Source organism: Xenorhabdus vietnamensis, assembly GCF_002127535.1.
GTDB lineage: Bacteria > Pseudomonadota > Gammaproteobacteria > Enterobacterales > Enterobacteriaceae > Xenorhabdus > Xenorhabdus vietnamensis.
Genome location: NZ_MUBJ01000002.1, coordinates 144,576 through 231,829, shown reverse-complemented (window position 1 = coordinate 231,829; position 87,254 = coordinate 144,576). Strand labels below are relative to the sequence as shown.

Genomic DNA, 87,254 nt, shown 5'->3' with positions numbered 1-87,254 from the left:
CAGTACTCGCTTTCGAAAATCTAAGCTGTAGCCCATCTCATTTTATGCCTTGTCATCTTAGATTTAGATATTATGTCATATTAATATGATTTAGCTATAAATCTTATCATAATCTGGAACTTTAGGATTTAGATAGAAATCATTTCCATATGTATCTTTAATATTATTGATGATTGTTAAATTAAATTTTTCATTTGCTTTCCATGTATTAATAACATCGTTAATAAAAAACCAACTAAAGAAGTAAGTAAAATATTTTCACAATAATTACTCCTGCCATATCGTATTTAACATTTTTTATCATCAATTAAGTCAATAAAACCCTTTATTTTTATTTGTTCTTTATCCAGCATGCCAATGTCTTCATCCAGGAAAGGAGCACTCACTGTTGATAGCCGGCTAACCCTAATACCATTTTTATTTTTATATTCAGATTTTTTTGTTAACCATTTTACGATTGAATCCATAATGTAATATTACTCTAATTTTTTAAAATGGTCGCAGAGCATTAATAAACGCTCTGCTGATAAATTATAAACTTTGGGCACTCAAATCCATTTTTTCATCAAACACTATCCTTAGATATTTCCTCATTTTGCAATGTATCTGGAGGCATGATTTTATCCAACTCAGCCAAAATATCTTCGATTTGAGATTCCCAATCAGTTGGTTTGGGTTCTTGACGCAAAATAAATAACGATGCAAATAACGTTCTTTGACGTTGAAAATCGACTGAACTGACAACCTCTTTTCCTTGAATTAAATATTTCGCCATAAAGGTCAATAAATAGGCCTTTCCTATCCATGAACTATGGATATTAGGAATCCGAGGCCTAAAAGTATGAATAAACAAATTATTATTTTCATCAAAGCCATAAGTTCTTAAAAGCAATATATTTTTATAATGTACAGCTTCTAATTGTGTATAGCGTGCAACATACATTTTTCCTTTTGCCCACGTGTAAAAAATTTGCTTTTCTCTATCAATAACGAATGGAGCTAATTTACGAGAGAAAAATAGCAAATACAAAAAAAATGTATTCGTAGTAAGGAATAGTAGGAAGAAACCTCCATCTAGCAATAAATCATTGCGTGCTTTAGATTTTTCATAAAATCCACTATCCGTATAACGAATATGAAAATATTGTAGTAAAGATATATTTTTGGAATTTCTAATATATTCATATTTATTAAAGTGCTCAGGAAGTTTAGGATTCAAATAAAATTCATCTCCATATCTTTTCTTAGCAATAGTAACCATCCCAAGGTAAAACTTCTCATCACCTCTCCAATCCTTAACATAATCATTAATAAAAAAACAGAATCCTAATAAAAATCCTATAAGAGCAGGAATAATAATATTTGTCCGGTGACTATTAATCTCGTTAATTATTACACAATTTTTATCATTAATTATTTCAACAGCCCCTTCATTTTCTAATTGTTCCTTATCTAATATTTCAATATCTTCCTTCAAGAGAGGATCACACACTGTTGATAGTCGGCTTATTTTGATATCATTACTTTCTCTTGCGTTCATTTTTTAAACTCTTTTATTATTAACACTTCTGTTACTGACCATTTTTGTTATTAAAATTACAGGTAGAGTAATTTTGTATCATTATATCCATAAATTGCATTTTCCCATATTGGCTCCTCCCCCCACTTATAACGTAAAGGAGAAATGGTATCTTCAGTAGGCATATAGTACCAAGAAAGATTTAAATACTTAGCATGTTCCTCTTCAATTTCTAATGACAAAGTAAGAGTACCATTTTCATCAATTGAATTTTCATTACCTGATTTTTTGTTTTTATCAAATATATTTGATAGTGCATATTCCATTAAACTTTCAAATCTCTCCTTAGCCCTCTCATAACCCATCAACGTAAAATAATAACTAGGGTGGTTTCTTCCTTCCTCACCATGAGAAGATTTCGAGATTTTATAAACCAGCTCTGATTCACCTAATCTAAAACCAGGTAATAAAAAGCTATAAATTACCTTTCCTTTTTTATTATTTTCTTTTTTCAAAACTGGTTTAATAAAAATATTTAAAAACTCTTGACGTTCAACTAAAAATGCTTTTTTTGTATCATCATCCATTTCGTTGGTCTTAGAAAACTGTTCAGTTATATCATTCGGCCTTCTGGTATCCCAAAAAGCATACTTATTTCCCTTTCCCCAAAAACAATTATTCAATAAGTTTTCAAATTCATCTTTACTAAATAAAATCACACCAATATATCCCATTGCTGCTAATGTCACGCCCGCCCAAAATATAGGACCTCCTAATGATGCTAATCCGGTTCCTCCTGCCGCGGCTGCTCCAATTGCGCCTCCAGTTGCCGGAGTGGCTAGCAAAAATGTACCAGTCATTATTAATGTACCTGTACCAATAGCGGCGTGCGAATAACTTTCCATCTGATTACCTATAGAATAAGCATGATAAGCGTCATAATATGAAAGCCCTCCACTCAAAAGTCCCGTTGCCACCACAGCTCTCTTTGCTATTATTTTCACATAATCGCTATTTAACATAAGATTACGTGATACTGTGCCCAGCAAAGCGCCAATTGCAGGACGATTTATTTTCTGTGCCAGTAATTCCGCCCTTGCTGCTGCCTTTCCTAAGTACTCAGAAAAATTTCTTGCTGCAACCATTCCACCAATGATTGTATTTAAATATGTAAGACGAATATAAAGAGTTTTGCTACTCGCTTTCAGCGGGTCATTTTGGTCAAAATTAGATTGTGACGCTAATGAGTAAAATGTATACATTTTCATGTATAAATCTAACCCACTCAAACTACAATCAAATAATACACTGGTTTGATGTTGTAAATGGCGCATAGCCACAACATTGAATTTTGGTTGATTAAATTTAATTATAGGTATTTTTACGTATAATCTATAAATATAGTTGTCAATTCTTTTGGACCAATTGAATACTTTCCTTCCTCCCCATTTTTTCAGCTCAGCATTAATTTTAGACATACCTCCTTTAATTTTACCTGGAATCCCTTGATTTTTATATTCTCCTAATTTTTTTAATAATTTATTCCACTCTTTTTCATCTAATACAACATGTTTTCCTTTCTGTATTTCAACGCCTAAAAAAGACAAACACTTGATAGTGAAATATTGGTTTAGCTTTTCAACATTTCCTGCATAGGCATACATTGATATCTGACTTGCCTTTTCCGCTCCAACCACAAATAAATGTGCAATAACTTCAGCCGTGGCATTTAATAATTTATCTACCCCGATAGTAACATATTTTGCCATTACATCTTTGTTTGCTCCATCATGCCCTAAGGTGTTGACAACACCGTTGCGAACAACATCCCAAGTGCTACTAGATTCTGAGGCAAGATCCCCCGCTAATACACGCAGTGATATAGACATTCCTGCATCTGAGCTTTTTAGTGGTTCAAGTAACTCTGAAATAAGAGTACTAAATATCTTAAATTCTTTGGCATCTTCTTCACTGAGGTCATCTTTTCGCTCATTCACAGAGAAGAAATTACTGAAATAATGAGTCAGGCCACCTAATTTATCAGAAACACCAGGGTCTTCAAAGAACCCCCTATATAAAGCAACAGTCGCTTCCTGAGTTTCATTTACGTCTTTAATCGGATCTATAAGTTTAGGCCACCACGTTTTCCAATTATCTAAATGGATATTATCTTTAAATTGTTCACTCAGTGTAAAATTATCTACTACAGCATATTCCAGTTGTTCAATAAATTGGCCTATTGTGAGAGGATATATATTGGTAGCCATGTAACTTCTCTGCCAAATAGAAAGCAAAGTATGAACATTCAAAAGATCACGCTGATATCCGACTGGGTCATGTAAAACAACAATTTTCGCTTTGTCTTTATAATACGGACATAGCACACTATCCATCTGACGCATCACCAGATCGACATCCATTTTATAAGTATCTTCTGTAGTTAAATCACCAAGATTGACGGGAGGCGCGTTTGGATCTTGTAAATGTTCATGATAGCGTTCAAATTGTTCTCCAACCTCTTTAAATTCTTCTATCAGGGTTTTTAAATGCTCCTCTGTGGCATCAATAGCATATGAAGATTTTTCATCATCCAGATCAACAAACTGCATTGCATTTCTGCGAAAAGATTCATCGTTATCTATCTTGTCTAGGATTCGCTCGGAAAAAGAAACCTCACTATAAACAATACTAATTTTGGATACGTCTTTATTAAGAGCCAGAAAAGGATAGCCTAATCCCGCTGAACCATTAGCAGGTTGTATTTTTCCCCAGGATGCATTATCCACTTTTCTCTCATATTGGGTATATTTTACCATTAATCCTCTTACACCATCTTTGACCTCTACAACTTGAGGACCATACTTAAAAATCAATAATCTCCCTTTATATTGAGATCCCCGTGTTTTTAACGGTTCTTCTTCCTTTACATATATCCAACCAGCTCTGGGCATTCGAATGCAATATCCGTCTGCCGGAAATAGTGACAGAATTTCTGGGTCAATATAATCATATATTGGGGATGGTAACTCGGCTTTTGCGTTTTTTGCTGAACCAAAAAAGTTCATATATGCATATCTGGCTGGATAAACAGGCCGGATATTGACGTCACAGGGTCTGACAACAGTATCCATATCCAATTCATGGGGTATGTATTCCCTCGCCATATCGACAAGTTCTTCAAATGTTTTTTCCACTTTTTTCGCGGCGGTCTCAAGAGCGTCATTTGTGTTCGTTAATATCGATTTTTCCATTTATCTTATTTCCTTGTGTTAACTTAATATCCGGTTTTTAAAACAATATTCATAACAAATCAGTGCCCGCGCCTCTTGCAGTTGTGCTTCTGCACAGGCATGCTGCCATGCCCGTTGCCAGAGCTCTTCGTTATCCCGCGCCAGACTTCTGCCCGCCACCAAATGCAGAATGGAACGCTGATGGGAAAAACCCGCCAGACAAGCAAAATTGATCTGTTGCACCACAAAGGCTGGCAGTTGTTTTTTCTGGTCTGGTGACAGTTCCCGTTGGGTTTCTGCAATAAATTTGACTATCTGAGCCACCGCCCGCTCTTGGGTCTGCCCCGCCAATAGGTTCATCAGATAGGGGTTGATTGCCACGGGTGCCGTTTTCTCCTGATCCAGTACGTTTTCAGCCAGAGAAAGGGCGTAGTACTGTGCCGTCTGGCTATCGAAATAACCGATGCGTGTTATCGGGCGCATAAAGTGCATCAGCTGTTCATCCGGCAGGCTTTTTAGTAACGGGAGCAAGCCTTGCGGTACATAGAAGCGGTAAAACACCCATGATTGCTGTTGTTCATTCCTCAGGTAGGTGAATTTACGCAGGTGATTACGGATCACGGGAAATGGCTGGTCACTGTCGATAAAAATACCCAGCTCTGGCGTGCTCGGTTGTGTGATCTTTTGCTGAAAGGCAGAGCACACCGTTATGTCATCGGTTAATTCCACCAGATAAGGGGCGCTGTCTTCGAGCGTGATTTGGGTTTCCCCCTGAAACAGGCTTTCCCATCGCAAGTTGGAAACCATCAGGTCAGGCACGATAAAACTGCCCATCACCCGACGGTAAACCGTGGCGTCAATCACCATATAACAGTACTGTCGGTGCTCTCTGGCGGGCATGGTTTCCATTACAGTGAACTGCAATACGCCACGTTCGGCAGGCAGAGGGGAATTGATACTGCGTGCATTCAGCGGTATCACCTGAGCCCCCCGTTCCATCCCCTGCCGAAACTGCCGCAATAGCGGCAATTCGACACAAGGGCTGGCGGCAAGGTATTCAGGCAACGGCTGAATACTTTGATATTGCCCCGGTGAATGTCCCACCTGTAGGACATATTCCACCAGCGCCGACAAAGCCTGCGGCTTGCTCGTTGCACGGACAATCGATTGGGCAGAGTAGTCCTCACCTTGTTGCGTGGCATAGGAATAATCCACCACCCAATGTTCGACATAATCAGGTATCCAGGACATTATTCCGATGACTCCTGCTGCTTACGGGCTTTTTCCCGGCAATCCTCTGCCATTACCAACCCTTCATTGGCTGATCCGCTAAGTGACGGCACCGTGCCCGGGCTGCCCCCCGTAACCGAAACATCCCCTTGCAGGGTGATTTTGCCGGTGATCGTCACCCCTGAACCATCCAGCTTAATCGACCCCGCCTTGCCTTTGATCAGCACGGATTCGCTGGCCTGTAGGGTATGGACTTTCGTCAGGCTCTGGATATTGTTGACCACATTCAGGGTATAGTTGTTGTTGATTCTGGCGGTTTTGTCCCGCCCCACTTCTTGCAGGTGATCCGCAAAGATATTTTCCTGCCAGTTGTTGTTGATGCAGGTTTTGCGATCTTTGGTGATGGTTTCAAACTGGTTCAGGTCAATCTGGATGTGCTGTTCATGCATGATCCTGATGAATTCATCGTTGCCGATTTCATGTTTGCGATTGTTCAGGACATGGTGGCTTTCATCGTGACCAACACGTTGGGTCTTATCGTGGTTTATCTGGATAAGCTGATCTTTCTGGGCATGGATATAAATTTCCTCGCTACCTTTCGCATCTTCAAAACGCAGTTCGTTAAATCCTTCGCCTTTATGAGTATGCGTTTTAAAGGTGGTGCGGGTTTTTTCTGCGGGCAGATCCAATGGAGGACGGTTACGCCCATTGTAGGTACAGCCCGTCACTATCGGGCGATCAATATCCCCGTTCAGGTAGGAAATAATCACTTCCTGACCAATGCGCGGAATGGCCATAAAACCATAGCCATCACCATTCCAGCCTTGCGCTACACGCACCCAGCAGGAAGCACGGTCATCCGCTTCATCGTAACGGTTCCAATGGAAATGAACTTTGATAGCGCCATATTTATCAACGTAGATCTCCTCACCTTCCGGCCCCACGACGGTTGCGACTTCATCTCCATCCGCCAGCGGCTTATATTGGAAAGGCGCGCGCCAATCCTGCCTGCCCGGAATAAAGGTGACGTGATTGGTTAACGTTGTCCCTTCCCCCGCGTTTCTGGAAGCTTGTGGCTGATGCCCATGATGTGTGACAGTAACAACCTGCCAGCGATCATTCATTGTCGCAATCGGGTGGGATTGCAGAACAAATATCCGACCCGGTCGTAATTTGATGCAGTTGGTACTCGCTTTACCGACTTTGCTCTGGTTCTGCAACTGTTCCAACCGCAATTGGGTGAAAGGGCGACCTTCTGCATCCCTCTGAAAACGTCCATAACTTTCAAATACAGAATGGTTCCCGCCATTGCCATTTTCCAGTGCAGTCAAATGTTGCAGAGGATAGGAAGGCCGAAGGAAATTATTATCTTTATGGATCGTTTCATCTGGGCACAGATATTCGCCGTAATTCCACTGCCATGCTGTCAAATCACTGTTATCTGTGTTTGCTTGTACATTGTAGGTCAATGTCAATGCCGCCAACATGCCGAGATGAGAATTGCTGTAAAACAATCTGTCCTCTTCGAACCAGAACATAATGCCTTCTTCCGCAGCCAGCCGGCACCAAAATTCATAGGCAGATTCGCGTTTCTGGGTGGTATATTCCCGTATCGAATGCTGCTGGTGATCTTTATAAAACTTGTTGTCTGCCTTGATGCGATGTTCTTTCAGCAATTGACCAAGGATATCCGGCACGGATTGATGATGGAAAATCCGGCTATCCTGATTGAGTGTCATCAACCACATTTCCGGACGGATAATAAAAGTGTAATAAGTTTGCCGACCATCCGTATTACCCTGCTCGGCTCCGGCCACAACACCATTGACGGTTCGCTCAGTGACACCATCCCGAATCACCGTCAGAGAAGCACTGGAACCCAATTGTTCATTGAGTGCCACATTATTAAAAGCACTGACAACTGTCATCGACAGGTGAAAGAGTTGTGATAGCCCCTCCTGTAAGCTGAAATCCACTACCTGAAACGTGGACTGCGGCAGTGCACCTATCTGGCAAGTGAAAACTAATCCATCCATTGCAGAAACTCCTTACATAATTGAGCGATAACCTTGAATCATTGAAGGTGACAGATACCATTCCGTCTCTGAAGGTTGGCTGAGCACACGCATTCGCAGCCATGTCCCTTGGGCAAGGCAGAACGGGAAGAATTGGTACAGTGAATTGGCGAATCGATACATTTCGCCGGCATCGGTATAAGCAGTTTCATCCAGTATCAGGGTAACCAGCAGGCAGCGAACAGGCCTGTCCCGGATTATTCTGTCACCCCATTTTGCCTCTATATTGGCGATCCCCCCGATCATGCACCGGATATTTCGACTGGAGGCGCGATCGATATCTGCATACAGGTCAAAATCCTGTAGTAGCTGTTTGACTGACGCGCTCATTTCCAATAAATGGCTGCCGACAGAATAATGTGACAACAAATCCCAATGACGATGGCTATCAACAATCGGAGGATAAGTTTGTGAAGTGAGAGTGATATTTTTTAATTGAAAAACTTCGGGAACATTTTCTCCTGTCTGGCAGATCTCGCCCAGTACAAGAGGTGCCTGATATTGTTCAAAGCCATAAAAATGGCAAATGAATTCACGCTCAGGTGGTTTACACATTAACTCCGCTTTGCTGTCATAGAAAATCAGCTCGTACTGTATTCTGCCCAGCGCATCTTTACTGACTTCAAGCGCATAGAACCAAGCCTTGTCGTACTCTGGATGATAACGTTCCATACCTGTCAGGAGACTAACCGGATAAAACAGGTATTCATCCCCGCGTCTTTCCTCTTCTGTGTTTGGCTCATTTTTCAGTTCAATACCTACAATATGCAAAACACCCTGAGTCGGCATGAGGGGTAAGCGATAGCGCGCTGTTTCTGGTATAAAAGGAAGTGTCACCTGACTGTTACGCGCCATATTAACCACAGGCGTACAATGAAGCTGGAATGCAGACTTTATTTGAGCTGCTGACAACGGCAATACTGTATTCAAAGTTAGAACGACACTGAATTCACGCTGTTTTGTCAGTTTCAATCGCTTTGCCATTGTCGGCAGAGGTAAATTCAAAAATTGGTTAACATGTGGCAGATAAAGAGACTCAACTAACAATTGTGGTGCCCAGTTATCCCCTACCGCAGATGACAAAACCAATCGGGAAGCACCTGAGCGCGGTTCAAACCGATCTCCGTGTGCTTTATACACCTGCCCATCGTGATACAGTTCAGCACCATCATAATATTGAGTCAGCCCCAGCATCAAGGCATCAGCAACCTGCTCATCACTGCTCAGGAACAAATTAATCGGTTGGGTCAGCCACTCTTCTTCCTTACCAATATAGCGGAATTTTAAGGTGATTTTCGTTGTCTGTACCTGATGAGTGATATCACGTGACACTAATATCAAAGGTTCAATAGGACATTCTCGGCAAGTAACAAATGGCTGTCGATGATGAGTATGAACTTCTGTTCCTGCCGGTATGGAAAAAGCAAAATCCCCCTGCACGCCACTGCCAAACTGAATAATGCTGGTCGCAGGAATACCTTTGATCGACTGTGCCCGTAATTTTTGCAGTAACGGCTGAGTCAATTCAGGGAAGGCATCATCGACTTTCTGACTCAAACGGGCCATTAAAGCAGCAAAGCCCTCATTAACCCTTTCAGCATCAGGATCCCTGCCACTGAGTACATCCTCAAGATGTGATTTATCTTCACGCGCAGATTTCGCAAGTTGCCTTAAGTAATCAAGTTCCCATTGATAATAATATTCAAACGATTTCACAACTAACTCCTTTTACTTAAAGAAAGTGGCATGTTGTGAGAATGACCACTTTGCATTTATACCTGTCCTTCAAGTTGCAGCGTTGTTGGCATCCTGAAATACATACGGTATATGTTTAATTTATCAATTTCAGGTAAGTAGAAAATATTTATCAATTTTTATGAATTAAAAAAACCGCTTAATATATACGCTGTCGGGTGTATGTCAAAACAAAAAATAGCGAACATATTGTTCCTTTATTCCCATTTATTCATCGCATAAACATTAATGTTACTAAGTATTATTATTTAAAATTAATAAACCAATTTGATGAATTAATGCATTTTCCATGAAAAGCTTAAAATACACGATAGGGGAATCTAACTATTGGAGGTATTACATCAATATGGATGACCGCCGATTGTTTCAGGTGTGTGCTGATAGCCTGATGTAACGGTGTCAGCATCGTGCTGAGCCACACCTGCGCTTCGGAAATCGCACCGATTGAAAAGGTCATACCGCATTGTTCACGGAACAGGCTGCGTCTCTTACTGATATTGAGATGATATTGCCTAGACTAACGTTTGGACTCATGACCAATCAGGCTAATAGCGATTAAAATGCCGTATAAAAAAATAACACCTTGTCGGTAATCTGCTGTAGGATCGCGCTCTTATAGTTATCTGATTAATTGTTGATTAACTCAATATATTTCATGCTGTATTATTCCTCTTCTCTATATCAGTAAAAGTATAAAGAGGAAATAATGACAGCAAAAACAACACACAACTACGTTATTCGCCCCATTACCCAACAAGATAACTCAGGCATTGCTGCGGTGATCCGTGAAGTATCTGCCGAGCATGGTTTAACCGCAGACAAAGGTTTTGCCGTTGCTGATCCGATTCTGGATACCCTGTACGAAGTTTACAGCCAGCCACGCAGTGCTTACTGGGTTGTTGAAATGAATGGCGAAATCGTTGGCGGTGGCGGTGTTGCTCCGCTGGCTGGTGGTGATATTGATATCTGCGAATTACAAAAAATGTACCTTTCATCAGCACTGCGGGGAAAAGGTGTAGCCAAGCAAATCGTACAGCAATCTCTCGAATTCGGTACAGTACAAGGTTTTAAACGCTGTTATCTGGAAACGACGGAGAACTTGAAAGCGGCCATTGCTCTGTATGAAAAGCTGGGGTTCAGCTATCTTGATGAGCCACTTGGCAATACAGGCCACAGCGACTGTGAAGTCAGGATGATCAAGACACTATAACGCCATCAAACTACTATAATGGCAATGGTCATCAATAAACCTGCCCCACGGATCCAGTGGGGCATTTGGCTTTGATGCTATTTTCAAAAGGCCTTAATGAAGTTTGGGTTCATCTTCCTCTGGGGGAAAGAGATCACCTTCGTCGTCTTCATCATCTGGCGCATCCGGATCTTCAAAGTACGTTCCCCAGCCGTCGTAATTTATACCGATCTTTTCAGCCAGATCCATCAATTGCTCAACCTGTGCGTCGATCAGTTCTGCCTCCAAACGGCTTTCGCTGATCACATCGCAACACATCAAGACAACACGATCTTCTGTTTCCAGTTCTTCTGCATCCGTGACTTCATAACCTAACTTGAACGCTTCAAGTGCAGCTTTTTCCAATTGATCGAAGTCTTCCGCTGAAAAGTGGTGTTCAATAATATAAAGCGCTTCAGGATCGCTGCCATCTTCCAATAGTTCTTCGATGATCAAGCGAGTTTCTTCACGCCGTTCTTCTAAAGCATGCGGGTCTGCCATGCCAATCCCCTCCGTCAGTTGGCTATCCTGTTTTGCATTCTCCCATCTTTTATGTACAAAGGATATATCTATCCAATTTTGTTTAAGAAGAAATGCAAACCGTAAGCGACTGATCTATAACCAGTCTTAATACTTTTACTCTTATAAACATTGAGCACGGGGGCTTGTAATTAGATTTTTTATCGATATATAGTGAATATAAATTCAATATAGCACTGATGGAGACAATGCATAATGAACCCATTTTTCAAGCGCCCGTTACTAAGATTACTTGATATTACCCCGACAGAAATTAATACTCTTTTAACTCTGTCTCATGAATTAAAAGCGAATAAAAAATCAGGTTCAGAGTCTCCCTTACTCACAGGGAAAAATATTGCCCTGATCTTTGAAAAAGACTCCACCCGTACACGTTGTGCATTTGAAGTCGCAGCCCATGATCAAGGTGCCAATGTGACCTATTTAGGCTCAAGTGGCAGCCAGATCGGACACAAAGAATCCATCAAAGATACCGCACGGGTACTGGGGCGTTTATATGATGGCATCCAATACCGTGGGTATGGTCAGCAAATTGTCGAAACGTTGGCGCAATACGCGGGCGTTCCGGTGTGGAATGGCCTGACTGATGAATTCCACCCAACCCAACTTTTGGCTGATTTACTGACGATGCAGGAACACAGCCAAAAACCTCTGTCTGAAATTAAATTTGCCTATTTGGGCGATGCTCGCAATAACATGGGCAACACTATGCTGGAAGCTACTGCATTGACGGGCATGGATCTCCGTTTGATCGCGCCAAAAGTGTGCTGGCCTGACGAAAACCTAGTTGCAGAATGCCAAAAACACGCAGAGAAAACTGGCGGTCAGATCACTTTGACAGAAGATATTGCACAAGGTGTAAAAGAGGCTGATTTTCTATATACCGATGTTTGGGTATCTATGGGAGAACCAAAATCGGTCTGGCAAGAGAGGATTGCTTTGCTGAAACCCTATCAAGTCAATATGGATGTTGTGAAGCTGACCGGAAATCCAGAAGTAAAATTCTTACATTGCCTGCCTGCTTTTCACGACGAAAAAACGACGCTTGGTCAGCAACTGGCAGAGGAATTTAATTTATATGGTGGTCTGGAAGTCACCAATGAAGTGTTTGAGTCAAAACACAGCATTGTGTTTGATCAGGCTGAAAACCGAATGCATACCATTAAGGCGGTGATGGTGGCAACGTTGGTGGAAAACCTGGATTTGTAATTCATTGTAGTAGTTCAAATCTGAACTTAATATCTTCGTTAATATTCTCACTGGACATTTACAATACCGTAAATGCCCAGTGTTAAACCATGATCCATTACCAAATAAAGGTTAGGACTAAACTACTACACATAACTCGTTACAGGTTTTAAATTCCGATAATATCTCAGTGCTTCATCATTACGCCCAAAACAATATCCGAGAATAACATGCCTATTAGGGTCTGATATATACCGATTAAAACTTGGCGTTGACATGCCATCCATATTTCTGACACGAATTCTATTATCGACCCGCCCTATATATCTCAAATCTTGTTTAAAAAATCTGATCATGACTCCAAAGCGTTATAATGATGTTTTTCAATATAGGCGCCAATCAGTTTTTCATGAATTTCTATCAACGTGAGTAACAAATTGTTTTTCTTGCCAATCGTTTAATATTAATACGCAGATTGAGATTATGCCCGTACAGGTTCGGTTTGACCACAATATCGGCAAACAACCTCTATCGTCACAGTCATAGGATGGCTCCACTAAAAAACACAAGAATATAAAATTAACGCTTCGGAGTCATGACCCAAAAGAAAAAGCCTAGCCGACCAGATCGTATAATATCTACTATGTGTCATACCTGCCATAACGTGCAAAAAATCATCGCCTACTACTCATCACTAATTTAAACGCAAAAAACAAAAATAATCCGCCTGTCGCGCGATTCATCCATTTAATGACATTTTCACGGCGTAATATATGGGAAAGGGGGCGTGTGGCATAAATCAGTGACAATGACCACAATGTGCCAAGCAATACATGGATCGCCACTAAGCTGAATGTCCATAAAATGGGGGAATGCCCTTGGGGAATAAATTGAGGCAGGAATGAAACATAAAACACACCCATTTTCGGATTAAGAACATTCCCCAACATACCTCTGATAAACCAATTCTGGCTTTTTACAGAGGAGGAGTTCTCTCCTCCAAGATCCTTTTTAGGATTCCAGATCATTTGAATTCCCAGCCAGCATAAATACACTGCACCACACCATTTTAAGATATTGAACGCCAGTTCTGATACCGCAATCAATGTACCAAGGCCGAATGCCACCATTGCCCCCCAGATAAAACACCCCGCATTAATACCAAGGGCGGCTTGAAAGGCTTTTTTGCCGCCTTCCGCCGTGGCAGTTCGCAAAATCAACGCGGTATCCAGACCTGGAGTCAAGGTAAGCAATGTAGCCGCTACAGTAAATGCAAGCAGGGAATCCATGACTGTCATGTTTATCTCCAAAGCTAAAATAAGCTTGCCGAGAATGCTAAATGACACACATATATCCAACTGGCACGGTTTTTGTCAACCAAACTCCGTTATCTGCCCATCTTTCATTATCCAAGGCCAAGCCAATAGATTCCGGCTGGTGGCGCAATACATAACTTAAAAACTTACTGATTTTAATATCGATTTGATCCATGTTTTTACCTGCTGATTTGAATTCCTTATATTAGATTCAACACTGCATCCAACTCTGATTCGATAAAAGCGTGAATCCTCTCTTTACACAGGCCGTATTCTGCCTCATTTACTGACTGTTTAATTCGCAGCAGATCATCATGTTCAATTTTTAATTGTGTGGTTAAAACTACATCTTACCTATGCTTTGACATATGCCAGACTTAAGCATATGCTTTGACATATGCTAAATATTTTTATTTAGGAGGGAGTGATGGAAAAGGTCGTGAAAATTTTCAAGAATGGACGTAATCAAGCCATTAGATTACCTGTCATGTTTGAATTTGATACTGATAGAGTTTATATCCGCCAAGATACAAATGGGGATGTCATATTGTCAAAAAACAAATCTAAGCGTGATGACTGGGATTTATTCTTCAATATGTTAAATAATTTCTCTGTTCCAAATGATTTTTTAGATACCAATGAACGCAATCAGGACATAACAGAACGCGATCCATTTGAAGGAATGCTTTAATGTACATGTTGGATACAAACACGGTCAGTTATATTTTTCGGAAGAATCCAGCGGTAACCGCCAAATTACGCATTGTGTCACCATCAAGAATATGCATATCTAGTATTACTGAGGCTGAATTGCGCTACGGTGTTGCCAAACGACAAAACAAGGAACTGGAAAATATTGTTAACATGTTTATTGATTCGATCACTGTTTACGATTGGGACAAAGACGCGGCAAAAACTTATGGCGAACTCCGTGCCAGTATGGAACAAACTGGTCGTGTTATGGGCACGATGGATCAGATGATTGCTGCTCACGCCCTGAGTAAAAAACTGACGATTGTTACCAGTGATTCTGCATTTGGGATGGTTAATAGTCTAAATATTGAAGACTGGAACAAATATTGACAAGTGGGACCACAGTCCCACTTAACCGACTGCCTATCCAAGCCCTAACGGGTAATGCTATTTTGACTCTTATCCTTTTACGCACACCACCTGACGCAAGGTATGCACAATTTCCACCAGCGATGACTGCGCTTCCATCACAGCATCAATATCTTTGTATGCCATCGGGATTTCATCGATCACATCGCTGTCTTTACGGCATTCCACATGGGCAGTTGCACGTTTTTGGTCGCTCACGGTGAAGCGTTTTTTCGCCTCGGTACGGCTCATTACTCGGCCAGCGCCATGACTACACGAACAAAAACTTTCTTCGTTTCCAAGACCGCGAACGATATAGCTTTTCGCTCCCATTGAACCAGGAATGATCCCCATCTGACCTTTACGGGCAGATACCGCACCTTTACGTGTTACCAAAACTTCTTCACCGTAATGCTGCTCACGCTGTACATAGTTATGATGGCAATTCACGGCTTCCTGCTGTGTCGCAAAAGGTTTTGGGATCTCACGTGACAATGCTTCAAGCACTCGGTGCATCATCACTTCTCGATTCTGACGGGCGTAATCCTGTGCCCAACCTACCGCTTCCATGTAATCGTCAAAATAACGACTGCCTTCCTCAAAATACGCCAAATCGCGATCTGGCAGGTTAGTGATATGCTGTTGCATATCTTTCTGCGCCAGTGTGATAAATAAATTACCAATAGCATTACCCACACCACGGGAACCACTATGCAGCATCACCCAAATGCGATCGGCTTCATCAAGGCACAACTCGATAAAATGGTTCCCCGTTCCCAGTGTTCCTAAATGCTGATGGTTATTGGTGTTCAATAGTTTCGGGTATTTATCAGTTATACACTTAAACCCATCCGCCAATGTCGCCCAGTGTTGATCCACAATCTCTGGCGCTTTATACCAAGAACCTTTATCACGGCCTCCGCGGTTTACGGTACGCCCATGCGGCACAGCCGCTTCGATGGCATGACGGATATTCAACAGGCTATCCGGTAAATCAGATGCCATCAGCGAAGTACGCACTGCAATCATTCCACAACCGATATCCACTCCAACCGCAGCTGGAATAATGGCGCCGTGTGTCGGGATCACGCTACCGATGGTGGAACCTTTACCGACATGAACATCCGGCATTACCGCCAGATGTTTGAAAATAAAAGGCATCTTGGCCGTATTCTGCAATTGGGTAATGGCTTTGGGATCAACAGGTACTCCATTCGTCCACATTTTTATCGGCGCACCATTCTCTTGCGTCAATAAGTTATAAGTGTTGGTTGTCATTTTTGTTGCCATAGTTGTTGTCACAATTGTTCTCCTTTGATTTTTACCAGCCCGTTTAACACCTGATCTAAACCGCCATATACTGAAATTTGATTAATACGTTCCGCAATGCTTTCCAATGTTTCTAATTCTTTCAAACGTAAAGCAATTGGGTTGTTTTCCATCACTTTTGCTGTATTCAACAGTGAGCGAGTCGCCGCTGTTTCTTCCCGACGTCGGATCACATTGGCTTGAGCAGATTTTTCTGCTTCAACGACCTGGGACAGAATGGCCTTCATATCACCGGGTAAAATAATGTCTTTTACCCCCAAGGATGCCACTTCCAGACCAAAATCTTCTGTCACTTGCTGGATTTTCTTGCTGACCAGTTCATCGATAATTTGTTTATTTTCCAAAAGCTCATCCAAAGAACGGGTTCCCACCACTTCTCTAAGAACAAATTGCAGTTCGCGATACAGGTATGCCACTGGCTCACTAAGTTGCTCATAAGCCATCATCACATCGTGATAACGCCAATTAGCCGATAAATTAATACGTAAATTGACTTTATCCCGTGTCAATATTTCTTGTCCGCCAACTTCCAACGCCTGTAAACGGGTATCAACGATCTCAACGGTAACGTCATGTCCAATCCGCCAGTAACCTTTTAAACTTGACTGTAATAATTCCTGCGCCACACCATCTACTTTTAAAATTCCAACATGCCAAGCCGGAATTTGGGCTATCAAAACGCTCTCCAACCCTTTCACGCTACGTTTACGCGACACGGAAGTAGTCAACAGTGCAACCAATTCAGGTGAAACTTCCAGTTCTGAGGCTTTAAGCACCTCAATACGACGCGGTTTACCATTTTTCCAATATAAGCAACGGGTTGCAGGGGATAAAATTTCAACTAAAACATCATGTTCATACAGCAACCCCATCTCATCATCTGCAATCTGAATACCATCGCAATACCGCTCTACCCAATCACTATGGTGTTGACGTATATGCTCAGCCAAATCTTCTTCAACTTTCTCTTGTGAGCGGGTATCAATGATTTCAACGCCAACATCGTGTCCAAAACGCCAGTAACCTTGTAGCCCTGGTTGCAATAACTGCTGGGCCATACTATCAATGCTCAAAATGCCGATATGCCATGCCGGAATTTGGACAAGCAGCACACTGTCCAATCCTTTTATATTGCGTTTGCGTGCCTTTGACGGCTGAAATAAAGCCAATAACTCAGGAGCTATCGCCTGTTCTCTCGTTTTGAGAATTTCAATTCGGCGCTGGCCACCGTTTTTCCAATACAAACGGCGTGTTGCAGGAGGTATAATTTCTACCAATAAATCATGTTCATACAGCAATCCCATTTCATCTTCAGAAAGCTGGATATTGTCGCAATATTGCTCAACCCAATTGGTATGATACTGGCGCAAGTGTTCTGCCAACTTGGTTTCAATTTCGCAGCCTCCCAGTTCAAAAACCGTCAATTTCAGTTTGTTAAACCAGTTATAGAAACGATAATCACCGACGGTCAAAAGTTGTTGGTATTCGCCTTCTTTAGCCAATAAACCAATTTGTCCCTGCAATATTTTGATTTTTTTCATCATTGTTATTTTCCTTTTTCATTATTCTTTCATTCTGAAAACTGGGCATCAGAGCGAAACTAAGGGATGAATACATCGGTACTTAAACTGCAGTAGCTCAGTATCCTGCCCTTGGCCCAGCTGCATCTGCCGAGTCTTCAAAATGGTGGCTTTCAACAGACAACCACTTTTTTATTTTTCTGTTGTTACAGTGTGTTTTACTGGGAAAGTAAAAGACTCATTTAAGTTTCGAACTTGGGACTCGAACCCAAAGTAACCCTAATGTTGTTCGTCAATTGTCTTTCATTGACGGAATACATGTAGCGTAATGACCTTATGCCATCACCCATGCACCGGCCGGACTTCGAATCCGTACTATTTCAATGTGTTGACACTCTAGTTATTGCCAATTGCGTGCCAACTTTGGTAAAAAGCAGAAATATTTTTTATCTATCTGAAAAACAACTGTTTTTATTTTCTACTGTTTTTGGTGATTGTTTTTGCAGTTCAAATTTCTTATCTTTTTGTATCGCTATTTATAAATTTAAATAAGAACACAGAGAAGATAATGAAACGCAGAATCGCCATTGGTGTATTGGGTACAAAGTTAGATAGACGGGGTAAAAAGGCCAATCGCTGGACAAAATGGCGTCCTACGGTTGGGATGTGTCAACAGCCAGAGTTGCCGATTGATAAGCTGGAATTGCTCTATCAAACCAATGACTACGTTTTGGCGGAGAGAGTTAAAGAGGATATTGCTCAAGTTTCACCACAGACCAAAGTGGTATTGAACGAGATACAAATTGAAGACCCATGGGATTTTGAAGAAGTTTATACTGCTCTACTGGATTTTGCCGTTCGTTATCCATTCGACACTGAAAACGAAGAATATCTGGTACATATCACAACCGGCACCCACGTTGCGCAAATTTGTTGGTTCCTGTTGACTGAAGCCCGTTACCTGCCTGCCCAATTGCTCCAGACATCACCCAAAAATGAAGGAGATGAGAGCCATTCCGCCGGCGTTTATACGATTATCGATTTAGACCTCAGCCGCTATACCACCCTGACTAGCCGCTTTCAGCGCGAACAACAGGAGCAGGTCGCATTCTTGAAATCAGGTATTGCCACACGCAATACCAATTTCAACCGCCTGATCGATCAAGTGGAACGTGTCGCTTTACGCTCTACTGCGCCAATTTTGCAACGGGGCCGACTGGTGCAGGTAAATCCTTTCTCGCCCGCCGAATCTATCAATTACGGCAATCGCGTCATTTAATCGCAGGACGATTTGTAGAGGTGAACTGTGCCACTCTGCGCGGTGATAACGCGATGTCTACCCTGTTCGGACATGTCAAAGGGGCATTTACAGGAGCCATTCAGCCACGAAACGGGCTTCTTTGTGAAGCCGATGGCGGCATTTTGTTTCTTGACGAAGTGGCTGAACTGGGGTTGGATGAGCAAGCAATGCTGCTGAAAGCGATTGAAGAAAAGAGTTTTCTGCCTTATGGATCTGATAAGGAAATACGCAGTGATTTTCAATTGATTGCCGGTACACACCGTGATTTACGAGATTGGGTCGCTCAGGGGAAACTCCGCGAAGATCTCTATGCCCGTATCAATATGTGGACTTATCAACTGCCCGGTCTGGCACAACGTCGTGAAGATATCGAGCCGAACATAGATTATGAACTTGCTCGTTATGCACAAATGCAGCAAACACAAGTTCGCTTTGATAAAGAAGCACGGCAGATTTACCTGCATTTTGCCTGTTCAGAACAAGCTCAGTGGCGAGGGAATTTTCGCGAACTCAGTGCTTCCGTCGCACGGATGGCGACGTTCGCCGAAAATGGGCGTATCAACCAACTTTTGGTTGAAGAGGAAATCACGCGACTTAAACAAAACTGGCGCGTCGAGGATCACGTTTTCCTGCTGCCAAATACTCTGCCGGAAATTGATCTGTTTGACCGCCAACAATTAGAAACGGTGATTAAAATATGTCGTGAATCCAGCAGCTTATCAGAAGCAGGTCGCAAGCTATTTGCCGTTTCCCGTCAACAGAAAAAACAGCCCAATGATGCTGACAGATTACGCAAGTACCTAGCCCGATTCGGTCTGGATTGGGAGAACACTCAACATTATTAGAACGACATCAAACATTAGAACAACAGTTAGGAGAACAACAACATGGAACTGAAATTTTTAGGTACCAGCGCAGGCATTCCCACAAAAGAACGCAATGTCACCAGCCTGATCCTCGATTTACAAGGCATCCGCAACGCACTGTGGATGTTTGATTGCGGAGAGGGAACCCAACACCAAATTCTCCATTCCCCCGTCAAGATACCCAAACTGGAGAAAATTTTTATTACTCATCTGCATGGTGATCATATTTTCGGCTTGCCCGGTTTATTGTGCAGCCGTTCAATGGGCGGTTCCACTGATCCCCTCACTTTATATGGGCCGACCGGCATACGTCAGTTTGTGGAAACCACATTGCAACTGAGTAGTTCTTTCCTGACCTATCCGCTGGAAATCATCGAAGTCCAGCCCGGACAATTGTTTGATGATGGTGAATTCAAAGTCACGGCTTATTCCCTGAATCATCGCGTGGAATGTTATGGTTATCGCATTGAAGAACACGATAAACCCGGCGCACTTGATGCGCAAAAATTGAATCAGGATAGTATTCCCCGTGGCCCGTGGATGCAGGCCTTAAAACAAGGCGGAACGGTGACACTGGAAGATGGCCGTACAATTTGCGGTAAAGACTATTTAGGCACCCCGATCCGTGGAAAATCGTTGGCCATTTTCGGGGATACGGAGCCGACTCCCGAAGCACTAAAACTGGCTGCCAATGTTGATGTGATGGTGCATGAAATCACGCTGGAAGATGCATTTGCAGCGAAAGCCAATGAGCGCGGGCACTCCACCACCAAACAAGCCGCAACACTCGCGCGTGATGCCAAGGTAAAACACTTTATCGCCACACATATCAGCGGACGCTATAGTATAGAAGATTGTCCACGATTATTGGAGGAATGCCAGGAAATATTCCCGAATACCGATCTGGCCGAAGATTTTGCGGTATTTAAAGTTAAATAACTTCTCACAAGAAAATAAAGAAGAAGGAGATGAACCAGTAGGATTCAAGTAATAGATTTCAAGTTGCAGCATAGCTAACAAAGCGGCAACTTGGAAAATAAAGAGGATAAACGTGATATCTGTATAAATATCAGTATCAATTCTGATATATAATATTTTCCGAGAAGTACCTCTCAAAAGCATTCCGGCAGAACTATTTTTATATTAGTTGTTTATATAGTTAACACCCTGCAACAAAAATAAAAACTCCAGAGAGATAATAATGAATTACGCAAAAGTTTCACCTAGGATTATTAATCCGTTATATAAAAGCTACGAAGAAATCCACACTTCTGAACTGGATCAAGAACTTATTTTACTGGTAGAAACACGGGTATCCCAAATAAATGGTTGTGCTTATTGTTGTCATCTTCATGCTGAAGCAATCCGCAAAGATCATGGCATAGAACAAGTAAAACTGGATAAATTGCCCGCGTGGTTCAATTCCAATATCTACAGCCCAAAAGAGAAACTAGCATTAGAATGGTGTGAAGCTTTAACAACAGATCTTAAGCAAAACACGCTGGATAAAATAAAAGAGCGTCTTGATGCTGTTTTTACAGAAAAAGAGATTGTTGATCTAACCGCTGCTATTTCCCTCATAAATGCTTTCAATAGAATGGCTGTCAGTTTGGGTGATAGAGACGAATAATCATATCATTATTCCGGCCATTAAATCTGACAGTTAATGAAAACAGAAATTTCTTCCCGTAAGCCTTGCGGTGAATGCTATCGTGAGTATAATGCGCGACGATTTGCTGGGAGAAAACATGAAAGATTACGCCGTAAAGGTTGTTAAAAAACATCAAACTAACAAAACACTGTCTGCTGGCAGCGTAAGCGCATTGTTTTTCCCATTACTTAACCGAACATTTAAAAAGCCCCTCAATTGAGGGGCTTTTTTTTGCCTACCCAGTTCAAGGCTAGAAGTCATAAAAGAGGAACATAAACATGGCTAACCCGTTATATCGCAAGCATATCATTTCAATTAATGATCTGAGCCGCGCAGATCTGGAACTGGTATTGCAAACGGCCGCTGCATTGAAAGCCAATCCACAGACTGAATTACTGAAACACAAGGTGATTGCAAGTTGCTTCTTTGAAGCCTCCACCCGCACCCGCCTCTCTTTTGAAACCGCTATTCAGCGACTTGGTGCTTCCGTAGTTGGCTTTGCTGACAGTAGCAACACCTCATTGGGTAAAAAGGGAGAAACTCTGGCTGACACTATTTCTATCATCAGCCAATATGCCGATGCTATCGTCATGCGTCATCCACAGGAAGGTGCGGCACGACTGGCTTCTGAGTTCTCCGGTCATATCCCCATTATTAATGCCGGCGATGGTGCAAACCAACATCCGACCCAAACTTTGCTCGATCTATTCACTATTCAGGAAACTCAGGGCAGACTGGAAAACCTGAAAATCGCCATGGTCGGTGATTTGAAATATGGCCGTACCGTTCACTCACTGACACAAGCATTGGCAAAATTTAATGGCAACCATTTCTGTTTTATCGCCCCAGATGCACTGGCGATGCCAAGCTATATTCTGCATATGCTGGAAGAAAAACAGGTAAGTTACAGCCTCCACAATAATTTTGAAGATGTCCTGCCTGAACTGGACATTCTGTACATGACCCGTGTCCAGAAAGAACGTCTTGATCCTTCAGAATATGCCAATATCAAGGCTCAATTCGTTCTGCACGCAGCGGATCTGGTCAATGTCAAAGAGAACCTGAAAGTGCTGCATCCGCTGCCACGTATCGATGAAATCACGGTAGATGTAGATAAGACGCCATATGCTTACTATTTCCAGCAAGCAGGGAATGGCATTTTTGCCCGTCAGGCATTGTTGTCGCTGGTGTTGAATGAAGATGTTGTCATAGCTCACTAAAAAGAATAAACAGCCATTAATATTATGATTGAGGAAATTACGCCTTAGTCATAATATTATTTTATTCAAGAAGAATTTTATTTATTCAACCTATTATTACTTATCTAAGTTTCCTATCACGTTAATAAATATAACAAAGAGAAATAATTAAAATCTCAATAATTAATTTCAAATATATGTGCATTTGAAGCGCTTTTCTTATTTTAACTCGAAGTGAATTTCGCACAAGAATTATAGTGATTTTAAGCATATTTCACTACCAGAACAGATTTTTTGATATTAAGCCCCAAAACTGACACATTAATTATCGGGATAAAGCCAATGACCCGCTTCTGCGGATGTTATCAGCATCTGAACCGTCAAAGGTGCTGGATCGTGATGATCCGTTTGCAGATAACGAGGGAGAATGGCATTAGGAAGAAAAAGAATCCCTGTGTTCGGAAAGTACCGGCGAAAATTAAAACCGGTCATATCCACGTTCAGTTTCTCAGCGTATTCCTCCAAAAAATCATAAGCATCTTCAGGTACAACGCAATAGTCGCCTGTGCTTAAAGAATCCTCATCTGACATATCCCAGAAATGTTGTTTTATAAGCGTCCGAACACCATCAGCTTTGTTCATACTAATGATTCCCCCCTGAGCCAACAATCAGTTTATAACGGTGTATAACATTTCGGGTTATAATAGCAAGAGTATAAGCGGTCAGCACGGCTCCCACCCACGGAAGCCAACGACCAACAAATGTAGCAAGACTGGTCGTATAAGCCCACTTGCCTTTCAACAGTTGCCCCCATGTAATGGTTTTGCGTCTTGTTTTGAACTTATGGCGAATGAGTTTGCGGCTCGCAACGGAAAGAGGGCTTGTACCTTTGGTAGCACCACCTCCTGCCTTACCAGGCGCGTCTAACACTGGTAGACTCGCCAGCATAGAAGCAATAGCGACTACATCAACAACAGTAAACTGTTTTCTAAATTCGTCTAAAATAAGCCAAAAAATTAGTTCAGTCTTATCAACATACATACCATCAAAATAATATTTATCCTTCACATGATTTCCTGGATCTATAATATTATACATTTGCTATATTAAATTTATTTAATTCAGTAAATTTCCAAAGAATACTTCGCCAAAGATGTTTTTCAGCACAAATTTTGAAATTTGTTAGAATAATTAAATACTAACATCGTGGAAATATCTTCGCATTTTAATTCATTAGATTAAGTTCAATCAATTATAGGTTTTATTAGCTTTTAAATACCTTGAGTATGATTTTATTCGGAACACTCCACAACCCAATCCTTAATTTCGTTGATATTTTGTTTAAAAAAACTAAACCCATATTAATTTTATGTATGCACTTATTACGAGGTACAATTTAATAAATAAGTTCTTTATCATTGTTAATGAAATATAATTGCCACTCCAAAATTTTTTCAAATTATTGAATTAGACACCTGTTTTGAGGAAGGAAAAATAGATAATAATCATGCCACAATATTGATTATGGCTGTATGCTAACTAGCTCGGTTTTTAATGATGAAAATCTTATCATTATCTTCAAAAACCGAGCCTAAATCGACGTAATTCTGACTATTAACCAGAAATTAAAACCATAAATACCTTATACAAGACGCTGAGGTTCAGACGCTTTTTGTTCAATGAGGGATAATTTCACTGGTACAGATTTTGAGGTTGGAGTGCCTGTACCATCACCAACACTTTCCATTGGTACTAATGGGTTGGTTTCCGGATAGTAAGCGGCAAGGTTTCCGCGTGGAATGGTGTAAGGAACCAATTTGAAGCCCGATACTTTACGCTTGATACCATCATTCCATACTGTTTCGATATCAACCAGATCACCAGCCTGATATCCCGATTGGGCAATATCTTCCGGATTCATAAACAGCACTTCCCGTTGACCATAAACTCCGCGATAACGATCATCCAATCCATAAATCGTGGTGTTGTATTGGTCGTGCGAACGCAGAGTCTGCAGCGTGAAAGGAACTTCAGTACCTTCAATTTGCGGGAATAGTGTTTTTGGTAACGGAGCATGGCTGAATTCAGCTTTTTTGCTTGGTGTAGCAAAACGTAATTCAGCCGCAGCATTGCCAAGATAGAAACCACCGGGGTGTTCGCATTTTGTATTAAAGCCATCAAATCCTGGAATGGTCGCTGCAATATGATCGCGAATTTTATTGTAATCCCCTGCTAATTCCAGCCAGTTAATTGTCGCGGTATTACCTATTGTCGCATTAGCAATGCCTGCAACAATCGCGGTCTCAGAACGTTGGGTATCAAATAGTGGTTTGTTCACCCCTTCTGAGGCATGAACCATACTGAAAGAGTCTTCTACCGTAACAAATTGTGATCCTGTAGCCTGAATATCCCGTTCGGTACGACCTAATGTCGGCAGGATAAGAGCGCCTTTTTTACCGGTAACAAGATGACTCCGATTTAATTTTGTGCTGATGTGTACGGTCAAATCACAGTGCTTAAGAGCTTCTTCTGTTCGTAAGCTATCCGGAGCTGCTGCCGCAAGGTTCCCACCCAGTGCGATCAACACCTTAACTTCATCACGCAGCATAGCACTCAGCGCTTTCACAACATTATGACCATGAGCACGAGGTGGCTCGAAACCAAAATGGGCTGCCATGCTATCCAGAAAAGATTTGGCAGGTTTCTCATTAATTCCCATTGTCCGGTTGCCCTGCACATTACTGTGACCACGCACCGGACAAAGCCCCGCACCGGGTTTACCCAACTGACCAAAAAGCAATTGAAGGTTAACGATTTCACGCACGGTAACCAAAGAGTGTTTATGCTGAGTTATCCCCATTGCCCAAGTGCAAATAACGCGCTCAGCATTTTGATAAATACTGGCTGCCTCGCGCAATTGTGTTTCAGTCAATCCCGATTGATCTTCGATAAATGACCACTCGGTTGCAGCGACCTCCTGCAAGTAAGCACTCAATCCTTCGGTGTAAATTGAAATGAATTCCAGATCAAAAATACCTGACTTACCTTCGGCCAGAAGAGTGTTATGAGTTTCCAAAAGCGCCTTTACAATCCCGCGTACCGCTGCCATATCTCCGCCAAGTTTAGGCTGATAGTAACGATGGCTAATTTTCCCTGCCATTGGGGTGATCACTTCGAGTGGTTTTTGTGGATCAGCGAAACGTTCCAAACCGCGCTCACGCAGAGTATTAAATGTGACAATACGAGCGCCATGTTCAGCGGCATGCCGTAAGCTATGTAGCATTCGTGGGTGGTTTGTACCGGGGTTTTGACCGAAAATAAAGATGGCATCAGCATGATCAAAATCTTGCAGCCGAATGGTGCCTTTCCCAACCCCCAAACTTTGCAACATACCGTAGCCGCTAGCTTCATGACACATATTGGAACAATCAGGGAAATTATTTGTTCCCAGCACACGGCCAAGCAATTGATACAGCCATGACGCCTCATTACTGGCACGTCCTGAAGTATACAATTCAAGCTGATTGGGGTTATCCATCGCCTTGATATGATGGGCAATCAGGGCAAAAGCATCGTCCCAGCTAATCGGCTCATAATGATCCGTTTGCGGGTTATAACTCATCGGTTCAACCACACGACCTTGATATTCAAGGAAATAATCACTTTGTTGGTAAAGTTTACTAACGCTGTGAGTTGCGAAGAATTCTCGTTCAACGTACCGACGAGTCGCTTCCCAAGTGACTGCTTTGGCACCATTTTCACAAAAACTAAAAAGGCTTTTGTTGTCATCTCCCCATGCGCATCCGGGGCAATCAAAGCCTTTGGGCTTGTTCATGCGCATCAGGTTAACCATATTTTTCAGTGCTTGTTTACTATCAAAGACAAAGCGGGTGGTTGCCTCCAGTGAACCCCAACCACCAGCAGCCGCGTGATAAGGTTTTATTTTTGATTTGAATTTCATAAAAATCTCTATTTTTTATGTCATGGTCAACACGAGCTGACCACAGATTTGCAGGTGAACCAATAACGCCGATTTCATCCATTGGCGGCTTACCACCGATGCAATCGTAGGGGCGAACTAAGTAGTCATGCTTCACGATATAACCCAAAAATAAGCAATGACCACTTCTTTATGATCATACTCCTATCCACCCATTATGGTAATTATTCCGTGGTTATATAACGAAAAAACCGAACTATTGCGTGGATGATACATGTGGATAGCGTTGTTCACGATGTTTAGTAACGGTCATGAATAACGGTAATGAAGAACAACAATGAATGATGGAGATCAAATATACGATATCAGAGGTCAGGCGGTTAGTAAGGCTTCTATTTTAATTCGGGGATAAAGGTTTTTCTTATGGTGGTATGAAGTTCAAATAAAAGAAACGTCACACCAACAGAGTAATTAGCTAAACATACTAATTTAATTCTTTTTTAAAGAAAACGACCTTTTCAGTCATCTGAAATCCCAGTCCAATGTGTGCCTTTTGCGACACAACATTATCCAATCCGGTATCAGATGCCAGTTCCTTACACCCTTTTTTAATTCCCCAAGATTGCACTTCATCCACTAATATCTTAGCTATCCCGCATTTTCTATATGTTGGAGAAACAAAAATCCCTTCCAAAAAAACTACAGGGCTACTGTTACAACCATTTACATAGTCATGTCTGATTGATGCATCCGCAAAGCCAAGCCCGTTCCCCTCTTCATCTAGTGCAATAAATGACACTAAGTTACGGGAAGAAATAATGCTTTCCCCATCGGCCTGATGGGCTTCCTTTGTATGGTGAGGCCACAGTTGCTCCCGCAATGTTATCCATACAGACAGGTTATTTTCATTAAGGTCTTCAATTAATATATTGATATTCATGTTATTTCTTAATAATTAGGTCAGATTTTTTTGCGAATTTTCTAAATAATTCCAATATTATAATTAAAGATTTGCAAAAAAATAAAATGAATCTAAATAATAAAACTTTGTAGCTATTAATGTCTTAATATTCATAAAAAATCATAACATAACTAAATATTAATATAAGCATTAATCAATCAATCTGATAAAACCTCTGACTATTATTTTTATCTGGAATCATCATAATAACCCCTCATATTTTGAGTTTTAACATGAGTTACTCGTTATGTTCCGTAGATAAATTTTGAACATAACGAGTAAAGATACTGTTTTTCGACACAAAAATCACACTTTCCACTATACAGATATGATTCCTTTCTTTCATATCCCTTCCTTAGTGTCCAACATTAACGCTAAATTCCCCTGATGCTAAGCACTTGTATTACCAAACCCCAATAGATAAGATTAGGTTATGAATATCAACGCACGATAATATATTATCAAAGAGATGATATAATGCAAGAATCGAACAATAAAAAAACAACAGAATCTGATACACTGTTATCCAATATTGCACAAAATATTGATTTTTTGATGAAAAAAAACAATATAGATCCGCAAACTCTAAGCAAATTGACAGGTCTGGGAATTGCGACTATCAACAGCCTCAGACGCGGTGTTGGAAATCCTACTATCGCGACTATTTTATCCATTGCTGATGTATTCGGTGTAAATATTGGCGAAATTACCGACAATAAATTGTATAAATCAAATGAAAATGAAGAAATTATTTCAACAATATCGCTAGTCCGTTATGGTGATTTGGATAGCTATATAGCCGGAAAAATAGTTAATTTAAATTTATACAAAATAAGTACTAATAGTCATAATGAACACTCTCTTTTCGCAGTAGAATTTTCAAACAATCTATTATCCCCGTACTTCGACAGCAACACGATTGCAATTGTCTCTAAAACCGAAAGTTTTTGTGACAGTGATGTCGTTCTCGTCAAAATTAAAGATGCCCCTATTTGTTTTAGACAAGTTTTTGTAGGTGAAAGTGGAATTTATTTTTCGATATTAGGAATTGAAAGCGAACCTAAAACTATATTAACTCATAATTACACAATAATTGGAGTTGTGATTAAATCAATTAAAAAATTAAAATAGGATGTTTATCATGAGTAAAATAATTGATTTTTTCAAAAAAACATTTAAACCTCGATATATATATAGTTTACAAAGATTCGAACCAATAAAAGATAATGGATTTTATATTTTGAAAGAATTAGGTACTCATACATGTATAAAAGCCACTGTAGAAGATATTTTTGATAGTGAATTATTATATAATATAAACCCTGCTGACATCATATTTATAACCCAGTTTGAAGAGTATGATATGAGAGAAAAACAGAAATTTGAAATAATAGAGGAGAGACGAGACCTTTCATTCACAATACAAAATGCTTATTATCGCCGTGAAATAAGTGGAAAAGAATTACTTATAGATCAGGATATAGTAGATAAATTAGATCCGACAAGCCTTGTAAGAATAGCCTATATGTCTGGCTTAAAAGACGGAAGAAAAATTTCTGATGAAATTTCAAGAGCAGAAAAAATAAAATCATCTAACCCTACGAAGTTAAAGGTAATAAAGTGACCTCCTCTTATTCCAATAAAACAAAATTCAAATATGATTCCCTATTTGTTGCTTTATCTGTCACAATAATGGTGACTTGTGATGTTCTCGTCTATAAAACTCTAGACTTTGGTGGTTTTAAAATCACATTCAGTGGGATTTTATTCTCTTTTTATTTCCTAATATCAACAATTCAGACAGAAGTTTATGGATATAGGCAAGGAGTCAACACTGTCTGGATAATAGTGCTGTGCCAATCAATTTTTGTCATGATTATCTTCGCCGCATCGCACGCACAGCCAGAAAACAACCAAATATCAATGAATTTCAGAGCATTGTTTGGTGAGTTCTGGCGAGTGATGGTAGGAACGTGGACTTCTGTACCTATTGCTTATTTTATCAATGGGTTTGTGATCTCTACCTTGAAAAAAGTCTTTCTTGGTCGATTTTTTTTCATCCGGTATATCATTGCTTCAATGATTACTCAAGCCGCTCTTCTACTATCAGCATATCCTATAAGCCTCTCGTCAAAATACAGCTTTAATGAATTAGTGACCATAATCGCAACAACATGGTTTTATAAAGTTATCATGTCCATCATTCTTCTACCGATAGGCATTTTCTTAGCAGATAAAATAAAAAAATTAGAATCAACTGATACTTACGATTGGAACATATCATACAATCCGTTTCTTTTCAGAGGTAATAAAAAATGAAAGTTATTCACTTAACAGACATACATTTAACCCGAAATCGCGATCAAAAAATGTTTGATGTAAATCCTTATGAAAATTTTGATTTTGTTTGTGATGAAATATGCAGAATAAAAACACTTACTGAAATAGAGCTAATTATTGTATCCGGTGATATTGCAAATGATGGAGATGTCGATGCCTACAGATACTTTTTGCAAAAAATGGAGTCACTAAAGACACCTTATATAGCGATATTGGGTAATCATGACCTCAAGAATAACTTTGATATCGCTCTCTCAGAAGAACAAAACCAGTATATTATCAATTCCCACGAATATAAAAATAAATCCTGGCATTTTATTTCAGTCGATACTGTTGTTGAAGGTGAAGATTTCGGTTTTATATCCGAAACTAACTTAGCTGAATTAGAAAGAAAAATTATTAAAAATAGCAATGCTAATATCGCCATATTCATGCATCACCATGCTATTCCTGTGGGTATACCACTTGTAGATATCTGCATGTTAAATAATGGTAAAGAATTATTGGCTCTTTGTGAGAAATATGAAGTCAAGTTCATCGGCAGCGGGCATGCTCATACTGCACGTGTTTGGTATCATAATACAATGACAACCTGTGTTGCTCCCGCTGTTGTATTCCAGTGGCTACCAGGTATAGATACCGTCAAAATATCAAAAGGCTTTGGTTTCAACATAATAGATTTTTCATCTGATGTATCTATAGCGTCGTGTATTTATTAAGGTTTATTCCCACTATTTTTCAAGTTGCAGCGCTATTAGCTGCACTTGTTCATTTTCATTCCGCTATTTCATTCTTCTATTTCATCCCACGACGAAATAAACAAACGTCCCCACATAGTTGCCAATCACGTAACCGACCGTACCAATCACCATTATCGGGCCGACCAGATTGATCCAACCACGGCTGATTGCCATTGCAGCGGCAGTAGTTGGCCCGCCGATATTGGCATTGCACGCCAGAATGCTTTCTTCAAGGCTGAATTTAAACACTTTGCCCACAGCAAAAGTCAGGATCAAGTTGATCATGGCAATCACAAAAACGAACGCAAATAGTAGTGGCGCATGATTGATGATGGCTTGAATGGAAGCGGGTATGCCAATCACCACAAAGAACATATAGATGGCATAAGTACCCAATTCCTGAGTACTGTTCAGTTTGCTGAATGTCTTTCTAAATATCGAGACGATAATAAAAGTGACAGTAGTAAGCAGCAGATATTTGTCGGAAATCAGGCTGAAAATCAGCTCTTGGTAAATATTATTTGGTTGTCCAAGCAGACTTTTTAACCACGATGAAAGATGAAATGACAGCGCGACGATAAAAATCGACCATGCCAGCGATAAGGCAATGTCTTTCAAGGCTATATTTTTCGGTTTCCAATAAGTGGCTGCTAACGTCTGGGATTTATCCAAATCAGGTATATTTTCAACCATGTCAGTATAGGGACTGCCCCAGAATTTTCTCGCTACTCCCCAACCGGATAAGACCATCAGGATAATAAAATAGGCTGCCATCATAAAATGATCAGCAACAATGGTCGATGCCACCATGCTTTGGGAAGTCTCCAGCTTGGCAGCCATTGCCGCAAAGTTAACACCTCCTCCTGTGTAAGAAGCGGATATCATGCCACTGATCTTATCTAATTCGGGTATGTAAGCTCTGAAAAGCCAGAAAGAAACGATTGCACCAATCATGGTAGCAACGGAAGAAATCAGGAAAATAATTAGTAACCGTCCACTTTCTTTAAGAATGCTGTGCAAGTTCGTTTTGAATAATAATAGGGGGATTGCCAATGGCAAGATATACTCCCAAACAGCATCGTAAACCGACGCTTCGGTAGGAATAATATTTACATTGGAAGCAAAGACAGCAATTACCAATGCAATCACAGCTCCCGGTATTTTAGATGCCCATTTGAAACGCTGCTCAGACATTATGGCAGCAGCAACAGCAATCATAATAAAAGCCCAGAGCATTAATGAGTTATCATCACTAATTAATGTGTTTTTCATTATTTATCCTGATATTTATCCAAATAAAAAATAAAATGTTTACACACTGCCCCATTAAATTATTTATTTATTAAAAATTAAATTTCATTTATTGCACCATAAATAGCAGGACGGTTTTTATAAAATGCCCACATGGAGTTACCGTAATCATAATGCCACCATTCAGTCGGTAAGTTGGTGAACCCCACTTGTGTCATGGCTTGATACAGTAATCGGCGATATAACGTGGCAGGCATATTGTTTTCTGGCGCTTTTTCTAATGCTGCGGTGTAAGAAAGTTCACTCACCTCGTCAAACTCTGTTCCCAAAAACAGTACATGACCAGATTCCATATTGAAGAGAGTAACATCCACGGATCCTCCCGTTAGATGGGGGCTGACTTGATTTTTCTCTACAGACGCTGGAGCTACAAATTGCTGCAATAGTCTCTGCTGTTCTTCAGTGGATAATTCAGTATATTGAGCCGCTATTTTTGCCTGTGTTTTATCTTGCAATGCCTGTTGGGTTTCCCGTGAGCGCCAACCATCCAATACTAAAATCCCTAAATGGGAAGGAAGTAATTGCGATGCCATCACTAATTTCTCAGCCACACTTTTCCTCACCATGCAATATTCAATGGCACCTTTTATTCCCGCAATATAATAAACTGATGTCTGTTTTAATTTATCTGAATAAGTAATTTTTTCTAAAGACTCACCACATTCATAAATGGGAATTCTATTAATTATTTTTCAATCAAAACCTGTTGTTACTGGGATCTTTTCCGCAGAATTTTTTTTCAGATCTATATTTTCAGAAGAAATAGAAAGCAACATGTTAGACCTTACGCTGTAATATTGGAACTGAATTATTTAAATAACAATGTATTTACAGGTTAGCAACACAAGTGGAAAGCATCAAATTTTATTTATTTTTTATTACTGAATTAAATCGTTTTTTAAATTAAATCGTCTTTAAAATTAAAAAGTTAATCAGGTGAAATGCCAAATCGTCTGTGACAAAATAAACCGATTTCCTTGATCCCCTAATATCTGGAGGAGGAATACCGAAAGGGTATTCATGACACAACATGACACAAGACCATCAACTACAAGTAGAAGCCATCAAATGTGGCACAGTTATCGATCACATTCCGGCTCATGTCGGCTTTAAGCTATTGTCGCTGTTCAAACTCACCGAAACAGACCAGCGCGTTACCATTGGCCTGAATCTGCCTTCCAATCATCTGGGTAAAAAAGATCTGATTAAGATTGAAAACACCTTTCTGACAGAGCAACAGGCAAACCAGCTCGCCATGTATGCGCCACACGCTACAATCAATAACATCGAAAATTACATTGTAGTCAAAAAGATGCCAATCAATCTGCCAGACCAGATCGACAGTATCCTTGTCTGCCCTAACAGTAATTGCATCAGTCATAATGAACCCGTCAACAGCAGCTTTCATATCATGTCAGTAAAAGATGATGTGGTGTTGCGTTGTAAGTACTGTGAGAAAGAGTTTGATCGTCAGGCCGTCATTGATAACGATTAATCCCCTATTCAAACAATCTATAATTCCAAACAATTTATAAGCCCAAACAATTTATAAGAATGTCCTGTATCAATTGATGCGGGACAGAGGATCACTATAATGGCGATCCAGGAAATTTTTCCATTTAGACGTCAAACAGGAGTTTCTAATGTCACGTTCTATCCATACCGAAAATGCACCAGCAGCAATCGGGCCTTATGTTCAGGGTGTTGATCTGGGCAGCATGGTTATCACTTCCGGTCAGATCCCTGTTGATCCAAAAACCGGAGCTATCCCTGAAGAGGTGACTGCCCAAGCCCGCCAATCTTTGGAAAACGTTAAAGCTATCATTGAACAATCTGGCTTGAAAGTGGCTGATATCGTAAAAACCACGGTATTCGTTAAAGATCTGAATGACTTTGCTGCCGTGAACGCAACTTATGAAGCATTCTTCGCTGAACACAATGCGCCATTCCCTGCCCGTTCATGTGTTGAAGTTGCCCGTCTGCCAAAAGACGTGAAAATCGAAATCGAAGCAATCGCCGTTCGTAGCTGATTTGTCGTTCTCTCAGCCCTGATAACTCCAGTATCAGGGTTGTTATCCCCGCTTTATTTGCCTATTTTATTTCCCGATAACCTTCTCTTTCTTTGTCTCAGATCAACTTTTCAGGTTGTATATTGGCTTAAATAATCTATATCTTGTGCTTTAATTAAAGCAATGCACTACATATAGTATTAATACACAAAGTTATCCACATCCCAAAAAAGCGAGCATTCATGTCATTTTTGCCTGTGGATACCATATTGAGGAGCCATGTTGTGAAAATGGTTGTGACGCTGCCGGATGACCGCCAAGTTGATGCTAGTAGAGACAATACCTGTGAACAGGCTTTCCATGAATGGCATGATCAATTGGATCAAGAAATCCGTGACCTGATCGAGCAACGTAATTTATCTTTGCTCAATGAAAACGCCAATAAAGACAGTAAGGTCATCCCAACTCAGCGGGATTTATTGGCGGGGATTGTCGCCCGACGATATGCCAAGCGGTATATGCTACCGCATGATGTAGTGCAGGCACATGACAAAGGCGAAATTCACTATCATGATCTGGATTACGCTCCGTTTTTTCCTATGTTCAATTGTATGCTGATCGATTTACAGGGTATGCTGACCAACGGCTTTAAAATGGGCAATGCGGAAATTGAACCACCCAAATCCATTTCCACTGCCACTGCGGTCACCGCTCAGATAATCGCGCAAGTTGCCAGCCACATTTATGGTGGCACAACCATTAATCGCATTGATGAAGTCCTCGCTCCTTTTGTTAAAGCCAGTTATGACAAGCATCTGGCCATTGCCAAAGAGTGGAATATTGCAGATCAGGTAGCCTATGCAGAAGCTCGTACAGAAAAAGAGTGTTATGACGCCTTCCAGTCTCTGGAATATGAAGTCAATACGCTGCATACCGCCAACGGGCAAACGCCGTTTGTCACTTTCGGTTTCGGGCTAGGAACAACTAAAGAATCCCGTCTGATTCAAATCTCGATTCTGCGCAATCGCATTGCTGGTTTGGGAAAAAATCGCAAAACTGCCGTTTTCCCTAAACTGGTTTTTGCCATTCGCGATGGATTGAATCATCGGTTTGGCGATCCTCATTATGACATTAAATTATTGGCACTGGAGTGCGCCAGCAAACGCATGTATCCCGATATTCTCAATTATGATCAAGTGATCAAGGTGACAGGATCATTCAAAACGCCAATGGGCTGCCGTAGTTTTCTCGGCGTTTATGAGGAAGACGGTCAGCAAATTCACGAAGGGCGCAATAATTTGGGCGTTATCAGCCTCAACCTTCCCCGCATTGTGCTTGAAACCAAAGGCAATGAAGCGGATTTTTGGCAACTTTTGGATCAGCGCTTGTTGCTCGCAAAAAAAGCGCTGATGACCCGAATTTCTCGCCTCGAAAATACTAAAGCTCGCGTTGCTCCGATCCTCTATATGGAAGGTGCTTGTGGTGTACGTCTGAAAGCCGATGACAATATTGCCGATATTTTCAAACATGGCCGGGCTTCTATCTCGTTGGGCTATATTGGTCTCCATGAAACGATAAACGCGTTATATGGTAATCACATTCATCTCTTTGATGATCAGCAGCGCCAACAAAAAGCCATTTCCATTGTTAAACACTTACGTAAGGCCGTCGATCAATGGAAGCTGGAGACGGGCTATGGGTTTAGTCTGTACAGCACGCCAAGCGAGAATTTATGCGATCGCTTCTGCCGTTTGGATACTGCTGAATTTGGGATGATTCTAGGTGTTACCGATAAAGACTATTACACCAACAGCTTCCATCTAGATGTGGAGAAAAAGGTCAATCCCTACGATAAGCTGGACTTTGAAGCCCCTTATCCGCCTCTGGCAAACGGCGGCTTTATTTGCTACGGCGAGTATCCCAATCTGCAACATAATTTGAAAGCACTGGAAGATGTCTGGGATTACAGCTACTCACGTGTGCCTTACTATGGCACCAATACCCCGATTGATGAGTGCTACCAATGCGGTTTTACCGGAGAGTTTGCCTGTACCAGTAAAGGTTTCATTTGCCCCCGATGCGGCAATCATAATCCAGCCTATGTCTCAGTTATTCGCCGTGTTTGTGGTTACCTCGGTAGCCCGGATGCCCGCCCATTCAACGCAGGTAAGCAGGAAGAAGTAAAACGCCGTGTAAAACATCTCGACAATGGGCAAGTCGGTTAATGCTATGAATTATCATCAATACTATCCGGTTGATGTGGTGAATGGCCCCGGAACCCGTTGCACGCTGTTCGTGTCAGGTTGCTTGCACCAATGCCATGGCTGCTACAACCAAAGCACGTGGCGAGTCAATTCGGGCCAGCTTTTTACGCAAGAAATTGAAGATCAGATCATCACTGACCTGAAAGATAGCCGTATCAAACGACAAGGTTTGTCATTATCTGGCGGCGATCCTCTACATCCCTATAATGTTCCCAGCGTGTTGCAGCTGGTTAAACGTGTACGAGAAGAATGTCCAGATAAGGATATCTGGCTATGGACAGGCTATATCCTCAATGAATTAAGTGAAATTCAACAAGAAGTTATCAGTTATGTTCATGTTGCAGTTGATGGGAGATTTGAACAAGCGCTGTATGATCCCTCATTAAACTGGCGAGGCAGTCATAATCAGATCATCCATTATTTAAGATAGAGAATAATTTAAGTTAGAAAATGCACTTAGTGAGCAGGCAGCGGCATTAACGCTGCCAATACAGTTTCTTGCCAAAACCGAGGGTGTTATTCACCATTTTGATTTTATTTATATTGAGCTGCCAGATTGGAGACTTGGCTTTAAGGGCGATAGGAAAACGACGGCAATAACGCGTTCTGGCAATGGTTTCGGCTTCACCTGTCAATGGAATAACTTCCCCACTGAATTGAATACCTTTGATTTGGGCAATGTTGCGTGTTTGGCCGGCAATAGTACCTGCAACGATAGGATTGTTTTGCATCATCTGACCGTGGCCGGTATCTGATTCGGTCATAAACCAGAGTGCCATGCTATCTGCGTCAAAGACATAAAAACAACTGGCACACCATAGATCTTGGGTAGAAGAAGTACAAAGAGTGAAGACATGTTGTTTAGCAAGATATTGACGAATTATTAAAATTTCTTTATTTAAAACCATATATTTCCATGCCGTTATCTTATCCAAATCATAACAGAACATGACTGGCACCCTATCCAGATACATGTTCTGTATTCGACTAAATAAACCAAGAGGTTTGTATAGAAATACTATAGGTTATTTATAAAGTTCGGCAACTCCGTTGAGTTGATTCTGACCAGAAGCAGAGATAACACGGAAATACACTGCACCAGCTTTGTCAGCTTTTTTGGATAACTCTTCGGTCAAGTTATCTAGTGTAGCTGCACCGGTTACTGAAACAACACCAATTTTATCGCCCTTAGCGACTTGAACTTCAGTAGCCGCAAAAGAACCAAATGAAACCGCACATAATGCTAAAACAGCGACAATATTTTTTACATTTTTCATATTTTTCTGCTCTGCTTATTTTAAAGATAAGATGAATACCTCGTATTTGCGAACATGTTATACTCCTGTTCAGGATAAGAGAATTAGCAATTATTGCTATGATTTTTCAATTTTTTTGAACAAAAATCACTACCACTATTTGACAAACGGCATACAATTTAAATTAATTCATTCGGTTACATAAAAAATATCAAGACTTCAGCTTAGAAGTACACTTATAATTACGCTTATAATTGAAGCACGAATTAATTTTCTATAGAAATTAAATTGTCGAAATTATTAAAAATAAATAATGAATATTAAAATATCTAACTGGTATATCTACCTGATCAGAACACGGGGCGGGCTTCTATATACCGGCATTACCACAAATATATCCCGTCGATTTATGCAACATGCGGCTGGAAAAGGAGCAAAATTCCTGAGAGGAAAAGGCCCCCTGACGTTGGTTTACCAAAGTCCGGTCAGGAATCAGGGAATGGCATTAAAAGTGGAATATCGCGTGAAAAGACTGAGTAAACAACAAAAAGAAAGGCTAGTTATTGACCAGCCTCTCTGTATAACGACTTATTTAATACATATTGGTTCATTTGAGAAGTTTTTCACTTAACCAGCGAATCCTTCAAAAGAAGCAGTCACGACCATAGGTTATCAAAATGGGCAGGATAAGTGACCAGCCCATGGCAATCCCCCTGTGAAATATCAGCCAAAGTGTGGATCAGGAAGTAATCTTCGCAATCAGGCCACTGGCAATACAATTGATATTCACTGGCAAGTTTAAAGCCCAAACGTTGGTAGTATTCAGAATCCCCAAGCACCACAACCGCTCCATAGCCAAACTCATTCAGACTATCCAGCCCTTCATAAATCAATTTTTCACCAAGCCCATGACAATGGTGTTGTTCTGCCACTGCTAATGGCGCCAAGCCAACCCATTGGTGATCTTCACCATTAATATCAACAGGCGCAAAACCGGCATAGCCAATCACATGGCCTTCATCGTCGGTTGCAACAATACCCAGTGTCAACAGACCATCTTCTCTTAGTTGATGAATTAACTCAGCTTCTGCCGATGTTTCAAAAGATTGGCGCAGCAAACGATCAATCCCCATAGCATCGACAGGAATTTCGACCCTGATTAACATGACGATAACGCGCGATCGTTCTGATCTGCGCCCTCTTTCTGTCCCGCTTTGATAAATTCAGCCAGACGCAATAAACCAAAGCGAAGAATGGATGGCATAGATTCCAGTTCAATGGAATCCATAAGATTTTTTACATGTAGTCCTAATTCTGTATTCCTTTCAATCCACAAACGACGCTGAAAAAGCAATGTGTCAGGATCTTCCTTGCAAGCAGCAATAAGGATGAAATCGTTGAATGCCTCTCGAAATTGCCAACCAAGAAACTGTTCCAGTACCTGACACTGTAAGACAAAAGGAGTTGCTTGCAATGGAAAACGTAGTAACGCAGACCCTCGATTGATCAAATGGGAGTGGATTTTATCTAGCACAACTCAGACTCCTTCTCGTGCAAAGTGACGCATATTCTGCCAAAAGCCCGCTGCATTTCCCGATCCTACATCAAGGTTCGATAATAAATCCCTTATCATAAAACGTCTACAGGACAAAATCGGCAGGAGCCATTTTTGCGGAGCTTATCCACAACCATCGTAGCGGAAGCTATATATGACCGTAAAATCTCCTTGTGGCATTTGTACGAAAACTACTCCAGACTAATTCGTTATTGATAAGGCATAGATGGAAACTTCCGAACATGTTTTCTAAGGCCGCCAAACCACGCAAGCTGCCGCTTTGGAAGCAACGATAACTTCCAAAGCGGCAGCTTTTTCCTGTAACAGAAAATCTTATAATTTCATAAAGTAGGCGTTTTTTCTGCACCTCAATTGAAACCAATCCTGTAGTACAGTGATCAACAGGATAACTATGGTGAGTTAGAGGTTGAACGTTGCTCACGCATGGACGGAATAACCATTTGCCACACAAGGGATACAATAGCCAGTACACCAATCCCCGCACCTACCCATGCCAGTGTTTCTAATCCCCATCCTCGTACTGTAGTACCACCAATCACTGAACCCAGAACAACCCCAGCATTAAAAGCCGCGATATTCATGCCAGAAGCTATATCCATTGCATATGGTGTGTGCCGCTCCGCTAGCATGAGTATCCTTGATTGCAACGGTGGAATTGCCCCATAAGTTGCCAACCCTAGTAAAGCCGTCAAACCAATCATCAGTGTAGAATTGGTAAGACTGAAACTCATCGCGGCAAGCACAACTGCAATGCCGACAAGAAGAACAAGTGAGGCAAGATCCATTCCTTGTCGATCTGTCAATCGACCACCCCAAACCGTACCAACAGCGGCTCCAATACCATAAGCAAGCAATACTCCACTGGCCGTTTCAACACTTACTCCTGTAATCGTCAATAATATAGGGGTAATAAATGTGTACAGAGCAAATGAAGCGGTATAGGAGAACATCGGAACGCTTGCACCTGCCAGCAAACGTCGATCAAAAAGGATAATAAGATGGCGCCAGCTAGCAGATACCTTTATAGCCTGCTCTCCGGCATCTTTTGGCATTTTGAATCCAATACCAATCGTTCCAACCAATCCACAAACAGCGATAATTAAAAATATGACATGCCAATTTAGTATACTACCCAGCCAAGTTCCCGCAGGAACGCCTAAGGACATGGCAATAGTGACACCACCGAATACCCAAGCAAGGGCAGTTCCGGCACGTTCAGATGGAACAAGTCGAGTCGCAACACCAGAAGCCACAGCAAAAAAAACGCCATGTGCCAGACCAGATAATAAACGAGCCCCTAAAAGAATCACCAAGTTTGCTGATGCGGCTGCTATTAGATTTCCAAGAGTAAATGCCAACATTGCAGTAAGAAGTAATCGTTTTCTCGACCAATTAGATGCCAGTGCCGTCAAAATGGGTGCCCCAATCACAACACCTAACGCATAGGCTGTCACTGTTAACCCAATACTGGTTACATCTACACCAAGATCTACTGACATCACAGATATCAGTCCAATAGTGATGAACTCTGTAAACCCTATCGCAAATGCACAAAGCGAGAATATATATATCACGAATGGCATTGAAGGCTCTCCTTATACGCTAAAAATGCATCAATCTGAATTCGAAATGAGTAATAAGTATCATGCTTCCATTTAGTGCAATAAATATCCATAATGGATAAAAACTTATGATAGGGTGTCATCAATGGTACTGCGTAACCTTGAAGACTTAAGTGTATTTATCAGAATCATCGATACAGGCAGTTTCACCGCGGCTGCTCGGGCTTTAGGTTTATCTCCTACAACTGTCAGTAAGCAAATTGCACGCCTAGAGAAAAATCTTGGGATAGTTCTATTTGTACGAAGCACTCGCTCATTACGCATTACACCCGAAGGCAAACTAATCGCTGAAAAAGTGAGGGCTGCATTAACACTGGTGGAAGAAGCGGCTGAAATTGCCAAGGATGGAAATGAATCTCTCACGGGTTTGATCAGACTTACTGCGCCAGTACCGCTTGGGCGGACCTATGTCACAGAAGCAATTGCAGAGTTCAGAAAAAAATACCCATCGGTAGGATTCATCTTACATTTGACAGACAAAGTTGTTGATCTTTATAAGGCAGAGATGGATTTAGCTATCAGAGTGGCAAATTTAACTGATTCACGTTTAATTGCCAGACGATTAGCAGAGAACAAACGAATTTTAGTGGCGTCACCTAATTACCTCAAACTACATGGTGAACCTCAGTATCCAGAAGAGCTAGTTAACCATAATTGCCTGATTTTTTCCGCCTCTGGAAATAAAAGTACGATATGGTCACTTCACAACAAAAAAAACATTAAAGCCATTTCACTCTCAAGTGATTTAATCGCCAATAATGGTGATGTCTTGCGAACATGGTGTGTAGCAGGTCTAGGTATAGCACTTCGAGAAACCTGGGATGTAGCAGGTTTAATTCGCTCAAACAAACTCATCCAGATCTTGCCGGAATGGCAAGAAGAGACCTCTCCAATTAATATAGTGAGGGCTGGGAAACGGCCGACTCCACAACGTATCAAAAGTTTTATTGAGTTCCTCACCGAAGAGTGGAGAATTCCCCCCTGGGATAAGTAACCGAACAAGTCAGTAAAATTATCATCATCCCGACCTGTTCCTGTCGTCTTACAAAATACTTTGAATGACTCCACCATCAACACGTAACGCAGTGCCAGTTATTGCAGAAGCGAATGGCGAGGTTAAAAAGAGAACAGCATTAGCAACTTCTTCAGCCGTTGCCAACCGTCCCAGCAACGATGCGGGGCGTGCTGTCTCAATAAAGCGTTTTCCCGCTTCCTCAATTGAGAGTGTAGGATCCGTGATAAGCTCTCTGACAAATCGTTCAACTCCTTCACTCTCTGTTGGCCCAGGTAGAACACTATTGACGGTGACTCCCGTTCCAGTAGCCGCTTGCGCAAACCCTCTTGCTGCTGCGACTTGGGCTGTCTTAGTCAGGCCATAATGTGGCATTTCTACCGGGATCTGTAAGGCTGACTCACTGGAAATAAATACCACACGCCCCCATCTTTTCCCTATCATTAGTGGGATATATGAACGTGCCAACCGAATCCCACTTAGGACATTAATATTAAAATAGTTAAGCCATTCATCATCGCTAATTTCAAAAATTGACTTAGGAGAAAAAATTCCAGCATTATTAATAAGGATATCAATGGCCGGAAATTTCTTATTAATTAATTCGCATCCTTCTCTGGTTCCAACATCAGCAGCTACAGTAAAAACGCGGCCAGTATCCTTAAATTTATTAATGGCTTGTATTAACCGCTCTTCACTTCTTCCATTCAAAATGACGGAGGCACCAGCCTCATGTAAGCTGTGCGCAATAGCCAACCCAATTCCTGCTGTCGACCCCGTGACTAATGCAATTTTCCCTTCTAAATTTATATTCATATAAACCTCTGTTCATCTTCACTAGATATGCTGAGTCTTAAGCTATTTCTTTAATTAGATAAAAGGAGTCACTCCGCCATCTACTAAATAATTTGCGCCAGTGATAAATGCAGCGGATTCTGAGGCCAGAAATGAGAGTAAAACTGCCACTTCTTCAGGCTGTCCTAACCGACCAACAGCAATATCAACTTCTTCGATATAACGTTGTAATGCCTCTTCACGCCCAGTCTCATATTTTTGTTCAAGCTGAGTTATCAACCCTTCAGGTTTATCGTAAATAGAAGTATGAATAAAAGCAGGAGAGATAACATTGGAACGAATTCCATATTTGCCAAACTCCCGTGATATCACTTTAGATAGCGTTAGAATTGAAGATTTCAAAATACTGTAATCAGGAAGATTCAGATTTGGCATTAATGCTGCTTCAGAAGCTATGTGGAGTAAAATACCCTTTTTCTGGTTACGCATATAAGGTAGTACACTCCGAGCCATCCGAATGTAACCAAGTAGGTTGATTTCGAATGTAGAATGCCAATCATCATCGGTCACATCAAGAAAACTCTTCCTTGGTTTTACTAATGCAGCATTATTAATCAGGATATCTATCCTTCCAAATTTACTGATGACTGTATTGATAAACCCATCAATATCTGAAGGGTTTCTGACATCAAGCTGATAAGGAAATAGATATTCCCCTCCCTGCAACTCATAAAGTTGCTCCGGGTTAATATCTCCTCCTATAACATATGCCCCCTCTTTTAAAAATTCAGTGGTAGCAGCAAGCCCAATACCTGAGCCTGCCCCAGTGATTATGACTATTTCACCAACTAAACTACGCTTCATGAGCATCCCCAGCAGTAACATCCCGTTTGATTTGATTAAGATGTACAACAATTCGTGCTTGTTTTGCGACAAAGTAATTCGGCACTGAATAAGCAATAGTTGCAAAGTCGAGTTTTCCATTTTGGTTGAAATCCGCCACCGCTATGCGGGCAACTGATTCATTGGAAACACGCCAACGAGTGAAAATACCTCTCGATAGGTCAATAGCTTTGTAGTAAAAAACACCTTGCCAAGGCCATGGGCCTCTTAAGGCAACAAGAAACTCATCATCGCCATCACCATCAAAATCTGCACAAAGAACTTGATGTCCAGGGCCTTCTCCATTTTCATTGGGATCACCAAAAACATCCAATATGAAACGATTCCAAGTCGCCACTTCAACAGGAGAGCCAAGTTTATCTTTCACATAGACAGCCACAGTATTACCGTGGAATGGCTCAACTGCCGCTACATAAGCGAAAGAATCTCCACCTACCTGACCTACATCAAGATCACCGCTACCACGAAACCCTGTACTCTCAAATTGAGTCAGTTCTCCTACACCAATCAAGACTTTGATCCATTGAGCTTTTTGGTCATCGTAATAGAGCCATGTAACACCTTCATCCGACGCCAGTAATAATGAATCACGATCTGATCCAGGAATCAGCCCACGTTTTTTCTCTGCACCATGAATCAAACGGAAAAATGTGTTATCAATCACCTCCATTGGCCATTCATCAGCTGTTTTGACATCATCAGGTTTTGTGAATAAAACCACGGGAAGTAATGAATGGATGTTCCCATGAGGAACGATAGGAAGCCCTAAAATCTCAAGACGATCAGTTTGAGTAAAAAAACCTGCCCGTAAGCGATGCATTCCTGTTGTACGGCCAACATAGTGACGTTCCCAACGTCCAGATTCGGTAAATTCAGGCCCAGGATTTTCAATCCAATCTATTTTGCCCCCAGTGGGATTGGCATCGTAAAGCGTACCTTTAGGACCATACAAGTCATAACAGACTATGATGTCCGGATAACCATTGCCAGATACATCAGCATAATCCCCACCGACAGGCATTCTGATATTATCGACGACAAGGTGCTTCTTCCAATCAGGGTTACGATACCAATATATTTCCCCCAGAGAGAGGCCATATCCAAAAAGATCATATAAACCATCTTTATTTATATCTGGTGCTTCAAGCCAATATCCATCTCGTAATTGATCAGCTACAAGGATTTGTTCAAAAATAGGAATTGGTAATTTAGAATCGGCATTAGTCATATTATTCTCCAATAATTGGGTGATATTCTACTGCCAGCCAAATACAATCAGTTTCTGCATAATATTGATGCCACGGATATTCGAATTCTGTTAAGCTCAAAGCAGAGCAAAACGGGCGAGTTGTTGTAAATCCAGGATACATTCCAATATCTTCATACAGTGTATTAAAGTCTTTGCCTCTGAATTTCTGCATATGTCCAAGACCAAAGATTTGTGTATGAATTTCAATAAAAGGATGTTCACGATGTATTTGGCAATGTGTTCCAGCGGATGCGAACCAAAGATTGGTCTTAACAAAAAATCGTGATTTATGTTCGACTTTATCTAATTTCGATTTATTTGAAAGATAGGAAGGTAAAAAATCAATATTTATTTCAGATGTAAGATCTTGTGGAGAACGCCATAAATTTATATCGCAATTACTTCCATCATTATTTTTTTCCATCTTTTTAAAAAATTTAGACCACTGTGATTTTTTACATAGCTCTTCTGCTGAAACTAATTTATCCGTATCAAAAAATAATAATAAATCGCTACCAAATAGATTAACATTACGTAATTTTGTTGATGTCATTGGTTGGATATTATCTTTTTCGAACCCATCAATTAAAGCAGTCTTAGTTCCTAAATTAACAACAATAGCAGAACCATCAAGAGATAAATTACCTTCATCAAAAACAACTATGGATGGTAATAAATCATTTGAAAATGTTAATAATCTTTGATGGTGAGCACCTGTTATTTTCATTTTACTTATCCATCATTTAATATTTGATAATAAAGGAGATATCTTTGTCAAAGAAGGTTGTTTCAACATATTTTTTTCCTTATTGCATAACCATTTTTTATTAAAAAATTGGTCAATAGCATCAAGAATTCTATGTGTCGATTCTCCATCACCATATGGACAGCCACCAGCAACAAAACGATCATACACCTCTTTATTCGAAAGCACTTCTTGCACAGCATTAACGATTTCAATTCGCTCATTACCAACTAATTTTGCAGAATTTGAGAAAATCGCTTCCGGACGCTCTGTAATTTCACGAAGTATCAGCGTAGGCTTACCTAAAGCAGGGCCTTCTTCTTCTGCACCGCTACTGTCGGAAAGAATCACATCTGCACGCAACATCAACCGAACAAAACCCAGATAGGGCAAAGGTTCCAATAATGTTACATTAGGGTGTTTCTGTAATAAGGGGAGCAAAGTATCTCTAATAATGGGGTTCTTGTGCAGCGGAACCACCACACGTACATTGGGTAACGATGCGACATCAGCCAAAGCTTCGGCTATTTGAGTCAACTTAGGCCAGCTTTCACGTCGATGTGTAGAAGCCAAAATAATACGCGACTTATCACGTTCAATATCGTCAAGAACAATATTATTAAATTCTCTTACCTTAGGGAGACTCCAATGCAATGCATCTACCACTGTATTTCCAGTGATCGCAATAGAACTGGCAGGAATTCCCTCTTGCAAAAGATTTAAATAATTACCTACAGTAGGAGCAAGATGCAATGAACTTATTTGTGCTACCAGACGCCGATTACCCTCTTCAGGAAAAGGAGAATAAAGGTTTCCACTACGTAATCCAGCTTCAATATGAATTACAGGGATTCTATTTTGAAAACCAAACAAAGCTCCCGCAACAGTGGAAGCAGTATCTCCGTGTACAACAATTGCATCAATTTCTTGTATCACCGGGACTTTAGATAACTCATCTAATATTCTATGTGTTACACCCGAAATTGTTTGTCTTTCGCGCATAACTTTCAAATCTATATCTGCTGTTATTCCAAAGACCGAAAGAGTAGAGTGCAACATCTCATCATGTTGTCCAGTGGATATAATAATTGGGTCAAAGCGTTCATCTTGACGCATTTTTATAATTGGAATAGCACATTTAATCGCCTCAGGTCTTGTTCCTATGACAAATCCAATTTTTAACATTATAATTCCCCTTTATATTTTCTAAATCAAAAATATATTTCTTATTTTTATAAGTAAATACCTAGGAAAAATTTATCGCAATAATAATTTATAATTTTACATTTCATTATATTGCTCATCTCAAAACCATAGCATAGAAATAAAATGAAACAATATAATTATTATTTACCATCTATGATTTAAATAAATTTCTAAAATAATATATTACTTCGTCTTATTCTTTACATAAAAAATCAAGCTATAAATAGCAGTGCCATGAATTAGTACAGACTACCAGACATCAAGCTATTACTGTTCAGATATTAAACTAATCAACTATATCAGTAATATAATAATGCTATTTGACATATTTATGATATTACCTTAATACATGAATTCTTAGGATTGCAAAAAAAGAATTTCTATTATGCGATTTCGTCATAAATGTAATTAATCAGACTAGATATAAAAATAAAAAAACCGTAATAACATTATGATATTAGTTACTTTAACTATCAAAAACAATTTCAATAAAATTGTTAATCATCATATACTGGATCTTGAAGATTAAGCCGCCCACTGTTTTACTTCCCGTTCTGATAACCGTTCGAAAAATGTTGTAAATTTTAATAAAATTTAATGCTAATGAACATGGCAATCTACCGCTCCCACAGGCAAACAATGCGGATTGTAATGGTTACTGGCGGCATATTGCAGGATTATCACGGTATTGTAAGAAGATTGGTGGAAAGATGACGGGAAATATAAGAGAAAATAGTCAACATTAGAAAGCCATATTTCCCGCAATCAACAAATATCTTTGTATTCTTTTCTATGGATATAATTTTATAAGTGAAAGAATAATACGAATCTATTATTATGTTAGTATAACAAGTAAAAACCATCACCACATATAATAATGACAATGAGATAGTTAACAAAAGCAAACAAATTATTCTTACACCAGAATTGCTACTCTTATTTTATTTCTATAGTTTCACTCAGCAACAAATAAAAAACCGGAAAGACCACAGTGATCTTTCCGGTCTATTGTTTATGAAATCGATTTTGGTAGAATCGATAGAAGACTTACCCTATCCAGATAATATGATCGATTCACGAATAAAATTTGATAGTTACTTTGTAGAGTTAGAGTTCCATTTTAGAGTGATAGTGCAAATTTAGCCATGATACGGCGTTAAGTTTAATCCACTAAAAATAATCCGTTACCGAGGGAAAAAATATTTAACACTATTAATTTTCAGCTTTTGCTGGCACTGCCATGCTTTCTGGAACCGCTCTGGATTACTGGCGGTATAATGCATGGTATGTCGTATATTCCGGTGTCCTAAATAATCCTGAATCAATCGAGTATCCAATCCCTGATTGGCTAATTCAAAACCACAAGAATGCCGCAACTTATGTGGATGTAACTTAATGGATAACCCTGCCTGCTCTCCATACCTTCCCATTAAGACATGAACCCACTGACGTGATAATTTTCCTCCTTTACGCGAAGGAAATAGCCATGTAGAAGCTCGGTATATTGTGTTGTTACTCCTGACTTGCAACCACTTTAAGATAAGTTCTTTTTCCGTTGCTGATATAGGGTGTGTTGTCGAAAAACCGTTTTTTAATCGCTTTATATAAATGGTTTTCCCTGCAATATCAATATCGGAGACTTTTAATGAAATCAACTCGCTCACACGTAGGCCATGAATATAAGTTAAGTACAGCAGACACTGATCACGTTCCTTATTTACAGAATTAGTTAATACAGCAAAAACACGATTCCATTCGTCTTGTGTGATGTATTTTCTCATGACAATCTCCAATAAAACGAATCCCACACTGCTCCAATTTCACACTTTCTGTCTGAACAGAATACCGATGATAATAAAAATATCGTTATACTCATCATTTTTAAGGTAATCAGATTCCCCATGATAAATAAATATCAGTTAATAATGGCTCTGCGATCACTTTTTAATCTATCGCATAAAGGATTTTAACTTTATTAATTATATGACCTATATGCGATTTTGCAGAATATAAATAATATCTAAATCACAGAAAACACCATGAATAATTGTAAAGCATAATGAACAGTGTTGCCGTTTTTAAATAAAAAATTACAATATAATTATTTGTGTGTTTTTTGATCTTATATAAATGACACTTTAATTATATTTGAGTATTAATGGATAAAAATAATTCTTTATATTGTTATTTAAATAAAAAATATACATTCTCGAATCGCTTTAATATGAAAATTAAAACGAAAATAGACAATAGATAATAGGAAGTAGTTAACCAATCATATTTTCTTATGTTTTATACTGATTTTATTTTAATCTGGAAATTAGCATTAAGATAATATAAAACTAAATGATAACTATTTGTTTTTACTTAATTAATCACATTAAATGTGTTTTGAATATCATAATACTGCCTGAATACGCTAAATTAGCTGTTTTTCTCCTATTCAATATTTTATTGATAATGATTGATAACGAAAGTTATATTGATCAATAAATGATTTTATGTTGGAATAAAAACCCTCACAAAGACAAAATACTAGATCAATAATCTAGAAGTTGACCATCAATTAGAGTTTGTTAACTGTTTTGTGATGAATTAAATCAGGTAATGCCGTGTTGTCACCCTTTTATTTTGTTATTATCAGGCGTTTTTCTCCTGATTACACGACTCATGATAAGTAGTAAATAGAAAGTAATGTCCTGAAATGGATAGGTTTACTGCTGGCTATCGCCTGATATTTTTTTATTGTTACAGGTTTATAGCTATGAACAAAAAATTTGATAATCCGTGGCTACAGAGTCAGCAAGAGTTGTTAAAACGTGTAGCCTGGGTGAACATTATCGCTCAATTTGTATTTCCTATTGCTGGTGCATTCACTCCCGTTATCGCTACTGCCAGAACACCCCCAACTTTTCAAAATGAAAAATGGGACTTACCTACAGAGTCTTATGTCCTGAAATCAGGAGAAACGGTCAGTTCCGTTGCCAGACGTTATGGTTTAAGCACCTCTGACTTAGAAAAGATCAATCGACTGCGTACTTTTGAGAAACCTTTTACCGCACTCGGCGTCGGTAGTGAAATTGATGTACCTAAACCTCGAAACAATAAATTCCTTCCCTTTAACTATTATTCATTTCACCATTCTTTATTAGAGCGTTCTTCATTTAGCAAGGGCCTTATTGCAGAAGAAAAAACTGCTACTACAGACAATAACTCTAAACGTCTGGCTGAGGTTTCCTTGCGAACAGCTCAATTATTGAGTAGTGACAACATTAAAAATAATGCGACAAGTCAATTAAACAATCTGGCAATGAGAGAAGCCAGCCAGCAAATCCAAAACTGGTTGGGACGCTATGGTACTGCTCGTGTTCAGGTAAATATGAATAGCCATGGCCGTTTGGATAACAGTCAGTTTGATATGTTATTGCCTCTGTATGATACCCATCAACAGATGGCTTTTACACAATTCGGCCTACGTCATATAGATAAACGTAATACCGTCAATGTTGGATTTGGACAACGTCATTTTTTTGGCGATTGGATGCTGGGCTACAATGCTTTCTTCGACCACGATATCACCGGTGATAATAGCCGATTCGGTCTGGGTGCAGAATATGCCCGCAATTACCTTAAATTGACTACAAATGGCTATTTTCGTTTAAGTAATTGGAAAGAGTCGCACCTTCTGACCGATTATGATGAGCGTCCCGCTAATGGGTTCGACTTTAAAGTTCAAGGCTATTGGCCTTCTTTACCACAGCTCGGTGGTAAGTTGATGTATGAGCAATACTTCGGCGATGAAGTTAGCTTAATCAATACAGAGCATCGCAAAAAAGATCCTTCCGCCTTCACTGTCGGGATTAATTATACCCCTATCCCATTACTGACTTTTGGTATTGATCGTAAACAAAACATGTCCGGCAGTGGAGATACACAGCTCAACATAGAACTGAATTATGAAATAGGCACATCGTGGTCAAAACAGATTGATCCGGATGCTGTAGCGTCCAAACGTACCCTACAAGGCAGCCGCTATGATTTGGTTGAACGCAATAATCAAATCGTTCTTGAATACCGTAAACGTGAAGTGATCTCTCTGGCGATAGATAATCAGATTATCGGTCATGCGGGTGAGATTAAGCCCCTCCATATCAATGTCAGCAGCAAGTATGGACTTAAAGATATTACATGGGATGCTGCGAGACTGCTTGCCAATGGCGGGGAGATCAAACACAAAGGAGGTCTCAGCTATCTGCTGACTCTACCAAGATACCAATCTCAAGGCAGTAATATTTATACTGTGGGTGCCACTGCTTATGATAATCACGGCAATGCCTCCAAACGAGAGGAAATTCAGGTACAAGTACTCCCTGAGGAAATCAGTAATGGTAAATCCACCTTTACCACAAAAGATACAGAACTGTTGGCTGATGATCATTCCACCACTATCCTGACTTTGATCTTAAAGGACAAAGATAATAAGCCAGTCAAGGGTATTGCATCAGATATCAAATTAGTCACCAGTAAATTAAGTGGGGAAGGCAACGATCCTAAGATCGCAAAAATGGAAGAAATACAACCGGGTGTTTATCACTCTCTGCTTACTGCCGGTAAAAAGACGGGAGTCCTGAAAATTACACCGGAAGTATATGGAATAACAATCAATCCCGTAGAAATCACATTCGTTCATCCTGATGCACCAATCGTCAAAAATTTAACCTTAACTGGTAAATTGGAGATGGGGCAAAAACTGAGTGCAACCTACACTTTTTACGCTAATCACGGCGATACAACTGATAAATCCCGCTATGTATGGGGTGAAAAAGGCAATATTGACATTACCAAAGGTAATACGATCATCGAGTCTGGCAAGATCCCTGACTATATATTGACACAGTCAGATGCAGGTACAGTGAAAGTAATCTCTGTACAAGCACAAAACGGGCTTGGTCTTATTGGGAATACCCAAGTCGTTGATAGCAGTATGGATAACCAACAAGGCAACTATACACATGATGGTGGCAGAGGCGGTACAGTCAGAGGACTCGCCGACAAGATAACTATTACGATGAGTGCCAGTAAAGTTAAAAAAGATGATCCTGTCACCCTGAAGATCCAAACTCTAAATCATGGGAAATTAGTCCGAAATGTAGCTGTAAATCTTAAAGCCATCAAAGCGCTGAATCGCCAGAATGTATCTCAGAAGATCTCGGTATTGCTCAATGGAAAATTAGGTCCGTATCAGGATTTCAGTGATAACCAAGGTATTCTGCCCATCACTGTGACTGATCCACATGGTCTTGGCGTGAAGACGACTCTCTCCATCAAGGCAGACGGTACAGCAGCTCTCGAAACTAAAGATGCCATCTTTACTGTCGCTACCAGCCCGGACGTCTCCGTAGCAAACTTTTGGGGACACATGGCTGAAACCGTAGTCGCTGCAAACGGAGTGGTCTTTGCACGGCCACGATTGTCAGCAGAACTGGAAAAGTTAGGCCATAACGGAGGAAGTGTTTCTCCCTTTGCGGAGAATGGTGAAATGTGGCCACGCCGTGTCTATAAAGGAGCTGTATGGTACTGCGGCAAAATAAATGCGCACCTGCCAACAAGAGAGGATTTGATGGCGCTTTATCAAGCCCATCCCAAAAATACAATGTATGACACATATGGCTGGCCAGAACACCGTTCCTATCGTTCTTCGACTCCAGGAATAGATAAGGAAGGTAAACATTCACACTATACAGTGAATATAGATTATGGAGATCCACATTTTATCAGTGATGTAGACGTCGATTACGTTATCTGTAAAGGATAATCGTTCTTTTATTAATCAGCTAAAAATCCGCCTCTTTGTCGAGATAGAGGCGGATAATGTTCTTCTTGTTAATACTCTTCACCTTCCAACCACCTTCCCTTTCTGGTTTCCTTTGCGCTGGCATTCCCTATCCCTACACCCGCATAGCTATGGTCAGTTATATCCTTTTATATTCAGTTGGTTGTAAGCTAAGTAAAGCTAGTAATCCATCAGGGATAAATACCCCTTTCTGCCAATACTCTATTGACGATATGAAATTCAACCTTTGATAATGCCACTTTAAATTTATGTATCGTCATTAATCGCACAATAAAAAATATATGTACGAATTTAACCTCGTGTTGTTATTGCTTCAGCAGATGTGTGTCTATTTGGTGACCGCCTGGCTGCTGAGTAAAACACCTTTGTTTATTCCCCTATTGCAAGTCACGGTTCGCTTACCACATAAACTAATGTGTTACGTTATTTTTTCCATTTTTTGCATTATGGGGACGTATTTTGGGCTGAATGTTAACGATTCCATTGCCAATACTCGTGCTATCGGTGCGGTATTGGGTGGTCTTTTCGGTGGCCCCATGGTAGGGGCAATGGTGGGCTTCACGGGAGGACTGCATCGCTATTCTCTCGGAGGAATGACTGCATTCAGCTGTATGGTATCCACCATTGTAGAAGGCGTGCTTGGTGGCCTTGTGCATATTTATCTGATGAAACGAGGTCAGATTAATAAGTTGCTGAATCCATGGACGGCGGCTATTGTCACTTTCTTCGCTGAATGCATCCAGATGGGGATTATCTTGCTTCTGACCAATCCTTTCAGTGAAGCACTGAATTTAGTGAAAAATATCGCGGCTCCAATGATCATCTCCAACAGTGTAGGAGCGGCCATGTTTATCCGTATTTTATTGGACAGACGTGCCATTTTCGAAAAATACAATAACGCTTTCTCTGCCCAAGCTTTAAAAATTGCCGTCTGTACAGAAGGAATTTTGCATAAAGGGTTCAATGAAGATAATAGTATGCGTGTAGCAAAAGTTATCTATCAGGAGCTGGAGATCAGTGCTGTCGCGATTACAGACAGAGAAAAACTACTGGCGTTTATTGGCATCGGCTCAGATCACCATTTACCCGGTACTCCCATTGCTGCCGAACAGTCTCATCGTGCTATTAAGAATAATGAGGTTGTCTATGCCGATGGCAATAAAACACCTTATTGCTGTTCCCTTAGCCCAACCTGCAAACTTGGCTCAGCACTGGTTATCCCTTTACGTGGAGAAAATCAACAGGTCATTGGTACTATCAAACTTTACGAAGCCAAGAATCGTTTATTCAGTTCCATCAATCGCACATTGGGAGAGGGAATTGCCAGTCTGCTCTCTGCCCAAATTCTTGCCGGACAGTATGAACGAAATAAGCAATCGTTGCTGCAATCAGAAATAAAACTCCTTCACGCGCAAGTGAATCCTCACTTTTTATTTAATGCCTTAAATACGTTACAAGCGGTAATTCGTCGGGATAGCCAGCAAGCAGGCCAGCTTGTGCAGTATCTTTCAACATTTTTCCGTAAGAATTTGAAGCGTTCTGAAGATATCGCCACTTTGGAGAATGAAATAGAACATGTGAATGCTTACTTACAAATTGAGAAAGCACGCTTCCGTGAACGTCTTCAGATTGCCATAGAAATACCCGAAGCACTGCGCCACGCAAAATTACCCGCATTTTCTCTGCAACCCATGGTAGAAAATGCCATCAAGCATGGTACGTCACAGTTATTAGATACAGGACAAATTACGATCCGTGCGTATCAGGATATCAATCTGCTACGGGTAGAAATTGAAGATAATGCAGGGCTTTATTGTCCCGAACAAATGGGGGATGGACTTGGGATAAGTCTGGTAGATAAACGTCTTCGTCTTCGCTATGGTGAGTGCTACGGTGTGCATGTTGAATGCCAACCAGAAACATTTACCCGTATCATCTTATGTTTACCGTTGGAAAAAGGGGCTGACAAAGCGGTGTAAATATGAATGTATTGATTGTTGATGATGAACCTCTGGCGCGTGAGAACCTGCGTTGCCTGCTGGAAGAGAAAAAGGATATTCAAATCATCGGTGAATGTGCCAATGCAGTGGAAGCCATCGGCGCTATCCATCGTCTGAAACCCGATGTTGTTTTCCTTGATATTCAAATGCCCCGCATTACCGGGCTTGAAATGGTAAGTATGCTCGATCCTGAGCATCGCCCTTATATTGTATTTTTGACCGCTTTTGATGAATATGCGGTGCAAGCCTTTGAAGAGCACGCTTTCGATTATTTGTTAAAGCCACTGGAAAAAGAGCGTTTGAGTAAGACTTTACAACGGCTACATTCTGGTTATCAAAAGCAGAATCTGACAGATCTGCAACGCGAAGATGAGCAATTGAAATACATTCCCTGTACTGGACATAGCCGGATCTGGTTAATGCCATTGAATGATGTACTGTATGTCACTTCCCGGCTAAGTGGTATATATGTCATGAGTGCCAACGGGCAGGAAGGCTTTACCGAGTTGACTCTGCGTACTCTGGAAACCCGTACTTCTCTGACTCGTTGCCATCGTCAGTATCTCGTCAATATGCCCCATTTGCGGGAGATTGTTTTTGTAGAAAGTGGACAGGCAGAGCTGGTTCTGAGCAATGATAAACGCATTCCAGTGAGTCGTCGTTATCTAAAGCCACTTAAAGAAGAGCTGGGCTTAAATTAATCGCCACGGCATAATTCCTTGACCCTACAGGAAAAATAAATCAAGGAAATGCTTATGGCAGATTTTTATCTCAAAATTAAAACAAACAGAATGACCCTGAAAAACCTCAATAATCAGAAAGAGCTGGAGATTGAAGGCGATTTCAGTACAACCCGCTTGCTTATTGGTGAGTTTTACAATGCAGAATTTCAGTTACGCACACTGCTTCATCAGCATGGCTTTTTGAAAGGCATTAAACGGCTTTTTGAGCGAAAACATCGAGTATTGATCCATCCATTAAATCAAAGCGAAGGTGGGCTATGTTCTGTAGAAGAAAGAATTTTGCATGAGGTAGCTCACGGTGGTTTCGGTGGCTTCATTAAAAAAATGGTTATCCATCAAGGTAAGCGCTTACTTTCAGATGGAGAAGCCAAAGCCGAGTTGAACAAGCCTATCCCCAAAAATCCTCCCAGAGCCGGTTAGAATCCAATTGAACAAAGAATATAAGGCCCTTTCTCCGTTAAGAGAAAGGGCCTTATTTAACGCATCATGATTACGATATTTTCAACGCAATAGAATGCCAATCAAACAACTTAATAGAATGTTGGCGCGTTTTTATACGTTACCATTGCTTTGGGTTTGGCTTTGACGACGACGTGGCGCGCCACCATTAAAATCATCGTTGCTGCGACCGCGGAAAGAACCACGCTCACCACCGCCACGACGTTCGTTGTTAAAACGGCGGCCACCATTATTATTGCCATTATTGCCGAAACTCTCACGGTCACGACGTGGGCCATTACCACCATTGCCACCGTTACCATTGCGGCCACCACGACGCTCACGGCGTTCAAATGGTTGTGCATCACCCATCAGCTGCATGTTCAGTGGTTTGTTCAAAATACGGGTACGGGTGAAGTGAGACAGTAATTCACCTGGCATCCCTTTTGGTAGCTCAATTGTGGAATGAGTTGCAAACAGTTTGATATTACCGATGTAACGGCTGCTGATATCACCTTCGTTTGCAATTGCCCCTACGATATGGCGAACTTCAACACCATCATCACGGCCAACTTCAATGCGATACAGTTCCATGTCACCTACATCACGACGTTCACGACGAGGGCGATCACCTCGGTCACTTCTATCACTTCTATCACTTCTGTCGTTTCTATCATTTCTGTCACGATCACCAAAACCATTGCCATTGCGACGACGGTCATCACGATCATTGAATTCACGACGAGGACGACGCACAGGATCTGGTGGCAGAATAAGTACGCGCTCACCCTGTGCCATTTTCAACAGAGCCGCTGCCAATGTTTCCATATCCAGTTCATCACCGGTACCCAACTTAGACAGCAATGCGCGGTATTGATCCAAATCGCTGCTTTCCAATTGTTGCTGAACATTAGCCGCAAATTTCTCCAGACGACGCTGGCTCAGAAGTTCTGCATTTGGCAGTTCAACTTCTGGAATCGTCAGCTTCATGGTGCGTTCAATGTTACGCAGCAAACGACGCTCACGGTTTTCGACAAACAACAGGGCACGGCCTGCACGGCCTGCACGACCGGTACGACCGATACGGTGTACGTAAGATTCAGCATCCATTGGGATGTCGTAGTTAACAACCAAACTAATGCGTTCAACATCCAGACCACGAGCAGCAACATCAGTCGCAATCAGAATGTCCAAACGACCATCTTTCAGGCGCTCAAGAGTCTGTTCGCGCAAAGCTTGGTTCATGTCACCATTCAGTGCCGCAGAGTTGTAACCGTTGCGCTCCAGAGTTTCTGCCACTTCCAACGTTGCATTTTTGGTGCGCACGAAAATAATCGCAGCATCAAAATCTTCTGCTTCAAGGAAACGTACCAGTGCTTCGTTTTTACGCATGCCGTAAACAGACCAGTAACTCTGGCTGATGTCAGGACGGTTGGTAACACTGCTCTGGATACGAACTTCTTGTGGGTTATTCATGAAACGACGGGTAATGCGGCGAATCGCTTCAGGCATAGTTGCTGAGAACAGAGCTGTCTGATGTTCAGCAGGGATCTGGCTCATGATGTTTTCAACATCTTCGATAAAGCCCATACGCAACATTTCGTCGGCTTCATCCAGTACCAGACCTTTCAGATTGGACAGGTCTAATGTTCCACGTTTTAAGTGATCTAACAGACGACCGGGTGTTCCCACCACAACTTGTGGCCCCTGACGCAAGGCACGTAATTGGACGTCGTAACGCTGTCCACCGTAAAGTGCAACAACATTCACATTGCGCATATGCTTGGAGAACTCTGAACACGCTTCAGCGACCTGTACCGCCAGTTCACGGGTTGGTGCTAACACAAGGATCTGTGGAGCTTTAAGTTCAGCATCAATGTTATTCAGTAAAGGCAAGCTGAATGCTGCAGTTTTACCACTACCCGTCTGTGCCATGCCCAGCACGTCACAGCCGTTCAGCAGGTGAGGAATACATTGTTGTTGAATAGGAGAAGGCTTTTCATAGCCCAAGCCTTCCAGTGCAGAAAGAATAGGGGCTGATAAACCTAAATCAGCAAAAGAGATTTCAGTCTCAGTGGTCATGTAATGGTGCCTCATTGATCATGGCGGCCAGTCTACATAACACAGTGAAAAGAATTTCTGTCATTTTCATTTAAAATGTGAACTGGCTCAAATTATGTTATTAAACGAACAAATAAGCCCCCACCTCTAAAGATGTGGACTTTAAAATCTGTCGTGAATATGTTCGTCAGCTATTGTTGGTTCGATTCCGATAAATCATCTTGTTTCTGGCTTAATAATGCCAATTCCAACAATGCATAGCGGTGCTCAACAAAGTGATGAACATTGTTAGCTACCGTCAGCTTGAATAACGCAGCTGCGCTATCCTCATCCCCCAGACTTAGGTAATGTTTACCTAAATAGAAGTCAGTTTCACTGAGATGCTCAGCGAGCGAAGTGTTATCCGTTGAGTCCTGTTGTAAACGCTCCATCAGTGTTTTTTCACTGATTTTGCCCAAATAGAATTCAACGATATTCCAGCCCCATACTTCCCGGCTCGCTTTGTCAAAATGGTACGACAAATTAGTCATTGCAACCTTAGGATCAATTTTCTCTTCCACCAGGTACAACCACAACGAACGGATGGGATCATTTGGATTGTCTTGATAAAACGCCTGCAGATCATCCTGCGCCAATCGATAACGGCCACCGTAATACAGTGAAATGCCGCGATTCATTCGCACGTACTTGTAAGTTGGATCAAGTTCTAAAACAGAATCAAACGCTTCATAGGCAGAATCAAAATTGCCTGCCTGCGTAAAATAAATTCCTAGATAATTAAAAATATCAGGAATATCAGGACGGATAGACAAAGCCACAGAAAAATCATTCTGCGCCAGCGCCCTCAGCCCAAAGCTATCATACAGCACACCTCGTTCATATAAAAGCTGTGCATATTCATCTTCTGTAAGTGAGCGACTCGCAAGTATTTGCTCCATGCGAGCCAGGATAACTTCTTGTTGCAATACCGACTGTAATGGAATAGCAAGAACTTCATTTTTACGCCACCCATTGCTGCTACATCCCACAATAAGAAAAATAGCCGCAACATAACACCAGCGCAGAAAAGAATTCATTTCCCACTCCCGAAGTCAGACATTAATCAGAATGCCCTGTTACTCCACCCACATTGTATATTTCAGGCTTCCTGCCCAAAATTAACTTTCTCTCATTTCCAGCTACTGTGAACAACAACTCGAAATTTATTGAGATAAACGGCGCCCTTTTTACAGGACGCCGCTCTTTACGTCAAATTTATTCTACTGATGATTCCGGTGACTGTTGTATTTCATCAGTCACGATCTGAGCTTCTTTCATGCTCAGGCGAATACGACCCTGACGGTCAATTTCCAACACTTTCACAGGAACTTCTTGCCCAATTTTCAGATGATCAGTGACTTTTTCTACACGTTTGTCCGCAATCTGAGAAATGTGTACCAGCCCTTCTTTGCCGCCACCGATGGCAACAAATGCACCAAAATCAACAATACGGGTAACTTTACCAGTATAAATACGACCAACTTCAACTTCAGCAGTGATTTCTTCAATACGACTAATGGCATGACGTGCTTTATCACTGTCAGTCGCCGCAATCTTCACTGTACCATCATCTTCGATTTCAATGGTGGTGCCTGTTTCTTCTGTCAATGCGCGGATCACGGAACCACCTTTACCAATCACGTCTTTGATCTTGTCTGGATTGATCTTGATAGTGTGGATACGTGGTGCAAATTCAGAAATATCATTGCGTGGGCTCTGAATTGCCTGCTCCATGACATTAAGGATATGCAGACGGGCACCTTTAGCCTGATTCAGAGCAATCTGCATGATTTCACGGGTAATGCCTTCGATTTTGATGTCCATTTGCAATGCGCTGACACCATCACGGCTACCTGCAACTTTAAAGTCCATGTCGCCCAGATGATCTTCATCACCCAGAATGTCAGACAGAACAACAAAGTTATCCCCTTCTTTCACCAGACCCATTGCGATACCTGCAACGGCAGCCTTGATTGGCACGCCAGCATCCATCAGTGCCAATGAAGCACCACAGACAGAAGCCATAGAAGAAGAACCGTTGGATTCAGTAATTTCAGAAACTACACGAACGGTATATGGAAATTCATTGATGCTTGGCATTACAGCCAATACGCCACGTTTCGCCAGACGACCGTGACCAATTTCACGACGTTTTGGTGAGCCGACCATGCCTGTTTCACCTACAGAGTATGGAGGGAAGTTATAATGGAACAGGAAGCGATCTGTACGCTCACCCATCAGTTCATCAATAACTTGAGCATCACGCTCTGTACCCAGTGTCGCAGCAACCAATGCCTGAGTTTCACCACGGGTGAACAGAGATGAACCATGAGTACGCGGCAGTACGCCAGTGCGAACGTCCAGAGCACGAACCATGTCTTTTTCACGACCATCAATACGAGGCTCACCACGCAGAACACGGCCACGAACAACATTTTTCTCCAGAACAGACAGAACTTCAAGAATTTCTGTTTCTTCCAGTTCAATGCCTTTTTCCGCAGATTCTGCCAGGATAATCGCAGAGACCTCTTCTTTGATGATATCAACCTGAGCGTAACGTTCCTGCTTCTCAGTAATGCGATAAGCATCACCCAGACGACTTTCAGCCAGTTCTGCAACGCGATCGTGCAGAGACTGATTGATAGATTCTGGTGACCAATCCCACTTCTCTTTGCCCGCTTCAGCGACCAATGCATTGATGTTATCAATCACAATCTGTTGTTGCTCGTGACCAAATACAACCGCACCCAACATTTGTTCTTCAGTCAGCAGATCCGCTTCGGATTCCACCATCAGTACCGCACCTTCAGTACCTGCAACGACCAGATCCAGACGGCTGTTTTTCAGTTCATCACTGGTTGGGTTCAGTACGTACTGATCATTGACGTAGCCAACACGCGCAGCGCCAATTGGGCCATTGAATGGGATACCAGACAATGCCAATACCGCAGAAGAGCCAATCATGGCAACAATATCAGGGTTTACTTGTGGGTTAACAGAAACGACTGTCGCGATGATTTGAACTTCATTCAGGAAACCTTCTGGGAACAGAGGGCGCAGAGGGCGGTCGATAAGGCGGGCAACCAACGTTTCACCTTCTCCCGGACGGCCTTCACGACGAAAGAAACTTCCCGGAATACGACCAGCAGCGTAAGTACGCTCCTGATAGTTAACAGTCAGAGGGAAAAAATCCTGACCTGCTTTGACTTTCTTTTGACCTACGACGGTTACAAATACCGCAGTGTCATCCATACTTACCATAACGGCTGCTGTCGCCTGACGAGCCATCATGCCGGTTTCGATGGTCACAGTGTGTTGACCATACTGGAATTTACGAACAATCGGATTTAGCAAAATAATGTTCCTTTGTTAGTGTTGTCGTTTTATAAAAAAGGACAACAATAGATTTTCTCTTCTTGCTACACCCTCACGACTAATGACAGTGCTCACTCCCTTAAGGACTCTCATTAGCCGCGCGAGTCACTGTAGCGGAAGAGGTTTAAATTTCAGAAACGGCAAAAAACGGTAAAAATAGTGTTTAAATCTCTCAATTCTAGTTTCTATTGATTCCGTTTCCTAGAAGAAAAGGGGCCCAATTAGGCCCCTTTCCACTGAAACACATCGATTAGCGACGCAGTCCCAGACGCTCAATCAGAGCAGTATAGCGTGCCAAATCTTTACTCTTCAGGTAGTTCAGCAGCTTACGACGCTGTGCAACCTTTCTCAGCAGACCACGACGGCTGTGGTGATCTTTTTTGTGCTCTGAAAAGTGACCTTGCAATTGGTTGATGTCAGCAGTCAGCAGTGCGATCTGAACTTCGCTAGAACCACTGTCGTTAGCGCCGCGACCAAATTCAGTAATAATCTGTGCTTTTGCAGCAGTACTTAGAGACATAGTATAACTCCAAATATGTAATTTAAAATGACAAGTGCCGATCTCTAATTCAGCAACTCATATATAGACGCGGTATTCTACGCTGCAAATAAGTGAAGCGCAAGACAGCACAATCATCGTCATTCTGTGCCCCTACTAGCCCCTACTAAATTTGCCTGCTTTAAATTCCTTGTCGGTTGATATCATTATTCGATTTCAGTTTCTTCAACAACCAGACGGCGCGGAGCCACTAAGCCATCATCATCAATCACCGCAATGCCGATGAATTTATTTTCATCTCCTTCGGTGACCCTCACCCATTCATTTGAAGTCAAATTATGTTTGCTTCGAACTGGCTGGCCTTGTTTAAAGTAAGACGCAACCACAGATGTTAAGTGGATGACAGGAAAATGAGCGACAGCGGTATCCATTGGTAGCAACAATGGATCAAGCAATTCCCACGCTTCAATTCCTTGATCTTCAGCCTGTTGTTTTAATTCATATAACTGCTCCAATGTTACCATTCTTTGATTGGGATAATTGGCAACCTGCAAACGACGCAAGTAAATAACATGGGCGCCGCAGCCCAAAAGTTCCCCTAAGTCATCAATGATGGTTCGAATATAAGTTCCCTTGGAACAGTGTATCTCTAATTCCAGCTCATTCCCTTCCCAGCGAATGAATTGTAATTCATAAACAGTGATAGAACGCGCTTCCCGCTCAACTTCAATCCCCTTACGGGCATATTCGTATAGTGGTTTTCCCTGATGTTTCAATGCAGAGTACATGGAAGGAACCTGCATGGTATCACCACGGAATGTATCCAATGCAGCATCAAGCTGAGATTCGGTGATTTTTACTTCACGTTCACTAATAATTGTCCCATGTGAATCCGAAGTATCCGTACGCTGTCCCAAACAGGCAATCACACGATAGCGTTTGTCAGAATCCAACAAGAATTGGGAAAATTTAGTGGCTTCACCAAGACAAATCGGCAACATACCTGTTGCCAATGGATCTAGTGCGCCAGTATGACCCGCTTTGCTGGCATTGAAAACCTGCCTTACTTTCTGTAACGCATCATTGGAGGAAATATCCTGCGGCTTATCCAGCAGCAGTACACCGTGTATAGCACGGCCTCTACGACGGCGTCCCATCATTTTTCCTCGTTATGATCCGCAGATGCGCGACGCTTCTCATCGTTTTTAACGACGTTACTGACCAAATTCGACATACGCATCCCTTCCACCAAAGAACTGTCATAAGAAAATGTCAGTTCAGGAATAACTCGTAAACGCATCGCTTTACCCAGCAGGGAACGAATAAAACCAGAGGCTTCGTTCAATGCCTTAATACCTTCTTTAACCATATCTGAATCATGCTCTTCCACCAGTACATTCAGAAAGGTTACAAATACTTTGGCATAAGCCAGATCGCGGGAAACCTCAACACCAGAGACCGTTGCCATTCCAATGCGCGGATCTTTGACTTCACGCTGTAAGATGATGGCAATCTCTTTTTGCATTTCCTGTGCAACGCGTTGAGTACGACTGAATTCTCTTGCCATTGCTATATCTCCTGACATTTTGGGGGGCATTAAGCCCCCCAAAGAATGGAATAAATCTATTGGATAGATAATGGTATTAATCGATGGAGCGTTTAATTTCAATTACTTCAAAGACTTCAATCATATCGCCAACGCGAACATCATTGTAGTTCTTCACACCGATACCACATTCCATACCATTACGGACTTCGTTAACATCATCCTTAAAGCGACGCAAAGATTCCAATTCACCTTCGTAAATCACGACGTTATCGCGCAGTACGCGGATCGGATTATTACGCTTGATAGAACCTTCTGTCACCATACAACCAGCAACTGCACCAAACTTCGGTGACTTGAATACGTCACGCACTTCAGCAAGGCCCATGATCTGTTGCTTGTATTCTGGTGCCAGCATACCGCTCATTGCCTGTTTGATTTCATCAATCAGGTTATAGATAACGGAGTAGTAACGCAGATCCAGACTTTCATTTTCGATGATACGACGTGCAGAAGCATCAGCACGAACGTTGAAGCCCAAGACAATTGCGTTAGACGCCGCTGCCAGTGTCGCGTCAGTTTCAGTGATACCACCCACGCCAGAACCGATGATTTTCACTTTCACTTCATCAGTAGACAATTTCAGCAGTGAGTCACAAATTGCTTCACATGTACCCTGAACATCAGTTTTCAGAACGATGTTCAGTTCAGATACCTTACCTTCTTCCATATTGGCGAAGATGTTTTCCAGCTTGGACTTATGCTGACGAGCCAATTTCACTTCGCGGAATTTACCCTGACGATACAGAGCCACTTCACGTGCTTTTTTCTCATCACGAACAACAGTCGCTTCATCACCCGCAGATGGAACATTGGACAAACCCAAAATTTCCACTGGGATAGATGGGCCAGCTGAGGTCACTTCACGACCTAACTCGTTACGCATCGCACGGATACGGCCATATTCGAAGCCACACAGAACGATATCGCCCTTGTTCAGAGTACCAGACTGAACCAGAATAGTTGCAACTGGGCCGCGGCCTTTATCCAAGAAGGATTCAATGACCACACCATTCGCCATGCCAGTACGCACAGATTTCAGCTCAAGAACTTCAGCCTGAAGCAAGATTGATTCCAGCAATTCATCAATACCAAGACCTGCTTTAGCAGACACATTGATGAACTGGTTTTCACCGCCCCAATCTTCTGGAATGATGCCGTATTGTGACAGTTCGTTCTTCACGCGATCCGGATCAGCTTCTGGCTTATCGATCTTGTTCACAGCAACAACAACTGGTACGTTGGCCGCTTTAGCATGCTGGATAGCTTCTATGGTCTGAGGCATCACCCCATCATCCGCCGCTACAACCAGAACAACGATATCTGTTGCCTTCGCACCACGTGCGCGCATGGAAGTAAATGCAGCATGGCCTGGAGTATCCAAGAAAGTGATCATGCCTTTTTCAGTTTTCACATGATACGCACCAATGTGCTGGGTAATACCGCCAGCCTCTCCAGAAGCCACTTTAGTGGAACGGATATAGTCCAGCAAAGAGGTTTTACCGTGGTCAACGTGGCCCATGATAGTTACAACTGGAGCACGATATTCTGCCAGGGTTTCACCTGTATCACGATCGCTCATCAGCGCTTCTTCCAGCTCGTTTTCACGACGCAGGATAACTTTGTGGCCCATTTCTTCGGCAACTACTTGCGCAGTTTCTTGATCAATAACTTGGTTGATGGTTACCATTGCTCCCATGTTCATCATGGTCTTGATAACCTGAGCACCTTTAACAGCCATTTTGTTAGCTAATTCAGCAACAGTAATTGTTTCACCAATCACGACATCACGGTTAACCGCGACAACAGGTTTAGTGAAGCTCTGCTGTAAAGAACTAGGCTTACGTTGTTTACCTTTATTACGACCCACTGCACGCGCTTCTTCGCGATCTGCTTTCGATTCAGAATGTTTGTTATTCTTCTTCTGGCGGGCTGCTTTGCCACCACGGGAGCGGGAACGACGCTCGCCTTCTACTTTGGCGTCATTTTCATCTTCCGCATCACGAGCATAGCGGGAAGTGGTTACGTGGTAGTCACTATTCTCATTGTTATCAGAGGAATCAGACCATTTGTCTTGATTCTCTTCTGCCATTTTACGCGCTTCTTCTGCAACACGCTTAGCTTCTGCTTCCACCTTACGGCTCATTTCTTCTTCAGCTTTACGTTTTAAATTTGCAGCTTCCGCTTCACGACGCGCTTTTTCATTTTGCGCGGCAGAGTCAGTCTGAACTGATTTTGGTTTGTTTTCGGTATGTTGCTTAGTCACTTTTTCTTTTTCCACCGCCTCACGCTGAGACAGTTTAGCCTCTTCACGTTTGGCTTTTTCTTCTGCTTCACGTTGAGCGCTCTCTTCTGCTTCACGTTTCGCCTTTTCTTCAGCTACACGTTTAGCTTGCTCTTCCGCGGATTTTTTCGCTTCAGCTTCAAGCCGCGCCTTCTCTTCTACCTCGCGCCGAGCCTGCTCTTCCACTTCACGCTTCGCCTGTTCTTCCGCTTTGGCCTGTTCAACGGCATCGCGGTTTACATATGTGCGTTTTTTGCGGACTTCAATCGCTACCGATTTACTTTTGCCACCGGTGCTAGGAACATTCAGTGTACTGCGCGTTTTACGCTGTAGTGTCAATTTACCTGGCTGGCCGCCAGAACCGCCTTGTTCGCGGTTAAGATAGGCCAGCAAAGCTTCTTTTTCTTTCTGGGAAACAGAGTCAGTTGCGGTTTTATGAATGCCAGCATCAGCGAATTGCTGGATTAGACGTTCTTCCGATGTCTGGATCTCTTCTGCCAGTAATTTTACGGTTACCTCTGTCATTCTGTTCCTTCCTGCTACAGTTTATTTATGCATCATCGCCAAACCAACAGATATTACGGGCTGCCATAATGAGTTCTCCTGCTTTCTCATCATTCAGTCCTTCGATATCAGATAAGTCGTCGATACCCTGCTCGGCAAGATCTTCCAGAGTGCAGATGCCACGGGCAGCCAGGTCAAACGCCAAAGTACGCTCCATGCCAGGTAAATTCAATAAATCTTCGGCAGGTTGCTGATCACCAAGACTCTCTTTCTGAGCCAGTTCCAGCGTCGTCAAGGCCGCTTTAGCGCGTTCACGAAGAACTTCAACAGTATCTTCATCAAGACCTTCTACTGCCAGAAGTTCATTGATTGGCACATAAGCCAATTCTTCCAGTGTAGAGAAGCCTTCCTCGACCAATACGGTGGCGAAATCTTCATCAATGTCGAGATGCTTAGTAAATGTATCAATAGAAGCATGTGCTTCTGCCTGATGTTTTGCTTGTAGCTCTTCCGCAGTCATGACATTCAGCTCCCACTTGTCATCACCACGATGCTTTTTCAACAGCTGTGCCGCCAGACGAACGTTTTGACCATTACGCCCAATCGCCTGAGCAAGATTACTGTTTTCTACGGCAACATCCATTGTGCAGTTATCTTCGTCAACCACAATAGATGCAACATCCGCCGGAGCCATTGCATTAATGACAAACTGCGCAGGGTTATCGTCCCATAGCACGATGTCAATTCTTTCACCGCCCAGCTCGCTGGAAACGGCCTGTACCCTTGCACCACGCATACCGACACAAGCGCCAACAGGATCAATACGCTTGTCGTTGGTTTTCACTGCAATCTTTGCACGGGAACCTGGATCACGGGCAGCAGCTTTAATCTCAATGATCTCTTCGCCAATCTCAGGCACTTCAATGCGGAACAGCTCAACCAACATCTCTGGGCGAGAGCGAGTGATGAAAAGCTGTGCGCCACGCGCTTCAGGGCGAACATCATACAGTACACCGCGCACGCGGTCACCCGGACGAAAGTTTTCCCGTGGCAGCATATCTTCACGCAAAATGACCGCTTCAGCATTATTACCTAAATCTAAGGTAATGTTTTCGCGGTTCACTTTTTTGACCTGACCGGTAACAATTTCGCCTTGCTGTTCACGAAATTGATCAACAACCATCGCACGCTCAGCTTCACGTACTTTCTGTACGATAACCTGTTTTGCCGTTTGTGTCGTGATGCGGTCAAAAGTCACTGATTCAATTTGATCTTCAATATAACCACCCAGTTCAATCTCTGGGTCGTCATATTTTGCAGCTTCCAGTGTGATTTCGCGCGTTGGCTGAGTTACTTCGTTTACGGCTAACCAGCGACGGAAGGTATCAAAATCACCTGATTTACGATCGATGCAAACGCGAACGTCGATCTCCTGCTCATACTTTTTCTTGGTGGCTGTCGCCAGTGCAATCTCTAATGCTTCGAAGATTTTTTCGCGAGGGAGAGATTTTTCATTAGAAACCGCCTCCACAACAGCCAGAATTTCTTTATTCATCCTAGTTGCCTCATCCGAACTTTAAAAGTGGGGTACCAGGTTCGCTTTCTGGATGTTGCTCAGTGCGAACACTTCGTCTTTTCCATCCACCGTAACCGTAATCATTTCACCATCAACAACCTTGATGATACCTTGCCATTTGCGACGGTTCTGCATTGCCATGCGTAAAACCAAGCTGACTTCTTCACCCATAAAACGCTGGTAATGTTCAGCCTTAAACAGTGGACGCTCAAGCCCTGGTGAAGATATTTCCAGGTTATAAAGCACTGAAATAGGATCTTCAACATCAAGCACTGCACTGACCTGGTGGCTAACATCAGCACAATTATCAACAGTGATACCCTCTTCACTATCAATATAGACCCGCAAAGTTGATACACGAGCGCGAATAAACTCCAGGCCAACTAATTCAAAACCTAAAGCTTCAACTGGTGCTGAAATCATCTCTGTTAATTTTTGCTCTAATGTGGACAAGCCCACCCCCAAGACATAAAAAAAGGGCTATATTAGCCCAGTAGTTCTGCTGTCAAATAACAAAAAACCCCGATACTCGGGGCTTTATGCAACTGGACCCTGTTTACTGCCAGTGGTCTCAACCAGCTTCTTTACTATACTTTTCAAAGCAACCTAACAAATCAGGATCGATGTCTCAATGGCTGCTGAATTATTACTATCGAAAAGATATATGTTATTAAGAAGTGGTTGCGGGAGCCGGATTTGAACCGACGACCTTCGGGTTATGAGCCCGACGAGCTACCATGCTGCTCCATCCCGCGTTCGAAAACGTGGCGAATCTTACGCTTATAATACTAAAAACGCAAGTTTCTAGATTAATGGTGCCGAGGACGGGACTTGAACCCGTACGCCCGTTGTTTAGGCACTACCACCTCAAGGTAGCGTGTATACCAATTTCACCACCTCGGCACTGATTCATAGGATTGTTATTTTAATGATTATTTATATAACAATTAAAAACAATACTGTTAAAACCAACAACCCTATTTCAATTCTGTTACTGAAAGTTACTGTGGGATATCACTATTTGGTTTTGATGGCGTTGCCGGAACTTCTGTATGTTTTTCAACTTTTACAGATTCGACAAGGTTATCCCATTTACTACTGGAACCAGTCTTGTTGCTGGTCATGTTACCCAGAATCAGACTGATAACAATAAATAGCGTTGCAAAAACAGCCGTCATACGGGTCATGAAGTTACTGGAACCCGATGAACCAAACAGTGTATTAGAGGCACCCGCGCCGAAAGAAGCACCCATATCAGCACCTTTACCCTGCTGTAGCAGAACCAGAGCAATTAGCCCGATACTAACCAGCAAGAATATACCTAAAAGAGCTTCATACATATGTTGTACCCGTTTCCTCGTGGGGTTTACCACAATTTCGTAGCGACGTTGTATTGCATCACCCGCTCACAAAATTAGAAAAATTAACTTATTGAGCGGGTTTGAATACTAACCAAAGCGTATCAGACACGCAAGACTAATTTCAAATACTGGATCTGTTCGAATGAAAAATCAACAAATCACCCGTTTTTTCTCACTGTATCAGCGATACGATGTGCCAATGCTGTGACTTGTTCTTCATCTTCACCTTCTACCATTACGCGAATCAATGGCTCTGTACCTGATTTACGTAACAGAACACGACCGCGGCCATTCAATTCAGCCTCAACTGATTTTACGGCTTCCCGCACTGATTCTGATTGTAGGGGATCAGTCTTACCCGCAAAGCGAACGTTTACCAAAATTTGAGGCAGAAGTTTCATGCCACTGCACAGGTCATGCAGACTCATATTATTACGCACCATTGCGCTCAAGACTTGCAATCCAGCAACAACTCCGTCACCTGTTGTAGTTTTGTCCAGCAAAATCACATGGCCTGAGTTTTCTGCGCCCAAACGCCAGCCTTTTTCCTGCAATTTCTCCAATACATAGCGATCGCCGACCTTCGCACGTTCAAATGGAATACCAAGCTGTTTCAGTGCTAACTCAAGCCCCATGTTGCTCATCAACGTACCTACTGCTCCGCCACGTAACTGACCTTGTCTCAAGGCTTCACGTGCGATGATATAAAGGATCTGATCGCCATCAACTTTTTGGCCCAGATGGTCAACCATGATGATACGGTCACCATCACCATCAAATGCCAGACCAACGTGAGCCTGCTCTTCCAGTACACGCTTTTGCAATAGACGAACATCTGTTGCACCACATTCTTCATTGATATTGATACCATTAGGCTCACAACCAATCATAATAACATCTGCACCCAGTTCTCTAAGAACATTCGGAGCAATATGATAGGTAGCACCATTGGCGCAATCTAAAACAATTTTCAACCCATTTAAACTTTGCTCACTGGGAAATGTCCCTTTACAAAATTCAATGTAACGACCCGCCGCATCAACGATCCGATTTGCACGCCCTAACTCAGCAGATTCCACACAAGTCAGAGGTTTTTCCATTTCTGCTTCAATTGCTTCTTCAACATCATCAGGTAATTTAGTTCCATCAATGGAGAAAAATTTAATACCGTTATCATAGTAAGGATTATGGGAAGCGGAAATGACAATACCAGCTTCTGCACGAAAAGTACGTGTCAGATATGCCACGGCAGGTGTTGGCATAGGGCCGGTGAAAGATGCTGATAATCCCGCGGCGGCTAACCCCGCTTCCAGTGCAGATTCCAACATATAACCTGAGACTCGGGTATCTTTGCCAATGATGATTTTGCGAGAACCATGACGCGCCAAAACTTTTCCAGCAGCCCAGCCAAGTTTCAAAACAAAGTCAGGCGTAATTGGGGCATTACCCACTTTGCCACGGATACCGTCAGTACCAAAATATTTACGGTTACTCATAAATTTCTGTTTCCTTTCCTGAAATTATCTCTCTGCTCACAGCGAATTTTTGCTGACATTATGTTCTTTACACGTGTTGTATTTTACAAACACCATATTCTTTTCATGATGCCCCATAATCCTTGCAAGCCATGTTGGCAGACCGTGTTGCATGAACGACTTGCATTGCCTGAACAGTTTCTTTCACATCATGTACACGGATAATCTGGGCACCTTTCATAGCTGCAATTACAGCACAAGCAACACTTCCTGTCGTGCGCTCTTGCGGTGGTACATCAAGCAGTTGACCAATCATAGACTTACGAGACATTCCCGCCAGAATCGGTAAACCTAAATGATGGAATTCTTGTAAGCGAGCTAATAATTGATAATTATGCGATAAGTTCTTACCAAAACCGAACCCAGGATCAAGAATCAGATTGTTTTTTGCGATACCCGCAGCAACGCAGCGTTCAATTTGCTGTATAAAAAATGTTTTTACTTCCGATAAGACATCTTCATAATGAGGTGCAGTTTGCATCGTATGGGGTTGCCCCTGCATATGCATCAAGCAGATCGGCAAGCCACTTTGTGCTGCCACATCAAGTGCTCCGGGTTCCTGCAATGCGCGAATATCATTGATAATATGAGCCCCAGCTTTGGCTGCTTCCCTCATGACAGCAGCTTTTGAGGTATCCACAGAGATCCAAGTATCAAAGCGCTGTGCCAGAGCCTCAATCACCGGAACTACTCGATCTAATTCTTCCTGCTCATTCACCTCACCTGCTCCAGGGCGCGTTGATTCTCCCCCCACATCAATAATGGTTGCTCCCTCTTCAATCATCTTAGAGGCATGTTTCAATGCTGTATCAAAGGTATTATAAGTTCCGCCATCAGAGAAAGAATCGGGAGTAACGTTCAAAATTCCCATCACTTGTGGATGGGAAAGATCGAGGGTACAACCTCTGGCTGTCAGTTTCATCGTGAGGTGCCTTAATATCAAAACCCCAGGACAAGCCTGGGGTTTAATTTAAGAATTGCAGTCTTCAAATCCAAAAGGGCAACAACATGTTATTGCCCTTAGTTTGGTAAGATTATTAACCAGATTATGCGGTTGGATTATCATCCACAGGCTTTGAAGTTTGCCGCGGAGATGATGTGTTATGACGGTTATTGCTATTACTACCGTTATTACCGCCATTATTATTGTTACCTTCCCAACCAGCTGGTGGGCGTACTGTTGTACGATTCATCAGATCATCAATCTGAGGGGCATCAATAGTTTCATACTTCATCAACGCATCTTTCATTGAATGAAGAATATCAAGATTACCCATCAGAATCTGACGAGCACGTAAATAGTTACGGTCAATGATAACCTTCACTTCCTGATCAATTAAACGCGCAGTGTCTTCAGACATATGTTTTGCCTTCGCAACCGAGCGACCGAGGAAAACTTCACCTTCTTCTTCCGCATATAGCAATGGCCCCAGTTTTTCTGAGAAGCCCCACTGTGTCACCATGTTACGCGCAATAGAAGTCGCCACTTTAATATCATTAGACGCACCAGTAGAAACATTATCTACACCGTAGATAATTTCTTCCGCTAATCGGCCACCGTATAAAGTTGAAATTTGGCTTTCCAATTTTTGACGACTTGCACTGATCTGATCACCCTCTGGCAAGAAGAACGTCACACCTAATGCGCGACCACGCGGAATAATCGTTACTTTGTGCACAGGATCGTGTTCTGGTACTAAGCGACCGATAATGGCATGCCCTGCTTCATGGTATGCCGTGGATTCTTTTTGCTCCTCCGTCATCACCATTGAACGGCGCTCTGCCCCCATCATGATCTTATCTTTGGCTTTTTCAAACTCAACCATAGAAACAACGCGCTTATTACCACGAGCAGCAAACAAGGCAGCTTCATTCACCAGATTGGCCAAATCTGCGCCCGAAAAACCCGGTGTACCACGAGCAATGATCGATGCATCAATATCAGTATCCAGCGGAATACGGCGCATATGAACCTTCAAGATTTGCTCACGGCCACGAACATCCGGTAGACCGACAACTACCTGACGGTCAAAACGACCAGGACGCAACAAAGCAGGATCCAGAACATCAGGGCGGTTAGTTGCTGCGATAACAATGATACCTTCGTTACCTTCAAAGCCATCCATCTCAACCAGCATCTGGTTCAGTGTCTGTTCACGTTCATCGTGCCCCCCCCCCAGGCCAGCACCACGCTGACGACCTACTGCATCAATTTCGTCAATAAAGATGATGCACGGCGCTGCTTTTTTCGCCTGTTCAAACATATCACGAACACGGGAAGCACCTACACCAACAAACATTTCAACAAAATCAGAACCAGAGATAGTGAAGAAAGGTACTTTCGCTTCGCCAGCAATAGCTTTCGCCAGCAACGTCTTACCAGTACCCGGAGGACCCACCATCAGGATACCTTTCGGGATCTTGCCGCCCAATTTTTGGAAACGGCCAGGCTCACGCAGATATTCAACCAATTCACCCACTTCTTCTTTTGCTTCATCACAACCAGCAACATCAGCAAAAGTGGTTTTGATCTGGTCTTCCGTCAACATGCGGGCTTTGCTTTTACCGAAAGACATCGCCCCTTTACCACCACCACCTTGCATTTGGCGCATAAAGAAGATCCAGACGCCAATTAGCAGTAGCATTGGGAACCATGAGATAAAGAGGGTCGCTAACAAGCTTTGTTGTTCTGGTGGTTCACCAACAACTTTAACCTGCTTATTGAGTAAGGTATCCAGCAACTTTTCATCCTGAATCGGCATATAAGTGCTGAATTTTTCACTGTTGCCTTTCTTAGTGAAATTAATGTCACGACCCGAAATACGTACTTCGCTTACTTGATTCTGCGATATTTCATTGATGAAATTAGAGTACTCTACCCTACGACCGCTAGAATCGCTAGGACCAAAACTCTGGAACAATAACATCAAGACAACTGCGATGACTAACCAGAGAATCAGGTTTTTCGCCATGTCACTCAAGGGATTAACCTCATATTACAACTGTGTTAACAAATAGTAGTCAGGGTACTATACTTTCCGCCCTGTCGCTACAATGTATACTTCACGTGATCGTGCCCGCGAAGCTTCTGGTTTACGAATTTTTACCTTCGCAAAAAGGGAGCGTATTTCCCTTAGGTATTCATCAAAGCCTTCTCCCTGAAACACTTTGACAATAAAACTCCCCCCAGGGGCCAGCACATCACGACACATATCCAACGCTAACTCAATCAGATACATGGATCGGGGAATATCGACCGCGGGGGTTCCACTCATATTGGGAGCCATATCCGACATGACGACCTGGACTTTATTATCACCAACTCTCTCAAGTAATGTTTTCAATACGATTTCATCACGAAAGTCACCTTGAAGGAAATCAACTCCAACTATCGGATCCATCGGCAAAAGATCACAAGCAATAACTCGCCCGTTATTACCAATCTGACTAACTACGTATTGAGACCACCCACCCGGAGCAGCGCCTAAATCAACAACGGTCATGCCCGGTTTAAAGATTTTGTCGCTTTGCTGTATCTCATCAAGTTTAAACCAAGCACGAGAGCGAAGCCCTTTTTTCTGCGCCTGAAGAACATATCTATCACTAAAATGTTCCTGTAACCAGCGACTTGAGCTTGCTGAGCGTTTTTTATTGGCCATTGTTCTTTCCAACTATACTAATAGAGAACCCTATTTTTTACGCTCTCTTATCAAACCACACCACACTTTTATGGTGATAGACATGAGATGGCGGTAGAATGTGTCGTTTTCAATCCTAACTAAGCAAAAAAACGATGACTCTTAATAAGAAACAAGTCCAACACCTGAAAAGCCTCGCTCACCCATTAAAGCCTGTCGTTATGATCGGCAACAATGGGTTAACCGAAGGCGTATTGGCTGAAATCGAACAAACTCTTTCGCATCACGAGCTTATCAAAGTCAAAGTTGCAGGCGAAGACCGCGAAATAAAAACTTTGATCGCTGAAGCGATTGTTCGTGAAACTGGTGCACATAATGTGCAAATTATTGGAAAAATACTAGTTCTCTATCGTCCATCGAAAGAACGCAAGATTAGTCTACCTAAATAATCACGGCATATTTATACAAAAGTGCCATATTGATCGTATTTACCCTGATAAAAAAGGCCAAAAACTGGCCTTTTTCCTTCCATGTCAGCGCAATAGCCAAATATCATGGTTTTTAGAGATAATTTACATTCAGAACTTCATATTCTACTTGACCGCCAGGTGTGGTGATAACAACAACATCATCCACTTCTTTACCAATCAAGCCACGGGCAATCGGTGAATTTACTGAAAGCAGATTTTCTTTAATATTTGCTTCATCATCACCTACGATACGATAGGACTGCTCTTCATCAGAATCCACGTTCAGTACCGTTACTGTTGCCCCAAAAATCACCCGTCCACTGTTGGTCATTTTCGTGACGTCAATCACCTGTGCATTAGAAAGTTTAGCCTCAATTTCCTGAATACGGCCTTCGCAGAAACCCTGTTGCTCACGAGCGGCATGATATTCCGCGTTTTCTTTCAAATCACCGTGCTCACGCGCCTCAGCGATTGCGGCAATAATTTGAGGGCGACGTACATTTTTCAAATGTTCTAATTCTTCGCGCAATTTATCCGCGCCACGTACCGTCATCGGAATTTGTTTCATTTATCAAACCTCTAAATAATCCTGAGCCCAAACACATCTTCCTGATTTTTATAATAACAGCACAATGAGCACACCCTATCAGGCGGGTCTCCAGACATAAAAATAAAAGGAGTGTAAACCCAGCATAATCTGAAGTTCACATACATATTTACCTGCTAATCTATCATTCTAACGTAGAGTTGATGATGGATCATCGTTTACTTTTCCTTTAAATTGCACCTTAGTATTATTAGTATAAATATTCTTGGAATACATCCAACTTCATATGCGAGATCTATGGCTCTTTTAAAAATTACCAGCAGAATAGCCTGTATACTCAGTTTTAGCCTGAGTATTTTCAGTGCAAATGCCTCTTCTATTGAGAAAAGTGCTCAATATTTACCTGCGGGAACTAATTTTTCATTTATTGCCCAAGTAGTTGGCTCAAAAGAGCCTTTAATGGATTACCACGGGCAACAAATGGCTTTGCCTGCAAGTACGCAGAAACTTGTGACGGCATTAGCAGCGCTATTGCAGCTTGGTAAGGATTACCGTTTTAAAACGACACTGGAAAGTGATGCTAATATTTCCAATGGTGCATTAGAAGGTAATCTAACAGCCCGTTTTGTGGGTGACCCGATGCTAACACGCTCGCAACTGCGCAATATGGTCGAGACCTTAAAACAATCTGGCATCAAGCAGATTAATGGCAATCTCATCATAGATGTTTCAATTTTTGCCAGCCACGATAAAGCGTCTGGTTGGATATGGAACGATATGACCCAGTGCTTTAGTGCCCCTCCATCAGCAGCAATCGTGGATAAGAACTGTTTTTCTGTTTCACTTCACAGCTCAAAGCAGCCTGGTGAACTGGCATTTGTCCGTGTACCCTCTTTTTATCCTGTCACTGTATTCAGCGAAGTCAAAACGTTGGCTAAGGGTTCATCAGAAGCAAAGTATTGTGAATTTGATGTTACGACAGGTGACTTGAATCAATATATTCTTACAGGTTGCCTGACACAGCGTGATGAAGCGCTCCCACTGGCATTCGCTATCCAAAATGGGCCCAGTTATGCTGGCAAAATACTGAAAAATGAGCTGAATATTGCAGGCATTGAGTTAAAAGGACATATACGACGTCAATCGGTTTCCCAGCAACCAGAAAAAACTCTCGCCCTAAATCAATCTATACCATTAAATAATATGCTCAAAATCATGCTGAAAAAATCAGATAACATGATTGCAGATACAATCTTTCGTACCCTCGGCCATCACTATTTCGACGTTCCAGGCACATGGCGGGCAGGTTCTGATGCAGTTCGTCTGATCCTGAAACAAAAAGCCCAAATTGATTTAAGAAATACCGTTATGGTGGATGGTTCAGGTCTTTCACGTCACAATTTAATCACCGCTACAACCATGATGGATATATTACAATTTATTAGTCAACACGATGATGAACTGGATTTCATTTCCATGCTACCGCGAGCGGGATATGATGGCACGCTGGCTTATCGTCCTAGCCTGCATGGGGCGGGTCTTGATGGTAAAGTCTTTGCCAAAACGGGATCATTACAAGGAGTTTATAATCTCGCAGGGTTTATGACTGCTGCCAGCGGACAACAAATTGCTTTTGTCCAATTTATCTCTGCATACTCTGTTCCTCCTGAAAACCAACGTACCCGCCGTGTTCCATTATCGCATTTTGAACATGATTTATATAAATCGTTATACCAAAATCACTGAGCAGCCTCAGCAGAGCAAAAAAGATTGATCGAAAAAGGGCGCTGTATTTAGCGCCCTTTTTTATATTCGAATATCTACGTGAAAGTTAGCGTTTATAAATAAACTCAACGCCTTCGTCATCTTCCTCGTCCCAGTCATCATCCCAATCTTCATCAGATGATTCAGATGATTGCTGTAACTGTTCTTTATGGTAGTCATCCCACATGAATTCAACTTTTTCAGGCTGAGACTCTTCCGACGTTTCCATACTACGAGGTTGCGTCTTCATGAATTCCATAATGTCCCAACAAAGCTCTTTCACGCCCTGACGGTTCATAGCTGAAATCATATAATAATCACCTTGCCAGCCAAGCTCATCAGCAATGGTTTTTGCCCGTTGCTTAGCTTCCTCTGGATCTGTGAGATCTACCTTGTTAAACACCAACCAGCGAGGTTTTTCTGCCAGTTTTTCACTGTATTTGTGCAACTCTTTGATGATGATACGGGCATTTTCAACCGGATCGGATTCATCAATTGGATAGAGATCAATCAGATGCAGCAATACACGGCAACGTTCCAAATGTTTCAAGAACTGAATACCCAGTCCAGCGCCTTCTGATGCCCCTTCAATCAAACCAGGGATATCCGCTACTACAAAGCTTTGCTCGTTATCCATACGCACGACGCCAAGACTTGGCACCAGAGTTGTAAATGGATAATCAGCCACTTTTGGTTTTGCTGCCGACACAGCGCGAATAAAGGTGGATTTGCCTGCATTTGGCATACCCAGCATCCCTACATCGGCCAACAACATCAATTCCAACATCAGCTCACGGCTTTCTCCAGGTGTCCCCATCGTTCTTTGGCGAGGAGCACGATTCACTGAAGATTTAAAACGGGTATTACCAAGGCCGTGGAAGCCTCCTTTTGCAACCATCAAGCGCTGTTCATGGCGCACCATATCCCCAAGCACTTCTCCCGTGGCAATATCACGCACACGAGTTCCGACCGGAACCTTAATGGTAATATCCTGGCCGCGTCTACCAGTACAATCGCGGCTCTGTCCATTTTGACCACGCTCAGCGCGGAAGGATTTTTCAAAACGGTAATCAATCAGTGTATTGAGGTTTTCATCTGCCAGCAGGTAGACGTCACCACCATCACCACCATCACCGCCATCCGGTCCACCTTTTGGAATATATTTCTCACGACGGAAGCTGACACAACCATTGCCACCATCTCCCGCTACAACCAGAATCCTGGCTTCATCTACAAATTTCATCACTTTTCTCCGTAGGATAGCCACTGTAAAGCTGGATGGCTGATGTACCCAGAGATGGCATAATCCAGAATATAAAAAGCCCCGCAACACACATTGCAGGGCTTCCGATTCGATTAAAATTCAAAAAACTTATTCAGCTTCGATGCTGATGAATTTACGGTTTTTTGGACCTTTAACTTCGAATTTAATTTTCCCGTCAGCTAATGCGAACAGGGTGTGGTCACGGCCACAACCTACGTTGTTACCTGCGTGGAATTTAGTACCACGTTGACGAACGATGATGCTGCCTGCCAAAACAGACTCACCACCAAAACGTTTTACACCCAGACGTTTGCTTTCAGAATCGCGACCGTTACGAGTCGAGCCGCCAGCCTTTTTGTGTGCCATTAATCTGCTCTCCTAAAATCTTAAGCGATGCCAGTGATTTTAACATCAGTGAACCACTGACGGTGGCCCTGCTGCTTACGGCTATGTTTACGACGACGAAACTTAACAATTTTAATTTTCTCGCCACGACCGTGAGCAACAACTTCAGCTTTAATTTTAACGCCTTCAACTACTGGAGCGCCGATTTTGATGTCTTCACCATTAGCGACCATCAGCACCTGGTCAAACTCGACAGTTTCACCTGTTGCGATGTCCAGCTTTTCCAAGCGAATTGTTTGACCTTCGCTTACTCGGTGTTGTTTACCACCACTTTGGAAAACTGCGTACATATAAACTCCGCTTTCCGCACACTCCCTAAAATTCTTTCCAGAGCGCGCTATAAAATATTCACAATAGGGCGCGAATTCTACGCAAAAACCGCTTGGAAGACAAGTGCAGAATTAGAACAGATGAGAAAAAAACAGAGTTTTTCAATTGTCATTTATTTGAACGCTTTTTCAAGTACAATCCATATATCGTGATATCTATTGATATGCTAATTATAATGAGCACAGCTCTGAATCAGAGTCCAAAGCCAAAACATGAATTTAGAATCGATAATTAAACTCACTGCTGATGATATGACAGCGGTTAATGAAACAATTCTTAACCAATTAAATTCTGATGTTGCACTGATCAACCAGCTTGGTTACTACATTATCAGCGGGGGCGGCAAGCGCATTCGCCCAATGATTGCGGTACTGGCAGGTAAAGCTCTTCACTGCAAAGGCGAAAAGCACATAAAAGTTGCCGCGTTAATTGAATTTATCCACACGGCAACATTACTGCATGATGATGTCGTTGATGAATCTGACATGCGTCGTGGAAAGGCAACAGCCAATTCCATTTACGGTAACGCTGCCAGTGTCCTTGTGGGTGATTTCATTTATACGCGTTCATTTCAAATGATGACCGATCTTGATTCCATGCGCGTATTGAAATTAATGTCTGACGCCACCAATGTCATTGCTGAAGGCGAAGTAATGCAGTTGATGAACTGCAATAATCCTGATATTTCAGAAGATGACTATATGAGGGTTATTTATAGTAAAACTGCTCGCCTATTTGAAGTCGCCGCCCACTCACCGGCCATTCTTGCTAACGCTACTCCTGAGCAAGAAGTGGCATTGCGTGATTATGGTCGTTATCTAGGAACAGCATTTCAACTAATTGATGATCTGCTGGATTACGACTCAGACAACAGTACTCTCGGCAAGAATACAGGGGATGACCTTAACGAAGGCAAGCCAACATTGCCCCTTTTACACGCCATGAATCATGGAACACCGGAACAATCCGCTTTGATCAGAAATGCGATTGAGCAAGGCAATGGCCGCCATTTGCTGGATACTGTACTCGCAACAATGAACCAATGTGATTCACTAATATATACCCGCCAACGGGCGGAAGAAGAAGCTGATAAGGCAATTTCAGCATTGCAAATACTGGAAGACTCTCCATACAAGGCGGCCCTTGAAGGATTAGCTCATGTCGCTGTACAGCGGCTTTCCTGAGCTGAATCAATCAATGTCCCAGATTTTTCAATCTGGGACATTTCCTTTGTTATCAACATCTTGAATACTAACGTATTGGACAAGGCTAGACAGCCCTTTTCTCAAAATGAACTTAACCATTCTTTCTCTTTCAGATTTACTCAATTGGTAATAAGCCTCGACCCAGATCATAAATGGATCCTGCCGCTTATTCCGGTAGTATTCGACCGAGTTTTCACTAACAGTCAGGACGTTCAATACCTCTTCAGGTAAGCTGTTGACATGATATTCAAGCGCCTTGCCCTGCACTCCACGCTTACGACGTTGTTCCCAGCCCTCGCGTCTTGCCATCAGGTTAACTCCTTGAGGAGACGATGGCAGCCCTGCGAGGCCGATGAGTTCTTTTGCAGAATACCATTCCTTTTTCATCTTGTTTTCCTCGCTTTGTGCTAGGGCAGCGAAGAGAAAGCCAAATTTTGGACATTTGACTTTTCAAAAGCTGCCTCAAGTAGCTATAATCTTTTCCAAAAAACTTCTTATGCCGTCTCGTAATATCACTTCCGTGATAACCTCCTTTTCTTCCTCAGTAAGCAAATTAAATGCACTTACCCAAATAGATAGGGGATCTTGTTTCTGAACCTGATATTCCGCTGATGTTTCATCAAGTTCCAAAGCCGCCAAGGTTGATTCAGGAAAACAAGAGTAATGGTATTCAATCGCCCTTCCTTGTACACCAGCTCGTTTTTTCCTTAACCATTCCTCACGTTTTGCTCTGGCATTAACTCCTTGTGGTGATCTAGGTAACTCACCTACACCGGTCAACTCCATTGCCGTATACCACTCTTTTTTCATAATGTTTCTCTATTTTTGTAACCAAGTTCAAAAAAGAAGTTATTAAGAAAAAATTAGAAATATTTTTAGAAAAAATAATGTTATTTTATTTTCTTAATAACAGTTTCGTGTTCGTTATTAATTTCACATTAACGCTTTAGTTATACCACTAATGTGGCTTCAAATTTAATAGGAAAGGATTAAAAAAATGATTTCTATGAAATCGGATTGGCATCCTGCTGATATTATTGCTGCTTTACGTAAACGTGGAACTACGTTAGCCGCCGTTTCTCGTGAAGCGGGTCTGAGTTCATCAACTTTGGCGAATACACTTTCTCGCCCATGGCCCAAGGGAGAATGGATAATAGCGAATTACTTAGAATTACATCCGTCTGAAATATGGCCAAGTCGTTATTTCGATCCCCATACAGGAGAATTATTAGAAAGAAAAGTTCGAGGTAAAAAGAATAATTAGCTATCAATATAATTATTGAAAGAAAAACCGCTAGTTATTTCGAACTAGCGGTTTTAGTTATCTAATATATTTAACTTAATTACTATATTAATAAAATAATAATAAATAAATTAATCGTTAATAAATTTTTCGCCTAACTCAATATCTTTCTTCAAAATATCCAGCATGTTATCCAATGACTTCTGTTCAAAGTCACTCAACGTGCCAATATCGAAACGTTCTTCAATACCATTTTTACCTAAGCGAACAGGCTGAGCAAAGAAACGGGCATATTTACCATCACCTTCAACATAGCTGCACTCAACAACATTGCTTTCACCTTGCAGGCCACGAATCAGAGACAGGCCCAAACGTGCCGCTGCTTGACCCATAGACAATGTTGCAGAACCGCCACCAGCCTTCGCTTCAACGACTTCAGTACCTGCATTCTGGATACGTTTGGTCAATGCTTCAACTTCTTCATCAGTAAAGCTAACACCTGGAATTTGAGACAATAATGGCAAAATAGTTACGCCTGAATGTCCACCAATCACAGGAACTTCCAACTCTTCTGGTTTTTTGCCTTTCAGCTCAGCAACAAACGTGTTGGAACGGATGATATCCAGAGTTGTTACACCGAACAGGCGGTTCTTATCGTACACTCCTTCTTTTTTCAGTACCTCGGCAGCGATCGCCACAGTGGTATTGACTGGATTGGTAATAATTCCAATTAATGCTTTTGGACAAGTTTTAGCAACCTGCTGAACCAGATTACGAATAATTCCCGCATTAATGTTGAACAAATCAGAACGATCCATACCAGGTTTACGTGCCACACCTGCAGAAATCAATACGACATCTGCACCTACCAGTGCAGGGGTTGCATCTTCACCAGCAAAACCCGTGATTTTGACTTCCGTTGGAATATGGCTCAGATCGGCTGCCACACCTGGGGTCACCGGAGCAATGTCATACAAGGAAAGTTCTGAACCTGAAGGAAGCTGGGTCTTGAGTAGAAGGGCAAGTGCCTGACCAATACCACCGGCTGCACCGAGAACTGCAACTTTCATCCTGATACTCCTCAAATAAGTACTATAAAAAGTTTAAACCTGTACGGTTAAGAGAATGCTTTCATTTTTCCATCATCAATATAATGATCGAGAAGGCTCTCATCCTACTTATCACTACGTCTTAAAAACAATCTGTTAACAGCCAGATTATCCACTTAATGGACTGATGATGGAACACTAAAGTTGCTTTATTTTAGACAAAAGTCTTATCTGTTAATGAGATAACGGACACTTTTTTGAGAATTATTTCAGTTGCATTACTCATCAATTAGCTGATTACCTTACTCTTCCCTTACACCCCAAACAATACCATTTAATTAACAATACATTTACTATGCTTAATCTGGCGTAAAGAAAATGATATTAATATCCAGATTATTAATAAGGCAATATCGAAAAATATACAATTATGCTCTATATGTTGGTTTTTTCTTCTCTTTCTTGAATAACAATTCACTCTTTCGCATAATGTCAGCCTGATAACGGATTCAACGATGGTGAAATATGCGTGTTCCTTCGAAACAGGAAGATTTGGTAAAAGCTTTCAAGACATTATTGAAAGAAGAAAAATTCAGCTCTCAAGGTGAAATTGTTTCAGCACTCCAGGATGAAGGGTTTGAAAATATCAACCAATCTAAAGTTTCCAGAATGCTGACGAAATTTGGTGCTGTCCGAACCCGTAATGCAAAGATGGAAATGGTCTACTGCCTACCAGCAGAACTAGGTGTTCCCACTGCCGCCAGCCCATTAAAAAATCTGGTATTAGATCTCGATTATAATCATAGCGTTGTAGTCATACGAACTAGCCCTGGCGCAGCGCAGTTAATTGCACGCCTATTAGATTCATTAGGGAAAGCAGAAGGGATTCTTGGCAGTATTGCAGGAGATGACACCATTTTTTCCACGCCAGCACAAAACTTTACGACTAAGCAACTCTACGAAGCAATCCTCAACCTGTTTGAACAGGAACTTTAATCTGTAGGTCTGCCGTATGCCAATCTAATCAAGATATGCGCACGGCAGGCCAAAATATAAGATTATATTAGGCACTTCCCCAATCAATTTCACATGATGGTTTATCTTAGAAGATATTGATCTGAGAAATATTGCATTGGAAGATAAAGGAATATGTGATGAGAAAAGGATCGTCCAATAGGCGCGATCCCTTATTACAGAGAGCATAACGGTTAGCCCGTGCTCGCTTTCTTCGTCAATTCAGCCAATAGCTTCTCATGAATTCCACCAAACCCGCCGTTACTCATAATCAGAATATGGTCGCCCGGCTGTGCCGTTTCTACAATCATTCTAACCAAGGCATCAATATCAGCACTCCAACGGGCGGGCTGAACACACTGCTCAGCAATTTCAATAACTTGCCACGGAATATTGGTGGGTTGATAGAGAAAAACTTCATCAGCGCGTCCCATGGAAGGCGCAATCTCATTTTTGCTCATCCCCATTTTCATAGTATTCGACCGAGGCTCCAGAACAGCAAGAATGCGAGCCATGCCGCCCACTTTACTTCTCAGTGCTTCCATTGTGGCTAAGATCGCTGTTGGATGATGGGCAAAATCGTCATACACAGTGATACCATTGACTTCGCCGCATAATTCAAGGCGACGGCGGGCATTAATAAATTTGCTTAGTGTCCGACAAGCATCGGCAGGTTGAACTCCCACATGATGGGCTGCAGCAATCGCGATCAAACCATTATGCATATTGTGTTCACCAACTAATGACCACTTCACTTCCCCAATCAATTCACCGTGATGGAATACTTGGTAGCTACTGCTGTCCTGACTGACTTTCTTCGCCTGCCAATTACCGCTTTCTCCAATCTGCTCCAGCTCACTCCAATATCCCATAGAGAGCACATGCTTCAAATTAACATCATTATCAGGAACAATGATTTTCCCTGTACTCGGTACAACCCTGATGAGGTGGTGGAATTGTTTTTGAATAGCACCCAAATTTTCAAAAATGTCAGCATGATCAAATTCGAGATTGTTCATGATCAGTGTACGGGGACTGTAATGGACAAATTTTGAACGCTTATCGAAAAAAGCACAATCGTATTCATCAGCTTCAATTACAAAAAATGGGCTTTCACCGATTTGCGCTGAAACCTCGAAATTCCCCGGCACACCACCGATCAAAAATCCTGGTTTATAGCCACAGTCTTCCAAAATCCAAGCCAGCATACCTGCCGTTGTTGTTTTGCCATGGGTCCCCGCGACAGCCAATACCCAACGTTCCGGCAATACATGATCATGCAGCCATTGTGGGCCGGAAGTATAAGGAATGCCACGATCCAGCACAGCTTCCACACAAGGATTGCCGCGCGTCATGGCGTTGCCAATGATCACCAGATCTGGAGCGGGATCAAGTTGCGCCGGATCGTATCCTTGAATCAGCTCAATACCCTGTTTTTCCAGCAGGGTGCTCATTGGTGGATATACATTGGCATCAGAGCCAGTCACTTCATGGCCCCGTGCACGAGCGAGGATCGCCAATCCTCCCATAAAAGTACCGCAAATGCCGAGAATATGAATACGCATTTATTTCTACCTGATATCATGAACTGTATCACTATTCTAACCATCAAATCAGAGATTAGAAGAGATTAGAAATGCAATAACCTATGAATCATCTGATTCTTTAGCTAAACTGCCCGCGCATGAGTGCGACACAAAAGTGAAGCACGCTTCCTAAAACCACAATCAAATTCAAGGCCTTTGTCATGAAAACATTAGGCGAATTCATCGTCGAAAAGCAGCAAGATTTTCCTCATGCTACAGGTGAACTGACTGCTTTGCTGTCTGCCATCAAGTTAGGTGCCAAAATCATTCATAGGGATATCAATAAAGCCGGGCTGGTAGATATTTTAGGCGCTAGTGGCGTATCTAATGTTCAGGGTGAAGTTCAGATGAAACTGGACTTATATGCCAATGAAAAACTCAAGGCAGCCCTGAAAGCACGCGGCGAAGTTGCAGGCATTGCTTCTGAGGAAGAAGACGAGATCGTTATTTTTGATGGCGATCGAGCAGAAAATGCAAAGTATGTTGTTTTGATGGATCCACTGGATGGTTCTTCGAATATTGATGTAAACGTTTCCGTCGGGACTATTTTCTCGATTTACCATCGAATTACCCCGATTGGTCAGCCTGTCACTGAAGAGGATTTTCTGCAACCGGGAAATCGTCAGGTTGCAGCAGGTTATGTGGTTTATGGTTCATCCACAATGCTGGTTTACACTACAGGCTGTGGTGTCCATACTTTTACTTATGATCCTTCCCTTGGTGTGTTCTGCCTAACCCATGAAAAAGTCCAATTCCCAGAAAAGGGTAATATGTACTCGATCAACGAAGGGAACTACATCAAATTCCCGATGGGTGTGAAAAAATACATCAAATATTGTCAGGAGCAGGACGAAGCGACCCAACGTCCTTACACTACCCGTTATATCGGCTCTCTGGTTGCAGATTTCCACCGCAATTTGCTGAAAGGTGGAATCTATATTTACCCAAGCACCGCAAGCCATCCGACCGGAAAGCTACGCCTGTTGTACGAGTGCAACCCGATTGCGCTCCTTGCTGAACAGGCTGGCGGCAAAGCCAGTGATGGTACCAGCCGCATTCTGGACATAACACCAACTAAATTGCATCAGCGCGTTCCTTTCTTCGTGGGAACCAAATCAATGGTGGAAAAAGCCGAGAGTTTTATGGCTGAATTTCCAGACGAGTAAGCCAATTTATTCATGAGTTAGTTTTAGTTAAAGAGGCGCAGTTTCGCCTCTTTAACTTGTAGCGTATTGGGGATAAAAGTACTCTATCATTTTGTTTTAAATATCTAATGAAATAAACTAACTCTTATCTTATCCATCGTTAAAGGGACTGTTAGAGTTGACTACAAAAATCACACCTCGCCTGATTGAACTCGTATATGAAGCTGTATTGAAATCTTTTTGGCGTAAAAATGCTCTGCGTAAATTTCTCTTAGCTTCATATATTGCCGAAAAATTTGTTGATTCTTGGTCATACAACGAATCAAAACGTGAATTTTTGGATAGACTTTTTCCTGAGCTACAGAAGAATCCCAAAGGCCACGCTGTTACCCTTCAAATGGCACATAACTTATCAGAACAGACAACTTTTCCTGATTTATGTAATTGGGAAGATTCAAAACAGAAAATTCAAGAAGCTACGCATGCTGTTAATGAATTAAAAAAATACCTTAAACAAAAAAATGAAGAGGCCAGAAGCGAGGAAGAAAAAAAAGCCAACCAAAAAAGAGCTCATGAAGAACGCTTAAAAATTCAAAGGGCGGCCACAGACAAATCTAAGCTCCAAGATAACCTAAATGATTTACATTCAAAAGTGGGAACACAAGTTGGAGGGTATGAGTTTGAAAAGTGGTTTTATGAACTCTTAGACTATTGTGAAATAACAAATCGTAGACCATATAAA

80 protein-coding genes, 2 tRNA genes and 3 pseudogenes (1 of these 85 only partly in view) are annotated in these 87,254 nt (G+C 41.8%); 29 read left to right on the top strand and 56 right to left on the bottom strand.

Features of this window, described 5'->3' with window-relative positions; genetic code table 11:
- Positions 1-287: 287 nt before the first annotated feature.
- The 7 genes from Xvie_RS03190 to Xvie_RS21320 form a co-directional block, all read right to left on the bottom strand.
- Positions 288-467 carry a hypothetical protein gene (locus tag Xvie_RS03190; RefSeq protein ID WP_086107924.1) on the bottom strand — a complete coding sequence of 60 codons (180 nt, stop codon included), beginning with the start codon at positions 465-467 and terminating at the stop codon, positions 288-290.
- 98 nt (positions 468-565) lie between these two features.
- Positions 566-1,540: a hypothetical protein gene (locus tag Xvie_RS03185; protein WP_086107923.1), complete on the bottom strand. Its 975-nt coding sequence runs from the start codon at positions 1,538-1,540 to the stop codon at positions 566-568.
- A gap of 56 nt (positions 1,541-1,596) precedes the next feature.
- The gene (locus Xvie_RS03180) at positions 1,597-4,770 is read right to left on the bottom strand and encodes a toxin VasX (RefSeq protein ID WP_086107922.1); all 3,174 of its coding nucleotides are present in this window, start codon (positions 4,768-4,770) and stop codon (positions 1,597-1,599) included.
- A gap of 18 nt (positions 4,771-4,788) precedes the next feature.
- A complete protein-coding gene (locus tag Xvie_RS03175; protein ID WP_086107921.1) occupies positions 4,789-6,000 on the bottom strand; it encodes a DUF4123 domain-containing protein in 1,212 nt (403 codons plus the stop codon).
- Positions 6,000-8,015, bottom strand: a complete 2,016-nt coding sequence (gene tssI, locus Xvie_RS03170; RefSeq protein ID WP_086107920.1) for a type VI secretion system tip protein TssI/VgrG — start codon at positions 8,013-8,015, stop codon at positions 6,000-6,002. The genes Xvie_RS03175 and tssI overlap by 1 nt, the downstream gene beginning before the upstream one ends.
- Before the next feature lie 12 nt (positions 8,016-8,027).
- A complete protein-coding gene (locus Xvie_RS03165; RefSeq protein WP_086107919.1) occupies positions 8,028-9,770 on the bottom strand; it encodes a type VI secretion system baseplate subunit TssF in 1,743 nt (580 codons plus the stop codon).
- Positions 9,771-10,107: 337 nt separating this feature from the next.
- Entirely contained in the window at positions 10,108-10,266 is a 159-nt protein-coding gene (locus tag Xvie_RS21320) for a hypothetical protein (protein ID WP_167376227.1), read from the bottom strand.
- 249 nt (positions 10,267-10,515) lie between these two features.
- Here Xvie_RS21320 and Xvie_RS03160 point away from each other — a divergent pair, with 249 nt between their 5' ends.
- Entirely contained in the window at positions 10,516-11,019 is a 504-nt protein-coding gene (locus Xvie_RS03160) for a GNAT family N-acetyltransferase (protein ID WP_086107918.1), read from the top strand.
- Between the two features lie 93 nt (positions 11,020-11,112).
- Here the strand turns inward: Xvie_RS03160 and rraB are convergent, their stop codons facing one another.
- On the bottom strand, positions 11,113-11,538 hold the full coding sequence (rraB, locus tag Xvie_RS03155; RefSeq protein ID WP_086107917.1) for a ribonuclease E inhibitor RraB: 426 nt from the start codon (positions 11,536-11,538) through the stop codon (positions 11,113-11,115).
- Between the two features lie 234 nt (positions 11,539-11,772).
- Between rraB and argF the strand changes: the two genes are divergently transcribed.
- A complete protein-coding gene (gene argF / locus Xvie_RS03150; protein WP_086107916.1) occupies positions 11,773-12,786 on the top strand; it encodes an ornithine carbamoyltransferase in 1,014 nt (337 codons plus the stop codon).
- Between the two features lie 125 nt (positions 12,787-12,911).
- On the opposite strand, the gene Xvie_RS25085 is transcribed toward argF, so the two are convergent.
- The 4 genes and pseudogenes from Xvie_RS25085 to Xvie_RS03130 form a co-directional block, all read right to left on the bottom strand.
- Positions 12,912-13,121 carry a hypothetical protein gene (locus Xvie_RS25085; protein WP_086107915.1) on the bottom strand — a complete coding sequence of 70 codons (210 nt, stop codon included), beginning with the start codon at positions 13,119-13,121 and terminating at the stop codon, positions 12,912-12,914.
- A pseudogene (locus Xvie_RS22460) lies at positions 13,118-13,251 on the bottom strand (IS1 family transposase); the annotation flags it as partial. The pseudogene Xvie_RS22460 and the gene Xvie_RS25085, both read right to left, overlap by 4 nt.
- Positions 13,252-13,439: 188 nt before the next feature.
- Positions 13,440-14,063 (bottom strand): LysE family translocator, encoded by a 624-nt coding sequence (locus Xvie_RS03135; RefSeq protein WP_086107913.1) that lies wholly within the window; start codon positions 14,061-14,063, stop codon positions 13,440-13,442.
- 94 nt (positions 14,064-14,157) lie between these two features.
- Positions 14,158-14,256, bottom strand: a pseudogene (locus Xvie_RS03130) (RNA 2'-phosphotransferase); the annotation flags it as partial.
- A 252-nt stretch (positions 14,257-14,508) separates the two neighbouring features.
- Between Xvie_RS03130 and Xvie_RS03125 the strand changes: the two are divergent.
- Positions 14,509-14,772 carry an antitoxin gene (locus Xvie_RS03125; protein WP_086107912.1) on the top strand — a complete coding sequence of 88 codons (264 nt, stop codon included), beginning with the start codon at positions 14,509-14,511 and terminating at the stop codon, positions 14,770-14,772.
- Complete coding sequence (locus Xvie_RS03120) at positions 14,772-15,164, top strand: type II toxin-antitoxin system VapC family toxin (protein ID WP_086107911.1); 393 nt, start codon at positions 14,772-14,774, stop codon at positions 15,162-15,164. The genes Xvie_RS03125 and Xvie_RS03120 overlap by 1 nt, the downstream gene beginning before the upstream one ends.
- 69 nt (positions 15,165-15,233) lie before the next feature.
- On the opposite strand, the gene Xvie_RS03115 is transcribed toward Xvie_RS03120, so the two are convergent.
- On the bottom strand, positions 15,234-16,460 hold the full coding sequence (locus tag Xvie_RS03115) for an RtcB family protein (RefSeq protein WP_086108072.1): 1,227 nt from the start codon (positions 16,458-16,460) through the stop codon (positions 15,234-15,236).
- A gap of 20 nt (positions 16,461-16,480) precedes the next feature.
- Positions 16,481-17,569, bottom strand: coding sequence for a slipin family protein (locus Xvie_RS03110; RefSeq protein WP_086108071.1), 1,089 nt, complete (start codon positions 17,567-17,569; stop codon positions 16,481-16,483).
- 1,030 nt (positions 17,570-18,599) lie between these two features.
- Between Xvie_RS03110 and rtcR the strand changes: the two are divergent.
- The 4 genes and pseudogenes from rtcR to pyrB all read left to right on the top strand — a co-directional run bounded on the left by rtcR (position 18,600) and on the right by pyrB (position 23,068).
- Positions 18,600-20,176 (top strand): annotated as a pseudogene (gene rtcR / locus Xvie_RS03105) (RNA repair transcriptional activator RtcR).
- 42 nt (positions 20,177-20,218) lie between these two features.
- Complete coding sequence (gene rnz / locus Xvie_RS03100; protein WP_086107910.1) at positions 20,219-21,136, top strand: ribonuclease Z; 918 nt, start codon at positions 20,219-20,221, stop codon at positions 21,134-21,136.
- Positions 21,137-21,398: 262 nt separating this feature from the next.
- Positions 21,399-21,827, top strand: coding sequence for a carboxymuconolactone decarboxylase family protein (locus tag Xvie_RS03095; RefSeq protein ID WP_086107909.1), 429 nt, complete (start codon positions 21,399-21,401; stop codon positions 21,825-21,827).
- A 299-nt stretch (positions 21,828-22,126) separates the two neighbouring features.
- Positions 22,127-23,068, top strand: a complete 942-nt coding sequence (gene pyrB, locus Xvie_RS03090; RefSeq protein ID WP_086107908.1) for an aspartate carbamoyltransferase — start codon at positions 22,127-22,129, stop codon at positions 23,066-23,068.
- A 300-nt stretch (positions 23,069-23,368) separates the two neighbouring features.
- On the opposite strand, the gene Xvie_RS03085 is transcribed toward pyrB, so the two are convergent.
- The 4 genes from Xvie_RS03085 to aac(6') form a co-directional block, all read right to left on the bottom strand.
- Positions 23,369-23,689 (bottom strand): DUF1493 family protein, encoded by a 321-nt coding sequence (locus Xvie_RS03085; RefSeq protein ID WP_086107907.1) that lies wholly within the window; start codon positions 23,687-23,689, stop codon positions 23,369-23,371.
- A gap of 1 nt (position 23,690) precedes the next feature.
- Positions 23,691-24,146, bottom strand: coding sequence for an STM2901 family protein (locus Xvie_RS03080; RefSeq protein ID WP_086107906.1), 456 nt, complete (start codon positions 24,144-24,146; stop codon positions 23,691-23,693).
- A gap of 544 nt (positions 24,147-24,690) precedes the next feature.
- Positions 24,691-27,009: an FdhF/YdeP family oxidoreductase gene (locus Xvie_RS03075; protein WP_086107905.1), complete on the bottom strand. Its 2,319-nt coding sequence runs from the start codon at positions 27,007-27,009 to the stop codon at positions 24,691-24,693.
- A gap of 463 nt (positions 27,010-27,472) precedes the next feature.
- Positions 27,473-27,928, bottom strand: a complete 456-nt coding sequence (gene aac(6') / locus Xvie_RS03070; RefSeq protein ID WP_086107904.1) for an aminoglycoside 6'-N-acetyltransferase — start codon at positions 27,926-27,928, stop codon at positions 27,473-27,475.
- Positions 27,929-28,426: 498 nt separating this feature from the next.
- Between aac(6') and Xvie_RS03065 the strand changes: the two genes are divergently transcribed.
- Genes Xvie_RS03065 through Xvie_RS03050 form a run of 4 tightly spaced genes read left to right on the top strand, consistent with a single transcriptional unit; the run spans position 28,427 to position 31,008 of the window.
- Positions 28,427-29,080: a helix-turn-helix domain-containing protein gene (locus Xvie_RS03065; RefSeq protein ID WP_086107903.1), complete on the top strand. Its 654-nt coding sequence runs from the start codon at positions 28,427-28,429 to the stop codon at positions 29,078-29,080.
- 10 nt (positions 29,081-29,090) lie between these two features.
- Positions 29,091-29,573, top strand: a complete 483-nt coding sequence (locus tag Xvie_RS03060; RefSeq protein ID WP_139838798.1) for a hypothetical protein — start codon at positions 29,091-29,093, stop codon at positions 29,571-29,573.
- On the top strand, positions 29,570-30,268 hold the full coding sequence (locus Xvie_RS03055; RefSeq protein WP_086107901.1) for a VUT family protein: 699 nt from the start codon (positions 29,570-29,572) through the stop codon (positions 30,266-30,268). The genes Xvie_RS03060 and Xvie_RS03055 overlap by 4 nt, the downstream gene beginning before the upstream one ends.
- A complete protein-coding gene (locus Xvie_RS03050; RefSeq protein ID WP_086107900.1) occupies positions 30,265-31,008 on the top strand; it encodes a metallophosphoesterase family protein in 744 nt (247 codons plus the stop codon). The genes Xvie_RS03055 and Xvie_RS03050 overlap by 4 nt, the downstream gene beginning before the upstream one ends.
- Before the next feature lie 81 nt (positions 31,009-31,089).
- Here the strand turns inward: Xvie_RS03050 and Xvie_RS03045 are convergent, their stop codons facing one another.
- Entirely contained in the window at positions 31,090-32,301 is a 1,212-nt protein-coding gene (locus tag Xvie_RS03045) for a DUF819 family protein (protein WP_086107899.1), read from the bottom strand.
- 77 nt (positions 32,302-32,378) lie between these two features.
- Complete coding sequence (locus Xvie_RS03040) at positions 32,379-32,906, bottom strand: M15 family metallopeptidase (RefSeq protein ID WP_086107898.1); 528 nt, start codon at positions 32,904-32,906, stop codon at positions 32,379-32,381.
- Between the two features lie 464 nt (positions 32,907-33,370).
- Between Xvie_RS03040 and pyrI the strand changes: the two genes are divergently transcribed.
- From pyrI to nrdG, 4 genes are all read left to right on the top strand, one after another.
- Positions 33,371-33,835 (top strand): aspartate carbamoyltransferase regulatory subunit, encoded by a 465-nt coding sequence (gene pyrI / locus Xvie_RS03035; protein WP_086107897.1) that lies wholly within the window; start codon positions 33,371-33,373, stop codon positions 33,833-33,835.
- A 148-nt stretch (positions 33,836-33,983) separates the two neighbouring features.
- The gene (ridA, locus tag Xvie_RS03030) at positions 33,984-34,370 is read left to right on the top strand and encodes a 2-iminobutanoate/2-iminopropanoate deaminase (RefSeq protein WP_086107896.1); all 387 of its coding nucleotides are present in this window, start codon (positions 33,984-33,986) and stop codon (positions 34,368-34,370) included.
- A 221-nt stretch (positions 34,371-34,591) separates the two neighbouring features.
- A complete protein-coding gene (nrdD, locus tag Xvie_RS03020) occupies positions 34,592-36,574 on the top strand; it encodes an anaerobic ribonucleoside-triphosphate reductase (RefSeq protein WP_341865633.1) in 1,983 nt (660 codons plus the stop codon).
- 4 nt (positions 36,575-36,578) lie between these two features.
- Positions 36,579-37,043 (top strand): anaerobic ribonucleoside-triphosphate reductase-activating protein, encoded by a 465-nt coding sequence (nrdG, locus tag Xvie_RS03015; protein WP_086108069.1) that lies wholly within the window; start codon positions 36,579-36,581, stop codon positions 37,041-37,043.
- Positions 37,044-37,089: 46 nt separating this feature from the next.
- Here nrdG and Xvie_RS03010 read toward each other — a convergent pair whose 3' ends face one another.
- Together Xvie_RS03010 and bhsA are read right to left on the bottom strand one after the other, a co-directional pair.
- Entirely contained in the window at positions 37,090-37,521 is a 432-nt protein-coding gene (locus Xvie_RS03010) for a YhbP family protein (protein WP_086108068.1), read from the bottom strand.
- A gap of 117 nt (positions 37,522-37,638) precedes the next feature.
- Complete coding sequence (gene bhsA, locus Xvie_RS03005) at positions 37,639-37,890, bottom strand: multiple stress resistance protein BhsA (protein WP_086107895.1); 252 nt, start codon at positions 37,888-37,890, stop codon at positions 37,639-37,641.
- A gap of 292 nt (positions 37,891-38,182) precedes the next feature.
- Between bhsA and Xvie_RS03000 the strand changes: the two genes are divergently transcribed.
- The gene (locus Xvie_RS03000; protein ID WP_422645941.1) at positions 38,183-38,500 is read left to right on the top strand and encodes a GIY-YIG nuclease family protein; all 318 of its coding nucleotides are present in this window, start codon (positions 38,183-38,185) and stop codon (positions 38,498-38,500) included.
- Positions 38,501-38,525: 25 nt separating this feature from the next.
- Here the strand turns inward: Xvie_RS03000 and Xvie_RS02995 are convergent, their stop codons facing one another.
- The 3 genes from Xvie_RS02995 to Xvie_RS02985 form a co-directional block, all read right to left on the bottom strand.
- Positions 38,526-39,035 carry a GNAT family N-acetyltransferase gene (locus Xvie_RS02995; protein ID WP_086107894.1) on the bottom strand — a complete coding sequence of 170 codons (510 nt, stop codon included), beginning with the start codon at positions 39,033-39,035 and terminating at the stop codon, positions 38,526-38,528.
- Positions 39,029-39,403 (bottom strand): ubiquinone anaerobic biosynthesis accessory factor UbiT, encoded by a 375-nt coding sequence (gene ubiT / locus Xvie_RS02990; protein WP_086107893.1) that lies wholly within the window; start codon positions 39,401-39,403, stop codon positions 39,029-39,031. Before ubiT ends, Xvie_RS02995 begins: the two co-directional genes overlap by 7 nt.
- Before the next feature lie 431 nt (positions 39,404-39,834).
- Positions 39,835-41,028, bottom strand: coding sequence for an MFS transporter (locus Xvie_RS02985; RefSeq protein WP_086107892.1), 1,194 nt, complete (start codon positions 41,026-41,028; stop codon positions 39,835-39,837).
- Positions 41,029-41,152: 124 nt separating this feature from the next.
- On the opposite strand from Xvie_RS02985, the gene Xvie_RS02980 reads away from it, so the two are divergent.
- A complete protein-coding gene (locus Xvie_RS02980) occupies positions 41,153-42,061 on the top strand; it encodes a LysR family transcriptional regulator (protein ID WP_086107891.1) in 909 nt (302 codons plus the stop codon).
- Positions 42,062-42,109: 48 nt separating this feature from the next.
- Here Xvie_RS02980 and Xvie_RS02975 read toward each other — a convergent pair whose 3' ends face one another.
- The 6 genes from Xvie_RS02975 to Xvie_RS02950 form a co-directional block, all read right to left on the bottom strand.
- Positions 42,110-42,895 carry an SDR family NAD(P)-dependent oxidoreductase gene (locus tag Xvie_RS02975; protein ID WP_086107890.1) on the bottom strand — a complete coding sequence of 262 codons (786 nt, stop codon included), beginning with the start codon at positions 42,893-42,895 and terminating at the stop codon, positions 42,110-42,112.
- 54 nt (positions 42,896-42,949) lie between these two features.
- Positions 42,950-43,738 (bottom strand): SDR family NAD(P)-dependent oxidoreductase, encoded by a 789-nt coding sequence (locus tag Xvie_RS02970; RefSeq protein ID WP_167376224.1) that lies wholly within the window; start codon positions 43,736-43,738, stop codon positions 42,950-42,952.
- Positions 43,728-45,005 carry a hypothetical protein gene (locus Xvie_RS02965; protein WP_086107888.1) on the bottom strand — a complete coding sequence of 426 codons (1,278 nt, stop codon included), beginning with the start codon at positions 45,003-45,005 and terminating at the stop codon, positions 43,728-43,730. Before Xvie_RS02965 ends, Xvie_RS02970 begins: the two co-directional genes overlap by 11 nt.
- A 1-nt stretch (position 45,006) precedes the next feature.
- Complete coding sequence (locus Xvie_RS02960; RefSeq protein ID WP_086107887.1) at positions 45,007-45,753, bottom strand: hypothetical protein; 747 nt, start codon at positions 45,751-45,753, stop codon at positions 45,007-45,009.
- 12 nt (positions 45,754-45,765) lie between these two features.
- Positions 45,766-46,956: a non-hydrolyzing UDP-N-acetylglucosamine 2-epimerase gene (wecB, locus tag Xvie_RS02955; protein ID WP_086107886.1), complete on the bottom strand. Its 1,191-nt coding sequence runs from the start codon at positions 46,954-46,956 to the stop codon at positions 45,766-45,768.
- Positions 46,957-48,161: 1,205 nt separating this feature from the next.
- Entirely contained in the window at positions 48,162-48,758 is a 597-nt protein-coding gene (locus Xvie_RS02950; protein ID WP_086107885.1) for a tyrosine-type recombinase/integrase, read from the bottom strand.
- Between the two features lie 983 nt (positions 48,759-49,741).
- On the opposite strand from Xvie_RS02950, the gene Xvie_RS02945 reads away from it, so the two are divergent.
- From Xvie_RS02945 to Xvie_RS02930, 4 genes are all read left to right on the top strand, one after another.
- Complete coding sequence (locus Xvie_RS02945; protein WP_086107884.1) at positions 49,742-52,792, top strand: inverse autotransporter beta domain-containing protein; 3,051 nt, start codon at positions 49,742-49,744, stop codon at positions 52,790-52,792.
- A 320-nt stretch (positions 52,793-53,112) separates the two neighbouring features.
- Positions 53,113-54,810 (top strand): sensor histidine kinase, encoded by a 1,698-nt coding sequence (locus tag Xvie_RS02940; protein WP_086107883.1) that lies wholly within the window; start codon positions 53,113-53,115, stop codon positions 54,808-54,810.
- Positions 54,811-54,812: 2 nt separating this feature from the next.
- Positions 54,813-55,532 carry a two-component system response regulator BtsR gene (gene btsR, locus Xvie_RS02935; protein WP_086107882.1) on the top strand — a complete coding sequence of 240 codons (720 nt, stop codon included), beginning with the start codon at positions 54,813-54,815 and terminating at the stop codon, positions 55,530-55,532.
- 54 nt (positions 55,533-55,586) lie between these two features.
- Positions 55,587-55,994, top strand: coding sequence for a hypothetical protein (locus Xvie_RS02930; protein ID WP_086107881.1), 408 nt, complete (start codon positions 55,587-55,589; stop codon positions 55,992-55,994).
- A gap of 132 nt (positions 55,995-56,126) precedes the next feature.
- On the opposite strand, the gene Xvie_RS02925 is transcribed toward Xvie_RS02930, so the two are convergent.
- From Xvie_RS02925 to rlmE, 17 genes are all read right to left on the bottom strand, one after another.
- Positions 56,127-58,094, bottom strand: coding sequence for a DEAD/DEAH family ATP-dependent RNA helicase (locus Xvie_RS02925; protein WP_139838797.1), 1,968 nt, complete (start codon positions 58,092-58,094; stop codon positions 56,127-56,129).
- Complete coding sequence (locus Xvie_RS25080) at positions 58,084-58,158, bottom strand: hypothetical protein (protein WP_223281609.1); 75 nt, start codon at positions 58,156-58,158, stop codon at positions 58,084-58,086. The genes Xvie_RS02925 and Xvie_RS25080 overlap by 11 nt, the downstream gene beginning before the upstream one ends.
- Positions 58,159-58,264: 106 nt before the next feature.
- On the bottom strand, positions 58,265-59,149 hold the full coding sequence (nlpI, locus tag Xvie_RS02920) for a lipoprotein NlpI (RefSeq protein ID WP_086107879.1): 885 nt from the start codon (positions 59,147-59,149) through the stop codon (positions 58,265-58,267).
- Between the two features lie 178 nt (positions 59,150-59,327).
- Positions 59,328-61,466 carry a polyribonucleotide nucleotidyltransferase gene (gene pnp, locus Xvie_RS02915; RefSeq protein ID WP_086107878.1) on the bottom strand — a complete coding sequence of 713 codons (2,139 nt, stop codon included), beginning with the start codon at positions 61,464-61,466 and terminating at the stop codon, positions 59,328-59,330.
- 271 nt (positions 61,467-61,737) lie between these two features.
- The gene (gene rpsO / locus Xvie_RS02910) at positions 61,738-62,007 is read right to left on the bottom strand and encodes a 30S ribosomal protein S15 (RefSeq protein WP_086107877.1); all 270 of its coding nucleotides are present in this window, start codon (positions 62,005-62,007) and stop codon (positions 61,738-61,740) included.
- Between the two features lie 185 nt (positions 62,008-62,192).
- The gene (truB, locus tag Xvie_RS02905) at positions 62,193-63,143 is read right to left on the bottom strand and encodes a tRNA pseudouridine(55) synthase TruB (protein ID WP_086107876.1); all 951 of its coding nucleotides are present in this window, start codon (positions 63,141-63,143) and stop codon (positions 62,193-62,195) included.
- On the bottom strand, positions 63,143-63,553 hold the full coding sequence (gene rbfA / locus Xvie_RS02900; RefSeq protein ID WP_086107875.1) for a 30S ribosome-binding factor RbfA: 411 nt from the start codon (positions 63,551-63,553) through the stop codon (positions 63,143-63,145). The genes truB and rbfA overlap by 1 nt, the downstream gene beginning before the upstream one ends.
- Before the next feature lie 76 nt (positions 63,554-63,629).
- Positions 63,630-66,401 (bottom strand): translation initiation factor IF-2, encoded by a 2,772-nt coding sequence (gene infB, locus Xvie_RS02895; protein WP_086107874.1) that lies wholly within the window; start codon positions 66,399-66,401, stop codon positions 63,630-63,632.
- Between the two features lie 25 nt (positions 66,402-66,426).
- Positions 66,427-67,935, bottom strand: coding sequence for a transcription termination factor NusA (nusA, locus tag Xvie_RS02890; protein ID WP_086107873.1), 1,509 nt, complete (start codon positions 67,933-67,935; stop codon positions 66,427-66,429).
- 21 nt (positions 67,936-67,956) lie between these two features.
- A complete protein-coding gene (rimP, locus tag Xvie_RS02885; RefSeq protein ID WP_139838795.1) occupies positions 67,957-68,409 on the bottom strand; it encodes a ribosome maturation factor RimP in 453 nt (150 codons plus the stop codon).
- A gap of 225 nt (positions 68,410-68,634) precedes the next feature.
- Positions 68,635-68,711, bottom strand: a tRNA-Met gene (locus Xvie_RS02880).
- Between the two features lie 58 nt (positions 68,712-68,769).
- A tRNA-Leu gene (locus Xvie_RS02875) sits at positions 68,770-68,859 on the bottom strand.
- A 98-nt stretch (positions 68,860-68,957) separates the two neighbouring features.
- Positions 68,958-69,296, bottom strand: a complete 339-nt coding sequence (secG, locus tag Xvie_RS02870) for a preprotein translocase subunit SecG (protein WP_086107871.1) — start codon at positions 69,294-69,296, stop codon at positions 68,958-68,960.
- A 179-nt stretch (positions 69,297-69,475) separates the two neighbouring features.
- Complete coding sequence (glmM, locus tag Xvie_RS02865) at positions 69,476-70,813, bottom strand: phosphoglucosamine mutase (RefSeq protein ID WP_086107870.1); 1,338 nt, start codon at positions 70,811-70,813, stop codon at positions 69,476-69,478.
- A 103-nt stretch (positions 70,814-70,916) separates the two neighbouring features.
- Entirely contained in the window at positions 70,917-71,774 is an 858-nt protein-coding gene (folP, locus tag Xvie_RS02860) for a dihydropteroate synthase (protein ID WP_086107869.1), read from the bottom strand.
- Positions 71,775-71,898: 124 nt separating this feature from the next.
- Complete coding sequence (ftsH, locus tag Xvie_RS02855; RefSeq protein ID WP_086107868.1) at positions 71,899-73,833, bottom strand: ATP-dependent zinc metalloprotease FtsH; 1,935 nt, start codon at positions 73,831-73,833, stop codon at positions 71,899-71,901.
- 48 nt (positions 73,834-73,881) lie between these two features.
- Positions 73,882-74,511 (bottom strand): 23S rRNA (uridine(2552)-2'-O)-methyltransferase RlmE, encoded by a 630-nt coding sequence (rlmE, locus tag Xvie_RS02850; protein ID WP_086107867.1) that lies wholly within the window; start codon positions 74,509-74,511, stop codon positions 73,882-73,884.
- A gap of 134 nt (positions 74,512-74,645) precedes the next feature.
- On the opposite strand from rlmE, the gene yhbY reads away from it, so the two are divergent.
- Positions 74,646-74,939, top strand: a complete 294-nt coding sequence (gene yhbY / locus Xvie_RS02845; RefSeq protein WP_086107866.1) for a ribosome assembly RNA-binding protein YhbY — start codon at positions 74,646-74,648, stop codon at positions 74,937-74,939.
- A gap of 112 nt (positions 74,940-75,051) precedes the next feature.
- Here the strand turns inward: yhbY and greA are convergent, their stop codons facing one another.
- Complete coding sequence (gene greA, locus Xvie_RS02840; protein ID WP_086107865.1) at positions 75,052-75,528, bottom strand: transcription elongation factor GreA; 477 nt, start codon at positions 75,526-75,528, stop codon at positions 75,052-75,054.
- A 276-nt stretch (positions 75,529-75,804) separates the two neighbouring features.
- Here greA and dacB point away from each other — a divergent pair, with 276 nt between their 5' ends.
- On the top strand, positions 75,805-77,253 hold the full coding sequence (dacB, locus tag Xvie_RS02835; RefSeq protein ID WP_086107864.1) for a serine-type D-Ala-D-Ala carboxypeptidase: 1,449 nt from the start codon (positions 75,805-75,807) through the stop codon (positions 77,251-77,253).
- Positions 77,254-77,338: 85 nt separating this feature from the next.
- Here the strand turns inward: dacB and cgtA are convergent, their stop codons facing one another.
- The 3 genes from cgtA to rplU form a co-directional block, all read right to left on the bottom strand.
- Entirely contained in the window at positions 77,339-78,514 is a 1,176-nt protein-coding gene (gene cgtA / locus Xvie_RS02830; RefSeq protein ID WP_086107863.1) for an Obg family GTPase CgtA, read from the bottom strand.
- Between the two features lie 129 nt (positions 78,515-78,643).
- Positions 78,644-78,901 carry a 50S ribosomal protein L27 gene (gene rpmA / locus Xvie_RS02825; RefSeq protein ID WP_010845218.1) on the bottom strand — a complete coding sequence of 86 codons (258 nt, stop codon included), beginning with the start codon at positions 78,899-78,901 and terminating at the stop codon, positions 78,644-78,646.
- Positions 78,902-78,921: 20 nt separating this feature from the next.
- Positions 78,922-79,230 carry a 50S ribosomal protein L21 gene (rplU, locus tag Xvie_RS02820; RefSeq protein ID WP_010845219.1) on the bottom strand — a complete coding sequence of 103 codons (309 nt, stop codon included), beginning with the start codon at positions 79,228-79,230 and terminating at the stop codon, positions 78,922-78,924.
- A 252-nt stretch (positions 79,231-79,482) separates the two neighbouring features.
- Between rplU and ispB the strand changes: the two genes are divergently transcribed.
- Positions 79,483-80,454, top strand: a complete 972-nt coding sequence (ispB, locus tag Xvie_RS02815; protein ID WP_086107862.1) for an octaprenyl diphosphate synthase — start codon at positions 79,483-79,485, stop codon at positions 80,452-80,454.
- Positions 80,455-80,481: 27 nt separating this feature from the next.
- Here ispB and Xvie_RS02810 read toward each other — a convergent pair whose 3' ends face one another.
- Complete coding sequence (locus Xvie_RS02810) at positions 80,482-80,862, bottom strand: DNA-binding protein (protein WP_086107861.1); 381 nt, start codon at positions 80,860-80,862, stop codon at positions 80,482-80,484.
- Between the two features lie 75 nt (positions 80,863-80,937).
- Positions 80,938-81,285 (bottom strand): DNA-binding protein, encoded by a 348-nt coding sequence (locus Xvie_RS02805; protein WP_086107860.1) that lies wholly within the window; start codon positions 81,283-81,285, stop codon positions 80,938-80,940.
- A gap of 187 nt (positions 81,286-81,472) precedes the next feature.
- Here Xvie_RS02805 and Xvie_RS02800 point away from each other — a divergent pair, with 187 nt between their 5' ends.
- Positions 81,473-81,739 carry a helix-turn-helix domain-containing protein gene (locus Xvie_RS02800; protein WP_086107859.1) on the top strand — a complete coding sequence of 89 codons (267 nt, stop codon included), beginning with the start codon at positions 81,473-81,475 and terminating at the stop codon, positions 81,737-81,739.
- A gap of 110 nt (positions 81,740-81,849) precedes the next feature.
- On the opposite strand, the gene mdh is transcribed toward Xvie_RS02800, so the two are convergent.
- Positions 81,850-82,788: a malate dehydrogenase gene (gene mdh / locus Xvie_RS02795; RefSeq protein WP_086107858.1), complete on the bottom strand. Its 939-nt coding sequence runs from the start codon at positions 82,786-82,788 to the stop codon at positions 81,850-81,852.
- A gap of 504 nt (positions 82,789-83,292) precedes the next feature.
- Here mdh and argR point away from each other — a divergent pair.
- The gene (gene argR, locus Xvie_RS02790) at positions 83,293-83,763 is read left to right on the top strand and encodes a transcriptional regulator ArgR (protein ID WP_086107857.1); all 471 of its coding nucleotides are present in this window, start codon (positions 83,293-83,295) and stop codon (positions 83,761-83,763) included.
- 212 nt (positions 83,764-83,975) lie between these two features.
- Here argR and mpl read toward each other — a convergent pair whose 3' ends face one another.
- The gene (gene mpl / locus Xvie_RS02785; RefSeq protein WP_086107856.1) at positions 83,976-85,346 is read right to left on the bottom strand and encodes a UDP-N-acetylmuramate:L-alanyl-gamma-D-glutamyl-meso-diaminopimelate ligase; all 1,371 of its coding nucleotides are present in this window, start codon (positions 85,344-85,346) and stop codon (positions 83,976-83,978) included.
- A gap of 182 nt (positions 85,347-85,528) precedes the next feature.
- Here mpl and fbp point away from each other — a divergent pair, with 182 nt between their 5' ends.
- Both fbp and Xvie_RS02775 read left to right on the top strand, forming a co-directional pair.
- Complete coding sequence (fbp, locus tag Xvie_RS02780; protein ID WP_086107855.1) at positions 85,529-86,533, top strand: class 1 fructose-bisphosphatase; 1,005 nt, start codon at positions 85,529-85,531, stop codon at positions 86,531-86,533.
- 157 nt (positions 86,534-86,690) lie between these two features.
- On the top strand, positions 86,691-87,254 hold the 5' portion of the coding sequence (locus Xvie_RS02775) for a hypothetical protein (protein ID WP_208612504.1). The gene runs 351 nt beyond the window's last position; 564 of the gene's 915 nt are visible here — the first part of the coding sequence; it begins with the start codon at positions 86,691-86,693; the stop codon falls past the right edge of the window.

Bases quoted from the DNA above. Each gene is read 5' to 3' on its own strand.
- Xvie_RS03190 (WP_086107924.1), bottom strand. From the start codon at position 467: ATGGATTCAATCGTAAAATGGTTAACAAAAAAATCTGAATATAAAAAT.
- Xvie_RS03185 (WP_086107923.1), bottom strand. From the start codon at position 1,540: ATGAACGCAAGAGAAAGTAATGATATCAAAATAAGCCGACTATCAACA.
- Xvie_RS03180 (WP_086107922.1), bottom strand. From the start codon at position 4,770: ATGGAAAAATCGATATTAACGAACACAAATGACGCTCTTGAGACCGCC.
- Xvie_RS03175 (WP_086107921.1), bottom strand. From the start codon at position 6,000: ATGTCCTGGATACCTGATTATGTCGAACATTGGGTGGTGGATTATTCC.
- tssI (WP_086107920.1), bottom strand. From the start codon at position 8,015: ATGGATGGATTAGTTTTCACTTGCCAGATAGGTGCACTGCCGCAGTCC.
- Xvie_RS21320 (WP_167376227.1), bottom strand. From the start codon at position 10,266: ATGACCTTTTCAATCGGTGCGATTTCCGAAGCGCAGGTGTGGCTCAGC.
- Xvie_RS03160 (WP_086107918.1), top strand. From the start codon at position 10,516: ATGACAGCAAAAACAACACACAACTACGTTATTCGCCCCATTACCCAA.
- rraB (WP_086107917.1), bottom strand. From the start codon at position 11,538: ATGGCAGACCCGCATGCTTTAGAAGAACGGCGTGAAGAAACTCGCTTG.
- argF (WP_086107916.1), top strand. From the start codon at position 11,773: ATGAACCCATTTTTCAAGCGCCCGTTACTAAGATTACTTGATATTACC.
- Xvie_RS25085 (WP_086107915.1), bottom strand. From the start codon at position 13,121: ATGATCAGATTTTTTAAACAAGATTTGAGATATATAGGGCGGGTCGAT.
- Xvie_RS03135 (WP_086107913.1), bottom strand. From the start codon at position 14,063: ATGACAGTCATGGATTCCCTGCTTGCATTTACTGTAGCGGCTACATTG.
- Xvie_RS03125 (WP_086107912.1), top strand. From the start codon at position 14,509: ATGGAAAAGGTCGTGAAAATTTTCAAGAATGGACGTAATCAAGCCATT.
- Xvie_RS03120 (WP_086107911.1), top strand. From the start codon at position 14,772: ATGTACATGTTGGATACAAACACGGTCAGTTATATTTTTCGGAAGAAT.
- Xvie_RS03115 (WP_086108072.1), bottom strand. From the start codon at position 16,460: ATGACAACCAACACTTATAACTTATTGACGCAAGAGAATGGTGCGCCG.
- Xvie_RS03110 (WP_086108071.1), bottom strand. From the start codon at position 17,569: ATGGCCCAGCAGTTATTGCAACCAGGGCTACAAGGTTACTGGCGTTTT.
- rnz (WP_086107910.1), top strand. From the start codon at position 20,219: ATGGAACTGAAATTTTTAGGTACCAGCGCAGGCATTCCCACAAAAGAA.
- Xvie_RS03095 (WP_086107909.1), top strand. From the start codon at position 21,399: ATGAATTACGCAAAAGTTTCACCTAGGATTATTAATCCGTTATATAAA.
- pyrB (WP_086107908.1), top strand. From the start codon at position 22,127: ATGGCTAACCCGTTATATCGCAAGCATATCATTTCAATTAATGATCTG.
- Xvie_RS03085 (WP_086107907.1), bottom strand. From the start codon at position 23,689: ATGAACAAAGCTGATGGTGTTCGGACGCTTATAAAACAACATTTCTGG.
- Xvie_RS03080 (WP_086107906.1), bottom strand. From the start codon at position 24,146: ATGTATAATATTATAGATCCAGGAAATCATGTGAAGGATAAATATTAT.
- Xvie_RS03075 (WP_086107905.1), bottom strand. From the start codon at position 27,009: ATGAAATTCAAATCAAAAATAAAACCTTATCACGCGGCTGCTGGTGGT.
- Xvie_RS03065 (WP_086107903.1), top strand. From the start codon at position 28,427: ATGCAAGAATCGAACAATAAAAAAACAACAGAATCTGATACACTGTTA.
- Xvie_RS03060 (WP_139838798.1), top strand. From the start codon at position 29,091: ATGAGTAAAATAATTGATTTTTTCAAAAAAACATTTAAACCTCGATAT.
- Xvie_RS03050 (WP_086107900.1), top strand. From the start codon at position 30,265: ATGAAAGTTATTCACTTAACAGACATACATTTAACCCGAAATCGCGAT.
- Xvie_RS03045 (WP_086107899.1), bottom strand. From the start codon at position 32,301: ATGAAAAACACATTAATTAGTGATGATAACTCATTAATGCTCTGGGCT.
- Xvie_RS03040 (WP_086107898.1), bottom strand. From the start codon at position 32,906: ATGGTGAGGAAAAGTGTGGCTGAGAAATTAGTGATGGCATCGCAATTA.
- pyrI (WP_086107897.1), top strand. From the start codon at position 33,371: ATGACACAAGACCATCAACTACAAGTAGAAGCCATCAAATGTGGCACA.
- ridA (WP_086107896.1), top strand. From the start codon at position 33,984: ATGTCACGTTCTATCCATACCGAAAATGCACCAGCAGCAATCGGGCCT.
- nrdD (WP_341865633.1), top strand. From the start codon at position 34,592: ATGTCATTTTTGCCTGTGGATACCATATTGAGGAGCCATGTTGTGAAA.
- nrdG (WP_086108069.1), top strand. From the start codon at position 36,579: ATGAATTATCATCAATACTATCCGGTTGATGTGGTGAATGGCCCCGGA.
- Xvie_RS03010 (WP_086108068.1), bottom strand. From the start codon at position 37,521: ATGGTTTTAAATAAAGAAATTTTAATAATTCGTCAATATCTTGCTAAA.
- bhsA (WP_086107895.1), bottom strand. From the start codon at position 37,890: ATGAAAAATGTAAAAAATATTGTCGCTGTTTTAGCATTATGTGCGGTT.
- Xvie_RS03000 (WP_422645941.1), top strand. From the start codon at position 38,183: ATGAATATTAAAATATCTAACTGGTATATCTACCTGATCAGAACACGG.
- Xvie_RS02995 (WP_086107894.1), bottom strand. From the start codon at position 39,035: ATGTTAATCAGGGTCGAAATTCCTGTCGATGCTATGGGGATTGATCGT.
- Xvie_RS02985 (WP_086107892.1), bottom strand. From the start codon at position 41,028: ATGCCATTCGTGATATATATATTCTCGCTTTGTGCATTTGCGATAGGG.
- Xvie_RS02980 (WP_086107891.1), top strand. From the start codon at position 41,153: ATGGTACTGCGTAACCTTGAAGACTTAAGTGTATTTATCAGAATCATC.
- Xvie_RS02975 (WP_086107890.1), bottom strand. From the start codon at position 42,895: ATGAATATAAATTTAGAAGGGAAAATTGCATTAGTCACGGGGTCGACA.
- Xvie_RS02970 (WP_167376224.1), bottom strand. From the start codon at position 43,738: ATGAAGCGTAGTTTAGTTGGTGAAATAGTCATAATCACTGGGGCAGGC.
- Xvie_RS02965 (WP_086107888.1), bottom strand. From the start codon at position 45,005: ATGACTAATGCCGATTCTAAATTACCAATTCCTATTTTTGAACAAATC.
- Xvie_RS02960 (WP_086107887.1), bottom strand. From the start codon at position 45,753: ATGAAAATAACAGGTGCTCACCATCAAAGATTATTAACATTTTCAAAT.
- wecB (WP_086107886.1), bottom strand. From the start codon at position 46,956: ATGTTAAAAATTGGATTTGTCATAGGAACAAGACCTGAGGCGATTAAA.
- Xvie_RS02950 (WP_086107885.1), bottom strand. From the start codon at position 48,758: ATGAGAAAATACATCACACAAGACGAATGGAATCGTGTTTTTGCTGTA.
- Xvie_RS02945 (WP_086107884.1), top strand. From the start codon at position 49,742: ATGAACAAAAAATTTGATAATCCGTGGCTACAGAGTCAGCAAGAGTTG.
- Xvie_RS02940 (WP_086107883.1), top strand. From the start codon at position 53,113: ATGTACGAATTTAACCTCGTGTTGTTATTGCTTCAGCAGATGTGTGTC.
- btsR (WP_086107882.1), top strand. From the start codon at position 54,813: ATGAATGTATTGATTGTTGATGATGAACCTCTGGCGCGTGAGAACCTG.
- Xvie_RS02930 (WP_086107881.1), top strand. From the start codon at position 55,587: ATGGCAGATTTTTATCTCAAAATTAAAACAAACAGAATGACCCTGAAA.
- Xvie_RS02925 (WP_139838797.1), bottom strand. From the start codon at position 58,094: ATGACCACTGAGACTGAAATCTCTTTTGCTGATTTAGGTTTATCAGCC.
- nlpI (WP_086107879.1), bottom strand. From the start codon at position 59,149: ATGAATTCTTTTCTGCGCTGGTGTTATGTTGCGGCTATTTTTCTTATT.
- rpsO (WP_086107877.1), bottom strand. From the start codon at position 62,007: ATGTCTCTAAGTACTGCTGCAAAAGCACAGATTATTACTGAATTTGGT.
- truB (WP_086107876.1), bottom strand. From the start codon at position 63,143: ATGGGACGCCGTCGTAGAGGCCGTGCTATACACGGTGTACTGCTGCTG.
- rbfA (WP_086107875.1), bottom strand. From the start codon at position 63,553: ATGGCAAGAGAATTCAGTCGTACTCAACGCGTTGCACAGGAAATGCAA.
- infB (WP_086107874.1), bottom strand. From the start codon at position 66,401: ATGACAGAGGTAACCGTAAAATTACTGGCAGAAGAGATCCAGACATCG.
- nusA (WP_086107873.1), bottom strand. From the start codon at position 67,935: ATGAATAAAGAAATTCTGGCTGTTGTGGAGGCGGTTTCTAATGAAAAA.
- secG (WP_086107871.1), bottom strand. From the start codon at position 69,296: ATGTATGAAGCTCTTTTAGGTATATTCTTGCTGGTTAGTATCGGGCTA.
- glmM (WP_086107870.1), bottom strand. From the start codon at position 70,813: ATGAGTAACCGTAAATATTTTGGTACTGACGGTATCCGTGGCAAAGTG.
- folP (WP_086107869.1), bottom strand. From the start codon at position 71,774: ATGAAACTGACAGCCAGAGGTTGTACCCTCGATCTTTCCCATCCACAA.
- rlmE (WP_086107867.1), bottom strand. From the start codon at position 74,511: ATGGCCAATAAAAAACGCTCAGCAAGCTCAAGTCGCTGGTTACAGGAA.
- yhbY (WP_086107866.1), top strand. From the start codon at position 74,646: ATGACTCTTAATAAGAAACAAGTCCAACACCTGAAAAGCCTCGCTCAC.
- greA (WP_086107865.1), bottom strand. From the start codon at position 75,528: ATGAAACAAATTCCGATGACGGTACGTGGCGCGGATAAATTGCGCGAA.
- dacB (WP_086107864.1), top strand. From the start codon at position 75,805: ATGGCTCTTTTAAAAATTACCAGCAGAATAGCCTGTATACTCAGTTTT.
- cgtA (WP_086107863.1), bottom strand. From the start codon at position 78,514: ATGAAATTTGTAGATGAAGCCAGGATTCTGGTTGTAGCGGGAGATGGT.
- rpmA (WP_010845218.1), bottom strand. From the start codon at position 78,901: ATGGCACACAAAAAGGCTGGCGGCTCGACTCGTAACGGTCGCGATTCT.
- rplU (WP_010845219.1), bottom strand. From the start codon at position 79,230: ATGTACGCAGTTTTCCAAAGTGGTGGTAAACAACACCGAGTAAGCGAA.
- ispB (WP_086107862.1), top strand. From the start codon at position 79,483: ATGAATTTAGAATCGATAATTAAACTCACTGCTGATGATATGACAGCG.
- Xvie_RS02810 (WP_086107861.1), bottom strand. From the start codon at position 80,862: ATGAAAAAGGAATGGTATTCTGCAAAAGAACTCATCGGCCTCGCAGGG.
- Xvie_RS02805 (WP_086107860.1), bottom strand. From the start codon at position 81,285: ATGAAAAAAGAGTGGTATACGGCAATGGAGTTGACCGGTGTAGGTGAG.
- Xvie_RS02800 (WP_086107859.1), top strand. From the start codon at position 81,473: ATGATTTCTATGAAATCGGATTGGCATCCTGCTGATATTATTGCTGCT.
- mdh (WP_086107858.1), bottom strand. From the start codon at position 82,788: ATGAAAGTTGCAGTTCTCGGTGCAGCCGGTGGTATTGGTCAGGCACTT.
- argR (WP_086107857.1), top strand. From the start codon at position 83,293: ATGCGTGTTCCTTCGAAACAGGAAGATTTGGTAAAAGCTTTCAAGACA.
- mpl (WP_086107856.1), bottom strand. From the start codon at position 85,346: ATGCGTATTCATATTCTCGGCATTTGCGGTACTTTTATGGGAGGATTG.
- fbp (WP_086107855.1), top strand. From the start codon at position 85,529: ATGAAAACATTAGGCGAATTCATCGTCGAAAAGCAGCAAGATTTTCCT.